The organism is Pararobbsia alpina (genome assembly GCF_965118125.1).
GTDB lineage: Bacteria > Pseudomonadota > Gammaproteobacteria > Burkholderiales > Burkholderiaceae > Pararobbsia > Pararobbsia alpina_A.
In genome coordinates this window covers 3,742,707-3,858,049 of the sequence record NZ_OZ221287.1, presented here as the reverse complement: position 1 = coordinate 3,858,049, position 115,343 = coordinate 3,742,707, and the positions used below count along the sequence as shown (strand labels likewise).

At 63.2% G+C, this 115,343-nt stretch carries 97 protein-coding genes, 1 tRNA gene, 1 other RNA gene and 1 riboswitch (2 of these 100 cut by a window edge); of the genes, 49 read left to right on the top strand and 50 right to left on the bottom strand.

The window, feature by feature from the left end:
- From dalD to ACMFWR_RS16600, 10 genes are all read left to right on the top strand, one after another.
- Positions 1-896, top strand: partial view of a D-arabinitol 4-dehydrogenase gene (gene dalD / locus ACMFWR_RS16645; protein ID WP_413192699.1) — the 3' portion only. The gene continues 532 nt to the left of window position 1, outside the view; 896 of the gene's 1,428 nt are visible here — the last part of the coding sequence; its start codon lies beyond the left edge, outside the window; the stop codon is at positions 894-896.
- A gap of 33 nt (positions 897-929) precedes the next feature.
- On the top strand, positions 930-2,411 hold the full coding sequence (xylB, locus tag ACMFWR_RS16640) for a xylulokinase (protein ID WP_413192698.1): 1,482 nt from the start codon (positions 930-932) through the stop codon (positions 2,409-2,411).
- A 207-nt stretch (positions 2,412-2,618) separates the two neighbouring features.
- A complete protein-coding gene (locus ACMFWR_RS16635) occupies positions 2,619-3,563 on the top strand; it encodes a sugar-binding transcriptional regulator (protein WP_413192697.1) in 945 nt (314 codons plus the stop codon).
- Between the two features lie 284 nt (positions 3,564-3,847).
- Positions 3,848-5,263 carry a DUF2252 domain-containing protein gene (locus ACMFWR_RS16630; RefSeq protein ID WP_413192696.1) on the top strand — a complete coding sequence of 472 codons (1,416 nt, stop codon included), beginning with the start codon at positions 3,848-3,850 and terminating at the stop codon, positions 5,261-5,263.
- Positions 5,264-5,463: 200 nt separating this feature from the next.
- Positions 5,464-5,570, top strand: a riboswitch (guanidine-I (ykkC/yxkD leader).
- A 56-nt stretch (positions 5,571-5,626) separates the two neighbouring features.
- Positions 5,627-6,511 carry an urea amidolyase associated protein UAAP1 gene (locus tag ACMFWR_RS16625; protein ID WP_413192695.1) on the top strand — a complete coding sequence of 295 codons (885 nt, stop codon included), beginning with the start codon at positions 5,627-5,629 and terminating at the stop codon, positions 6,509-6,511.
- A 10-nt stretch (positions 6,512-6,521) separates the two neighbouring features.
- Positions 6,522-7,172, top strand: a complete 651-nt coding sequence (locus ACMFWR_RS16620) for an urea amidolyase associated protein UAAP2 (protein ID WP_413192694.1) — start codon at positions 6,522-6,524, stop codon at positions 7,170-7,172.
- A gap of 177 nt (positions 7,173-7,349) precedes the next feature.
- The gene (gene uca, locus ACMFWR_RS16615; RefSeq protein ID WP_413194935.1) at positions 7,350-10,979 is read left to right on the top strand and encodes an urea carboxylase; all 3,630 of its coding nucleotides are present in this window, start codon (positions 7,350-7,352) and stop codon (positions 10,977-10,979) included.
- A 7-nt stretch (positions 10,980-10,986) separates the two neighbouring features.
- A complete protein-coding gene (gene atzF / locus ACMFWR_RS16610) occupies positions 10,987-12,906 on the top strand; it encodes an allophanate hydrolase (protein WP_413192693.1) in 1,920 nt (639 codons plus the stop codon).
- A gap of 1 nt (position 12,907) precedes the next feature.
- Positions 12,908-13,933 carry an ABC transporter permease gene (locus ACMFWR_RS16605; RefSeq protein WP_413192692.1) on the top strand — a complete coding sequence of 342 codons (1,026 nt, stop codon included), beginning with the start codon at positions 12,908-12,910 and terminating at the stop codon, positions 13,931-13,933.
- 10 nt (positions 13,934-13,943) lie between these two features.
- Positions 13,944-14,858: an ABC transporter ATP-binding protein gene (locus ACMFWR_RS16600; RefSeq protein WP_413192691.1), complete on the top strand. Its 915-nt coding sequence runs from the start codon at positions 13,944-13,946 to the stop codon at positions 14,856-14,858.
- A 65-nt stretch (positions 14,859-14,923) separates the two neighbouring features.
- Here ACMFWR_RS16600 and ACMFWR_RS16595 read toward each other — a convergent pair whose 3' ends face one another.
- The 11 genes from ACMFWR_RS16595 to ACMFWR_RS16545 form a co-directional block, all read right to left on the bottom strand.
- Positions 14,924-15,277, bottom strand: a complete 354-nt coding sequence (locus tag ACMFWR_RS16595; protein WP_413192690.1) for a hypothetical protein — start codon at positions 15,275-15,277, stop codon at positions 14,924-14,926.
- A 463-nt stretch (positions 15,278-15,740) separates the two neighbouring features.
- Positions 15,741-16,667, bottom strand: a complete 927-nt coding sequence (locus tag ACMFWR_RS16590) for a hypothetical protein (protein WP_413192689.1) — start codon at positions 16,665-16,667, stop codon at positions 15,741-15,743.
- 446 nt (positions 16,668-17,113) lie between these two features.
- Positions 17,114-19,243, bottom strand: a complete 2,130-nt coding sequence (locus tag ACMFWR_RS16585; protein WP_413192688.1) for an ATP-binding cassette domain-containing protein — start codon at positions 19,241-19,243, stop codon at positions 17,114-17,116.
- Positions 19,240-20,103 (bottom strand): ABC transporter permease, encoded by an 864-nt coding sequence (locus tag ACMFWR_RS16580; protein WP_413192687.1) that lies wholly within the window; start codon positions 20,101-20,103, stop codon positions 19,240-19,242. The genes ACMFWR_RS16585 and ACMFWR_RS16580 overlap by 4 nt, the downstream gene beginning before the upstream one ends.
- Positions 20,100-21,041, bottom strand: coding sequence for an ABC transporter permease (locus tag ACMFWR_RS16575; RefSeq protein ID WP_413192686.1), 942 nt, complete (start codon positions 21,039-21,041; stop codon positions 20,100-20,102). The genes ACMFWR_RS16580 and ACMFWR_RS16575 overlap by 4 nt, the downstream gene beginning before the upstream one ends.
- A 26-nt stretch (positions 21,042-21,067) precedes the next feature.
- A complete protein-coding gene (locus tag ACMFWR_RS16570) occupies positions 21,068-22,747 on the bottom strand; it encodes an ABC transporter substrate-binding protein (RefSeq protein ID WP_413192685.1) in 1,680 nt (559 codons plus the stop codon).
- A 220-nt stretch (positions 22,748-22,967) separates the two neighbouring features.
- Complete coding sequence (locus ACMFWR_RS16565) at positions 22,968-24,254, bottom strand: EAL domain-containing protein (RefSeq protein WP_413192684.1); 1,287 nt, start codon at positions 24,252-24,254, stop codon at positions 22,968-22,970.
- A gap of 662 nt (positions 24,255-24,916) precedes the next feature.
- A complete protein-coding gene (gene fusA / locus ACMFWR_RS16560) occupies positions 24,917-27,022 on the bottom strand; it encodes an elongation factor G (RefSeq protein WP_413192683.1) in 2,106 nt (701 codons plus the stop codon).
- Positions 27,023-27,206: 184 nt separating this feature from the next.
- The gene (locus ACMFWR_RS16555; protein ID WP_413194934.1) at positions 27,207-27,653 is read right to left on the bottom strand and encodes a DUF192 domain-containing protein; all 447 of its coding nucleotides are present in this window, start codon (positions 27,651-27,653) and stop codon (positions 27,207-27,209) included.
- 343 nt (positions 27,654-27,996) lie between these two features.
- Positions 27,997-28,194: a hypothetical protein gene (locus tag ACMFWR_RS16550; RefSeq protein WP_413192682.1), complete on the bottom strand. Its 198-nt coding sequence runs from the start codon at positions 28,192-28,194 to the stop codon at positions 27,997-27,999.
- Positions 28,195-28,611: 417 nt separating this feature from the next.
- Positions 28,612-29,175 (bottom strand): pseudouridine synthase, encoded by a 564-nt coding sequence (locus ACMFWR_RS16545; RefSeq protein WP_413192681.1) that lies wholly within the window; start codon positions 29,173-29,175, stop codon positions 28,612-28,614.
- Positions 29,176-29,437: 262 nt separating this feature from the next.
- On the opposite strand from ACMFWR_RS16545, the gene icd reads away from it, so the two are divergent.
- The gene (gene icd, locus ACMFWR_RS16540) at positions 29,438-30,685 is read left to right on the top strand and encodes an NADP-dependent isocitrate dehydrogenase (protein ID WP_413192680.1); all 1,248 of its coding nucleotides are present in this window, start codon (positions 29,438-29,440) and stop codon (positions 30,683-30,685) included.
- A gap of 206 nt (positions 30,686-30,891) precedes the next feature.
- Here icd and ACMFWR_RS16535 read toward each other — a convergent pair whose 3' ends face one another.
- Positions 30,892-31,098, bottom strand: coding sequence for a cold-shock protein (locus ACMFWR_RS16535; protein ID WP_413192679.1), 207 nt, complete (start codon positions 31,096-31,098; stop codon positions 30,892-30,894).
- Positions 31,099-31,643: 545 nt separating this feature from the next.
- On the opposite strand from ACMFWR_RS16535, the gene clpS reads away from it, so the two are divergent.
- Both clpS and clpA read left to right on the top strand, forming a co-directional pair.
- On the top strand, positions 31,644-31,958 hold the full coding sequence (clpS, locus tag ACMFWR_RS16530) for an ATP-dependent Clp protease adapter ClpS (protein ID WP_413192678.1): 315 nt from the start codon (positions 31,644-31,646) through the stop codon (positions 31,956-31,958).
- A complete protein-coding gene (gene clpA, locus ACMFWR_RS16525) occupies positions 31,955-34,252 on the top strand; it encodes an ATP-dependent Clp protease ATP-binding subunit ClpA (RefSeq protein WP_413192677.1) in 2,298 nt (765 codons plus the stop codon). The genes clpS and clpA overlap by 4 nt, the downstream gene beginning before the upstream one ends.
- A 346-nt stretch (positions 34,253-34,598) precedes the next feature.
- Here the strand turns inward: clpA and dut are convergent, their stop codons facing one another.
- The 6 genes from dut to ACMFWR_RS16495 form a co-directional block, all read right to left on the bottom strand.
- On the bottom strand, positions 34,599-35,045 hold the full coding sequence (dut, locus tag ACMFWR_RS16520) for a dUTP diphosphatase (protein WP_413192676.1): 447 nt from the start codon (positions 35,043-35,045) through the stop codon (positions 34,599-34,601).
- A 163-nt stretch (positions 35,046-35,208) separates the two neighbouring features.
- Positions 35,209-36,216 (bottom strand): LLM class flavin-dependent oxidoreductase, encoded by a 1,008-nt coding sequence (locus ACMFWR_RS16515; protein ID WP_413192675.1) that lies wholly within the window; start codon positions 36,214-36,216, stop codon positions 35,209-35,211.
- 85 nt (positions 36,217-36,301) lie between these two features.
- Positions 36,302-37,507 carry a bifunctional phosphopantothenoylcysteine decarboxylase/phosphopantothenate--cysteine ligase CoaBC gene (gene coaBC / locus ACMFWR_RS16510; protein ID WP_413192674.1) on the bottom strand — a complete coding sequence of 402 codons (1,206 nt, stop codon included), beginning with the start codon at positions 37,505-37,507 and terminating at the stop codon, positions 36,302-36,304.
- A 146-nt stretch (positions 37,508-37,653) separates the two neighbouring features.
- The gene (gene lspA, locus ACMFWR_RS16505) at positions 37,654-38,148 is read right to left on the bottom strand and encodes a signal peptidase II (protein ID WP_413192673.1); all 495 of its coding nucleotides are present in this window, start codon (positions 38,146-38,148) and stop codon (positions 37,654-37,656) included.
- Positions 38,148-41,003: an isoleucine--tRNA ligase gene (gene ileS / locus ACMFWR_RS16500; protein WP_413192672.1), complete on the bottom strand. Its 2,856-nt coding sequence runs from the start codon at positions 41,001-41,003 to the stop codon at positions 38,148-38,150. Before ileS ends, lspA begins: the two co-directional genes overlap by 1 nt.
- Positions 41,004-41,123: 120 nt before the next feature.
- Positions 41,124-42,098, bottom strand: a complete 975-nt coding sequence (locus ACMFWR_RS16495) for a bifunctional riboflavin kinase/FAD synthetase (protein WP_413192671.1) — start codon at positions 42,096-42,098, stop codon at positions 41,124-41,126.
- Between the two features lie 191 nt (positions 42,099-42,289).
- Between ACMFWR_RS16495 and purN the strand changes: the two genes are divergently transcribed.
- Together purN and ACMFWR_RS16485 are read left to right on the top strand one after the other, a co-directional pair.
- Complete coding sequence (purN, locus tag ACMFWR_RS16490; RefSeq protein WP_413192670.1) at positions 42,290-42,931, top strand: phosphoribosylglycinamide formyltransferase; 642 nt, start codon at positions 42,290-42,292, stop codon at positions 42,929-42,931.
- Between the two features lie 413 nt (positions 42,932-43,344).
- Positions 43,345-44,730 (top strand): RsmB/NOP family class I SAM-dependent RNA methyltransferase, encoded by a 1,386-nt coding sequence (locus ACMFWR_RS16485; RefSeq protein WP_413194933.1) that lies wholly within the window; start codon positions 43,345-43,347, stop codon positions 44,728-44,730.
- 153 nt (positions 44,731-44,883) lie between these two features.
- Here ACMFWR_RS16485 and ACMFWR_RS16480 read toward each other — a convergent pair whose 3' ends face one another.
- Positions 44,884-46,620 carry a ClcB-like voltage-gated chloride channel protein gene (locus ACMFWR_RS16480; RefSeq protein ID WP_413192669.1) on the bottom strand — a complete coding sequence of 579 codons (1,737 nt, stop codon included), beginning with the start codon at positions 46,618-46,620 and terminating at the stop codon, positions 44,884-44,886.
- 601 nt (positions 46,621-47,221) lie between these two features.
- Here ACMFWR_RS16480 and ACMFWR_RS16475 point away from each other — a divergent pair.
- From ACMFWR_RS16475 to nadC, 3 genes are all read left to right on the top strand, one after another.
- Entirely contained in the window at positions 47,222-48,418 is a 1,197-nt protein-coding gene (locus ACMFWR_RS16475; RefSeq protein WP_413192668.1) for a fatty acid desaturase, read from the top strand.
- A gap of 258 nt (positions 48,419-48,676) precedes the next feature.
- Positions 48,677-49,816: a quinolinate synthase NadA gene (gene nadA / locus ACMFWR_RS16470; RefSeq protein WP_413192667.1), complete on the top strand. Its 1,140-nt coding sequence runs from the start codon at positions 48,677-48,679 to the stop codon at positions 49,814-49,816.
- A 129-nt stretch (positions 49,817-49,945) separates the two neighbouring features.
- Positions 49,946-50,839: a carboxylating nicotinate-nucleotide diphosphorylase gene (gene nadC / locus ACMFWR_RS16465; protein WP_413192666.1), complete on the top strand. Its 894-nt coding sequence runs from the start codon at positions 49,946-49,948 to the stop codon at positions 50,837-50,839.
- Positions 50,840-50,996: 157 nt separating this feature from the next.
- Here the strand turns inward: nadC and nadB are convergent, their stop codons facing one another.
- The 4 genes from nadB to radC form a co-directional block, all read right to left on the bottom strand.
- The gene (nadB, locus tag ACMFWR_RS16460; RefSeq protein ID WP_413192665.1) at positions 50,997-52,595 is read right to left on the bottom strand and encodes an L-aspartate oxidase; all 1,599 of its coding nucleotides are present in this window, start codon (positions 52,593-52,595) and stop codon (positions 50,997-50,999) included.
- Positions 52,596-52,955: 360 nt separating this feature from the next.
- Entirely contained in the window at positions 52,956-53,123 is a 168-nt protein-coding gene (gene rpmG, locus ACMFWR_RS16455) for a 50S ribosomal protein L33 (RefSeq protein WP_121086009.1), read from the bottom strand.
- 11 nt (positions 53,124-53,134) lie between these two features.
- Positions 53,135-53,368: a 50S ribosomal protein L28 gene (gene rpmB, locus ACMFWR_RS16450; RefSeq protein ID WP_175102725.1), complete on the bottom strand. Its 234-nt coding sequence runs from the start codon at positions 53,366-53,368 to the stop codon at positions 53,135-53,137.
- A gap of 245 nt (positions 53,369-53,613) precedes the next feature.
- Entirely contained in the window at positions 53,614-54,426 is an 813-nt protein-coding gene (gene radC, locus ACMFWR_RS16445; RefSeq protein ID WP_413192664.1) for a RadC family protein, read from the bottom strand.
- 116 nt (positions 54,427-54,542) lie between these two features.
- Here radC and ACMFWR_RS16440 point away from each other — a divergent pair, with 116 nt between their 5' ends.
- The 6 genes from ACMFWR_RS16440 (at position 54,543) to ACMFWR_RS16415 (ending at position 60,170) form a co-directional block, all read left to right on the top strand.
- Entirely contained in the window at positions 54,543-54,998 is a 456-nt protein-coding gene (locus tag ACMFWR_RS16440; protein WP_413192663.1) for an FKBP-type peptidyl-prolyl cis-trans isomerase, read from the top strand.
- A gap of 16 nt (positions 54,999-55,014) precedes the next feature.
- The gene (ispH, locus tag ACMFWR_RS16435) at positions 55,015-55,956 is read left to right on the top strand and encodes a 4-hydroxy-3-methylbut-2-enyl diphosphate reductase (RefSeq protein WP_413192662.1); all 942 of its coding nucleotides are present in this window, start codon (positions 55,015-55,017) and stop codon (positions 55,954-55,956) included.
- 560 nt (positions 55,957-56,516) lie between these two features.
- Positions 56,517-57,467 (top strand): branched-chain amino acid ABC transporter permease, encoded by a 951-nt coding sequence (locus ACMFWR_RS16430; protein WP_413192661.1) that lies wholly within the window; start codon positions 56,517-56,519, stop codon positions 57,465-57,467.
- A gap of 19 nt (positions 57,468-57,486) precedes the next feature.
- Positions 57,487-58,650, top strand: a complete 1,164-nt coding sequence (locus tag ACMFWR_RS16425) for an ABC transporter permease subunit (protein ID WP_413192660.1) — start codon at positions 57,487-57,489, stop codon at positions 58,648-58,650.
- A 21-nt stretch (positions 58,651-58,671) separates the two neighbouring features.
- The gene (locus tag ACMFWR_RS16420) at positions 58,672-59,445 is read left to right on the top strand and encodes an ABC transporter ATP-binding protein (protein ID WP_413192659.1); all 774 of its coding nucleotides are present in this window, start codon (positions 58,672-58,674) and stop codon (positions 59,443-59,445) included.
- 20 nt (positions 59,446-59,465) lie between these two features.
- Entirely contained in the window at positions 59,466-60,170 is a 705-nt protein-coding gene (locus ACMFWR_RS16415) for an ABC transporter ATP-binding protein (protein ID WP_413194932.1), read from the top strand.
- 199 nt (positions 60,171-60,369) lie between these two features.
- On the opposite strand, the gene ACMFWR_RS16410 is transcribed toward ACMFWR_RS16415, so the two are convergent.
- On the bottom strand, positions 60,370-61,557 hold the full coding sequence (locus tag ACMFWR_RS16410; protein ID WP_413192658.1) for an acetylornithine transaminase: 1,188 nt from the start codon (positions 61,555-61,557) through the stop codon (positions 60,370-60,372).
- Between the two features lie 14 nt (positions 61,558-61,571).
- Positions 61,572-62,603, bottom strand: a complete 1,032-nt coding sequence (locus tag ACMFWR_RS16405) for a CDP-6-deoxy-delta-3,4-glucoseen reductase (protein ID WP_413192657.1) — start codon at positions 62,601-62,603, stop codon at positions 61,572-61,574.
- Between the two features lie 118 nt (positions 62,604-62,721).
- Between ACMFWR_RS16405 and ACMFWR_RS16400 the strand changes: the two genes are divergently transcribed.
- The gene (locus ACMFWR_RS16400) at positions 62,722-63,642 is read left to right on the top strand and encodes an NAD-dependent epimerase/dehydratase family protein (RefSeq protein ID WP_413192656.1); all 921 of its coding nucleotides are present in this window, start codon (positions 62,722-62,724) and stop codon (positions 63,640-63,642) included.
- A 17-nt stretch (positions 63,643-63,659) separates the two neighbouring features.
- Here ACMFWR_RS16400 and ACMFWR_RS16395 read toward each other — a convergent pair whose 3' ends face one another.
- Positions 63,660-64,373 (bottom strand): pseudouridine synthase, encoded by a 714-nt coding sequence (locus ACMFWR_RS16395; RefSeq protein ID WP_413192655.1) that lies wholly within the window; start codon positions 64,371-64,373, stop codon positions 63,660-63,662.
- A gap of 264 nt (positions 64,374-64,637) precedes the next feature.
- Here ACMFWR_RS16395 and ACMFWR_RS16390 point away from each other — a divergent pair, with 264 nt between their 5' ends.
- On the top strand, positions 64,638-65,855 hold the full coding sequence (locus tag ACMFWR_RS16390) for an MFS transporter (protein ID WP_413192654.1): 1,218 nt from the start codon (positions 64,638-64,640) through the stop codon (positions 65,853-65,855).
- Here the strand turns inward: ACMFWR_RS16390 and ACMFWR_RS16385 are convergent.
- The 5 genes from ACMFWR_RS16385 to ACMFWR_RS16365 form a co-directional block, all read right to left on the bottom strand.
- On the bottom strand, positions 65,842-66,090 hold the full coding sequence (locus tag ACMFWR_RS16385) for a transposase (RefSeq protein WP_413192653.1): 249 nt from the start codon (positions 66,088-66,090) through the stop codon (positions 65,842-65,844). The two genes, ACMFWR_RS16390 and ACMFWR_RS16385, sit on opposite strands and share 14 nt — an antisense overlap.
- 1 nt (position 66,091) lies before the next feature.
- A complete protein-coding gene (locus tag ACMFWR_RS16380) occupies positions 66,092-66,538 on the bottom strand; it encodes a DUF3331 domain-containing protein (RefSeq protein WP_413192652.1) in 447 nt (148 codons plus the stop codon).
- 1,053 nt (positions 66,539-67,591) lie between these two features.
- Positions 67,592-67,676 (bottom strand) — tRNA-Leu (locus ACMFWR_RS16375).
- A 104-nt stretch (positions 67,677-67,780) separates the two neighbouring features.
- Positions 67,781-68,962, bottom strand: coding sequence for an ABC transporter substrate-binding protein (locus ACMFWR_RS16370; RefSeq protein ID WP_413192651.1), 1,182 nt, complete (start codon positions 68,960-68,962; stop codon positions 67,781-67,783).
- Positions 68,963-68,973: 11 nt separating this feature from the next.
- Positions 68,974-69,915, bottom strand: a complete 942-nt coding sequence (locus ACMFWR_RS16365; RefSeq protein ID WP_413192650.1) for a CysB family HTH-type transcriptional regulator — start codon at positions 69,913-69,915, stop codon at positions 68,974-68,976.
- A 252-nt stretch (positions 69,916-70,167) separates the two neighbouring features.
- Between ACMFWR_RS16365 and ACMFWR_RS16360 the strand changes: the two genes are divergently transcribed.
- The 6 genes from ACMFWR_RS16360 (at position 70,168) to cobA (ending at position 76,483) form a co-directional block, all read left to right on the top strand.
- The gene (locus tag ACMFWR_RS16360) at positions 70,168-71,835 is read left to right on the top strand and encodes a nitrite/sulfite reductase (RefSeq protein ID WP_413192649.1); all 1,668 of its coding nucleotides are present in this window, start codon (positions 70,168-70,170) and stop codon (positions 71,833-71,835) included.
- A 150-nt stretch (positions 71,836-71,985) separates the two neighbouring features.
- A complete protein-coding gene (locus tag ACMFWR_RS16355) occupies positions 71,986-72,519 on the top strand; it encodes a DUF934 domain-containing protein (RefSeq protein WP_413192648.1) in 534 nt (177 codons plus the stop codon).
- Positions 72,516-73,283: a phosphoadenylyl-sulfate reductase gene (locus tag ACMFWR_RS16350; protein ID WP_413192647.1), complete on the top strand. Its 768-nt coding sequence runs from the start codon at positions 72,516-72,518 to the stop codon at positions 73,281-73,283. The genes ACMFWR_RS16355 and ACMFWR_RS16350 overlap by 4 nt, the downstream gene beginning before the upstream one ends.
- Before the next feature lie 41 nt (positions 73,284-73,324).
- Positions 73,325-74,287, top strand: a complete 963-nt coding sequence (cysD, locus tag ACMFWR_RS16345; protein WP_413192646.1) for a sulfate adenylyltransferase subunit CysD — start codon at positions 73,325-73,327, stop codon at positions 74,285-74,287.
- A 21-nt stretch (positions 74,288-74,308) separates the two neighbouring features.
- Positions 74,309-75,622, top strand: coding sequence for a sulfate adenylyltransferase subunit 1 (locus tag ACMFWR_RS16340; protein ID WP_413192645.1), 1,314 nt, complete (start codon positions 74,309-74,311; stop codon positions 75,620-75,622).
- 66 nt (positions 75,623-75,688) lie between these two features.
- Positions 75,689-76,483: a uroporphyrinogen-III C-methyltransferase gene (cobA, locus tag ACMFWR_RS16335; protein WP_413192644.1), complete on the top strand. Its 795-nt coding sequence runs from the start codon at positions 75,689-75,691 to the stop codon at positions 76,481-76,483.
- A 41-nt stretch (positions 76,484-76,524) separates the two neighbouring features.
- Here the strand turns inward: cobA and ACMFWR_RS16330 are convergent, their stop codons facing one another.
- Genes ACMFWR_RS16330 through lptF form a run of 3 tightly spaced genes read right to left on the bottom strand, consistent with a single transcriptional unit; the run spans position 76,525 to position 79,155 of the window.
- Positions 76,525-76,893 carry a sirohydrochlorin chelatase gene (locus tag ACMFWR_RS16330; protein ID WP_413192643.1) on the bottom strand — a complete coding sequence of 123 codons (369 nt, stop codon included), beginning with the start codon at positions 76,891-76,893 and terminating at the stop codon, positions 76,525-76,527.
- A 13-nt stretch (positions 76,894-76,906) separates the two neighbouring features.
- Complete coding sequence (gene lptG, locus ACMFWR_RS16325) at positions 76,907-78,055, bottom strand: LPS export ABC transporter permease LptG (RefSeq protein WP_413192642.1); 1,149 nt, start codon at positions 78,053-78,055, stop codon at positions 76,907-76,909.
- Complete coding sequence (gene lptF, locus ACMFWR_RS16320; RefSeq protein ID WP_413192641.1) at positions 78,052-79,155, bottom strand: LPS export ABC transporter permease LptF; 1,104 nt, start codon at positions 79,153-79,155, stop codon at positions 78,052-78,054. The genes lptG and lptF overlap by 4 nt, the downstream gene beginning before the upstream one ends.
- 113 nt (positions 79,156-79,268) lie before the next feature.
- Here lptF and ACMFWR_RS16315 point away from each other — a divergent pair, with 113 nt between their 5' ends.
- From ACMFWR_RS16315 to ACMFWR_RS16305, 3 genes are all read left to right on the top strand, one after another.
- On the top strand, positions 79,269-80,777 hold the full coding sequence (locus ACMFWR_RS16315; RefSeq protein ID WP_413192640.1) for a leucyl aminopeptidase: 1,509 nt from the start codon (positions 79,269-79,271) through the stop codon (positions 80,775-80,777).
- Positions 80,778-80,784: 7 nt separating this feature from the next.
- Positions 80,785-81,204 (top strand): DNA polymerase III subunit chi, encoded by a 420-nt coding sequence (locus tag ACMFWR_RS16310; protein ID WP_413192639.1) that lies wholly within the window; start codon positions 80,785-80,787, stop codon positions 81,202-81,204.
- Between the two features lie 142 nt (positions 81,205-81,346).
- The gene (locus ACMFWR_RS16305) at positions 81,347-83,788 is read left to right on the top strand and encodes a DUF2486 family protein (RefSeq protein WP_413192638.1); all 2,442 of its coding nucleotides are present in this window, start codon (positions 81,347-81,349) and stop codon (positions 83,786-83,788) included.
- A 36-nt stretch (positions 83,789-83,824) separates the two neighbouring features.
- Here ACMFWR_RS16305 and ACMFWR_RS16300 read toward each other — a convergent pair whose 3' ends face one another.
- Both ACMFWR_RS16300 and ilvD read right to left on the bottom strand, forming a co-directional pair.
- The gene (locus tag ACMFWR_RS16300) at positions 83,825-84,232 is read right to left on the bottom strand and encodes a c-type cytochrome (protein ID WP_413192637.1); all 408 of its coding nucleotides are present in this window, start codon (positions 84,230-84,232) and stop codon (positions 83,825-83,827) included.
- A 181-nt stretch (positions 84,233-84,413) separates the two neighbouring features.
- Positions 84,414-86,087, bottom strand: a complete 1,674-nt coding sequence (gene ilvD / locus ACMFWR_RS16295) for a dihydroxy-acid dehydratase (protein ID WP_413192636.1) — start codon at positions 86,085-86,087, stop codon at positions 84,414-84,416.
- A 179-nt stretch (positions 86,088-86,266) separates the two neighbouring features.
- Here ilvD and ACMFWR_RS16290 point away from each other — a divergent pair, with 179 nt between their 5' ends.
- Complete coding sequence (locus tag ACMFWR_RS16290; protein ID WP_413192635.1) at positions 86,267-87,283, top strand: LysR family transcriptional regulator; 1,017 nt, start codon at positions 86,267-86,269, stop codon at positions 87,281-87,283.
- A 2-nt stretch (positions 87,284-87,285) separates the two neighbouring features.
- Positions 87,286-88,197 carry a prolipoprotein diacylglyceryl transferase gene (gene lgt / locus ACMFWR_RS16285; RefSeq protein ID WP_413192634.1) on the top strand — a complete coding sequence of 304 codons (912 nt, stop codon included), beginning with the start codon at positions 87,286-87,288 and terminating at the stop codon, positions 88,195-88,197.
- Here the strand turns inward: lgt and ACMFWR_RS16280 are convergent.
- From ACMFWR_RS16280 to ACMFWR_RS16260, 5 genes are all read right to left on the bottom strand, one after another.
- Complete coding sequence (locus tag ACMFWR_RS16280; RefSeq protein WP_413194931.1) at positions 88,169-88,882, bottom strand: SIMPL domain-containing protein; 714 nt, start codon at positions 88,880-88,882, stop codon at positions 88,169-88,171. The genes lgt and ACMFWR_RS16280 overlap by 29 nt on opposite strands.
- A gap of 19 nt (positions 88,883-88,901) precedes the next feature.
- The gene (locus ACMFWR_RS16275) at positions 88,902-89,390 is read right to left on the bottom strand and encodes an EVE domain-containing protein (RefSeq protein WP_413192633.1); all 489 of its coding nucleotides are present in this window, start codon (positions 89,388-89,390) and stop codon (positions 88,902-88,904) included.
- 112 nt (positions 89,391-89,502) lie between these two features.
- Positions 89,503-89,682, bottom strand: a non-coding RNA gene (gene ssrS, locus ACMFWR_RS16270) — 6S RNA.
- A 59-nt stretch (positions 89,683-89,741) separates the two neighbouring features.
- Positions 89,742-90,068 carry a cell division protein ZapA gene (locus ACMFWR_RS16265; RefSeq protein ID WP_413192632.1) on the bottom strand — a complete coding sequence of 109 codons (327 nt, stop codon included), beginning with the start codon at positions 90,066-90,068 and terminating at the stop codon, positions 89,742-89,744.
- On the bottom strand, positions 90,065-90,388 hold the full coding sequence (locus ACMFWR_RS16260) for an ATPase (protein WP_413192631.1): 324 nt from the start codon (positions 90,386-90,388) through the stop codon (positions 90,065-90,067). The genes ACMFWR_RS16265 and ACMFWR_RS16260 overlap by 4 nt, the downstream gene beginning before the upstream one ends.
- 317 nt (positions 90,389-90,705) lie before the next feature.
- Between ACMFWR_RS16260 and ACMFWR_RS16255 the strand changes: the two genes are divergently transcribed.
- Genes ACMFWR_RS16255 through ACMFWR_RS16235 form a run of 5 tightly spaced genes read left to right on the top strand, consistent with a single transcriptional unit; the run spans position 90,706 to position 95,392 of the window.
- Positions 90,706-91,800, top strand: a complete 1,095-nt coding sequence (locus ACMFWR_RS16255; RefSeq protein ID WP_413192630.1) for a FecCD family ABC transporter permease — start codon at positions 90,706-90,708, stop codon at positions 91,798-91,800.
- Positions 91,797-92,597: an ABC transporter ATP-binding protein gene (locus tag ACMFWR_RS16250; protein ID WP_413192629.1), complete on the top strand. Its 801-nt coding sequence runs from the start codon at positions 91,797-91,799 to the stop codon at positions 92,595-92,597. Before ACMFWR_RS16255 ends, ACMFWR_RS16250 begins: the two co-directional genes overlap by 4 nt.
- Before the next feature lie 35 nt (positions 92,598-92,632).
- Positions 92,633-93,757: a nicotinate-nucleotide--dimethylbenzimidazole phosphoribosyltransferase gene (cobT, locus tag ACMFWR_RS16245; protein WP_413192628.1), complete on the top strand. Its 1,125-nt coding sequence runs from the start codon at positions 92,633-92,635 to the stop codon at positions 93,755-93,757.
- A complete protein-coding gene (locus tag ACMFWR_RS16240; RefSeq protein ID WP_413192627.1) occupies positions 93,747-94,586 on the top strand; it encodes an adenosylcobinamide-GDP ribazoletransferase in 840 nt (279 codons plus the stop codon). Before cobT ends, ACMFWR_RS16240 begins: the two co-directional genes overlap by 11 nt.
- A complete protein-coding gene (locus ACMFWR_RS16235; protein ID WP_413192626.1) occupies positions 94,583-95,392 on the top strand; it encodes a histidine phosphatase family protein in 810 nt (269 codons plus the stop codon). The genes ACMFWR_RS16240 and ACMFWR_RS16235 overlap by 4 nt, the downstream gene beginning before the upstream one ends.
- Before the next feature lie 13 nt (positions 95,393-95,405).
- Here the strand turns inward: ACMFWR_RS16235 and ACMFWR_RS16230 are convergent, their stop codons facing one another.
- Together ACMFWR_RS16230 and cobU are read right to left on the bottom strand one after the other, a co-directional pair.
- Positions 95,406-96,407: a cobalamin-binding protein gene (locus ACMFWR_RS16230; protein ID WP_413194930.1), complete on the bottom strand. Its 1,002-nt coding sequence runs from the start codon at positions 96,405-96,407 to the stop codon at positions 95,406-95,408.
- 29 nt (positions 96,408-96,436) lie between these two features.
- Positions 96,437-97,009 carry a bifunctional adenosylcobinamide kinase/adenosylcobinamide-phosphate guanylyltransferase gene (gene cobU, locus ACMFWR_RS16225; protein WP_413192625.1) on the bottom strand — a complete coding sequence of 191 codons (573 nt, stop codon included), beginning with the start codon at positions 97,007-97,009 and terminating at the stop codon, positions 96,437-96,439.
- 187 nt (positions 97,010-97,196) lie between these two features.
- Between cobU and ACMFWR_RS16220 the strand changes: the two genes are divergently transcribed.
- Complete coding sequence (locus ACMFWR_RS16220) at positions 97,197-97,826, top strand: AAA family ATPase (protein WP_413192624.1); 630 nt, start codon at positions 97,197-97,199, stop codon at positions 97,824-97,826.
- Positions 97,827-97,829: 3 nt separating this feature from the next.
- Here the strand turns inward: ACMFWR_RS16220 and panD are convergent, their stop codons facing one another.
- Genes panD through ACMFWR_RS16200 form a run of 4 tightly spaced genes read right to left on the bottom strand, consistent with a single transcriptional unit; the run spans position 97,830 to position 100,220 of the window.
- Positions 97,830-98,225 (bottom strand): aspartate 1-decarboxylase, encoded by a 396-nt coding sequence (gene panD / locus ACMFWR_RS16215; protein WP_413192623.1) that lies wholly within the window; start codon positions 98,223-98,225, stop codon positions 97,830-97,832.
- A 50-nt stretch (positions 98,226-98,275) separates the two neighbouring features.
- Positions 98,276-99,109 (bottom strand): pantoate--beta-alanine ligase, encoded by an 834-nt coding sequence (gene panC, locus ACMFWR_RS16210; RefSeq protein ID WP_413192622.1) that lies wholly within the window; start codon positions 99,107-99,109, stop codon positions 98,276-98,278.
- Positions 99,110-99,143: 34 nt separating this feature from the next.
- The gene (locus ACMFWR_RS16205; RefSeq protein ID WP_413192621.1) at positions 99,144-100,004 is read right to left on the bottom strand and encodes a segregation and condensation protein A; all 861 of its coding nucleotides are present in this window, start codon (positions 100,002-100,004) and stop codon (positions 99,144-99,146) included.
- A 30-nt stretch (positions 100,005-100,034) separates the two neighbouring features.
- Positions 100,035-100,220, bottom strand: a complete 186-nt coding sequence (locus tag ACMFWR_RS16200; RefSeq protein ID WP_413192620.1) for a DUF3460 family protein — start codon at positions 100,218-100,220, stop codon at positions 100,035-100,037.
- A 460-nt stretch (positions 100,221-100,680) separates the two neighbouring features.
- Here ACMFWR_RS16200 and ACMFWR_RS16195 point away from each other — a divergent pair, with 460 nt between their 5' ends.
- Positions 100,681-102,405 (top strand): autotransporter assembly complex protein TamA, encoded by a 1,725-nt coding sequence (locus tag ACMFWR_RS16195; protein ID WP_413192619.1) that lies wholly within the window; start codon positions 100,681-100,683, stop codon positions 102,403-102,405.
- A gap of 2 nt (positions 102,406-102,407) precedes the next feature.
- Positions 102,408-106,727 carry a translocation/assembly module TamB domain-containing protein gene (locus tag ACMFWR_RS16190; protein ID WP_413192618.1) on the top strand — a complete coding sequence of 1,440 codons (4,320 nt, stop codon included), beginning with the start codon at positions 102,408-102,410 and terminating at the stop codon, positions 106,725-106,727.
- A gap of 29 nt (positions 106,728-106,756) precedes the next feature.
- Here the strand turns inward: ACMFWR_RS16190 and ACMFWR_RS16185 are convergent, their stop codons facing one another.
- The 3 genes from ACMFWR_RS16185 to ACMFWR_RS16175 form a co-directional block, all read right to left on the bottom strand.
- Positions 106,757-107,518 carry a hypothetical protein gene (locus ACMFWR_RS16185; protein ID WP_413192617.1) on the bottom strand — a complete coding sequence of 254 codons (762 nt, stop codon included), beginning with the start codon at positions 107,516-107,518 and terminating at the stop codon, positions 106,757-106,759.
- A gap of 81 nt (positions 107,519-107,599) precedes the next feature.
- Entirely contained in the window at positions 107,600-109,747 is a 2,148-nt protein-coding gene (gene metG, locus ACMFWR_RS16180; RefSeq protein ID WP_413192616.1) for a methionine--tRNA ligase, read from the bottom strand.
- Between the two features lie 370 nt (positions 109,748-110,117).
- Positions 110,118-110,759, bottom strand: a complete 642-nt coding sequence (locus ACMFWR_RS16175; protein WP_413192615.1) for an OmpA family protein — start codon at positions 110,757-110,759, stop codon at positions 110,118-110,120.
- A 447-nt stretch (positions 110,760-111,206) separates the two neighbouring features.
- Here ACMFWR_RS16175 and apbC point away from each other — a divergent pair, with 447 nt between their 5' ends.
- From apbC to ACMFWR_RS16155, 4 genes are all read left to right on the top strand, one after another.
- On the top strand, positions 111,207-112,295 hold the full coding sequence (apbC, locus tag ACMFWR_RS16170) for an iron-sulfur cluster carrier protein ApbC (protein ID WP_413192614.1): 1,089 nt from the start codon (positions 111,207-111,209) through the stop codon (positions 112,293-112,295).
- Positions 112,296-112,420: 125 nt separating this feature from the next.
- Entirely contained in the window at positions 112,421-112,894 is a 474-nt protein-coding gene (locus tag ACMFWR_RS16165; RefSeq protein WP_413194929.1) for a superoxide dismutase family protein, read from the top strand.
- Between the two features lie 157 nt (positions 112,895-113,051).
- Positions 113,052-113,621 (top strand): dCTP deaminase, encoded by a 570-nt coding sequence (gene dcd / locus ACMFWR_RS16160; RefSeq protein WP_413192613.1) that lies wholly within the window; start codon positions 113,052-113,054, stop codon positions 113,619-113,621.
- Between the two features lie 255 nt (positions 113,622-113,876).
- Positions 113,877-115,343 carry the 5' portion of an Orn/Lys/Arg decarboxylase N-terminal domain-containing protein gene (locus ACMFWR_RS16155; RefSeq protein WP_413192612.1) on the top strand. 807 nt of this gene lie beyond the right edge of the window, so only the first 1,467 of its 2,274 coding nucleotides appear in the window; it begins with the start codon at positions 113,877-113,879; its stop codon lies beyond the right edge, outside the window.

Below are 115,343 nucleotides of genomic sequence, written 5' to 3'. Positions count from 1 at the left end.
GCAACGGCGAGCGTTTTCATTCGGGCTTTATCGAGTTTCTCGACAAGCGCGGATTGGGCGAGCTCAAGCAGTGGGTCGAGGCCAACACGAAGTCGCCGTGCGCGATGGTCGACCGGATCACGCCGCGGCCACTGCCCGAAGTGCGTGCACGCGTGCTTGAAGCGACCGGCGAAGACGATCTCTGCCCGGTCATGGGCGAGTCGTTCATTCAGTGGGTGATCGAGGATCACTTCGTCGCGGGCCGCCCCGCATGGGAAAAGGTCGGCGTCGAACTCGTCGAGTCGGTGCTGCCGTATGAGGAAGCCAAGATCCGGATTCTCAATGCGACGCATAGCTGCATCGCCTGGGCCGGCACGCTGGTCGGCCTGCGCTATATCCATGAAGGCACGCACGACCCCGAGATCCGCAAGTTCGCCTACGACTACGTGACCGAGGATGTGATCCCGAGCCTGAGCCCGAGCCCGCTCGATCTCGAGAAGTACCGCGATGTCGTGCTCGACCGTTTCGGCAATCCGTATATTCAGGACACGAATCAGCGGGTGGCCGCCGACGGGTTCTCCAAGATTCCGGGCTTTATCGCGCCGACGTTCCGTGACTGCTTCGCACGCGGCGCGACGCCCGCCGCGACGGCCATGCTCCCGGCGCTGTTCCTGCGCTTTCTCGAACGCTGGGGCGCGGGTGAATTGCCGTACGAGTATCAGGACGGCGTGTTCGATCCGGCGGCAACGCGCGCCATGCTTGGCTCGGCAGATCCGGTCGAGGCGTTCTGCGCCGATCGCGGGCTCTGGGGGCAGCTGGCGGGTGAACCGAAACTCGTGTTGGCCGTGCGAACCGCAGCCGGGCGTATTGATCAATGGTTGGCTTCACGGGTGGCAAGCGGCAAGCAGCACGCGTAGATTACGGGGCTGCACCGAATACGGCCATCCCCTATGTATCTAGGCATCGACCTGGGAACCTCGGAAGTCAAAGTCCTGCTGCTCGCCGACGACGGCCACGCCGTCGGCCACGCACGCGCGCCGTTGACCGTCTCGCGCCCGGCGCCGCGCTGGGCCGAGCAGGATCCGCAAGACTGGTGGCGCGGCACGCTCGAAGCACTGGCCGCGCTGCGCGAAGCGTATCCGGCCGAATACCGCGCCGTTCGCGCAATCGGGCTGTCGGGCCAGATGCACGGGCCGGTGCTGCTCGGGCGCGACAATCGCGTGCTGCGCCCGGCCGTGCTCTGGAACGATATGCGCAGCGCCGCGCAATGCGAGCAGCTCGCGCGCATGGCGGCCGTGGCGGAGATCGCGGGCAGCGAGCCGATGCCGGGATTCAGCGCGCCGATTGTGATGTGGGTGGCCGAATACGAGCCCGAGGTGTTCGGGCAACTCGATTGTGTGTTGCTGCCCAAGGACTATTTGCGGTTGCGTCTGACGGGCGAACGGGCGACCGATCCGTCCGATGCGGCCGGCACGTTGTGGCTCGACGTGGAGCGTCGCTCGTGGTCGGAGACGCTGCTCGAGGCCGGCGGGATCTCGCGGGCTCAGGTACCGCCGATTCTCGATGGCGGCGCCCCGGCCGGCTATCTGTTGCCGGCGATTGCTGATGAGCTTGGCCTGACGCCTGGCATCGTGGTCGCGACGGGCGGCGGCGACAATGCGGCCAGTGCGGCGGGTATCGGCGCGACACAGCGCGGCGACGCATTCCTGTCGCTGGGCACCTCGGGCGTGCTGTCGGTCATCGACGACCGGTCGGGACCCAGCCCCGTGACGGCGACGCACGCGTTCTGTCATGCGATTCCGGCGCGCTGGCTCAAGGTCAGCGTCGTGCTGTCGGCGGCCAGTTGCCTGAGATGGGTCTGCAAGCTGACGTCGACGACCGAGGCGACGTTGCTGCAGGAGGTCGCCGCACTGGATTCAGGCGCGCTGACGAGTGCGCCGGTCTTTCTGCCTTATCTGTCGGGCGAACGTACGCCGCACAACGACGCGTTCGCGCAAGGCGTGTTTTTCGGGCTCTCGCACCTCACCGATCGCGCGAGACTCGCGTACGCCGTACTCGAAGGCGTCGCATTCGGCGCGGCCGATGGCTTGCTTGCGCTGCGCGGCAGCGGGATCGAGCCGCCCGCGAGCCTGTCGCTGATCGGAGGCGGCGCGCGCAGCGGGTTCTGGGCGCAACTCGTCACGGATGTGTTGCGACTCCCGGTGCGCGCTCACCTCGGCGGAGAGGCCGCTGCCGCGCTCGGGGCGGCCCGGCTTGGCTGGCTCGCGACGGGGGCCTCGCCGGCCAGTGTGCTGGTGAAACCGCGCGAACTCGCGGCTTACCAACCGGATGCGGCGCGCTTTGCGCTGCTCGATGAACGGCTTCAGCGCTACCGGGACCTCTATCGTCATGTGCGCCCGTTGTTTGCTGCCGATCGCGAACGGCTTGTCTGACGCGGATGCGATCGCTTCGTGGTGGCCCGATCGCGCCAGACGGTCCATTCTTCGGCCGCGCCGTGCCCACGTCGTTGCCATATCGCATGCGTGGCGAACGCGCGCCGAGGCGGCCGGACATTTTCACAATGACCTCCGGCCAACATCGGGTGGCGCACCCGGCGCGAATCCATCGATAATCGACGCTTCCTTTCCCTGACGAAGATCGTGTCAAAAGCCTCCGACAAACTTGACCTTGCGACGCGTGCGGCGTGGCTGTACTACGTGGCGGGTCACACCCAGAACGAGATCGCGCGCACGCTCGATATTTCTCGGCCGGTCGCGCAGCGTCTTGTCGCGTTCGCGGTCGAGCGCAACCTGATCCGCGTACGCGTCGATCACCGGGTCGCCGACTGTCTCGCGCTCGCGGAGCAGCTGCAGCGCCGCTATCGCCTGTCGTTCTGCGAGGTGGTGCCGCTCGACAACGATCAGCCCGATGCGATCTCGCGCAAGCTCGCGGTCGCCGGCGCGCAGGTCATGGAGCAATTCCTGTTGCGCGAGAAGCCGATGGTGATCTCCGTCAGCAGCGGTCGAACGCTGAAGGCTGCGGTCGACCAGATCGCGCAGCTTGAGCGGCCGCAGCACAAGCTTGTCTCGCTCGTCGGCGCCATTGCGCAGGACGGCTCGTCGAACCGGTACGACGTCGCGATGCATATGTCGGAGCGCACGGGCAGCAAGCATTTCATGCTGCCCGCGCCGCTGTTCGCCGATAACGAGGCGGAGCGCGACCAGTGGTGCAGTCACCGCCTGTACGGCATCGTCGAAAAGCTTACGTCGCAGGCCGATGTCGCATTCGTCGGCGTCGGCGATATCAGTCCACGCTGCCCGCTTCACGAAGACGGCTTTATCACGACCGAGGAAGTCGACGAGATGGTGCGGCTCGGCGCGGTCGCGGAGTTGCTCGGCTCACCGATCGACGCCGACGGGCATCGTGTCCAGTCGTCGACCGAGTCGCGCGTGACGAGTATCCGGCTCGATACGCCACCCAGCCGATTGACGATCGGCTTCGCGGGCGGCCCGCGCAAGCAGCAGGCGATTGTCGCCGCGCTGAAGGGCGGCTGGCTCTCCGGGCTGGTGACCGACGAGCAGTGCGCGCGCGCGGCGCTCGCATAAAAAGCAATAACGGGGCGGCAAATATATTGATTGAATCGAATAGCACCCAATTAAAAGTTATTGGATATTCGATTTAAAGTCTGAATCAAAGTCGCTTAAATGATTTCTCGAAAGCGATAACCGTTGTCGCCGTCCAATACTGCGGTTCGATAAACTGGATCGCACGCTGATCGTTCCGTCGCTATGCAGTCGCATGTGCGGCGTTTTGACATGCCTTTGCCCTGAGCCTACTGTGTATCGAGCGCGCCGACAGTTCCGTCCGGTCCGCTCGCCCGGGAGGCGTCATGAATGCTCCGCTTTCACCTGATGAACGACGGGCTCGCGGCCGTGCCGCGCGTGACCGGACACCCCGCAAGCAGCACACGGCGGTCGGCCATGTCGATCGCGATCCGGTTGCGCTGCTCGAGCAAAACAGTGCGGGGCGCGTGAAGCGCCTGATCGCCTTGCGTTACGGCCGCATGTTGACATCGCCGTTCGCCTTCTACCGCGGTAGCGCGATCATTCAGGCACACGATCTGGCCGGTACGCCCGACAGCGATATGCCGATGCAGATCTGCGGCGATTGCCATCTGGTCAACTTCGGCGGCTTCGCGACGCCCGAACGTACGCTCATTTTCGACGTCAACGATTTCGACGAAACAGCCGTCGGCCCGTGGGAATGGGATGTCAAGCGGCTGGTTGCCAGCCTCGTCGTCGCCGGGCGGCATCTGGGTCATGGCGATGCGGCGGCCCGACGCTTTGCATACGGTGCGGCCGAAAGCTATCGCGAACGCATGGCGCAGTATGCGCAGATGGGCGCGCTCGAGGTCTGGTACGAAAAGATTTCGTTCGAAGATTTGCTCGATGCCTACCCGGATCCCGACATTCGCAAGCGCATCAAGCGGGGCATCGAGAAGGCCGCGACACGCACGCACGAACAGATGCTCACCAAGCTCGCCGACTTCGAGGACGGCAAGTGGCGCATTCGCGATGTGCCGCCCGGTGTGTTTCATGTGCGCGGCAAATCGACGCTTTTCGACAAGGACGATGATTGGCTTACGCATGAGGATCCGCAAGGCGCCGTCGCGAAAGTCTTCACCGACTATCTGGACACGCTGGCCTCGGACCGGCGCGATCTGCTGCTGAACTTCGTGTTCCAGGACATCGCGTTCAAGGTCGTCGGCGTCGGCAGCGTCGGCACGCGCTGCCTGATCATGCTGTTCGTCGATCACTTCGGCAAGCCGATGTTTCTGCAGATCAAGGAAGCATCGAAGTCGGTGGTCTCACAGTTCTATAAGTCGCATTCGCCGATCAAGAACCAGGGGCAGCGTGTGGTCGTTGGTCAGCGGGTGATGCAGGCGGCCAGCGATCCCTTTCTTGGCTGGGCCGCCGGGCCGCTTGGACGACACGTTTACTTTCGCCAGTTGCGTGACATGAAGCTCTCGCCCGAGATCGAGTTGTATAGCGCCGATCTGCTCGAACAATATGGCCGCCTGTGCGGCTGGGTGCTCGCGCGGGCCCACGCCAAGGCGGGCGGGATGGCGATCGAGCTCTCGTCCTATATCGGCAAGAGCGACGCGTTCGCGCTTGCGCTGACGGACTACGCGACCGCCTATGCGGATCAGGTCGAGAAAGATTTCGAGGTGTTCCAGAAAGCCTGCCGCGACGGCAAGCTCGAGGCGCGTTCCGACTCGGATATCGCGAGTGACTTCCTGGTCTGACGCTGGTGCCCGCGGTGCCCGTGCGACCCAGTGTAGTGCGTGATCCGTCGTCATGCCTTGTTCTGGTGCGCCGAAGGCGGCTCGCCGCACGGCAGGGTCATGCCGCTCACCTTGTATTCATGATGGTCCGGCGCAATCGTGCCGGCATGGCACACCTTTCGCTAAAGACTGACCCGAGAGGTGCGCATCAGTCTGCATCATCTTAGGACGGCTAGGGTTCCGGTCGCGCGCGCCGCGATGTCTGGTCCGAGAGCCATCCGGTCCTGCCAGTGGCGGGGCTCCACGGAGGGATAAAAGCCCGGGAGGTTGCGATAGCGTTCTATCGCCCTCTCGTCCGTCCAATCCTTTCGAATGGGAGCTGCCATGCCGCCGTCTTCGCCCTCGTCGACCCCTTCGTCGGCCGAGCTTGTCGTCGAATCCGCCTCATTTCCCTCTGCGTCGTCCACGGGCTCGGCCGCTTCGTCTTCGCTGCCTTCGCGCGACGCGGACGACGCAGCGGTGCGAGTCCGCAGCGTACCCACCATCGACGACCGTATTGTCTGGGAGCACGTGATTCCGGCCGGCACGCATTGGTCGGGGCAACTGCGGCGCGGACTCGCCTTGCGTATCGTCGATATCGAAGGCGGCGCCAATCTGTCCGCCGTGTTGTATCGCCACGATGCGCCGCTCGAGCGCTACAACATGGCCGACACGCTCAAGGCGCAGCACACGGCGCATCTCACACAGGGGTTCGTGCTGTATTCGGATATGGGCCGCGTGATGGCGTCGATCGTCAGCGACACGCTGGGCTGGCACGACCCGATTGCCGGTGTCGGCGATGCAGCACTCTTTGCGCGCAAATACGGCGAGGCCCGCTATCAGGCGCATCGCAACGCGATGATTCGCAACGGCCGCGACAGTTTGCTCATCGAACTCGGCAAGCACGGCCTCGGCGCCCGCGATCTGGTCGCCAACATCAATTTCTTCAGCAAGGTCGCCGTCGACGACGACGGCGCGCTGCGCTTCGTCAGCGGACATTCGCGTGCGGGCGAGAGCGTCGATCTGCGTTTCGAGATGAACACGCTCGTTGCGCTGTCGACGGCGCCGCATCCGCTTGATCCCAACCCGGTGTATGCGCCCAAAGCGGTGAGGCTCATCGCTTACGAAGCCTATAAGCCGGGCGAGCGCGCGAGCCTCGACGATCCCTGCCGTACATCCCGTGCCGAGAACACGCGCGGCTTTATCAACACCGACATGCTCTACGCCTGAGGACACGAACATGGCCATCCTCGAAAGCCGACTCCACGCCGACCATGCGAGCTTTGACCACGTGATCTCCGCGGGCGAGCCGTTCATGCATACGATCCGTCGCGGGCAGATCTTCCGCATCCTCGATCTCGAAGGCAATCAGGCCGTCGACACGCTGTTTTATAACAGCGCCGATCCGTCCGAGCGCTACAGTGCGCAGGACACGATTCGGTCACAGGGCAATCTCTATTTGTCAGCGGGCACGGTACTGATGTCGAATCTCGGCAATCCGCTGCTGACCATCGTCGCCGACACATGCGGCCGGCACGACACCCTGGGCGGCGCCTGTGCGGCCGAAAGCAACACCGTGCGCTATGCACTCGACAAGCAGTACATGCATAGCTGCCGCGACAACTTCCTGCACGCGCTCAATACATGCGGCTGCGCATCAGGCATCGGCAAGCGGGACATCGTCAGCAATATCAACTTCTTCATGAATGTGCCGGTGACATCGGCAGGCGGCCTCACGTTCGAGGACGGCATCTCCGCGCCGGGCAAGTATGTCGAGATGCGCGCCGACATGGATGTGACCGTGCTGATCTCGAACTGTCCGCAGCTCAACAACCCGTGCAACGCCTATAACCCCACGCCCGTGCGTGTCCTGGTCTGGGACGCGCATTGAATCGACGGCGATGAGGTCGACCCGCAGCACGTTGAACTCATCGCGTCGAGGGCCGTAATGTCGATGAAGACGATGAAGGCGACGTCGGCGTGAAGGATGAAAAGCACCGGGACGACCCGGTGCACCGCAAGAACGGGGCAGGACGACCTGCCCGAGAACCAGGCGCAAGCCACGCTCATGTTCACCAAAGTCCTGATTGCGAATCGCGGAGAGATCGCCTGTCGTGTGATCCGCACGTTGAAGTCGATGGGTATCGCATCGGTCGCCGTCTATTCGGAGCCGGATCGGCACGCTCGGCACGTGATGCTTGCGGACGAGGCCGTTTGCGTCGGCCCCGCGCCGGCTGCCCAGAGCTATTTGAATGCCGGGGCGATTCTCGACGCTGCGCGGGCGACCGGTGCGCAGGCGATCCATCCGGGGTATGGCTTCCTGTCGGAGAACGCCGCCTTCGCCGATGCGTGCGAGGCAGCGGGTATTCGCTTTATCGGGCCGCGCGGTTCGCATATGCGGGCGTTTGGACTCAAGCACACGGCGCGCGAAGCGGCCCGGGCGAATGACGTCGCGCTGTTGCCGGGCACGGGCCTGCTTGCGGACATCGCGACCGCGCTCGAAGAAGCATCGCGTATCGGGTACCCGGTCATGCTCAAGAGCACCGCGGGCGGCGGTGGTATCGGCATGTCGTTGTGCCGCGACGCGGCTCAGCTCGAAGCGGCCTATGCGACCGTCGTGCGCCTCGGTAAGGCCAATTTCGCTGACTCCGGCGTGTATCTCGAGAAGTTCGTTGAACGCGCGCGCCATATCGAAGTGCAGATCTTCGGCGATGGCCGCGGTCACGCAATCGCACTCGGCGAGCGCGATTGCTCGGTTCAGCGCCGCAATCAGAAAGTCATCGAGGAAACGCCGGCACCGGGACTGACCGACGACGAACGCACGACCTTGCACGCGACCGCCGTGCGGCTCGCGAAGTCGGTCGCTTATGAGTCGGCGGGCACGGTTGAATTCGTATTCGACACGGATACACGCGCGTTCTACTTTCTCGAAGTCAATACGCGGCTGCAAGTCGAGCACTGCGTAACCGAAGAGGTCACGGGCCTCGACCTCGTGCGGTGGATGATCGAACAGGCTGCGGGCGAACTCGCACCGCTCGATACGATCGCCGTCGCGCCGCGCGGGGCCAGCATTCAGGTACGCATCTACGCGGAAGACGCGAACAAGCAGTTCCAGCCGAGCGCCGGGGTGTTGACCGACGTGCGCTTTGCGCCGGATGCACGCATCGATACCTGGGTCGAAGCCGGCACCGATGTGCCCGCGTTCTATGACCCCTTGCTCGCGAAGATGATTGTCAAAGGCGACGACCGCGAGGCGGCGCTCGCTGCAATGCGTCGCGCGCTCGACGAGACACACCTGTACGGGATCGAAACGAACCTCGACTATCTGCGAACGATCGTCGGTTCACCGGTGTTCGTGTCAGGCAGGCAGACGACTGCATTTCTGGCGTCACTCCATTTCGCTCCGCATACGATCGACGTGCTCGACGGCGGTGTCCAGACGACGGTGCAGGACTTTCCGGGACGGCTCGGCTACTGGGACGTGGGCGTGCCGCCGTCGGGTCCGATGGACGATCTGTCGTTCCGGCTCGCGAATCGGCTTGCCGGCAATGAGCCGGGTACGGCCGCGCTCGAGTTCACGATGGTCGGCGCGACACTGAAGTTCAATGCCGCGACGACGATCGTGCTCGGCGGCGCCACGCTGACGACGACGCTCGACGGCCACGCCGTGCCGTACTGGAAAACCGTGCGCGTCGAAGCGGGGAGCGTGCTCAAGGTCGGGGGATTGGCAGGGCCTGGTGCGCGTGCGTGTCTGGCCGTGCACGGCGGCTTCGATGTGCCGGACTATCTGGGCAGCAAATCGACCTTCACGCTGGGGCAGTTCGGCGGACATGCGGGCCGGGCGCTGCGCAAGGGCGATGTCCTTCATCTGTCGTCCGGCGCCGGCACACCGTTCGTGTCGAAGACGCTCGACGCGCCGTGCCGCCCAGTGCTCACGAATGCATGGCAGATCGGCGTGCTCGACGGCCCGCACGGCGCGCCGGATTTCTTCACGCCGGACGATGTCGCGATGCTGTACGACACCGCCTGGACCGTGCACTACAACTCGAGCCGCACCGGTGTGCGCCTGATCGGACCGAAGCCTCAATGGGCGCGTCGCGATGGAGGCGAGGCGGGCCTGCATCCGTCGAATATCCACGACAACGCCTATGCGATCGGGGCCATCGACTTTACCGGCGATATGCCGGTGATCCTCGGGCCTGACGGTCCGAGTCTCGGCGGCTTCGTCTGCCCGGTGACGATCATTCGCGCCGAACGCTGGAAGATGGGGCAGCTCAAGCCCGGCGACACGGTGCAGTTCAAGCGCATGACGTCGGTACAGGCCGCTGCGATCGAAGCCGCGCAGGACCATATGATCGAGACGCTCGAAGCACCGGCCGCGGCATTGCCGGCGGCCCGCGCAGCCGACCGGATCGATTGCGTGCTCGCACGTGATCCGTCAGCGGGCGACGGAATTGGCGTCACCTACCGCCAGGCGGGCGACAAGTATCTGCTCGTCGAATACGGCCCGCTCGCGCTCGACCTGAACCTGCGCTTCCGCGTTCACGCGCTGATGCACTGGATGCAGGCGCATCGCCATGACGGCATCGTCGACATGACGCCGGGCATTCGCTCACTGCAGATCCACTTCGACAATCGCGTGCTGCCGCGCGATCGTCTGCTCGACTTGCTGGCACAGGCCGAAGCCGCGCTGCCGCCGATCACGAGCATGAAGGTACCGACGCGCATCGTGCATTTGCCGCTGTCGTGGGACGACCCTGCAACGCGGCTGGCCATCGACCGCTACATGCAGTCAGTACGGCCCGATGCACCGTGGTGCCCGAGCAATATCGAATTCATTCGCCGGATCAACGGTCTCGACAGCATCGACGATGTCAGACGCATCGTGTTCGATGCGAGCTATCTCGTGCTGGGCCTCGGCGACGTCTATCTGGGCGCGCCCGTTGCAACGCCGATCGATCCGCGCCACCGCCTCGTTACCACGAAGTACAACCCCGCGCGTACCTGGACGCCCGAAAACGCGGTCGGCATCGGCGGCGCATATATGTGCGTGTATGGCATGGAAGGCCCGGGTGGCTATCAGTTTGTCGGGCGCACCGTCCAGATGTGGAATCGCTATCGGACGACACAAGAGTTCGAACCCGGCAAGCCGTGGCTGCTGCGCTTCTTCGACCAGATCCGCTTCTACCCCGTCAGCGAAGCCGAGCTGCTCGACCTGCGCGCAGACTTCGTTGCCGGGCGGGCGAGCCTGAAGATCGAGTCCTCGGAATTCGATCTCGGTGCCTATAACCGCTTTCTCGTTGACGAGGCCGACTCGATCGCCGCGTTCAAGTCGGTGCAGCAAGCGGCGTTCGAAGCGGAGCGTGAACGGTGGCGCGTTGCAGGGCACGCCGAATATGTCGGCGAACCCGAAGCGGCGACGGCGAGCGGTGACGACGCCGCCTTGGCTGCGCACGAAAAGGCCGTGCTCGCCGATGTGTCCGGCAGCGTCTGGAAAGTGCTCGTCGAGGCAGGCGATGAGGTTGCCGAGGGGCAGACCGTCGCGATCGTCGAGTCGATGAAGATGGAAATTGCCGTGACGGCGCCCGCAACAGGCGTCGTCGCGCGGATCAATTGCAAGAGTGGTGCGCCGGTGCAGGCCGGCCAGGCGCTGATGGTGATCGGCGCCGCCGACACCCTGGTCGAGGAGGAAACCTGAGATGACGATGGCCGATACACCCCGTTCGACGACTGCGGTGCCAGACGGATCGATTCAGTCACCGATGACGATCACGGCGCTGCACGCGCAGTATCGCGCCGGGACACTGACGCCCGAGTCGCTGATTGAATCGATCGCCGGTCGCACGGCCGACGATCCTCATCACGCGTGGATCAGAGTACTCACGAAGGACGAGATGCTCGTCTACGTGCGTGCGCTAGCGGGCAAGTCCCCTGACGATCTGCCGCTTTACGGCGTGCCGTTCGCGATCAAGGACAACATCGACCTCGCAGGCATTCCCACGACCGCTGGGTGCCCCGCGTTTGCCTATACGCCGCAGCGATCTGCGGCGGTGGTCGAGCGCTTGATCGCCGCAGGCGCGATTCCGGTGGGGAAAGCCAATCTCGATCAGTTCGCCACGGGGCTCAACGGCACGCGTTCGCCCTATGGCGCGTGCCGCAATGCCCTGGATCCGCAGTATGTGTCGGGCGGTTCGAGTTCGGGCTCGGCCGTGGCCGTCGCGCTTGGCGTCGCAAGTTTTTCGCTCGGCACCGATACGGCGGGATCGGGGCGCGTGCCAGCCATGTTTCATGGGCTGATCGGCGTCAAGCCGACGCTCAGCACGATCAGCACGCGAGGCGTAGTGCCCGCCTGCAAATCGCTCGACTGTGTGTCGATCTTTGCCACGACGGTCTCCGATGCGCGAACCGTGCTCGGTGTGGCGCAAGGCATCGATGCAGACGACCCGTATTCGCGCGCCGTCGAGGCAGGCCCCTCTTTCGACGGAGTCGGGACATTGCGCTTCGGTGTGCCACGTCAATCGCAACTCGCTTTCTTTGGCAATGATGCCTTTGCGCGCTTGTTCGACGATGCGGTGGCGTCATTGAAAGCGCGTGGCGCCGAGATCGTCGAGATCGACTTCGAGCCTTTTCTTTCGATTGCGCGCCTGCTCTACGGTGGGCCGTTCGTAGCCGAGCGCCATGCGGGAATTCGCGCCTTCTTCGACCGGAACGAGGAGCAGGTGCATCCCGTCGTGCGCGGCATCATTGCGGGCTCGCGGGCGTTTTCGGCGGCGGATGCGTTCGAAGCGTTCGATACCTTGCAAACGTTGCGCGCTCAGACGTTGAAGGTCTGGGAATCGATCGATGCGATTGTCATGCCGACCGCCGGCACGATCTATACGATCGAGCAGATGCTCGAGAAGCCCGTCGAATACAACTCGAACCTCGGCTACTACACGAATTTCGTCAATCTGCTCGACCTCGCGGCGCTCGCTATTCCGACGGGTGTCGCGAGCGACGGGCCGACGCCGCGCATGCCGTTCGGCGTCACGCTTGTCGGACCCGCGTTCAGTGATCCGATGCTGCTGGAGATCGCGGCCGGGATGCTCGGTGATGCGAGCGAGTCGGTTCCCGCGAAGGACGTCAAGACTGAGCCCGACGCATCGGCATCGATCAAGGTCGCTGTCGTTGGGGCGCATTTGACCGGGCAGCCGTTGAACGGACAGCTCATCGAACGTCGCGCAACACGCGTTGCGGTGACGACGACGTCGGCTGACTACCGGCTCTACGCGCTCGATACACGCCCTGTGGCGAAGCCCGGCCTGATCCGGGTCAGCGAAGGCGGTTCGCGCATCGCACTCGAGGTGTGGGACATGCCCATCATGCACTTCGGCAGCTTTGTCGATCTGATCGGCGCGCCACTCGGTATCGGCAATGTCGAGCTCGACGACGGCAGCGTCGTCAAGGGGTTTGTCTGCGAGCCGTATGCCTTGAGCGGTGCACGAGATATCACGGGGTATGGCGGATGGATGGCTTACCTTGCATCGCGGAGCCAGGGTGATGCAGTGGCGAACCCGGACGCGAAGCCGGGCCCAAACACGGCGAACGGCGCATCGATCAACGCGGAAATCGAAGGAGGGCGCTGACATGGCCACCGTGATTCAACCCGAGAAGGCCGAGGCCAAACGTCCGGAATCGGCTCGCGCCGCACACACGCGTTTGCGCTGGTTTGCCGTGCGCAAGGAATTGTCGCCACGTGCGCGTCTGGCGCTCGGTATCGGCTCCTTTGTGCTGCCGCTGCTGGTGTGGTGCATCGTGAGCTACGTGCCATTCGTCTGGCATCCGCTGCTTCAGATTTCGAATCCCGGCGGCGTCGACTATTTCCAGAATGGCATGCTGGTCGACAAGGCGACGTTCGCCAATGAAACGGCGAACATGATCGCCGCGCACAAGGCGTTGCCAGCGGGCACGCCCTCGAACCCGGTCTACCTGCCGCCGCCGCACAAGGTTTTCGAGGCGTTCTATACCGCGTTCACCACGCCGCCGCAGGCGCGCGACATGCCGTGGCTTCACGAAAGCCTGTGGCACAGCATCCAGGTCATTTTCTGGGGCTTTGTGATCTCGTCGATTCTTGGCGTGCCACTCGGCATCGTGTGCGGCACGTATAGCGCGCCGGCAAGACTGATCGAGCCGTTCACCGAGTTCTTCCGGTATCTGCCTGCGCCGGCGTTCGGAGCGCTTGCCGTGGCGATTCTTGGAATCTATGACGGCCCGAAGATCGCCATCATTGTGATCGGGACGTTCTTTCAGCAAGTGCTGATCATCGCGAACACGACGCGCAAGCTCGACTACTCGTTGCTCGAGGCGGCGCTGACGCTCGGCACGAAGCGTCTGAAGCTGCTCACGCGCGTCGTGATCCCCGGTGTGCTCCCCGATCTCTACCGCGATCAACGCATCCTGCTCGGCTGGGCGTGGACGTATCTGATCGTGGCCGAGCTCGTCGGCACGAGTTCGGGCATTACGTTCTTCATCACGCAGCAGGCGCGGTACGAGCATTTTGAAAACGTGTACGCCGCCATCGCGATGATCGGCATCATCGGGCTCGGCACGGACCTCGTGCTCGCGTGGCTCGGCAAGAAACTGTTCCCGTGGGATCGCACCCTGAAGGCCTGAGGAAATCGACATGCACAACCCACAACCCGTACCCGACTATCTGATCCAGTCCCCCGAAGTGGCCGCACGGTTCGAGCGCATTCGCCAGCGCGAGGTCATCCTCGAAGTCAAAGGGCTCGGCAAGAACTACGAGTCACCGCAAGGCCAGACGACCGCGCTGCGCCATATCGACTTCAAAGTGCACCGCAGAGAGTTTGTGTGTGTGATCGGCCCATCGGGCTGCGGCAAGTCGACGCTGATCCGTATTCTCGCGGGGCTTGAATCGCACACGTCGGGCGAGGTGTTGCTCGATGGCAAGCCCGTCGATGGTCCCGGGCCAGACCGCGGCATGGTGTTCCAGGGCTACACCCTGTTTCCATGGCTCAGCGTCAAGAAAAACGTGATGTTCGGCCCGGAGATGAACGGACGCGGCAAGCTCGATGCCGAGCGCGAAGCGCTGCAGTGGATCGATCTCGTCGGCTTGTCGAAGTTCGTCGACGCGTTTCCGCATCAGCTGTCGGGCGGCATGAAGCAGCGCGTCGCGATTGCGCGCGCGCTCGCGAATCAGCCGCGCATCCTGCTGATGGACGAACCGTTCGGCGCACTCGATGCGCAGACGCGCTGCAAGATGCAGGCGCATTTGCTGGAGATCTGGAAGAACATCGACATCACCGTGCTCTTCATCACGCACGACCTGGATGAGGCGATCTTTCTGGCCGATCGCATTCTGGTCCTCAAGGCGCATCCGGGCGAAGTGCAGGAACTCATCGAAGTCCCCGTTCCGCGCCCGCGTCATCAAGGGCAGATCACGTCGGCCGAGTTCATGGCGACGAAGGCGCGGCTCGAAGAGCTCATCCATCCGCCCGTGCCGGCCGATGCCGAAGACGAAGAAGGCGTGCAGCCGCATATCTTCCGGATGACGAACGTCGAGGACAACGTCGAGTAGCGATCATCGTCATGAGCCGTGATCCGACGCACGACGACGTTGGCTATGTCGATCGAAGTTGACGACTATCGACCATCGCACTGGCGGCCTGCCGACTTGTCCTGTTGACTCATCGCCATGCGTGCCTGTACGGCCAATATATCGGCGAGGCGACGAGCGGATTCATCTTTGTGTTCCGCGGCGTGGATTGCGAGGTGCATGGCGGTGGCAAGGCATTTTGTGACATCGTCCGGTTCGTCGGCGTCGGCGGCTGAATCGGCAACCATCGTTGCAGATTCAGCGCTCTCAACTGTATTGCTCGGGATGGTGTGAGCGTTGTCACCGGCCTGCGGCCCGTGTGAATCGGTGGCGCCGCCCGCATCAGTATTTCTTGTGGCGCTACGGTGCGTTACCGAAGTCGAAGAAGCAATAGGTAGCATGACTATTCCTCGCGGTTAGATAGGCAACTCAATTATCCCTGGTTGCGAAAGAGCGATTTGAACGAATCAATCCACGACAAGAAACACTTCGTTTAAAAAAAAGAGCTTCGGGCCGGGGGTCCCGAAGCTCTCAACTGCAAATCCGCCGAGCGTCCGCTATTCACTTCGCGCAGTACGTTCGCTCGCCGGATCGCAAGCCTGAAGGATGTCCGCTACGCGTCCTCGATGTGCGCCTGCGAGCGCTAGTACGACTGCATCGCATGCGCGCCAGCGTGATCGTCGCGGCATCCTCCGTCTGACTGAAGACAGCTCGTGTTAGCGCAGGTTGGTGCCCATTCAATCTGCATCCGCAACGCCGTCGCCGGGTCATCCCGCCCGATAACGGTTCGACCGTCTTCTGCCGCTCGCGCGTCTCGCCCGCTTGCCTATCGAAGCCGGTTACGACGCGAGAAAATCCGCCTGTTCAATGACCATGCCCTCCGCCACCGCCCGCGCCGCCATGGCCACCCCCCATGCCGCCGCCAGCACCACCCATCCCACCGCCTGCGCCGCCCATGCCGCCACCGGCTCCGCCCATCCCGCCGCCGGCGCCCGCGCCGTGGCCCGAGCCACTGTTACCGCCGCCGTTACCGTTTCCACCGGATCCACTGCCGCTACCCGAGCCGCTGCCGGAACCACTGCCGGAACCACTGCCGGAGCCGCTGCCGCTACCCGAGCCACTGCCTGATCCGCTTCCTGAGCTTCCGCCCGAGCTGCCGGCACCTGCGCCACTGCCGCCGGGGCCGCCGCCGAATCCGCCTCCAGGGCTGCCGAAGCCGCCGCTGTGCGAGCTGCATCCGCACGAATCGCCGCCGTCTCCACCGCCGTGGCCGGGGTGACCGGGACCACCAGGGTTGCCGGGGCCGCCAGGATCGCCCGGACCGCCAGGGTTGCCCGGATTGCCCGGGTTTCCTGGATTGCCAGGGCCTCCTGGATCGCCCGGACCGCCTGGGTCACCCGGACCCGATCCACCCGGATTACCCGCGTGCGACGTCGTACCCGGCGTTCCTGTGCCCGTGCCCGACTGCGTACCCGTCGCACCCGTACTGCCGGGTGTGCCCGGGTCATTGTTCGACGCCAGCGTGGCGCTGCTCCTTGCACATCCCACGCGCTGCCCCGGCGGACATCCGGTCACCGGCGGCTCGAACACCGTTGCCATGTCGGTGACGAGCAGCGTGTCGACGGGCGGCGCGTCGTTGACGGCCTGCGCGAGTTGAGTCGCCGTGCCAATCCTTAGTGAAGACGAAGCATCGTCGGCCCAGGCGGGGGAAACCGCAAAGCCGGCGATGCCCGACAAACAGGTCAGCGACAAGACAAGCCGACCCGATACCCCTGTTATGACGCTTTTCATGCGTGGCTCCTCGCGCTACCCCGGATCGATCTGCAACAGACAATCCGGTGGGTATTGATCGAGTGTTCTTGTCCGAGGATTTAGCGATATCCATGCCATTGGCTTGAGAGCCTTGTTGCATAAGACAACGCATGAAAGGCGTCAGGTAAACAAGCGAGTCAAACCACTAAAAACGTTTCAGCGCTGAAACGGGTAGAAGCGACTGAAACGAGAACGATGTGCAACTCGGATAAGTGCAGATGAGAGAGCTGAAAAGATAGTGGCGCTCGGAGGGGCAACGACGGGGCAACGACATGGCGACGTTGATGCGACGGGGGATTCGACACGGGATTTGATACAGAAATTGACACCGGATGTGACGGGGGGCGACAGGGGGGCGATAGATGTCTCTGGTGCCTGAAGAGCGTCACACCCCCCGGAACCGTTCAAGCGGCAGTATCAGACGCTCAATACAGGTGGCAACGTACGGTGTGCGTGCCGCTGATACGGATGTCCGAAGGGCGCTCGCGTTCGCAGCGTTCGCCGAGCGACGCGACGCAGGATTTCGCGTAGACGCAGCCGGAAGCTCCGGTTGTGCCGGGCGAAGCCGGCGTGCCCGGGCGTGTATCGGCAGGCGTCGCAGAGAGAGACGGTCCACCGGGGTCACCCGGTTCACCTGAATCACCCGACTGACCCGACTGACCCGACTGACCCGATTGACCCGATTGACCCGATTGACCCGATTGACCCGATTGACCCGATTGACCCGATTGACCCGACTGACCCGACTGACCCGATTGACCCGACTGACCCGACTGACCCGATTCGTCGGGATCGTCTCCATGGCTGGCCGCGGGTGAAGCCTTTCGGTCAGAAGCCATCGCCGCGCGCAGCAGGGTCTCCGTATAAGGATGTCGCGGATGCTCGAGCACGTCCGCCGCCGGACCGGTTTCGACGATCTGGCCGCGGTAGAGCACCGCCACGCGGTCGGCGATGTAGCGAACCACCGCGAGGTCGTGCGAAATGAACAGGTAGCTCGCCTGCTGTGTGCGTTGCAATTCGACGAGCAGGTTCAGCACCGCCGCCTGTACAGAAACGTCGAGCGCCGACGTCGGCTCGTCGCACAGGACGATCCGGGGTTCGCCGGCGAACGCGCGGGCAATCGCGACGCGTTGCTGTTGCCCGCCCGACAGTTCGCGTGCGCGAGCGTTGAGCCGCGTTTGCGGAAGGCGCACGGCATCGAGCAGCGAGCGAACGCGCTGCTCGCGCGCAGCACCGCGCAGCTTCGAGAGCTTGCCGACTGCACGGCCGAGGAGCGTGCGCACGCGATGCGCGCGATTGAGTGCGCTCTGCGGGTTCTGAAACACGCTCTGCAGCGCGGAGACCTGCGATCGCGAGCGCCGCTCGACGCGCGCGGGCAGCGTGGCACCGTCAAGCATCAGCGTTCCGTCGTCCGGCTCGATGAGTCCGGCGACGATGCGGGCGAGTGTCGTCTTGCCCGATCCGGACTCGCCGACCAGGCCCAGGGTCTCGCCTCGATTCAGCGTGATCGATACGTGGTCCAGCGCACACACGGTGTCCTTGCCGACGCGGTACGACTTGGACAGCGCCTGAGCCTCGAACATCGGGCGAGCCTGGTTGCGACCTGGGTCGACCCGTTCCGTACTCGCCGCCTCAGGGGCCCTCGGTATTGCCGGGTCCTCCGCAGCGTCCCGGGTGACGCCTCCGCTGCGCTTCGCCTGAATGTCCTCGAGCGTCGGCAGGGGTCCGTCCAGATGCGTCTGACCCAGCGTCGGCACGCAGGCAAGCAGCGCGGCGGTATAGGGGTGCGACGGATGGGCGAAAAGTCGCGCGGGCGTGTCTTCCTCGACGAGCCTGCCGTGCTGGAGTATGCCGACGCGATCACACAAGCCGGCCACCAGCGGCAGCTTGTGACTGATGAACAGCAATGCAGTGCCGGAAGTGCGCCGCAACGTATCGACCAGTGCGACGATTTCGGCTTCGACCGTTGCGTCGAGACCCGTCGTCGCTTCGTCGAGAATCAACAACGCCGGCGATTTCGCAAGCGCCATGGCAATGACGGCGCGCTGCTGCATGCCGCCGGACATCTGGTGCGGAAACGAAGCGAGCGCACGTTCGGGCGATGGCATGCGCACGCGGCCGAGCATGTCGAGCGCGGCAGCGTGTGCGGCGTGTCCGCGTACGCCGGCGAGCTCGAACGATTCGATGAGTTGGCGACCGACGGTCAGCGTCGGGTTCAGCGCGCGGGCCGGGTCCTGATAAACGAAGGCCAGCCGGTCCTGCCGAAGCTCGCGCAGTGCACGCGGCCCGAGTGCCATGACATCGGTACCGGCGACGGAGATACGGCCCGTTTCGACACGTGCCTCACGGGCGAGATAGCGCGCGATGGCCATCGCGACCGTGGACTTGCCGCTGCCCGATTCACCGACGAGACCGTATGCTTCGCCCGCACCGATCGTGAACGACAGATCTTCGATCGCGACGATGCGCGAGGAAGCCTCACGGCCCGCGCGATAACTGATACGCAGGGACTCGACGGACAGCGGCGCGACGTCGGCGTGACGGGTTTCGCTCATGCGTCGACCACCGCGCGGATGCTATCGGCCAGCAGGTTCACGCCGACCACGAGCGACGCCGTCGCGAGCGCGTCGAAAACGACGGTCCACCACGCGCCTCCGGCGATCAGCGGGTAGTTTTCCGCGATCGCGAGTCCCCAGTCGGGCGACGGCGGCTGGATGCCGAAGCCGAGAAACGACAGCGTGGCGACCGTGAAGATCGCATAGCCGAGGCGCACCGTCGCTTCGACGATGATCGGGCCGAGCACGTTGGGGAGGATTTCGACGAGCATGATCGATACCGCATGCTCGCCGCGCAGCCGCGCGGCCGCGACGTAGTCGAGGTGGACTTCACCGAGCGTCGCCGCGCGCACCGTGCGCGAAATGATCGGCGCAAAGACGACACCGATCACAACGATGACGGCGGAGTTCGAGCTGCCGACGGCGGCCAGCACAAGCAGGGCGACGATGACGAGCGGCAGCGCGAGCGTCGCGTCGACGAGGCGGCCGAGCACGTCGTCGAGCCACCCCCTCCAGTACCCCATGGCAAGCCCGAGCAGTGTGCCGAGCGCCGTGCCAAGCAGCGTCGCGAGCGGCGCGATCAGCAGGATGTCGCGCGCACCCGCGATCACGCGTGCGAACACGTCACGCCCGAGCGCGTCGGTGCCGAACCAGTGGTCGTGCGATGGCGGAAGCAGCGCGTTGAGCGGGTCGGCGGCATAGGGGTCGTGGCCAAAGCCGTGCGCGCCGCCCAGCGCGCAGACCAACCAGAACAGGACGATCAGCAGCCCGATCCGGAAGCTTGCGGAGCGCAGCAGCGCGGGCCATGTCGTTGAAGGCGATGGTGATGCAGGCGAAGAAGAAGGCGCTTGGGCACTCATTGCGTATCCCCCTCGCGCAGCCGCGGATCAATGAGCCGGTAGCACAGGTCGGCCATCAGATTGGTGAGCACATAGACCGCGCCGATCGCGAGCACGCCCGCTTCGAGCAACGGAAAGTCGTGCCCCTTCGCGGCATCGAAAACCAGCCCCCCGATGCCCTGATAGTGAAACAGGGACTCGACGACAACGAGGCCTCCGATCATGTAGCCGAGCTGAGTCGTCGCGACGGTGATCGTCGGCAGCAGCGCGTTGCGCAGCACATGTCGCCAGAGCACGACCGGGAAGGGCAGGCCTTTGAGGATGGCGGTGCGCGTGTAGTCCGATGCGAGCGCGTCGATCATGCCCGTGCGCGTCATGCGTGCGAAATAGCCGAAGAAGACGAAGACAAGCGGTAACGCGGGCAGGAACAGATGCCCGAGCGCGTCGAGTGCGCCGGCCCCCGGCGGGGCGGTCGCGCTCAATGGCAACCAGTCGAGCCAGACCGAGAATACGAGGATCAGCACGATCGCCGAGACAAACTCGGGAACGACCGCCAGCGTGGCGCCGCTCATCGTGATCAGACGGTCGAGCCAGCCATCGGCGCGCAACGCGGCGACGACGCCGGCCATGATGCTCAGCGGCACGACGATCACAAAGGCAAGCCCGGCAAGCTTGAGCGAGTTCAGCAGGGCGGGCCAGAGAAACGAGGCGACGGGCGCGCGATAGACGAGCGACGTGCCGAGATCGCCGTGTGCGAGACCGCCGATCCAGTGAACGTATTGACCGATGACCGGACGATCGGTGCCGAGCGAATGATTTAACGCCGCCACGGCCTGGGCGTCGGCGAGCGGGCCCAGGATCGTGCGCGCGACATCGCCGGGCAGCCACTGGCCGGCCGCGAAAACGAGCACGGACAGGACCCACAGCGTGACGATCGAGAGCAGTATGCGTTTAAGCATCGTGACGTGAGTCTGCGGCGCCGCGGTCAGCCAATCGACGCACGTTCAAGATAGAGCTGAGAGATCGCGCTGAAGCGCACGCCGCTCACCGTGGCTGTCGTTGCGGTCAACGCGTCGAAGAAATACGGGATCGCTACCGGTGTTTGCGCGAGAAGCAGGTTCTGGATCTGCGCGGCGGCCTTGCGCTGCGCAGGCAGATCGAGCGCGCCGACATACTCGCCGACATAGCGGTCGTAGTCCGCGTTGCGGAAATGCGCGGCGTTCCAGGGGCCGTTGCTCGTCAATGTCGCACTCAGAAACACGTTCGGTATGCCTCGATGTCCATAGTCGGTGATGCCCAGCGTCGAGTCGAGCCAGTCCGATTTGCCAAACGCGGCAGCGCCGTAATAGGCGCTTTGCGGTTCGACCTTGAGCGTCACCTGAATGCCGATCTGTTTGGCCGCGTTCTGCACGAGCACGGCGAGGTCGCTCATTTCCTCGAAGCGCTCGGTCGTCAATGTCACCGCGAATCCCTTGGCGACCCCTGCTTCACTGAGCAGTTGCCGTGCCCGGGCAAGATCGGCGTGACGCTGGGGCACAGAGGCATCCGTCGACGCGAAGACCGGCGCGAACGGGCTGTCATTGCCGAGCTGCGCGCGGCCACGGAACAGGCCGCGTGCGATCGCGTCGCGGTCCAGCGTGAGCGCCAGCGCCGCGCGTACACGTGCATCGGCGAACGGTCCCTGATCGCAGCGCATATGAATCTGCCGATGCGAACTCGATTTGACGGCGAGCACCTTGAACGCCGGATTGTTGAGCATCGACAAACCGCTGAGCACGGTCATATTCGGCATCACGTCGGCCTGGCGTCCTTGCATTGCGAGCAACTGGGCCGGCGCGTCGGCATAGAACACGAACTGCACGCGATCGGGAATCGCAGGCGAGCCCCAGTAGGTCGGGTTGCGCACGAACGTGGCACCGCGTTGCCGCTTGTATTGCTCGAGCCTGAACGGACCGGTGCCGATAAACGTCTTCTCGAAGTCGCCCGCATACGAAGCCGGCAGGATCACGGCGTTGTAGCTGTCCGATGAAACGTAATAGGGAAAGTTACCGTTCGGCGCATCCAGATGGAATTCGACGGTGCGCGCGTCGACCGCACGGGTCCCGCCCTTCGACAGGACGCCCTTGAACACCGACAGGGCCGCGGAACCGGTCGCGGGATCTGTCAGGCGGTCGAATGTCGCGACGACATCCTTCGCGTTCAGGACCTGGCCATCGTGGAACTTGACGCCGTCGCGCAACGTGAACGTCCAGACATCGCCTTTCGCGTTCGGATGCCACGCCGTGGCCAGCGAGGGCACGAGCTTGCCTTGCTCGTCGTCGACAACGAGGTAGTCGCACGTCTGATTGAGCAGCGGTACAGAAGCCGGGTCGGAGATCGTCAGCGGGTCGATCGCGCCTGCCGGCGTCAGGCCGGCGACACGGATCAGCGGGGTCGGACGTGCGGGTGTCGCAGAGCCGGAAGGCGAAGCCGTGGTCGCCGACGCGGCAAGCGCATCGCGTGCGGACGTGAGTCCAAGTGCGGCACCCATCCCCGAGAGCCCTATGACGCTCGCATAGCGGAGCAGCGTGCGCCGATCGATCCGGCCGCTGAGGCATTCATCGAGCGCGGCGTCGCGCAGGGCCTGAAGTTCGCGTGAAATCGGACGGGCGGGCTGATCGGGCATGGGCTCGGCGAAGAGGGTTTCACTGCGCGGGCCGCATCCCGGAATGAGCGGCGTGCCCGCGCGCGAGCCATGTTAGCGCAAAGCGCGCGCGGATGAGGCACCGGCGGTCATCGAAGGGGCGGGGCGCATGCGTGCGGCTCGGACCAGACCGGGGGCGTTCAAACGGGATGTCCGTGGTTCTGCGGACGTCCCGTTCATGGGCGAGACGGGGTGCCTGTGTTCAGGCTTCCGTCGAGGTCGGCACGTCGTTGAGATCAGTCGGCTGACGCGGCTCCCAGTCGATATCGCCGCAGAGCACGCATTGTTCCGTGCCGATCGTAATGGCAATCGACAGCGTCACACATACCGAGGCTTCAGTAATGGACAGATACGGTCGGGTTGCTTGCACGCGGCCCGGCTCGTTCATCGCACCGCGGAAGTAAGGGCGGCGCAACCAGCTTGCGCCGTGGGCGTCGGACACCGGAAGGAACCTTGCCTCGCGCGCCGACGGACGCGTGTGCGACATGACGTTGCCGCCAATCTGGCGGCCGCGCGAGTCGAGCAGATAGCAACGCTGCGCATCTTCGAGCGACAGGAAATTCCAGCAGACCTGGTCGAGCGCCTCGCCCGACGAGAGCTTGGTCGCCGCGCCTTCGAGTGCGCGCATATACGGCGCGAGTCGCAGATGGCGTTTGCGTTCGGTGCGTTCGGTTTTCTCGCGATACGCCTCGAGCAGCGTCTGCAGCACGACGCCCGAGGCGTGCGTGTCGACCGGCGCCGCTGCGGGCCGCGAGAAATAGCTGCCTTGTACGAAATCCGCGTCGGCTTCCATCGCCAGCAGCGCTTCGCGCTCGGTTTCGATGCCTTCGATCAGCACGAGCTTGCCGGCTTCGTGGAGCAGCGAAACGAGACCCGGCAGCACGCGGGCGACCTGGGCGCGCTGGCTCGCGTGGAAGACGATGTTGCGATCGAGCTTGACGATGTCCGGGTCGAGTTGCCAGATCCGGTCGAGATTCGAATGGCCCGCGCCGAAGTCATCGAGCGCAATCAGGAAGCCGTACTGGCGGAAGATGCGAACGCCCTCGGCGAGCTTGCGAAGGTCGGCCGCCTGACGGTCCGACACCTCGAGCACGATGCGTTGCGGCTTCAGTCCCAGGCGGCGAAGTTCGGAGAGCAGTGCCGCGCATTGCCACTGGTCGGCGAGCGCGGCGGGATGAATGTGAACGAAGAGCCACTCGCGATCGCAGTGCAGATTGCGGAAGTTGTCCAGATGCAGTGACTGCGCGAGGCGGTCGAGTTCAAGCAAATCGCCGAGTCGTGCAGCGCGTCCGAACACGTCGAGCGGCGACACCGAGGCATCGAGCGAGTTGTGTGCGCGCAGCAGCGCTTCGTACCCGGCGGCGCGCATGTGGGACAGACTGAACACAGGCTGGAATGCGCTATACAGCGTGAGCTCGCCGTAGCGGACCTGTTTTTGTGTGCCGTCGCTCGACGTTGTCGCGTGCGGGCGTTCTGACGTCACAGCCATTGAATATCTCCCGGTTCTTGCCCTGCTGCGGATTGCAAGCAGCTTGCACGGTTAAAAGCAAGGACCGTGCTCAGCAATATCGCGCAATGATATGAGAAAAGCCGCCCTCTTGCCCATGATCTGTGCGAGACAAGGCAACAATACGCGAGCCCCGGGTCCCGTATGTGTCCGGGCGCACACAGACGGTGCGTGCCGTCGAGATCGTGGTGCGGCGCGCCTCACGGGCTTGCGGCGGGCGCGCTGGCATGTCGGCGCACAGGTCTTTGATGGAGTGTCTGCGCGTGCGGCGTTCGCAACAATCGGTGCCGTTGCTAGTCGGACGCGTGCGGCGTTGGAGGATCGAGCAAGTCGTGTGTGGACGGGCAGGGTGCCGCCAGGGAGGTGGCGGCAAACGGGGTGGACCAATCCGGGGGGACCAATCCGGGTGACACCAATTAGGTGTGGTACCTAACAAGGTGGTGCCAAACGGGATGGCCAAAGAAAAGGCCCGGCCGGACGAGCGAATCAGGGATTCGCCGGTCCGCCGGGCCATGGTGTCGGTCCGGAGGTCCATCGCGCATCGGCTCGATCCGCTGGACCTGCCGAAGCCGCTCAACGCGGCTCTGCGTTCGAGACCGGGAGGGTGGATGCCCCCCGATCGTCGATGCGGTCAGACTGCGACCTTACTTCGCCTTCGCGCTGATCACCGCTTCCGCGACGTTGCGCGGCGCTTCGGAGTAGTGCTTGAACTCCATCGTGTACGTCGCACGACCTTGGGTCAGCGAACGCAGCGACGTCGAGTAGCCGAACATTTCTGCGAGCGGCACTTCGGCGCGCACGATCTTGCCGCCGCCGCCCGCGATGTCCTCCATGCCTTGCACGATGCCACGGCGGCCCGACAGGTCGCCCATCACGTTGCCCATGAAGTCTTCCGGCGTTTCGACTTCGACGGCCATCATCGGCTCGAGCAGGATCGGCGTTGCGCGGCGCATGCCTTCCTTGAACGCCATCGAGCCGGCCATGCGGAAGGCGTTTTCGTTCGAGTCGACGTCGTGGTACGAACCGAATGTCAGCGTCGCCTTTACGTCGACGACGGGGTAGCCCGCGAGCACACCCGCCTTAAGCGTTTCCTGAATGCCCTTGTCGACGGCCGGAATGTATTCGCGCGGAACGACACCGCCCTTGATCGCGTCGACGAACTCGTAGCCCTTGCCCGGCTCCTGCGGGTCGAGCGTCAGCACCACGTGACCGTACTGGCCGCGACCGCCCGATTGCTTGACGAACTTGCCTTCGACATCCTTGGCGCTGGCCTTGATCGTCTCGCGATACGCGACCTGCGGTTTGCCGACCGAAGCCTCGACGTTAAATTCGCGCTTCATCCGGTCGACGAGAATTTCAAGGTGAAGCTCGCCCATGCCCGAGATGATCGTCTGACCCGATTCTTCGTCGGTCTGAACGCGGAACGACGGATCTTCCTGAGCCAGACGGTTCAGGGCGATCCCCATCTTTTCCTGGTCAGCCTTGGTCTTCGGCTCGACGGCCTGCGAAATCACCGGCTCCGGGAATTCCATGCGCTCGAGCACGATGACCTTGTCGACGTCGGACAGCGTGTCGCCGGTCGTCACTTCCTTGAGGCCGACAGCTGCCGCGATGTCGCCTGCGCGCACTTCCTTGATTTCGCTGCGCTCGTTCGCATGCATCTGAAGGATCCGGCCGATCCGTTCCTTCTTCGCTTTGGCGGCGTTGAGCACGGTGTCGCCCGAATTCACGACGCCCGAGTAGACGCGGAAGAACGTGAGCTGCCCGACGAACGGGTCCGTCATGATCTTGAACGCGAGTGCCGAGAACGGCTCGTCATCCGACGGGTGACGTTCGGCTTCGTTGTCGTCCTCGTCGTGGCCCTTGATCGAGGGCACGTCGATCGGCGACGGCAGATAGTCGATCACCGCATCGAGCATGGCCTGCACGCCCTTGTTCTTGAACGCGCTGCCGCACAGCATCGGGACGATCTCACCCGCGATGGTGCGCGCGCGCAAGGCGGCCTTGATTTCGTCTTCGCTCAGCGCATCGCCGCCGAGGTATTTCTCGAGCAGTTCTTCGCTCGATTCAGCGGCGGCTTCGACCATCTTGTCGTGCCATTCCTGAGCCGTCGCCTGCAGTTCCGAAGGGATGTCCTTGTACTCGAAGCGCACGCCCTGATCGGCGTCGTCCCAAATGATCGCCTTCATCTTGACGAGGTCGATGACGCCCTGGAAATGATCTTCAGCGCCGACCGGAATCTGGATCGGCACGGCATTGCCCTTCAGGCGGTCGACGATCTGGCGCTGAACACGGAAAAAGTCCGCGCCGACACGGTCCATCTTGTTGACGAACGCAATGCGCGGCACGCCGTACTTGTTGGCCTGACGCCAGACGGTTTCCGACTGCGGCTGCACGCCGCCGACCGAGTCGTAGACCATGCATGCGCCGTCGAGCACGCGCATCGAACGTTCGACTTCAATCGTGAAGTCGACGTGTCCCGGCGTGTCGATGATGTTGATCCGGTGTTCGGGATAGTTGCCCGCCATGCCCTTCCAGAACGCGGTCGTCGCGGCCGACGTGATCGTGATGCCGCGTTCCTGTTCCTGCTCCATCCAGTCCATCGTCGCGGCGCCTTCGTGAACCTCGCCGATTTTGTGGTTCACGCCGGTGTAGAAGAGGATGCGCTCGGTGGTGGTGGTCTTGCCGGCGTCGATGTGCGCGCTGATGCCGATATTGCGGTAGCGCTCGATGGGGGTCTTGCGGGCCACGGAAATCTCCTTTCGGATCGAATGTCGCCGGATGTGCGGCCGCCTGGCCTGCGTGCTGCCGTTGTCTTCAAGCGTTTCTGAAGGCTTCGGCGACCCGCGGGCGGCCGCTGTTCGGATTCGTCATGTCCGGCGAATCTTTCAAGCATAGCGCGCCTCGAAGATTCGCGTATGACCGACCGTTTATTTAACGGGGCAGTCCTTGCATCTGCATGCCGGCCTTGATGCCGTTGGCCGAGAACCAGCCCTTGGCCATTTCGATCGCGTACTTGCCGCTTTGCGTCGGGCAGTGATTGTCTTCCGTCTCCGCGGCCATTTCCTGGATGTCGGTGATCGTACCGTTGTCGGTGATATAGGCGATCGACAACGGGATCTCGGTGTTCTTCATCCAGAAGCAGTGATAGGCGATTTCGTCGAAGATGAAGAGCATGCCTTCGTTCTTGCCGAGCGACGAACGGAACATGAGGCCTTGCTCACGATCGGGTTGCGTGGCCGCGACTTCAGCGGCGATCTTGATGCCATTGACGGTCAGCGTGACCTGCGGGAATTCGCCCTTCTTCTTGAAGTTGGCGGGCATCTCGGGGGCGAGCGGTTGCGCGGCGGCGGCATGGCTGCCGATGGTGCCGGCCAGCATCAGCGCGGTAGCGGCAAGCAACGCGGTGCGGCGGGTACGGTGGCTCAGTGTCTTCAGCAGGGCGGCGCTCACAAACAGACTCCTTCTCGTGGGGTTCCGGCGGTCCGGCGTTCCGGTTATCCGGCTGTCCGGCTGTCCGGTTCAGGGTACCCGCGGATGTTACGCAAAGCCGATTAAAAGACAAAGAGACAAAGAGACAAAGCCGCGTCAACACAGCGAAACAAAAGAAAAAGGCAGAGCGCCATCAGCGATCTGCCTTTCAACACCGTGTGGACGGCGATACAACATGCTATTCACAACACATCGGATTCTTGCGAAGCCGACGTTATCGCATCGCGCGAATTTACTTCGCTGCGCTAGCTGCCGATGCTTCGACTGCTTCCGAAGCCTTAGCTGCCTTCTTCGACTTCTTCGAGTGCTTGTGCGTCGAAGCCTTAGCCGTCGTAGCGCCCGATGCAGCGACCGGAGCCGACGCTTCGTTTGCAACTGCAGCACCAGTAACGAACAGGCCAGCAACCAGAGCGACGATCATCTTGTTCATGTGTTTACTCACGTAGTATCGATTTGTTTGGCTCAACAACCCCCCAGCGGAGTCATGAGCAATAACGCGCCGTCCACCTTTCGGTTGACACTTCTTTAACGCACCTCGCGGCGTGTTTCGAAGCGTTTGCATGAGCATCCTGAGTACTGCGCGTATCAGGGTTCCCCTGCCAATGCCGGACAGCATTTCAATGCGGCATCCGGGCGATTAACGTGCGATCGAATCAGTCGGTTGACGCCTTGCAATGAAGAAACACAGCTATCTTTTGCGGTGCGACGAATAACTTCGGAGAATTGAAAGGGGTGTGAAAGCAATGGGCTTTACGACAAAGCTTTTTACGCTGTTTTGCGGGATTTGTTGGGTAATTGTAATGATGGCTTGCGAGGATTATTAATTGCCTTTGCAACTAATAATGCATCAGGACTTCCAGGGCGCGCGTACATCGACATCGCACCATTGCCCCGGGGCGAGTCCGAGCGCGAACAGGTCGAGCGCGCCGATCGATACCCGCACGAGCCGCAGTGTCGGAAAGCCGACGGCGGCCGTCATGCGGCGCACCTGGCGGTTTTTGCCTTCCGCGATCTGCACTTCGATCCACGACGTCGGAATCTGCGCGCGATAACGCACAGGCGGTATGCGCTCCCAGAGATGATCCGGCGCATCGATGCGCCTTGCACGACACGGTTGTGTCACATAGTCGCCCAGGTCGACGCCGCGTTCGAGCGCGCGCAGCGCGTCGTCGCTGACAGCGCCGTCGACCTGCGCCCAGTAGCGTTTGACAAGTTTGTGACGGGGTTCGGCGATGCGCGTCTGCAAGGCGCCGTCGTCGGTCAGCAGGAGGAGCCCTTCGCTGTCGGCGTCGAGCCGTCCCGCCGGATAGACACCTGGCACGTCGACGTGCGCGGCAAGCGAGGGCCGCGATTCGTGAGGCGAGAACTGGCAGATCGTGCCAAACGGTTTGTTCAAAGCGATCAGGCGCATGGTGAGAAGCAGGCCGGCAAGCAGCAGCGCATGGCAGAGGCCCGGAGTTTACTTCATAATGGCCCACGCTATTCCTGGGTCTTATATAAGACTTGTGCGCCAACCGATTCGATCGCCGCAGCGAGTCTCCCGCAGGCGTGGGCTAGAATAGCCGCCAGCTGGATTGCCGCAAACAAGCTGTGCGCAGCACGCACGCGCAGGCGTGCAACACGATCCGCCCTCTCCCCCGAACTGCACCCAAGAAGATCATCTGGAGTCGACTATGCCGTATCAGCACATCAAGGTTCCGGCTGGTGACAAGATCACCGTCAACAAGGACTTTTCGCTCAATGTGTCGGACACGCCGATCATCCCGTATATCGAGGGTGATGGCGTCGGGGTGGACGTCACGCCAGTCATGCTGAAGGTCGTGGATGCGGCTGTCGAGAAGGCGTACGGCGGCAAGCGCAAGCTGTCGTGGATGGAGATTTTCGCCGGCGAAAAGGCGACCCGGGTCTACGGCGAGAACGTCTGGATGCCTGATGAAACGCTCGATGCGGTGCGCGAGTACATCGTGTCGATCAAGGGGCCGCTGACGACGCCGGTGGGTGGTGGCATCCGTTCGCTCAACGTGACCTTGCGCCAGGAGCTCGACCTCTATGTGTGTCTGCGCCCGGTGCAGTATTTCAAGGGCGTGCCTTCACCCCTGCGCGAACCGGACAAGACGAATATGGTGATCTTCCGCGAAAACTCGGAAGACATCTACGCGGGCATCGAGTGGGCGGCCGATACGCCGCAGGCCAAAAAGGTCATCAAGTTCCTGCAGGACGAGATGGGCGCCAAGTTCCGTTTTCCGGAAACCTCGGGCCTCGGCGTCAAGCCGGTTTCGCGGGAAGGGACGGAGCGGCTGGTCCGCAAGGCCATCCAGTATGCGATCGACAACGGTCGCCGCTCGGTGAGCCTCGTCCACAAGGGCAATATCATGAAGTTCACCGAAGGCGCGTTCCGCGACTGGGGCTATGCGCTGGCACAGAAGGAGTTCGGCGGCGAGCTGATTGACGGCGGTCCGTGGATGCGGGTCAAGAATCCGAATGGCGCTGACATCGTCATCAAGGACGTGATCGCCGATGCATTCCTGCAACAGATCCTGATGCGGCCTGCCGAATATGACGTGATTGCGACGTTGAATCTGAACGGTGACTACATTTCGGATGCGGTTGCCGCGCAAGTCGGCGGCATCGGCATCGCACCGGGCGCGAATATGTCGGATTCGGTGGCGATGTTCGAGGCCACGCACGGCACGGCCCCGAAATACGCCGGCATGGATTACGTGAATCCGGGTTCGGTCATTCTGTCGGCCGAAATGATGTTGCGGCACATGGGCTGGACGGAAGCGGCCGACATCATCATTCGCTCAATGGAAACGTCGATTCAGCAGAAGCGCGTGACGTATGACTTCGCGCGCCTGATGGAAGGCGCCGTGCAGGTCTCGTGCTCGGGCTTCGGTCAGGTCATGATCGAGAATATGTAAGCGCACACTCGCTGCGATCGTTCAGGGTTCGACGCGAACGATCGCGAGTGTCTGCCTTGCCTAAAACACCGTTATTGAAACCGGGGTTTCAGTTTTCAGGAATCCTGCCGTTAATACGGATAAGGCGGGCAACAAAAAAACCCGGCGCTCAACGCGCCGGGTTTGCCAATCGATAAAGCAAAAGCACCCCCCTGCGGGGTTTGGCCTTAGGCCGGTGCCTGGATGTTCGAGGCTTGCTTGCCCTTGGGGCCTTGCACCACGTCGAACGTCACCTTCTGACCTTCCTTCAGCGTCTTGAAGCCATTCATCTGAATTGCCGAAAAGTGCGCAAACAGATCCTCACCGCCTTCGTCCGGGGTGATGAATCCGTAGCCTTTGGCATCGTTGAACCACTTGACCGTACCGGTTGCCATACCAACTTCCCCTGTAACTCGACTCTTGTCACGTGCAAAACACGAGCGTGTTCGAAACCCTGAGGGTTAATCCCGTCGCGTCCGTACCTGCTCACCCGGCATTTCTTCTTGTTTGTCGAAAAAAGTGCCAGCTTGATTGTTCTTGCTCTTTATTGGAGTGTCAAGAAAATTTTCGAGATAAGCATTCCCCCTTATTGCATGGGTAATTTGAACGATGCACGTTCAAATTGACGCCGTTTTGACAAGCTCAGCGCGCGCTCTTGAAAACGGCCATAATCGAACCAAGATAGGACACGTCGTGAATCGCGCATCGCGTGGCAAGCAGCTTGAGCACAATCGAGGCATGATCGTTGCGCAAGCTGTGCCGTGCGTCAGTGGGGTACCGAACGATTGTCGGGGTGCAATGTCAGGAAAGGGTGGCAGCGCAGTGAATCGTCGCGCGGCGAAGCACTGCGTTAAGCGGGGCCTGTGGCCACCTAAAGTCCTGATGTTGCGTGGGGTTTTGGCGGGATTGCAGGCTCCCGCGAGTTGTTTAGAATGGGTGTATGGCAATTTTCCCGGACAAGCAAGACGGTGCCGTGCTGGAGCGGCAGGAAGAGAAGCTAAAGCCGCCGTCTATGCACAAAGTGGTACTGCTCAACGACGACTTCACGCCGATGGAGTTTGTCGTGATGGTGATCCAGGAATATTTTGGCAAGGATCGCGAAAATGCGACCCAGATCATGCTGAAAGTTCACCGTGAGGGCAGAGGGGTTTGCGGGGTCTATACAAGAGACGTCGCGGCAACCAAGGTTGAGCTGGTAGTTACCCATGCACGGCAAGCGGGGCACCCGCTGCAGTGCGTGATGGAGGAAGCATGATTGCCCAAGAGCTGGAAGTCAGTCTGCACATGGCGTTTATGGAAGCACGCCAGGCACGGCACGAATTTATTACTGTCGAGCATTTGCTACTCGCATTGCTCGACAACCCGACCGCGGCTGAAGTGCTACGCGCCTGCGCGGCGAATATCGAGGATCTGCGCCAGAACTTGCGCAATTTCATCCACGACAATACGCCGACCGTCCCGGGTACCGACGACGTGGACACGCAACCGACCCTCGGTTTCCAGCGTGTGATTCAACGCGCGATCATGCATGTCCAGTCGACGTCGAACGGCAAGAAGGAAGTGACGGGCGCGAATGTGCTGGTTGCGATCTTCGGCGAAAAGGATTCGCACGCTGTCTACTACCTGCAGCAGCAGGGCGTGACGCGTCTGGATGTCGTCAACTTTATTTCGCACGGCATCACGAAGACCGGTTCGGCCGAAAGCGCGAAGGCAAGCGAAAGCACGCCTGAAAGCGAAGACGCCGCTGCGCAAAAGGAAACGCCGCTTGCGCAGTTCACGCAGAACCTCAACCAGATGGCGCGCGACGGCAAGATCGATCCGCTGATCGGTCGCGAGTCGGAAGTCGAGCGCGTGGTGCAGGTGCTGTGCCGTCGCCGCAAGAACAATCCGCTGCTCGTCGGCGAAGCCGGCGTCGGCAAGACCGCGATCGCCGAAGGTCTCGCATGGCGCGTGACGCGCGGCGAAGTGCCGGACATCCTGCTCGATGCGACGGTCTACTCGCTCGACATGGGCGCATTGCTCGCGGGCACGAAGTATCGCGGCGATTTCGAGCAACGCCTGAAAACGGTGCTCAAGGAACTGAAGGAACGCCCGCATGCGATCCTGTTCATTGACGAAATCCATACGCTGATCGGCGCAGGCGCGGCATCGGGCGGCACGCTCGACGCATCGAACCTGCTCAAGCCGGCGTTGTCGTCGGGGCAGCTCAAGTGCATCGGTGCGACGACGTTCACCGAGTACCGCGGCATCTTCGAAAAGGATGCAGCGCTGTCGCGTCGCTTCCAGAAGATCGACGTGGTCGAGCCGACCGTCGAACAGACGATCGCGATTCTGCGTGGTCTGAAGTCGCGCTTCGAAGAGCACCACAGCGTCAAGTATTCGACGGGTGCGCTGACCGCAGCCGCTGAGTTGTCGGCACGCTTCATCACCGACCGTCATCTGCCGGACAAGGCGATCGACGTGATCGACGAAGCGGGCGCGGCGCAACGCATCCTGCCGAAGTCGAAGCAGAAAAAGACGATCGGCAAGAACGAGATCGAAGACATCATCTCGCGCATTGCTCGCGTTCCGGCACAGAGCGTGTCGCAGGACGATCGCGGCAAGCTGCAGAACCTCGATCGCGACTTGAAGGCCGTCGTGTTTGGTCAGGACCCGGCGATCGAAGCCTTGTCGGCTGCGATCAAGATGTCGCGCGCGGGCCTTGGCAAGACCGACAAACCGATCGGCGCGTTCCTGTTCTCGGGCCCGACCGGTGTCGGCAAGACCGAAGTCGCGAAGCAACTTGCGTTCGTGATGGGCATCGAGCTGCTGCGCTTCGACATGTCCGAATACATGGAACGCCACGCGGTGAGCCGGCTGATCGGCGCGCCTCCGGGCTACGTCGGTTTCGACCAGGGTGGTCTGCTGACCGAAGCGATTACGAAGAAGCCGCATTGCGTGCTGCTGCTCGACGAAATCGAAAAGGCGCATCCGGACATCTTCAACGTGCTGCTCCAGGTCATGGACCACGGCACGCTGACGGATAACAACGGACGCAAGGCCGATTTCCGCAACGTGATCATCATCATGACCACGAATGCGGGCGCCGAAGCGATGCAGAAGTCGACACTGGGCTTCACGTCGCGTCGCGAAACCGGCGACGAGATGAACGACATCAAGCGCATGTTCACGCCTGAGTTCCGCAACCGGCTCGACGCGATCATCAGCTTCCGCTCGCTCGATCAGGAAATCATCATGCGGGTGGTCGACAAGTTCCTTATGCAGCTCGAAGATCAGCTGCACGAGAAGAAGGTCGATGTGGTGTTCACCGATGCATTGCGCGCGTATCTGAGCAAGCATGGCTTCGACCCGCTGATGGGTGCGCGGCCGATGCAGCGGCTGATTCAGGATACGATCCGCCGTGCGCTCGCCGACGAACTGTTGTTCGGCAAGCTCGTGAACGGTGGTCGCGTGACGGTGGATATCGACGATCAGGACAAGATCCAGCTGACGTTCGACGAAACCGGTTTGCCGCGCAATCCGAATCCGGAAACGATCGAAGTCGAATAACGATCGGGCGGGACGCAGAAAACAAAACGGCGAGGTGCAGACCTCGCCGTTTTTTATTGCTCATGCTTTATTGCGTGCGACTCATTGCCGATTGCCTATTGCCACTGCCCGCGTTTTATTACATATCCATTCATGTCTTTAATCTGACATGAATCAATACCAGGCCCTGTTATTGAATCCCGAATCATTCAATAAAAATAAATAATATTGATAGCCTGATCCTCCAAATGAAATGGCAGGATTAATACCGACGCGAACTCGCATCAATATCTTTTCAGCTGCCACTCCCGGTCACAGTAAGGAAGCCGGCTAGAACAGAGTCTGTGCGAATCGGGGCAGGTCAGGTTCAGCCCTTGCCCGTACTTCCAAACCCGCCCGCGCCGCGTTCGCTCGATTCGAATTCATCGACGATATTGAACGTGGCCTGGACGACCGGCACCACGACGAGTTGCGCGAGGCGTTCGAACGGGTTCAGGACAAAGGCCTGCGAGCCGCGGTTCCACGTCGAGATCATCAGCTGGCCCTGGTAATCCGAATCGATCAGACCCACGAGATTGCCGAGCACGATGCCGTGCTTATGGCCGAGGCCCGAACGCGGCAGGATCACGGCGGCATAGCCCGGGTCGGCGAGGTGAATGGCAAGACCCGTCGGCACCAGCGCTGTTGCGCCGGGTTCGAGCGTGAGCGGCGCATCGAGGCAGGCGCGCAGATCCAGTCCGGCGCTGCCCGGGGTCGCGTATTGGGGCAGTTGGTCGCGCAGACGTTCGTCGAGGATCTTGAGGTCGATATGCATGGTGCTGCCTTGGTAAAAGAAAGGTTGTGGGTCGGTTGATTCGAAATGCCGGGCAGTTCGTCAGGCCGGCGCGTCGTGTCGCGTTGACGGCAGTATCCATTGCCGTCTGGACCGCGGTTCCGGATCTTGCATTGCGTCGCGCGCAGATCGGATCGTGTCCCGCCTAAGCCTGCACCTGCAACTCGAACGCATCGGCGAGCAACTCATACGAGCGCAGGCGTGCGGCGTAGCTGCCCGCGACGGTCAGCACGATCAGCTCGTCCGCGTTGAAGCGCGACTGAAGCGCTCGCACGCGATCGGCGACGCGGTCGGGTGTGCCAATGATGCTTCGGGCTTTCTCGTGCTCGATGATCGCGAGTTCGCGCGCACCATATTCCTGCGTGCCGCCTTGTTCGATCGAAGGGATCGGCGCGTTCAGGCCAAGGGCCATCTGGACGCGTCGCAAGTCGACCGCCTTTTCCAGCGCGGCCGCTTCAGCGTCGGTATCGGCGCAGATCACAAACACAGCGGCCGCGGCGTAGGGGGCATCCTCGTGGTCCGGCTGAAAGCGTTCGCGATAAGCCTGCGCGACTTGTTCACCGTACTGCGCGTTGATGAAGTGGGCAAACGCGAAGCGAATGCCGAGCTTTGCGGCCAGCAATCCGCCAAATTCGCTCGAACCGAGCATCCATAGCTGCGGTCGCGTGTCGATCTGCGGCTGAAGCAGCACACCGCGCGCGACATGCTCGGACGGCAGCGTGCCGTTGAAGATGCCGACGAGATCCGCCACCTGTTGCGGGAAGTCTTCCCCGAAATCGTAGTGGCCATTCGCGACGGCTTGCGCGGTCTTCATGTCGCCGCCGGGCGCGCGACCCACGCCGAGGTCGATCCGGTTCGGGAACAGCGCTTCGAGCATCTGAAACTGCTCGGCCAGCTTGAACGGTGCGTAGTAGGGCAGCATGACGCCGCCCGAGCCGAGCCGGATGCGTCGTGTCACGCTGCCCAGGCGCGCAAGCATGACTTCCGGCGCCGGATTTGCGACACCGCGCAGACCGTGATGCTCGGCGCACCAGTAGCGCGTATAGCCGAGGTCATCGGCGAGCTGGGCGAGTTCGACCGTGGCCGCAACGGCGTCGGCCGCGCTGTGCCCATGGATCACGGGCGTCTGGTCGAGGACTGATAACTTCACCATCGGTTCATCCTTCAAGGACCGGTCACTTCACCATCGTGCGCCGCATGGGTGCACGGATGCAGGCGTACAAGGAGGCTCGCGCCGTTCAACTGAACAAGCTGCCCGGCAACCGCTTGGCGATATGTTCGATCAGCAGCGTCGCGAGCGTGGTCTTGTCTGCGCGCGGCAGGCGCGTGATGCCGTGTTCGTCATAGATCGCGACTTCGTTCTCGTCGCGGCCGAAGGTCGCGGGACCGACATTGCCGATCAACAATGGCACGTTCTTGCGCACGCGTTTGGCTGCTGCGTTCGCGTCGAGATCATCGCTTTCCGCGGCGAAACCGACGCAATACGGTCCATCGGGCAGACGAGCGACCGCCGCGAGAATATCGGGGTTCTCGACGAATTCGAACGCAGGCGGCGTACCGTCGGCGGTCTTCTTGATCTTGCGTTCGCTGACATGCGCGACGCGCCAATCCGCGACCGCAGCGACAGCAATGAACAGGTCGGCGCCCGAAGCGGAAGCGAGCGCGGCGTCATGCATCTGCTGGGCCGTCTGCACGTCCTGCCGCCAGACACCCCACGGCGTATCGAGCGCGGTCGGGCCGGCGATCAGCGTGACGTCGGCGCCGCTGTTTGCGGCCGCACGCGCGAGCGCAAATCCCATCTTGCCGCTCGACAGATTCGTGATGCCGCGCACTGGGTCGATCGGTTCGAACGTCGGGCCCGCGGTGATCACGACGCGCTTGCCGTCGAGGTGCTTGGGTGCAAAGAACGCGACGATTGCGGAGTAGACGGCAGCGGGTTCGAGCATGCGCCCGTCGCCGACCTCACCGCACGCCTGCGGGCCCGCGTCGGGCCCGAGCACGCGCACGCCATCGGCGCGTAGCTGGTTGGCGTTGCGTTGCGTCGCCGGGTTCTGCCACATCTGCCGGTTCATCGCCGGCACGACGAGCAGCGGGCAATCGCGCGCGATGCACAGCGTCGAGAGCAGATCGTCGGCAAAGCCGTGCGCGAGCTTTGCGATGAAATCCGTCGACGCGGGCGCGATCACGATCGCGTCGGCCTCGCGCGACAAGTCGATATGCGGCATGTTGTTGGGCACGCGCGCATCCCACTGGCTGGTGTACACCGGACGACCGGAGAGCGCCTGCAGGGTCACCGGCGTGATGAACTGCGTCGCCGCTTCGGTCATGACGACCTGAACCGTCGCACCGGCCTTCGTAAGCAGGCGCGTGAGTTCGGCGACCTTGTAGCAGGCGATGCCGCCGGTCAGTCCGAGGACGATATGTTTTCCTGCGAGCTCCGCCATCTATTGCCTCGCTGTGCAGAAGTACGATGCCCGCCGCGCCGGCGGGTCATCGTCTTGTGTTCAATCGAAAACGGGGTGGGTCCGGCCTCGCGGCCGAACCGAAGATCAGGGCGCCAGCATAACCGGAACCCGCAAGATGGGTGCGGCTAGCGCGAACCGCCGACGCGCCGCAACTCGTCGATGATCAGCAGGATCGCGCCGAGCGTGATCGCGCTGTCCGCGAGATTGAACGTCGCGAAGTGCCAGCCGTTCAGGTGGAAGTCGAGAAAGTCGATCACGTGGCCATAGACCGCGCGATCGATCACGTTGCCGATCGCGCCGCCGAGGATCATCGCGAGCGCGAAGCAGAACAGGCTCTGATTGCCGTGCTTGCGCAGCAGGACAATGATCAGCACCGCGGCCGCGACCGCCAGCAACGTGAAGAACCAGCGTTGCCAGCCGCCCGACGCGGCGAGAAAGCTGAACGCCGCGCCCGTGTTGTACGTCAGCACGAGATTGAAGAACGGCGTGATCACGCGGCCTGCGCCATACGCGAACAGCTTGGTCATCGTGATCTTCGTGACCTGATCGATCAGCACGACCACGAGCGCAAGCCCGAGCCACGGGATCAGCACGCCTTGTTGTTGTCGCGATGCCGCCATTACGCTGCGCTCCTCGTTTCGCCCGCACCAAACAGATTGCTCACGCAGCGGCCACAGAGCGTGGCGTGCTCGGCGTCGGCGTCGGCGCCGACGTCGGCGCGATAGTGCCAGCAGCGCTCGCACTTCGCGAACGACGACGGGCGCACGTAGACACCTTCGTCGTCAGCCGATTCCACGCGTTCGACCGTGGCAGCGGACGTGATCAGCACGAACTTGAGGTCGTCGCCGAGGCTGTCGAGCGCTTCGCGGCGTGCACCGTTGGCCTTGAGCGTGACTTCAGCCTGCAGCGACGAGCCGATCTGCTCGGCCACGCGTGCGTCTTCGAGCGACTTCGTGACTTCACCGCGTACTGCGCGCAGCAGCGTCCACTTGTCGAGCAGCGCTTCACTGCCGGCGATCTCGGGATACGTGTAGAACACTTCGGTGAAGATCGTGTCGTTACCCGGGGCGAACACCTTCCACGCTTCCTCGGCCGTGAACGACAGGAACGGCGCGACGATGCGCAGCAGGCCCTGCGTCAGATGGTAGAGCGCGGTTTGCGCGGCACGGCGTGCGGGTGCATCGGGCGCGCTCGTATAGAGACGATCCTTGAGCACGTCGAGATAGAACCCGCCGAGGTCTTCCGAGCAGAACGTCGATACCTTGGCGACGATCGGGTGGAACTCGAACTTCTCGTAGTTTGCGAGCCACTCGTTTTGTTGAGCCTGGGCGAGCGCGACGGCATAGCGGTCGATCTCGAGCCATTGCTCGGGCGGCAGCGCGTGCTTCGCGTAGTCGAAGTCCGACAGGTTCGCGAGCAGGAAGCGCACCGTGTTGCGGATCCGGCGATACGTATCCGACGTGCGCTTGAGGATTTCTTCGGACAGCGCGAGTTCGCCCGAATAGTCGGTCGCGGCGATCCAGAGCCGGATGATTTCAGCGCCGAGCTTCTGCGCGATCTCTTGCGGTTCGATCCCGTTGCCGAGCGACTTCGACATCTTGCGGCCCTGCGCATCGACCGTGAAGCCGTGCGTGAGCAAGCCCTTGTACGGCGCACGGCCGTCGAGCATCGCACCCGTAAGCAGCGACGAGTGGAACCAGCCGCGATGCTGGTCCGAGCCTTCGAGATACAAATCGGCCGGCCATTGCAGCGAGTCCGCATGCGAGCCGCGCAGCACGTGCCAGTGCGTCGTGCCCGAGTCGAACCAGACGTCGAGCGTGTCGCGGTTCTTCTCGTAGTACTGGACGTCGTCGCCGATCAGATCGCGCGCGTCCAGGCGTTGCCACGCTTCGATGCCTTCTTTCTCGACGCGCTTGGCGATTTCTTCGAGCAGGGCCGGGGTATGCGGATGCAGCTCGCCGGTTTCCTTGTGCACGAAGAACGCCATCGGCACGCCCCATTGGCGTTGACGCGACAGCGTCCAGTCCGGGCGATTGGCGATCATCGCGTGCAGACGTGCCTTGCCCCATGCGGGATAGAACGCTGTGTTGTCGATCGCTTCGAGCGCGGTTTCGCGCAGCGTGCCGCCACCGTCGTTCGGGGCGATGTCGAGACCCGCGAACCACTGCGACGTCGCGCGATAGATGATCGGCGTCTTGTGACGCCAGCAGTGCATGTAGCTGTGCTCGTAGTTCGTGGTGTGCAGCAACGAGCCGGCGAGACGCAGCGCTTCGACGATCTTCGGGTTGGCCTTCCAGATCATGAGCCCGCCGAACAGCGGCAGGCTGTCGGCGAAGTGGCCATCACCGAGCACCGGGCTCAGGATGTCCGCGTCAGCCATGCCGTGCGACTTGCACGACACGAAGTCTTCGATACCGTAGGCCGGCGCCGAGTGCACGATGCCGGTACCCGTATCGAGCGTGACGTAGTCGCCGACGTAGATCGGCGACGTGCGGTTGTAGCCGGGGTCGGCCTTCGCGAGCGGATGCGTGAAGCGGATGCCCGCGAGGTTCGCGCCGATCGTCGACGCGATGATGTGGCCGGTCGTGTCGTAGGTCTTCAGGCAGGCCTCGACGCGTTCGGTCGCGAGCAGCAGCAGGCCGCGCGGCGTGTTGACGAGGCTGTAGCTGAACTCGGGGTGCACGTTGAGCGCCTGGTTCGACGGGATCGTCCAGGGCGTCGTCGTCCAGATCACGATGCCGCCTTCGGTCGTCGGCAGCGAAGGCAGGCCAAAGGCCGCCGCAACGCGCTCGGGTTCGGCATAGCCGAAGACGACGTCGATCGTCGGGTCGACCTTGTCGGCATATTCGACCTCGGCTTCGGCGAGCGCCGAGCCGCAGTCGAAGCACCAGTTCACCGGCTTGAGGCCGCGGAACACATAGCCCTTCTCCATGATCTTCGCGAGCGCGCGGATTTCGCCCGCTTCATTGCCGAACGCCATGGTCTTGTACGGATTGTCCCAGTCGCCGATCACGCCGAGCCGGCGGAAACCGACCTTCTGGCGCTCGATCTGCTCGGTCGCGTAAGCACGCGCCTTTTGCTGGACTTCGGCCACCGGCAGCGACTTGCCGAACTGCTTTTCGATCTGGATTTCGATCGGCATGCCGTGGCAGTCCCAGCCGGGCACGTACGGCGCGTCGAAGCCGGCCATATTGCGCGACTTGACGACGATGTCCTTCAGGATCTTGTTGACCGCGTGGCCCAGGTGAATATCACCGTTCGCGTACGGCGGGCCGTCGTGGAGGATGAACTTCGGACGGCCCTTGCTGGCCGCGCGAATCTTGCCGTAGAGGTCGTTCTCCTGCCATTCCTTGACCCATTGCGGCTCGCGCTTGGGCAGGTCGCCGCGCATCGGAAACGGCGTGTCGAGCAGGTTGACGGGGTACTTCGACGTCTGCTTGGTGTCGGCTTTCTTATCGCCTTTCTTGTCGCTCATCGTATCGCTTGGTTGAATTCGTCGGGCGTGGCGCCGCAAGTCGAGCGGCACCGCATGCAAGGCGGGTGCGGCGGCGGGCGCGTGTTCCGGGGAACCCCGGCGCGCCTGTCGCCGCGAGATTCAAATTCGGTCGGTGGCCGAGGTGGCGAAATCGCGCTGGCCACCGTGCGCGGCGAACCAGGCGCGCGTGTCGTCGACATCGCGCTGGATCGCTGCCGTCAGCGTGGGCAGATCGACGAACTTCGCTTCGTCACGCAGCTTCTTGAGGAACTCGACGCGGATCAGCTTGCCGTAGGCGTCGCCGTGCCAGTCGAGCAAATGCACTTCGAGCAAGACGCGGCCCGAGTCGTCGACGGTCGGCCGCAGGCCGAGGCTTGCCACGCCGGCCACGGGCTTGTCGGCCAGGCCGTGAACCTGCACGACGAGAATGCCAGACAGCGCCGGCCGCGTATGGGCCACGCGCAGATTCAGCGTCGGGAAACCGAGATCGCGTCCGAGCTTCGCGCCATGCACGACATGGCCGCTGAATTCGTAGGGACGTCCGAGCAGCGTCGCGGCGCCGGCGACGTCGCCTGCGACCAGCGCGCTGCGCACGGCCGAACTCGAAATGCGGGCACCCGACGTGTCGGACACCGTGGCCATCTGTTCGACTTCGAAACCGTACTTCGCGCCCGCGGCCTTGAGTGAGTCGAAGTCGCCTGCGCGCTTCGCGCCGTAGCGGAAGTCATCGCCGACGAGGACCCAGCGCGCGTGCAGTCCGTTGACAATGATCTTTTCGACGAATGCGTCGGGCGTCTGCGATGCGAAGGTCTGGTTGAAGTGCTCGACGACGACGCGGTCGACGTGATTCATGCGCAGGGCATCGAGCTTGTCACGCAGCAGCGCGATACGCGGCGGGGCCCCTGCCGGGTTGAAGAATTCGCGGGGATGCGGCTCGAAGGTCATCACGCAGACGGGCAGGCCACGCGCGTCGGCCGCTGCGCGCACGCGCGCGAGCAGCGCCTGATGGCCGCGATGGACACCGTCGAAGTTGCCGATCGTCAGTGCGCAGGGCGCCTTGCTCTCGGCATTGGGTAGACCTCTGAAAACTCTCACAATTTCGCGCGCAGGGTGACCGCCGTCAAAGCCAGCGGGGTCCGGCCTTCGCCGTGGGCGGCAAAGGTCGGCCAAGTCCGGCAAGGATCCGGTCTCGACCGGATTGCCGCAAAACGCAAGATTATAAACGTTAGGCGGGCTGGGCCGCCTTTTGCTCGGGGCCAGTGTGGGCGCGATGATAATATCCGCGCATGAAAAACATTGTGATCCTGATTTCCGGTCGCGGCACCAACATGGAAGCCATTGTCCATGCCCTGGCTGCAGAGCGCTGGCCTGCGCGGATCGCGGCGGTAGTGTCGAACCGGCCCGACGCGGCCGGACTGGCTTTTGCGGCTTCGCACGGCGTGGCGACCGCAGTGGTCAACCACAAGGACTATGCAGATCGCGAAAGCTTCGACGCGCAGCTACAGCAGACCGTCGATGGTTTCGAGCCGGACCTCGTCGTGCTCGCAGGGTTTATGCGCGTACTGACGCCGGGCTTTGTCTCGCACTATCGGGATCGTATGCTCAACGTGCACCCGTCATTGCTGCCGTGCTTTCCCGGGCTCAAGACGCACGCGCGTGCGCTCGAGGCGGGCGTCAAGCTGCATGGCGCGACGATTCACTTCGTGACGGCGGACCTCGACCATGGTCCGATCGTGCTGCAGGGCGCCGTGCCGGTGCGCGCGGGCGACACGCCCGAAGCGCTGGAGCGGCGCGTGCTGGAAATTGAACATCAGATCTACCCGCGCGCGGTGCGCTGGTTCGTCGAAGACCGCCTGGCGGTCGACGGCGGCCTCGCTTCGCTGACGCCACCCGAGCCGCAATGGTGGTTCGCCACGGAGCAAGCATGAATACCAAGCCTAAAAAACCCAATCGTCCGCGCGGTGCGGAAGCCACGGCGGCAGGACGTCGCTCGGCGGAACACGCGGCGTCGCGACTCAAATCGACAGAAGGCGCAGGTTCGCGCAGCACGGGCACGGGCAGCCGGCCCGGCGCAAAGCGTGCGGGCCCTTCGCGCGCATCGGAAGCCGGTCCCGCCGAGGCGGGTGGCGGCCGCGGCAAAGCCACCGGCATCGGTCGTGGCAATTCGGGAAGCAGCCGCGGCGCCGCGCAGTCGGGTGACGCGCGTAGCGGCGCACGCAGTGGAGCGGGTTCAAAGCCGGCCGGTGGCGGCCGTGGCGGTTCGAAGGCCTCGCCGTTGCGTCGCGCTGGCGACCGTACATCGAAGTCGACGCCGTCGACGCGCACCGAGGGTGGCACGCGCGTGCACGGTTTCCTCGTCGGTCAGGCTGAAACCCTGCTTGCTGAAGTGCTCGAGTTCAAGGGTCCGGCGGATGCGACGACGAGCCGCTTTTTCCGCGAGCATCCGAAGCTTGGTCACGCCGAACGCGGTGTGATCGCCGAGGCGGTGTTCGCCGTGCTGCGCCGTCGCAGCGAGTTTTCGCACCTGGCCGAAAGCGGCACGGGGTCGCCGGCGCGACGCCTGATTCTGCTCGGTCTGATGCAGACGATTGGGCGTACGGCGCTGCTGCCGCTCGTGTCGGCGGACGAGGCCGAATGGCTCGACCGGATTTCGAAGATCGATCCCGCGAGCTTGCCGGCGCGCGTGCGCATGAACTTGCCCGACTGGATCGAGAAGCCGCTCGCGGCGCGCTTCGAGCCCGAGGCGCTCGCAAAGCTGACCGCGGCGCTCAATTACCCCGCACCGCTCGACCTGCGTGCGAACACGTTCAAGGCCACGCGCGAGCAGGTGCTCGATGCGCTCGAACAAGCGGGTATCGAGGCGGGCGAGACGCCCTACGGACCGAACGCCGTTCGCGTTGAAGGCAAGCCTCCGGTCAATCGTCTCAAGGCGTTCGAAGACGGCTGGTTTGAAGTGCAGGACGAGGGCAGCCAGCTGCTCTGCCATCTCGTCGGCGCGAAGCGCGGCGAAATGGTCGTCGACTTTTGCGCGGGCGCAGGCGGCAAGACGCTGGCGCTGGGCGCGGCAATGCGCTCGACGGGCCGTCTCTATGCCTTCGATATTTCCGAGCGCCGCCTCGCCAAGCTCAAGCCGCGCATGGCGAAAAGCGGGCTGTCGAATGTTCACACCGTGCTGATCGACAGCGAGCACGATCCGAAGATCAAGCGTCTGGCTGGCAAGATCGATCGCGTGCTCGTCGACGCACCGTGCAGCGGACTCGGCACGCTGCGTCGGAATCCCGACCTCAAGTGGCGTCAGTCGCCGTCGTCGCTCGAGGAACTGACGCCGAAGCAGGCGTCGATTCTGGCGAATGCGGCGCGGCTCGTGAAACCGGGCGGCCGTCTGGTGTACGCGACGTGCTCGATCCTCGAGGCCGAAAACGAAGCGATCGTCAGCGAGTTTCTCGCGGCGCATCCGGACTTTGTGCTCGTCCCGGCTTCGAAGGTGCTGGCCGACCAGAAGATCGCGTTGGATACCGGCGACTATTTGTCGCTGTGGCCGCACGTGCACGGCACGGACGGGTTCTTCGCCGCCGTGCTCGAGCGCATCAAGCCGGCCAAGGGCAAGAAGGGCGCCGAGGCTGCGGCGGATGCGGATGCCGAAGACCTCGAGATCGAAGAGTTGCCCGATACGGCGGTTGCCGAAGCATCGGACGAAGAGGACCTCGACAGCGAGACGGCCGACTGAGTACCAAGACGGCCGTCTCGATAGCGGACGGCCGATTCAGTCACTCGTGCCCGAGACCTGGCGCTGTAGGGCGCAGGCGCTTGGGGCTGGGTCGAGATCGACAGACTGGCAGCGGAACGCCATCGTCATGCCGAAGCGCCAGCGCGCGCGACATCAAACCTGCGCGTTATCCATCTTCCCGTACGCGTCGAGCAGCGACGACTTGTAGACGACGCCGAGCAGGGTCGGCTGTGCGTCGCTCTCGATCACGGGCAGGCGCTCGCCCTGATGCATCATGAAATGCTGGAAGCCCTGTCCGAGCGTCATATCGGGCGTCAGGTAGTCGAACTTTTCGCGCAGCAGATCGGCCGCGCGCATCGATTCGGTGTCCTGGCGGCGCAGCAGCACGGACGTCACGTCCTGCAGGGCCACGACCCCTCTGAAGCATCCCGATCCATTGACGACGTAGACATACTTGACCGGGTATTCGAGGAAGATCCGCGTGATGTCCGAGAAGGGGGCCGTGTCATCGATCACCGTATCCGCAGGCCGGATCAGTTCACGCATCTGCGTCGCGCGAAGCCGCACGCGCTCCTGATGTGAGCGGTTGCGCGTGATGATCACCTGGTACATCGACGTTTCGCCTTGCGACCGTGCGATGAAATACGCCACGACGCACGCGAGCATGAGCGGCAGTACGACCTGATAGCTCAGCGTCATCTCGAAGATCATCAGGATCGCCATCAGCGGTGCGCTCGTCGCCGCGGCGAGGAACGCACCCATGCCGACCATCGCATAGGCAAAAGGCGCGGACGTGCCGTTCGGCCAGATCGCGTGTACGCCGAGGCCGTAGATCGCGCCGATCGTCGCGCCGACGAAGAGCGTCGGCGTGAACACACCGCCGATCGCGCCCGAGCCTGCGGTGAGCGCAGTCGCCACCACTTTGAACGCGAGCACGGTCGCCAGCGCCGTCCAGGTCCATGGCGAATGCAGGATCGAGTTCACGACGCTATAGCCATTGCCCCACACCTCGGGCGCATAGATCGACAGCGCGCCCACGCCAAGCCCGCCAACGCCCAGCCGTATCGGAAGGGGCCATCCCGTCTTGCCGAACAGCGACTTCGCCGTGTCGAGCACGCGCAGAAAAGCGGGTGCAAGCACACCCGCGATCATGCCGAGCGCGACAAACAGTAGCGATTCGGTACCAAAGATCGTCGGGAACGCTGGCATTTCGTAGGCCGGGTGGTAGCCCGGCAAGCTGCGCATCGTGATGTTCGCGACCACGGACGCGACGACGATGGGGCCGAAGCTGTCCATCGCGATCGAGCCGAGCACGATTTCCGTGACAAAGAAGGCGCCCGCGATCGGCGCGTTATACGCCGAGGTGATCCCCGCCGCGGCGCCGCACGCGATCAGCAGGCGCAAGCGCGGCGGGTCGAGCCGTCGAAGGCGCCCGATCACCGATGCGCCGAGTGCGGCAAGATGGACCATGGAGCCTTCGCGCCCGATCGAACCGCCCGAGGCGATCGTGCACAGCGACGACACGCTGCGCAGCAGGCTTTGACGTACCGGGATCTGGCCTTCGCCGATCGTGATCGCTTCCATGTAGTCGGAGGCGGCGCGATCTCCGGGCTGGCGTCGGGCGAGCACGAGGAACCCGCCGGCGATCACACCCCCGACGGCGGGGAGGGCGACGCGGACCGGCCAGGGCAAGTGGCGCGCGATATCGACGAGGCTGCCGTCGCGCCGCAGGATCGCCCACTGAGCGAGGTCGATGCCTTCCCGGAATGCCTCGGTCGCAAAAGCGCCGACAAAGCCGGCGACGCACGCCCAGAGCAGCATCGTGTGCGCTTCCGAGAAGCGGAACAGCGCCTGCAGGCGGGCGCGAAAACGCAAAAGAAAGTTGAACATCGGGTGGTTCGAGCCGTCGGGACCGTCCCGTGTCTCAGCCGCCTGCCGGCCTGAAGCTCACGTCGGGTCGATGCCGTACTTTAAATGAATCGTTTGGCGGAGCAATGAATCGTCGATCTGTCGATGCCGGAAGGCGCAGCGGAGTTTCGTCGCGCTCGCGCGACACCGGGTAAACCGGGCGCGTTGCGACGGCGTTTGTCCGAAAATGACCCCACGCGTCGCCGTGATTCGGTCGTCGATTGAACCTTACATTTCGCGGAACCGCGTCGCAAAAGGCAGGTCCATACCCGAAGTATCCGATTCGCCGACTCGGCGGATTTGCGCAAATCGCAGTCAAACGCCGGTTTCGGTAAGAATTGCCCGATCCTCCGGCTGAATTTGGGCTCCGACGATCGGCGTTTACCCGCTGCGACATTAAGTCGCACGGAAATGCCTAATTTTTATAGGTTTTTTTTCACAGCAAATCGAGATCGATCCTGTAAAATCAGCGCTCGCGACGTCGGGCAGCCGTCGCCCGCGTTGTGCGCCGGACGTCCACATTCCGCCTGATCTGTTCAGGCCTGGCAACCGATCCCAGCTGCTTATCGACTGAGGCTCCATTTTGGTCTACGCCGTTACCGATTTCCTTTCCAACGGTCTGCTGCATTACTCGTGGTGGCAGATTGTGTTGTTTACGCTCGCCGTCACGCACGTGACGATCGCGGGCGTGACGATCTACCTGCATCGATGCCAGGCGCACCGCGCGCTGGATCTGCACCCGATCGTTTCGCATTTCTTCCGTTTCTGGCTCTGGACCACGACGGGCATGCTGACCGGCCAATGGGCCGCGATTCACCGCAAGCACCACGCGAAGTGCGAAACCGAAGAAGATCCGCACAGCCCGCAGACCCGCGGTATCTGGAAGGTGTTCCTTGAAGGCGCCGAACTCTATCGCACGGAAGCGAAGAACGAAGACACGCTGCGCCGGTACAGCCACGGCACGCCCGATGACTGGATCGAACGCAATCTGTACACGCGTTACCCGATTCTTGGCGTGAGCCTCATGATGGTCATCGACGTGTCGCTGTTCGGCATCGTCGGTCTGACCGTGTGGGCCGTGCAGATGGCGTGGATTCCGTTCTGGGCGGCGGGTGTCGTCAACGGCTTCGGTCACTTCTGGGGCTATCGCAACTTCAATTCGGAAGATGCGAGCACGAACCTGATCCCGTTCGGCATTCTGATCGGCGGCGAAGAGCTGCATAACAACCACCACACGTACGCGACGTCGGCCAAGCTGTCGAACAAGTGGTACGAGTTCGACATCGGCTGGATGTATATCTGCCTGTTGTCGTACGCGAAGCTGGCCAAAGTCAAGAAGGTTGCGCCGACGCCGAAGCTCGGCGACCGCAAGGCGCTGGTGGACCTCGACACCTTGCAGGTGGTCCTCGCGAATCGCTACGAAGTGATGGCGAGCTACGCGAAGACGGTCAAGCGTGCGTATCGTCAGGAACTCGCGCATCTGAAGGAAATGGGTGGTCGTGAGAAATACCTGGCGCTCAAGAATGCGCGCAAGTGGTTCCACAAGGACACCGAAGACCTTCAAGAGCCGCAAAAGCTGCAACTGCCGAACATCCTCGAGCACAGCAACGCACTGAAGACGTATCACGAGATGCGCGTCGAACTCGCAGCGATCTGGGCGCGCTCGAACACGTCGCGTGAACAACTGCTGCAACAGCTTCAGGCGTGGTGCCACCGCGCGGAAGAGAGCGGCATCGTCGCACTGCGTGAATTCGCGGGCCGTCTGCGCCGCTACGCGTAATGCTTGATCGATCCGGATGCGGCGGAAGCCGGGTCCGGATCGTGTCTTGCAGCTGAATGTGCACCGGGTGGCTATCGAACTCGGACGACGGAATCCGCTACACTCTGCATTACGTCGTCGCTGTACGCATCCCGGGCTGGCCAACGCCCCGCGATGCGAAAAATAATCGTATTGGCCTCCCACGAATAACCCCGCCGACGCGGGGTTTTTTGTTTTTTGGCATTGTGTGAGTCATACCCAGCGGAATCAGGGGACATCATGTTGGAACAGTCAGTCAAAACGATCGAGTTCGATCGTCCGCAAGCGCAGGGTCTCGTTTGTGGCGTCGGACAGGCCTGGGCCCGCGTGCCCGATACGCCGTCGATCGAAGAACGAGCCGCGCTGAAGGCGCGAATCCGTGAACTGCTGGTGCGCGAAAAGGCCGTGCTCGTCGCGCACTACTATGTCGATGGTGACCTGCAGGATCTCGCCGAGGAAACCGGAGGGTGCGTTGCCGATTCGCTCGAGATGGCGCGCTTCGGACGCGATCATCCGGCGCAGACCCTGATCGTCGCCGGCGTGCGCTTTATGGGCGAGACGGCCAAAATCCTGAGCCCGGAAAAGCGCGTGCTGATGCCCGACCTCGATGCGACATGCTCGCTCGACCTCGGTTGCCCGATCGACGATTTCTCGGCGTTCTGCGATGCGCATCCGGACCGTACGGTGGTGGTGTACGCGAATACGAGCGCGGCCGTGAAAGCGCGCGCTGACTGGATGGTGACGTCGTCGATCGGTCTCGATATCGTTCGCACGTTGCACGAGCGCGGCGAGAAACTGATCTGGGCCCCGGATCGACATCTCGGTTCATACATCCAGAAGCAAACCGGCGCCGATATGCTGCTGTGGCAGGGCTCGTGCCTCGTGCATGACGAGTTCAAGGGTATCGAGCTCGAGTTGCTGCGCAAGGAGCACCCGGACGCGAAGATCCTCGTGCATCCGGAATCGCCCGCGAGCGTTGTCGCGCTGGCCGACGTCGTCGGATCGACGACTCAGCTGATTCGTGCGACGCAGGAGCTCGATGCGAAGGAATTCATCGTCGCGACGGATCTGGGCATCCTGCACAAGATGCGCGCGGCAGCGCCAGGCAAGGTCTTTATCGAAGCGCCGACAGCAGGTAACAGCGCCACGTGCAAGAGCTGCGCGCATTGCCCTTGGATGGCGATGAACGGCCTGGCGAATCTGGCGGAGGTGCTGGAGCACGGTCGCAACGAAATCCATGTCGATCCGAAGATCGGCGTGCGAGCACGTCTGCCGATCGACCGGATGCTCGACTTCGCGGCCAACAAGAACAAGGTCGTCAAGGCGAGCGGCGATCTGGCAAAAGACGCGGCGCTCTTCACGAACGTCGGCCCTGCGTAAGGCGGCGTTAAGAGATACCTGCGAGAGGCCCCTGCAATAAGCACCTGCAGAGGGGTTCGGGGTTCATGGAACCCGCCCCGTGCGTCGGTGACCGGCGCACGCACTGACTGTTAGCGAACGGAAAACGAAATGGGGAATCGTTGGGAAGAGATCCGCGCACTCTACGGCGCGGCACTGGACGACGCGCTCAAGCGCAATGTGGCCGATGCGCTTGCCGAAGACATCGGCACGGGTGATCTGACGGGACTTCTCGTTCCTGAGGGCGCGCCACGTCGCGCGCGCGTGATCGTGCGCGAACATGCCGTGCTGTGCGGTGTGCCCTGGTTCAACGAGGTCGTGCGCTCCGTCGATCCATCGATCGAAATCGATTGGCGCAAGCACGATGGCGATCGCATGGTGCCCGACGATATCGTCTGCGAGATGGTCGGACCGGCACGTTCGCTGTTGACGGCCGAGCGCAACGCGCTGAACTTTATCCAACTGCTCACGGGCGTCGCGACCGTCACCCGACGCTATGTCGACATGGTCGAGGGCACCCGCGCGCGCATTCTCGATACGCGCAAGACGATGCCGGGCCTGAGGCTCGCTCAGAAATATGCGGTGCGTGTCGGTGGCGGTGACAATCAGCGCCTCGCGCTGTACGACGGCATTCTGATCAAGGAAAACCACATTGCTGCCGCAGGCGGTGTGGGGGCGGCGGTCGATGCAGCGCTCGCGATCGGGCGTCGCGCGCAGTCGGAACTCGGCCGCGATCTGTCGATTCAGGTCGAAGTCGAATCGATCGCGCAGCTGCGTGAAGCGCTCGAGCACGGTGCCAAATCGATCCTGCTCGACAACTTCACGTTCGACATGATGCGTGAGGGCGTCGACGTCAACGCAGGCCGTGCCGTGCTCGAAGTGTCGGGTGGGGTCAATTTCGATACCGTTCGGCAGATCGCCGAAACGGGCGTCGATCGTATCTCGATTGGCGCGGTGACAAAGGACGTGAAGGCCGGCGATTTTTCGATGCGGATCATCGACTAGGCATCGCACCTGTCGGCTCGACGCAGGCGTCGGGCAGCATGTAGCGTGCAGCGGAGTTTGTCCCCGCGATGTGCGTTGCATGCTTCCCTGGCCCCCCGCGCCGCTCAAACGTATCTTGCGCGGGAAGCACCCACCGGCACAAACGTGCCGGGTCACTCTACAGCGGCTTGTTGCGCATCCGGCGCGGCGCGAGCACGGTCGGCAGCGCCTTCGGCAGCGTCGACGACCAGTCGGCGCTGTAGTGCAGGCCGCGGCTTTCTCGCCGGCTTCGCGCGCTTTCGACAATCAACGACGCCACGTCGACCAGATTCCGCAGCTCGAGCAGATCGCGACCAATGCGCGTATGCGCGTAGTACTCATGGATCTCGTCACGCAACAGCGAGATGCGATGACGCGCACGGGCGAGGCGCTTGTCGGTGCGCACGATCCCGACATAGTTCCACATCAGGCGCCGCAGCTCGTCCCAGTTGTGGGCGACGACGACTTCTTCATCGGGGTCCGAAACGCGGCTTTCGTCCCACTCGGGAAGGTGCGGTCCGACCGGCTTCGCTTCGGTATCCGCAAGAATCGAATGGGCAGCCGAGCGTCCGATCACCAGGCACTCCAGCAGCGAGTTGCTGGCAAGACGATTGGCGCCGTGAAGACCGGTGTAGGCCGTTTCACCGACCGCATACAGGCCAGCGAGATCCGTGCGGCCGGCGAGATCGGTGACAACACCGCCGCATGTATAGTGCGCGGCGGGCACGACGGGGATCGGTTGCTTCGTGATGTCGATGCCGAATTCCTTGCATCGGGCCAGGATGGTCGGGAAGTGCTCGTTGAGAAACTCGGGCGACTGATGGCTGATGTCGAGGTAGACACAGTCGATCCCGCGCTTCTTGATTTCGAAGTCGATCGCGCGGGCGACGATATCGCGGGGCGCGAGCTCCGCACGCTCGTCGTGATGCTGCATGAAGCGAGTGCCATCGGGAAGCTTGAGCAGACCGCCTTCGCCACGCACCGCCTCGCTGATCAAAAACGACTTGGCGTACGGGTGATACAGACACGTCGGATGGAACTGGATGAACTCCATATTCGAAATCCGGCACCCTGCACGCCAGGCCATCGCAATGCCGTCGCCTGTCGCGGTGTCGGGATTGGTCGTATAGAGATAGACCTTGCCCGCGCCGCCGGTGGCCAGCACCGTATGCGGTGCATCGATCGTCACCGTGCGACCGCGCTTCGTGTCGAGCGCATACAGCCCGTGGCAGCGACGCCCCTTGAGGCCGAGTCGATCCGACGTGATCAGGTCGATCGCGAAGTGATCTTCGAGAATGGTGATGTTGGGGTGATTGCGCACACGCTCGTTGAGCGTCGTCACGACGGCGTGACCCGTGGCATCCGCGGCGTGGATGATGCGCCGGTGACTGTGACCGCCTTCGCGCGTGAGGTGGAAACCGAGTTCAGCCGCGTCGTCGCGCGTGAACGGCACGCCTTGGGCGATCAGCCATTCGATCGCATCGCGACCGTTTTCGACGATAAAGCGTGTGGCGGTTTCGTCACAGAGCCCCCCGCCGGCGACCAGCGTGTCGCGAACGTGGTTTTCGATGCTGTCGGTCGAATCGAGGACGGCGGCGATGCCGCCCTGAGCCCAGTCGCTCGCGCCGTCGGTCAGTGACCGCTTGGCGAGGATCACGACCTTGCGTGTCTGGGCAAGGTTCAACGCGACGGACATGCCTGCAAGTCCGCTTCCAACGATCGCTACGTCGAAGTTCATCTTATTTTGTCTCTGATCCTGGCCCGATCAACACAAGGCCGATGACTGCACACCGTGAAGGCAGTCTAGCGGACATGCTCAAACCCTGCGGGGTACAGGCCTTTGACCCGACAGGTCTTCGGGCGATCAACATGCCCGATCGACGTCCCCCGGAACGCACCGCCGCGGATGAGGCGCCGTGATGCAAGTGCCCCGATATCAGTGCGCAGTACTTGGGTTGACCCTGGCCCGTGTCTCCTGCGAGCCGCACACCTTCGAACTTTTGAGTATCCAATCGAGTGCGCATCAACGTCGCGCACATAAGAAAAAACCCCGCAGTGCGGGGTTCTTTGAATCACTCGACCGCTGGGGTCGAGCGTCTTACTTGATCTTCGTTTCTTTGTAGTCGACGTGCTTGCGAGCGACCGGATCAAATTTCTTGATCAGCATCTTTTCCGGCGTCGTACGCTTGTTCTTCGTCGTCGTGTAGAAGTGACCCGTACCAGCGGTCGATTCCAGCTTGATCTTGTCGCGAATGCCCTTGGCCATGTTCGTGCTCCTTAGACTTCACCGCGTGCGCGCAGATCTGCGAGCACAGCGTCAATACCGTTCTTGTCGATCAGGCGCAGGCCTGCATTCGACAGGCGCAGACGCACCCAGCGGTTTTCGCTTTCGACCCAGAAACGACGGTTTTGCAGGTTAGGCAGAAAACGGCGCTTGGTCTTGTTGTTGGCGTGGGAAATATTGTTGCCGACCATCGGCGCTTTCCCGGTCACTTGACATACGCGTGCCATGAAGCACTCCTAGCTTGAATTCTTAGGTGTTACGCGTACGCCCCGTCAAACACACGTGCTACCGGGCGAACGCCATGAATTGGGTTGGGTAACAGGAATCCGGAAGTATATCTGGAAAAGTGCAGAGAAATCAAACCGAATTTCGGTTTGTTCTGTGCCGTACTGCACCCAATCCCCTGTTTTGGCTCTGTGCGAGCCGCCCGCGCCCCGCCTGACAACGGCTTCGAGGCGGGTCTGGCCGCTGTTCAGAGCAGGCCACGATCGTGAAACGACACGATCGATCCGGCGCCGACGACGATATGGTCGAGCAAGCGAACCTCGATGGTATCGAAGGTCCGGGCGAGTTCCCTGGTCAGGTTCAGGTCGCTCTGGCTCGGTTCGGCGTCGCCGGAGGGGTGATTATGCCCGATGATGACCGACGCCGCGTTCCAATCGAGCGCATTTCTCGCGAGCTCGCGCGGATGGACGGCCGTTTGCGTTAGCCCGCCGCGTGAACAAATCTCGTGGTTGAGCATGCGATTGCGGGTGTCCAGATAGATGCAGACAAACACCTCATGCTGCAACGACCCGATCCAGTGCTGCATGAAAGCCCGAATGGTCTCGGACGTCTCGGATCGTCGGGGCTTGCGCAACTCGTCGGCGAGCGAGCGTTGGGCGGCGATGCCGATGGCACGGAGCAGCGACATTTTCGCGGGTCCGATGCCGTGGATCTGGCGCAATGCTGCCGGCGGCGCCGATAGCACGCCACGCAGTGAACCGAAGCGGCGAAGCAGCGTCTCACCCAGTTCGGTGGCGGTTTTGCCCGCGACGCCCGTGCCAAGAAAGATCGCGAGCACCTGCGCGTCGGTCAGTGCATCGGCCCCGAGCGCGGCGAGCCGCTCCCGCGGCAGGTTGGCATCTTTCGCGTGAAAGTCCTTGAAGGTCGGGCGGGGCGTCGGAGCGAGCACCGGCACGCCGTATTCGGTCTGCCGGGACCGCGCCAGGAATCCGTGCCGCACGCCGCACCGGGCTGCTTCCATTTCATGATGTGCCGTGAAGGCAAGGCTTTGCTGACTCATGGTTTCCCTCGCGTTTCCCTCTTTCCGAGCCGAGTTCCGAACGGTCCTCCAGATGCTCGCTTACAATACGGGTTTGGCGCTCGCGTCGCGCGCGCCCGTTTTTCGCCGAGCATTGCATGACCGTCATTGACACCGCACGCATCCAGGCTGGCTCCCATGTCACGCTTCACTACCGTCTCTCGCTGACGGACGGCGCCGACATCGCCAACACCTTCACCGACAAACCTGCCACCCTGTTGATCGGAGCGGGGCAGATCGCGCCGTCGCTGGAACAGATTCTGATCGGCATGGCAGTGGGTGACCACTCGACCGTTCAGCTAACCCCCGAGCAAGGGTTCGGTGAACGCAACCCCGAACTGATCCAGAGGGTGTCGCTGACGACCTTGCGCAAGCAGTCGAACCTTGGCGAAACCTATGTGCCCGGCGATGTCGTCGAATTCAACGCCCCGAGCGGCGGCCGCTATGCGGGCGTGCTCAAGGAGCTCGGTGACACGTACGCGCTTTTTGATTTCAATCACCCGCTTGCGGGGCAGAGTCTGACGTTCGAAGCGAAAGTCATCGGCATTCTCTGAGCTCCGAGAGGTAGGCATGTCGGAATTTGAGATTCTTCTCGCTCAACCCCGCGGCTTTTGCGCGGGCGTCGATCGCGCGATCGAAATCGTCGAACGCGCGATCAGTCTGTACGGCGCACCGATCTACGTGCGTCACGAAATCGTTCACAACGCCTACGTCGTCAGCGACCTGCGCACAAAGGGCGCGATCTTCGTCGAGGATCTCGACGAGGTGCCCGACGGCGGCACGGTCATCTTCTCCGCACACGGTGTGTCCAAGGCGATCCGCGGTGAAGCGGAGCGTCGCGGCCTGCGCGTGTTCGATGCGACGTGCCCGCTCGTGACGAAGGTGCATATGGAAGTCGCGAAGATGCGCCAGGACGGCTACGAGATCATCATGGTCGGCCACAAGGGGCACCCCGAGGTCGAAGGCACGATGGGGCAAAGCGGCGACGGCATGCATCTGGTCGAGGACGTCGCTGACGTGAACCGCCTCCAGGTCGTGAATGTGAACCGGCTTGCCGTCGTCACGCAGACGACGCTGTCGGTCGACGATGCGGCGGAAGTGCTCGGCGCGCTGCGTCAGCGCTTCCCGGACATTCGCGAGCCGAAGAAGCAGGACATCTGCTACGCGACGCAGAATCGCCAGGACGCCGTGAAGTTCATGGCGCCGCGCTGCGACGTGGTGATCGTGGTCGGCAGCCCGAACAGCTCGAACTCGAATCGCCTGCGCGAAGTTGCCGAGCGCTACGGGATTCCGTCCTATATGGTCGACGATCCTGCACAGATCGATCCGGAATGGATCGCGGGCAAGCGCAGAATCGGCATCACGGCGGGTGCGTCGGCGCCCGAGGTGCTGGCTCAGGCGGTGATCGGCCGTTTGCGCGAACTCGGCGCGTCGTCGGTCCATCCGCTCGAGGGCGTCGAAGAGAATGTGACGTTCCCGCTGCCGCGCGGACTCAGCGTCACCGCAGCCTGATCTGGCACCCGACCTCGAGCCGGGACATGACGGTTCGCTTCCAGCGGCCGTCATCGCCTGACACGACGTAAGGCCTGTTCTCATAAGTCCTACGATTGAAAAACAACGCCATGCAGGCTGTGCTTGCGTGGCGTATATTTTTTTGCAATCAGATGCGTGCTTCTTTTTGCCTGAGCAGGCGAAGCGTCTACGGGGTCGCCCGCATTGACGTCGCGCATGACTCTGGCGCAACCTTGCGACGGATTATGGATTGTCGAAGTGCAACCGAGTTGCGATCGGGGTAGCACCTGACCGGCACCCATTTCGCGGCAATGCAGGAAAACCCCATCGCGACGAATATTGCTCACCCCCGATGTGGCTGTAAAATTCGCGCGCTTTCGACGGGTCGCACTGCGTCGCCGTAAGTGGTGAACCGGACCGTCTGCGGGCTTGCCCGTATGTCGGTGTCACCGACGCACCGGTTATTTTTTTCTACGAGCAGTTCCGTCGCACACTGTCGGGGTCCGGGCCATCCGCTCGGTAATCAAGACAAACCGGATGCACGGGCAAAGGAGTGTCAGATGGATATTTTTATCCAGCAGCTCATCAACGGGCTGGTACTAGGGAGCGTGTATGCCATCATCGCGCTCGGCTACACGATGGTGTACGGGATCATCGGCATGATCAATTTCGCCCATGGCGACGTGCTGATGATTGGCGCAATGGTCGCGTTGTCGGCGATCAACGTGCTCCAGGCGCATTTTCCCGCGCTGGGCATGGTGCCGACGCTGGTCATCGCGCTGATCGTTGCGGCGATCGTCTGTGCGCTGGCCGGGTACACAATCGAACGCGTCGCTTACCGGCCGCTGCGCAATGCGCCGCGTCTCGCGCCGCTGATCACCGCGATCGGTGTGTCGATTCTGCTGCAGACCATCGCGATGATGATCTGGGGCCGGAGCCCGTTGAACTTCCCGCAGCTGCTGCCGACTGACCCGCTGACTGTGATTGCGCCCAAGGGCGATCACCCGGGTGCGGTCGTGTCCGCGACGGAAATCATCATCATCATCGTCGCGTTCCTGACGATGGCGGGTCTGCTGCTGCTCGTGCACAAGACCAAGCTGGGCCGCGCGATGCGTGCGACGGCTGAGAACCGTGCCGTCGCGGGTCTGATGGGCGTGAACCCGAACTTCGTGATCTCGGCGACATTCATGATCGGCTCGGCGCTTGCCGCGCTCGCCGGCGTGATGATCGCGTCCGAATACGGCAATGCCCACTTCTACATGGGCTTCATCCCGGGCCTCAAGGCTTTTACGGCCGCAGTGCTCGGTGGTATCGGCAATCTCGCGGGCGCCATGGTCGGCGGTGTCGTGCTCGGCATCATCGAACAGCTCGGGGCGGGGTATATCGGCGACTTCACGGGTGGTGTGTTCGGATCGAACTACCAGGACGTGTTCGCGTTCATCGTGCTGATCGTCGTGCTGGTGTTCCGTCCGTCGGGTCTGCTCGGCGAACGTGTGGCCGATCGCGCTTAAGTCAAACGGGGATATCGACATGACTTCCATTCAACCGATCGAACCGTCGACCGCCGTCATTCCGGAGAAGAAGACGGCCAAGCATTACCTCGGCGTGGCGCTGATCGCACTCGGCGTGATCCTCGCACCGGCAATCATCGGTGCTGCCGGCGGCAACTACTGGGTCCGCGTGCTCGACTTCGCGATGCTCTACGTGATGCTCGCGCTGGGTCTGAACGTCGTGGTCGGCTTTGCCGGCCTGCTCGACCTCGGCTACATCGCGTTCTATGCCGTCGGCGCGTACATCGCGGCGCTGCTGTCGTCGCCGCACCTGACGACGCAGTTCGCGTGGATCGCCGCCTTGTTCCCGAACGGCCTGCATCTGTCGATCTGGCTGATCGTGCCGCTCGCAATGTGCGTGGCCGCGATCTTCGGGATCCTGCTCGGTGCGCCGACGCTGCGTCTGCGTGGCGACTATCTGGCGATCGTGACCCTCGGCTTCGGGGAAATCGTGCGCCTGTTCATGAACAACCTCGACCGTCCGGTCAATGTGACCAACGGGCCGAAGGGGATCACGGGCGTCGATCCGGTGTCGATCGGCGGCGTGAATTTCAACCAGACGCAGAGCTTTTTCGGCATTTCACTGCCTTCGGTCTATCTGTATTACTACCTGTTCGTGCTGTGTGCGCTGTTCGTGATTTTCGTCTGCGTACGCCTGCAGCATTCGCGTATCGGCCGTGCATGGGCCGCGATTCGCGAAGACGAGATCGCCGCCAAGGCGATGGGCATCAACACCCGCAACGTCAAGCTGCTCGCCTTCGCGATGGGTGCGTCGTTCGGCGGCCTGTCGGGCGCGATGTTCGGTGCGTTCCAGGGCTTCGTGTCGCCCGAGTCGTTCACGTTCTGGGAATCGGTCGTCGTGCTCGCGTGCGTCGTGCTTGGCGGCATGGGCCACATCCCGGGTGTGATTCTCGGCGCCGTGATGCTGTCGATCTTCCCCGAGTTCCTGCGCTCGACGATGGGGCCGCTGCAGAACATGATTTTCGGCCATCAGATCCTCGATACCGAAGTGATCCGTCAGCTGCTCTACGGCCTGGCCATGGTCGTCATCATGCTGTATCGCCCGTCGGGCCTCTGGCCGTCGCCGAAGCACGAAGACAAGATCCTCAAAGCGTCGCGCCGCAACAAGACGGTGCGTGCCTAACCGGACGGGGAACTACGAAACATGAGTAAAAACATTCGATTGTCCGTCAAGGGCGTCAACAAGCGGTTCGGGGGTCTGCAGGCGCTGTCCGATGTCGGGCTGCAGATCGAGGAAGGTCAGATCTATGGCCTGATCGGTCCGAACGGTGCCGGCAAGACGACGTTCTTCAACGTGATCACGGGCCTCTACGAGCCGGATTCGGGCGATTTCATTCTCGACGGCTCGCCGTACAAGCCGACCGCCGTGCATGAAGTGGCAAAGACCGGCATCGCGCGTACGTTCCAGAACATCCGTCTGTTCGGCGGCATGACCGCGCTTGAGAACGTGATGGTGGGCCGCCACGTGCGCACGAAGCATGGCCTGATCGGCGCGGTGCTCCAGACGCCGTCGGAGCGCAAGGAAGAGAAGGAAATCAAGGAACGCGCGATGGATCTGCTCGAGTACGTCGGCGTGACGCAATACGCCGACTACACCGCGCGCAATCTGTCGTACGGCCACCAGCGCCGACTCGAGATCGCACGCGCGCTCGCAACGGATCCGAAGCTGCTTGCGCTCGACGAACCGGCAGCCGGCATGAACGCGACCGAGAAGGTCGAGCTCACGCGACTGCTCGACAAGATCCGCTCGGACGGCAGGACGATCCTGCTGATCGAGCACGATGTGAAACTGGTGATGGGCCTGTGCAACCGGATGACGGTGCTCGACTACGGCAAGGTGATCGCCGAAGGTCTGCCGCAAGACGTGCAGAAGGATCCCAAGGTGATTGAAGCCTATCTGGGCGGGGGAGGCCACTGATGACGACGAACGGTTCAGCGATGCTCACGATTTCGGGGCTCAAGGTCGCATACGGCGGCATTCAGGCAGTCAAGGGTGTGGACCTCGAAGTCCGCGAAGGCGAACTCGTCACGCTGATCGGTGCCAACGGCGCCGGCAAGACGACGACGATGAAGGCCATCACGGGCATCAAGGCGATCAGCGGCGGCGACATCATCTATCGCGGTCAGTCGATCAAGGGCGTGCCGCCGCATGAGTTGCTCAAGCGTGGCCTCGCCATGGTCCCGGAAGGCCGCGGCATCTTCGCGCGCATGACGATCCTCGAGAACATGCAGATGGGCGCGTACCTGCGCAACGACAACGACGCCATTCAAAAGGACGTCGAGCGCATGTTCGGCTTCTTCCCGCGCCTGAAGGAACGTGCGGCGCAGCTCGCGGGTACGCTCTCGGGCGGCGAGCAGCAAATGCTGGCCATGGCGCGCGCGATCATCAGCCGGCCCAAGCTGCTGTTGCTCGACGAACCGTCGATGGGTCTCTCGCCGATCATGGTCGAGAAGATCTTCGAGGTGGTTCGCGAGATCTCGAAGGAAGGCCTGACCGTGCTGCTCGTCGAGCAGAACGCCAAGCTCGCGCTGCAAGCGGCGACGCGCGGCTACGTGATGGATTCCGGCTTGGTCACCATGTCGGGCGACGCGAAGCAGATGCTCGACGATCCGAAGGTGCGCGCAGCGTATCTGGGTGAGTAACACGCTTGCGGCGTAGTTCGCCGCATCGAAAACGCGAAGGGCTCGCGCCGCAAGGTTCGAGCCCTTTGTGCTTGATGCGCGTGAAACGCGCGGCCATGCGTAGACGCGGCACGTCGGTGCCACCCAAACAAAAAGGCCCGAATCCTTGGATCCGGGCCTTCGTCTTTGCTGCTTCGCTGGGCGGTGATTGGCGCTACGCTTACGCGAGCTCGTTGAGCACCGTGCGCAGTGCGCTCAGTGCATGACCGATTTCACCCTTGGTGACATTCAGCGCCGGCATGAAGCGGATCAGGTTCGGGCGCGCGGCGTTCAGCAGCACGCCATCCGGCTGCATGTCACGCGCACGCTCGACGATCTGGTTGCCCTTGTCGTGGTTCATGAGCAGTGCGCGCAGCAGGCCTTCGCCACGCTCGCCGTTCATGCCGTAGTCGGCCGAGATCTGCAACAGATTCGATTTCAGATACTCGCCGTTCTCACGCACGGTCTCGAGGAAGCCCGGCGCGATCAGTTGCTCGATCACCGACAGCCCAACCGCCGTCATCAACGGATTGCCGTTGTACGTGCCGCCCTGATCGCCGGCTTCGAAGACCGAGATGTCCTCGCGGGCCAGCAGTGCAGCGAGCGGCACGCCGCCGCCGATACCCTTGCCGAGCGTCATGATGTCGGGTTCGATACCCGACAGCTGATACGCAAAGAGGGCGCCCGTACGGCCGCAACCCGTCTGCACTTCATCGACGATCAGCAGGATGTTGTGCTTGCGCGTGAGTTCGCGCAGCTGCTTCATGAACTCCGTCGTTGCCGGAATCACGCCGCCTTCACCCTGAATCGGCTCGAGCATCACCGCGACCGTCTTGTCGGTGATGAGCTTCTCGACCGACGCGATATCGTTGAGATCGGCCTTCGGGAAGCCCGGCACCTGGGGTGCGTAGATCGTGTCCCAGCCCGGCTTGCCGCTGGCCGACATCGTCGCGAGCGTGCGGCCGTGGAAGCTGTGGTCGAACGTGATGATCTCGTACGCGCCGTTCTTGTACTTGCGGCCCCACTTGCGCGCGAGCTTGATCGCGCCTTCGTTGGCTTCCGCGCCGCTGTTGGCGAAGAACACCTTCTGGAAGCAGCTGTTGGCCGTCAGCAGGTTCGCCAGCCGCGTCATCGGCTCGTTGTAGAACGCCGGGCTCGGGTTGATCAGCTTGCGCGATTGCTCCTCGAGCGCCTTGATCATGCCCGGGTTGCAATGACCGAGGCAGTTGACCGCCCAGCCCTGAATGAAGTCCAGATAACGCTTGCCGTTATTGTCGTAGAGCCACGAACCCTCGCCGCGCGTGAACACGATGTCGGGGCGGTTCGTGATGTACATCAGCGAATCGATCGGGTAGTCATTGAACTTCATGGTCGGTTCACTCCTCAGACGGCGTTGACCAGGTCCGCGGCGCTCGTAAACGAATCCGCAAAAAATTCCTCGGCCGGAAGGCCGTGGTGCGCACTGAAATCCCGGTGAGCCGATTCAACCATCACCGGGGCCCCGCAAGCGTAGACCTGATGGTTCGACAAGTCTGGCAGGTCCTCGATGACGGCGCGATGAACGAACCCTGTGCGGCCCGTCCATGCGTCGGCTTCGGTCGGCTCGGACAGCACGGGAACGAAGCGGAAGTTTGGCAGTTCGGACGCCCATTTTTCTGCCAACGAGGCCAAATAAATGTCTTTTTTCGAGCGTGCGCCCCAGTAGAGCGTCATCGGGCGCGTGATGCCCTTGTGGATGGCGTGCTCGATGATGGCCTTGATCGGCGCGAAGCCGGTGCCCGAGGCGAGCAGCACAATGGGCTTGTCGGAATCTTCGCGCAGGAAGAACGTGCCAAGCGGGCCCTCGAAGCGCAGGATATCGCGCTCCTTCATCGTGCCGAACACGTGGTCCGTGAACACGCCGCCGGGCATGTGGCGGATGTGCAGTTCGACCGGGCCTTCGTGGTGCGGCGCGCTGGCCATCGAATAGCTGCGGCGCTTGCCGTCCTTGAGGATGAACTCGACGTATTGGCCTGCCAGATATTGCAGCCGCTCGTTGGCGGGCAACTGAAGCTTGAGCACCACGACGTCGTCGGCGACGCGTTCGATCGCGTTGACGCGGCAGGGCAGCTTCTTGACGGGCATGTCGCCTACGCCCGACACCTCGCGAATATCGATCTCGAGGTCCGACCTGGCGGTCACGCAGCAGAACAGCGCCTTGCCGCGCGTCTTCTCGTCGTTCGTGAGTGCCGACGACGAGTGGGGGCCCTGGTCAATCTCGCCCGACAGGACTGCGCCCTTGCACGAGCCGCATGCGCCGTTCTTGCACCCATACGGAAGGCCGATGCCCTGCCGGATCGCTGCTGTCAGAACCGGCTCGTCGCCCTCGACCTGGAATTGCCGGCCGCTTTGCCGGATCGTCACATTGAATGCCATAACGCGTCAGTCGAAAACCATTGCAATAGAGAAAATCATTGCGGCCCGAGGCCGCAATCCCGATACCGCAGTCCGATGCCATCGGCCGCTCGCGGTGGAGCGGCTACAATGCCGGACCATGATTCGAACCCGAAAACTTCGTCGCCCGCGCGTGCTGATCGTCGGTGCGGGTCACGTCGGCCTGCGTTGCGTGAAGCTGCTGAGCGAGCGCTACCGTGTGTACGCGCTGACCCGGGACACCGCTCCCGAGCGTGTCGCGGCACTTCGTGAAGCGGGTGCAATGCCGGTGCCCGGCGACCTTGACCGGCGGCGCAGTCTGTTGCGCGCCGCGGCGCTGGCGCCGATGGTGCTCGACCTTGCACCGCCACCCGCCACGGGGGCCGTCGACCCTCGTTCCCAGGCGCTGATCGCAGCGCTTTCCCGCAGGCGCGGACGGGGGGTCATTGTACCCGAGCGGCGCCGTGCGACCGTGGTCTACGCGAGTACGACCGGTGTCTACGGGGACTGCGTGGGCGCGAACGTCGACGAGACCCGGCTTGTGCGGCCGACCAATGCGCGCGCAGTGCGGCGCGTCGCGGCCGAGCGCGCGTGGCGCGCGGCAGGGGCGCGGGCGTCGGTTGACGTACGTGTGGTCCGCATTCCCGGCATCTATGCAGGCGATCGGCTGCCGGTCGAGCGGCTTCGCAAGGGCACGCCCGCACTGGCCGCGGACGACGACGTGTTCACGAGTCACATCCACGCCGACGATCTGGCCGCGATCATGATCCGCGCCGCGCGGGCGGGCCGGCCTCAGCGCGTGTATCTGGCAGCGGACGACACCCGCCTCAAGATGGCCGACTACTTCGATCTCGTCGCCGACCGCAAGGGGCTGCCGAGACCACCGCGGATTGCGCGCGCCGAGGCCGAACACAAGCTGGAGCCGGCGCTGCTTAGCTTCATGCGCGAGTCGCGGCAGCTGGACAACCGGCGGCTCAAGACGGAACTCGGCTACCGCTTGCGCTTCCCGACGGTTCACGACTTTCTGGATTCGGAAGGCTAGCGGTACCGACGCTCGATCTAGCCCTGAGCGCGCGGCCGCAACGCCTCGAAGTCCGCGGTATCGAGCCAGCGCCACTGCCCCGGTTCGAGTGACGTCGGCAATTCGAGTGCGCCAATCGCCTCGCGATGCAAGGCTTCGACGTGATTGCCCGTGGCGGCAACCATGCGTTTGACCTGGTGGTACTTGCCTTCCTGGATCGTCAGCACCAGCGTTTGTGCCGATTCCTGCTCCGCTGCGAGCGCCGCGAGGGGGGCTTTCTCGTCACGCAGCAGCACGCCCTCTCGCAGCGCTTCAATCTGCGCATCTTCGATCGGCCGGGCCGTGGTTACCCGATATCGCTTGGGTACCTTGCGCTTGGGCGACGTGTTCTGGTGAATAAAGGCGCCGTCGTCGGAGAGCAGCAACAGACCGGTTGTGTCCTGGTCAAGCCGGCCGACGCACTGCACATCGCGTTCGACGAGCGGCCGAGGCAGCAGCGAGAAGACGCTCGCGTGGTGTTGCGGATCGCGCGAGCATTCGAATCCTGCCGGCTTGTGCAGCATCAGATACGCGTGCTCGCGCCACGTCCAGGTGGTGCCGTCGATGGTGAACGCAAGCCCTTCGGGGCTGAATGCGGCGTCAGCGTCGTCGACGATGGCGCCGTCGATCGTGACTGCGCCGCTTTCGATCAGTGCGCGGCACTGGCGGCGTGTACCGAAGCCTTGAGAATGAAGAATGCGTTCGAGAATCATCGGCCGGACTGTAGCACGGGCCTCGGGGCATGACGGCCTCGCAGGCTTGAGTGCATAGGGTAAGTCGGCGAGGTTGAGCGTCGCCCCCGTTGCGTCCCGCGCTGCACATTACCCGCCACACCGAAAGATTGGTCAGCACTGATATACCGCTCGGGCCGAAGGTCTTTATCATGGACGTACTTCATTGAGCCGGCATCGACCGGCTCGGCCTGATTGCCCACTGCCGCACGATTCGCACGCCCCGGCGTGCCCCACGGAGTCTGCATGTCTGGATCGAACGCCGTCGCACCGAAGACTGCCGCAGCCGATACCACCGCGGCGATGCCGCCGGAGCCGCGCATGATGCGCCTGACCGCGGCCCTGTTCATCGGGTTCCTGTGTGTCGGCCTGCCGCTTCCGGTCATCCCGATCTTCGTCAAGCATTCGCTGGGCTTCGGCGACTTCGCGGTCGGCGTCTCCGTCGGCATCCAGTTTCTTGCGACGGTGCTCACGCGGGGCTATGCCGGGCGCCTCGCCGATCACAAAGGCGGCAAACGCTCCATGTTCCAGGGCGTGGCGACCTGCGCGTGCGCAGGGATTGTTTACGCCGTTGCCGCATGGTTACCGGTGAGTGCCGACATCAAATTCTGTGTCCTCGTCGCCGGGCGTCTCGTACTCGGACTTGGCGAAAGCCAGCTGGTCACGGGCACGCTCGCCTGGAGCATCGCGACGGCGGGGCAGCCGCGTGCCGGCAAGGCCATCGCGTGGACGGGGATGGCGCTGTACGGGTCGCTGGCGCTGGGTGCGCCGTTGGGCGTGGCGTTGTACCACGCCGGCGGCTTCGCCTACGTGGCGTTGGGCGCGACGGCCGTGCCGCTGATTGCGGGTGTAGTGGCATACGGCGTACCGGCAGTCGAGGCGCTGCACGGCGAGCGCGTGCCGTTGCGGCGTGTGCTGAGCCTGATCTGGCAGGGCGGCGTGGCGCTTGCGTTGCAGGGGGTGGGCTTCGCGACGATCGGCGCGTTCGCCTCGCTGTATTTCACGTCGCGTGGCTGGGTTCACGTCGGGCTTGCGATGACGTGCTTCGGCGTCGCCTTTGCGTTCATGCGCATCCTGTTCGGCCACTTGCCTGACCGCATCGGTGGCTATCACGTGGCCGCGGCGTCGATGCTGATCGAAGCGATCGGCCAGGCATTGCTCTGGCTCGCACCGAACGAAACGGTGGCGCTGGCGGGGGCGCTGGTCACCGGCATCGGCTGTTCGCTCGTGTTCCCGTCGCTAGGCGTCGAAGCACTCAAGACGATTCCGCCCACGAGCCGCGGTACGGCGATGGGCGGATTCACGGCCTTCCAGGATGTGGCATACGGCGTGACGGGCCCGATCACGGGCGTACTGGCCACGCATTACGGCTATCCGTCTGTGTTTCTCGTGGGCACGATCGCCGCAGTGTCAGGCGTCGTGATGTCGCGCGTGGCGCGCGCCCGCGCGCTCAGTTCGTCCTGATGTTGACGCTCGACATGCCCATGCGCCAGCTGCCGGCCGCATAAAGCCGGATCCAGTGCGTGAGGGTGTTCGGATCCATCGCATGGCGATACGCGACCATCGGGATGGTTTGCCCCGGCAACAGGCATTCACGCACGATCGCGAGCTTCTGATCGCGCGACAGACGCTGTTTGACGACGGGCCGCGTCCAGGCGCTATGCCATTCGGGGGCGGCCTTGTTGAACAGCGTGGTCATCTCACAGCTCGGCGCGCACGCGCGTCAATGCGCTCGCCAGAATCATGGCCTGTGCGTTCAGCGGTGCGGGCACAGTCGGAATGGGGCGATAGATCGCGTCGCCGGGTTCAATGTGCATGCCGGTGATCGCGCAGCAACCCGGCTGACGCGCGATGCCTACACGCCAGATCTGGTCGTTGTAGTGGCACGACGTCGAATCGCGCCACGACACGGCAACCGTCCGTTCGCTGAGACGGTCGAGCACGTTGACGATGCGTGCCGAGTGGCTGCCGTCGTCTTGCGCATCGATCTGATAACGGCGGCGATCATTGGCCGCATCGCGCGAGGCGAGCGAACGCGATGCGCTCACCGTGTGCTTGGTGCACTCCGGTCCGGCAGTGGAGATTTCAACGAGGCAATGAAGAATGCCCTTCCACGGGTCGCCGCTGACGAGTACGTTGCTTTTCATGGATATCGCTCCGTTCATTGTGCTCAAGATCCGCGATCACGAATGTCCTGAACGCTGCCGGTTTTCGAAGCAGGGTGGGGTGCCCATGCAGTGTGTGTGTGAGTGAATTGATCAGGCAGCGATTTCAGTATGAAGACGAGGCCTTATGCGGTCTTTTCAGTCCGCACGGCGATTTCGAAATCGCACGGGGCAGGGCTGCATACGTTGGTATGAGTGCTTCGCGCTGACACACGCGCGTTCTACGTATGTTCGGCAGTACTCATGTCACACAGGCCCCGGAGCCTTATGGGCCGGGCGATTCACCGCGCATGTCGTGCGTGCGAAAACGGTGTGAGTCTCATGCTTGAGTATGATCGTCGCGATCTCGTCGAACACTGTTCGATGGCTTCAAAAATGATGTGCGCGAAACTGAGCCGATCGGCCATATTGGTGTCATACAAATGCGCTTGATACGGATGCGTGCCGCGCGTGTATACATCGAACACTGGCTGCGTATGCACAGATCGAGTAGCGAGATCGTTGGCGCGATATGCAGCAAGGTGTCGTTCGATGGAATGTGGCGCGCATCGATTGCGATGTCGGCCTTTAACATCAGTGCGTCTCGCGAACGTGCACCGTACCGGTGCCGGGATCAGGTACGTCGGACGGAGGTCAGCGCGATGTATACATGCAGCAGGCAGATGCCGTATCGACTGTCGATTCGGTCAGAAGCGTAGTGCGCACGGCACGCGCTTTTGCGTTTGGAACACGCAACATGTATGTCGCCATGCATCGTCGTGCGAATGTAAAAAAAGCGCAGGGAATAACGAAGCCTGCAGGGCGCCGATGCGTTCGTGATTCCGATTCACGATGACCGATCGTCTTGGTGTGTGACTTGGGGAGTTGCAGATCGTGATTCGCCTTGCATCGTTCGGGACGCAAGTTGACGCGATCCGATTGCCATCCGATTGGCGTGTCGAACGAGTCGTCACGAACGAGGTGTCGGAGACGTCAGATGGCCACCGGGATGTCCGGTTGCAATGTCGACAAAAGAGACGAAGAGACAGAAGCTGATGGTGCCCGGGGCCGGACTCGAACCGGCACGCCTCGCGGCGGGGGATTTTGAGTCCCCTGCGTCTACCTGTTTCACCACCCGGGCAGCTTGTGCTGAATTTTTGTGCGCGTGGCACGGACGGCTGCGCGCGAAGAGGGCGATTATGGCCGAAAGGCGCGCCCGGAGCAAGCTTTGCGCCGGGGAGGGCCTTAGTTGCTCAAATACACGAACTTCCCGTCCTTGATCTCGCCCATCACGCTGGCGCGCTGGTCAAGGCCGACGTGGTCGTGCGCACTCATATTGACAATGCCGTTCGGCACGGTCAGGTCATGCGTTTGCTCGAGTTCGTTGCGCAGCGCCGCGCGGAACGCTCCGGTCCCTGGTGTCGTGATCTTCGCTGCACGCTGCACGGCGTTGTTCAGGATGGGCCAGACGCCCGCTGCGTCGCCGGCGAATTGCGTCACCGAATCCGCGCCGTAGCTCGTCTCGTACTGGTTCACAAAGGTGCTCGCGACCTTCTTGACCGGGTGATCGGCCGGCAGCGTCCCGGCGACGACGACGGGCTGGGTCGGGAACAGCGTGCCCTCGACGTCCTTGCCGCCGAGCTTCAGGAACTCCGGCGTCGCGATGCCATGCGTCTGGTAGATCGGTCCGGTGTAGCGGCGCTCCTTGAGCTCGCGTTCCGGCAGCACGGCCGGCGTACCCGCGCCGGCGATCAGCACAGCGTCCGGATGCCCGGCCATGACCTTGAGCACCTGACCGGTGACGGTTGTGTCAGTCCGGTTGTAGCGCTCGGCGTCGACGATCCGGATCTTGCGGATATCCGCGAACTTGCTGAATTCCTTGAGCCAGCTGTCGCCGTACCCATCGGCGAAGCCGATAAATCCGACCGTCTTGACGCCGTGATTGCTCATATAGCGGGTCATGACGTCGGCCATGGCGCTGTCGTTCTGCGCCATCTTGAACACCCACGTCCGCGAACCCTGTTGCGGCTCGACGACCGAACCCGAGCCGACCAGCGTGATCATGGGCGTGCCGGCGGTCGCGACGGGGTCCAGCACGGCAAGCGCGGCCGCCGTGACGTTCGGTCCGACGATGACGTCAACCTTGTCCTCGCTCAGGAACCGCTTGATGTTGCGTACTGCGTTGCCAGGGTCGCTCGCGTCGTCGAGGATCACGTACTTCGCGTCCCAGCCGCCGAGTTTGCGCGGCCACATCTGAATGGCTTTCTGGCTCGACAGGCCGATGGCCGCGGCCGGGCCGGTCGTCGACAGGTCAATGCCGACAGTGACTACCTGAGCTTGTGCGGAAACAACAAAGCCACTTGCCAACACACCCGCCGCGCCCAGAAGTGCCGCGCCGAGCCATTTCATTCCCTTTCCGATAGCCATCCGTACTCCGTTTAGAGCTCGTAGTTTTCGTGTTCGCCGCGTAGCGCCTGCTCGACGAGCCTGCGCGTAAGCGTCGGCGAGAGGAGTTCGACCAGCGTATAGATATAGCCGCGCAGATACGCCCCTTGCTTCAGGGCGATGCGGGTGACATTGCTGCCGAACAGGTGCCCGACGGGGATCGCGCGCAAATGACGGTCCCGTTCGGCGTTGAACGCGACATCGGCCATGATGCCGACGCCCAGGCCAAGCTCGACGTAGGTCTTGATGACGTCGGCATCGATCGCCTCGAGCACGATGTCGGGCGTCAGGTTGCGCAGCGCGAACGCCTGGTTGATCTTCGAGCGCCCCGCGAAGGCCGGATCGTAGGTGATCAGCGGGTAGCGGGCGAGGTCGTCCAGCGTGATGCCAGGGCGGTCGAGCAGGGGGTGATCGGGCTGCACGACGACGACGTGGTGCCATTGGAAGCACGGCAGCGAGACAAGGTCCTTGTAGCCCGACAGCGCCTCGGTCGCGATCGCGATATCGGCCTGGTCGTGCAGCACCATGTCCGCAACCTGGGTCGGCGTGCCCTGCAGAATCGACAGCCGGACCTTCGGAAACCGGCGTTTGAACTCGGCTACAGCCGATGGCAGCGAGTACCGCGCCTGGGTGTGCGTGGCGGCGATGGTCAGATTGCCCTGATCCTGGGCTGCGTAATCTTTCCCAACTCGCTTTAGACTCTCGACTTCCTGCAGGATCTTCTCGACCGAGGTCAGAATGATCCGGCCGGGTTCGGTCAGCGACCGGACGCGCTTGCCGTGGCGCGTGAAGATTTCGACGCCGAGCTCCTCTTCGAGCTCGATGATCGCCTTCGAAACGCCGGGTTGCGAGGTGTAGAGCGCCTTTGCAGCCTCTGTCAGGTTGTAATTCTGGCGAACGGCCTCACGGACGAAGCGGAACTGGTGCAAGTTCATATATAACCTCGCCGCATATCAAAAGAAAAATTCAGTCGTTTGAAATATAAGGCGAGTTTATTACGATCAACGCACTTTTTCCAATATCGATAGCAGTATTCGTCATTTGCAAATGAGCAATCGATCGGAACCCCGAATGCCGGACGCGGTCGGTCAAGGTTCGATGGATTGGAATTAAGACGAATCCGAAGCGTTGCGAGTGGCCCCGAGGGCTGCGCGGCGCCGGGTCAAACAACAGCAGAGGTTGCCCCCATGTATCAATACGATCGGCTCGACCAGGCTATCGTCGACGAACGGGTCGAGCAGTATCGGGATCAGGTCCGCCGCCGCCTGTCGGGCGAATTGTCGGAAGAGGAATTCCGTCCGCTGCGTCTGCAGAACGGTCTTTATTACCAGCGCCACGCGTACATGCTTCGCGTGGCAATCCCCTATGGGAATCTGCGCAGCGACCAGCTGCGGGCGCTGGGTGAGATCGCGCGCGACTACGACCGCGACTACGGCCACTTTTCGACGCGCACGAACATCCAGTACAACTGGATCGAGCTCGAGAAAACGCCGGAAATCCTGCGCAAGCTCGCCGACGTGCAGATGCATGCGATCCAGACATCGGGCAACTGCATCCGCAACACGACGGCCGATCAGTTCGCGGGCGTGGCGCCCGACGAAATCGTCGATCCGCGCCCGTATGCGGAAATCATTCGTCAATGGTCGACGTTCCACCCCGAATTCGCCTGGCTGCCGCGCAAGTTCAAGATCGCAGTGTCGGGCACGGTGCAGGATCGCGCGGCTGTGCTGATTCACGACCTCGGCGTCTACCTGAGCCGCGATGCGCAGGGTGAGGTCGTCGCGCGCGTCGTCGCCGGTGGCGGTCTGGGCCGTACGCCGATCGTCGGCTCGGTGATCAAGGAAAACCTGCCGTGGCAGCACCTGCTGACCTACGCGGAAGCCGTGCTGCGCGTCTACAACCGGTATGGCCGCCGCGACAATATGTACAAGGCGCGGATCAAGATCCTCGTGAAGGCGCTCGGCGCGGAGAAGTTCGCGGAGCAAGTCGAGGAAGAGTGGGCGCACCTGAAGGATGGTCCGTCGACGATCACGCAGGAAGAGCGCGAGCGCGTGTCGGCGTTCTTCACGGCGCCGACCTACGAAAAGCTGGCCGACACCGACCCGAGCTACGAAAAGCATCTGCTTGAAAACCGTCAGTTCGCCCGCTGGGTTGAGCGCAATGTGCGTCCCCATCGCGTGCCGGGCTATGCAAGCGTGACGCTGTCGCTGAAGTCGGGCACCACGGCGCCGGGCGATGCAACGTCGGCGCAGATGTTCGCGGTGGCCGACTGGGCCGACCAGTACAGCTTCGGCGAACTGCGTGTCACGCACGAACAGAATCTCGTGCTGGCGGATGTCAAAAAGCGCGATCTGTATACGCTGTGGGAGCTTGCCAAGGCTCATCATTTCGCGACGCCGAACATCGGCCTGCTGACCGACATCATCGCGTGCCCGGGTGGCGACTTCTGCTCGCTTGCCAATGCGAAGTCGATTCCGATTGCGATGGGCATTCAGGAGCGGTTCTCGGATCTGGACTACGTGTACGACCTCGGCGAACTGTCGCTGAACATCTCGGGTTGCATCAACTCGTGCGGTCACCACCACGTCGGCAATATCGGCGTGCTCGGCGTCGATAAGGATGGCGAGGAGTGGTACCAGGTGTCGCTCGGCGGCGAGCAAGGCGAAGGCGCGAAGCTCGCGCGTGTGATCGGCCCGTCGTTCAAGGCAGAGCAGATGCCTGATGTGATCACGCGCGTGATCGAGACCTTTGTCGCGAACCGTGACGGCGACGAGCGCTTTATCGATACGTATCAACGTATCGGGATGACGCCGTTCAAGGAGCGTGTGTACGCGAAGGACACGGCGAACGCCTGACGAGACGCCCGCCACGGCGATCGGCCAGGCAACAGGCAGCCGTTGTTGACCGTGACCGATTGTCGGCGGGTTGTCGCAAGCGCGTGACAGATAGTCGAACACAAGATACATACGGCCTGCCCGGAGCAGGCCGAACAGGACCGCATCCCCATGCCACAGATCATCAAGAACCGTAGCGTCGTCGACGACGACTGGCTCGTCGTACGTGCAGCCGAAGACGGCGGTCTGCCGCCGCCCGACGCGTTGCCCGCCGGCAAGATCATCGTGCCGTTCAGCTACTGGCAGTCGTCGCGTGAGTCGCTGACGGGCTCGCGCAGCGCCGCGCAAATCGGCGTGTGGCTCGCGCCGGATGATGAACCGGCCGACATCGTGGCCGACCTCGACGCCATTGCGTTGATCGCGATCGATTTCCCGGTGTTTCGCGACGGCCGCGGCTACAGCATCGCCCGCCTCTTGCGCGAGCGCTATGGCTACAAGGGCGAGATCCGCGCGATCGGCGACGTGCTGCGCGACCAGTTGCTGTACATGAGCCGCTGCGGCTTCGACGCATTCGCGGTGCGCGCGGACAAGGACATCCATGACGCGTTGCGCGCATTCGGCGAGCTGACGATTCATTACCAGACGGGCACGGATCAGACGCTGCCGCTGTTCCGTCGTCGCGAAGCGACCGGAGCACGGCTATGAGTACCGTCAGTACCTTCGCCGACGACACGTTGAGCGCCGATCTGCTTGGCAAGATCGAGCGGCTTGAAGCCCGCCTCGATGCCATCGCTGCAAAGCACTCGCGTGTGAAATTCGCGAGCAGCCTTGCGGCGGAAGACATGCTGGTCACACACGTGATCCTCACGCGCAAGCTCGGCATCACGGTGTTTTCGTTGAACACGGGCCGCCTGCATGCCGAGACGCTCGGCATGATCGATCGCGTGCGCGAGCGCTATGGCTACGATATCGAGCAGTGGTATCCGGATCCGGCGGCTGTCGAAGCGTATGTCAAGGACCACGGCCTCAATGCGTTCTACGAGAGCGTCGATCTGCGCAAGTCGTGCTGCGGCATCCGCAAGGTCGAGCCGCTCAATCGCGCACTGGCCGGCGTCGAAGCCTGGGTGACGGGCCAGCGCCGCGAACAGTCGGTGACGCGTACGGAACTCTCCGAGCAGGAGCATGACGACGCGCGCGGCATCGAGAAGTACAACCCGCTCGCCGAGTGGTCGGAGAGCGATGTGTGGGCCTACCTCAAGCATTTCGACGTACCCGTGAACCCGCTGCACGCACGTGGCTACCCGAGCATCGGCTGCGAGCCGTGCACGCGCGCGATCCGCCCCGGCGAAGACAGCCGTGCGGGCCGCTGGTGGTGGGAGTCGCGCGATACGAAGGAATGCGGGCTGCACATCACGATCGTGCCTGCCGACGGCGCCGACGCACCGTCATCGGCCTTGCCTTCGGCTTGATCGGCACTATTTATCTGCACACGTAACGGAAGGACCGAACCATGAGCACTGAGCTCAACGCACCTGTGAAAAACGAAACGCACGCCGCCGCGCAAAAGATGGATCACCTCGACTGGCTCGAGGCAGAGTCGATCCACATCTTGCGTGAGCTCGTCGCTGAATGCCGCAATCCTGCGCTGCTGTTTTCGGGCGGCAAGGATTCGGTCGTCGTGCTGCATCTTGCGCTCAAGGCGTTCGGTCTCGGTCGCGATCGCAAGACGTCGCTGCCGTTCCCGCTCGTGCATATCGACACCGGTCACAACTATCCGGAAGTCATTGATTTCCGTGATCGCCGCGCTGCGGAGATCGGTGCGCGCCTGGTCGTCGGTCATGTCGAAGACTCGATCCGCAAGGGCACGGTGCGTCTGCGCAAGGAAACGGATTCGCGCAATGCCGCACAGGCCGTGACCCTGCTCGAGACGATTGCCGAGCACGGCTTCGACGCGATGATCGGTGGTGCGCGCCGCGACGAAGAAAAGGCGCGCGCGAAGGAACGCATCTTTTCGTTCCGCGACGAATTCGGCCAATGGGATCCGAAGGCACAACGCCCGGAACTGTGGAGCCTGTTCAATGCGCGCCTGCATCAAGGCGAGCATCTGCGCGTGTTCCCGATTTCGAACTGGACCGAACTCGACGTGTGGCAATACATCGCACGCGAGCGCCTCGAACTGCCGCCGATTTACTATGCGCACCAGCGCGAGATCGTGCGCCGCAATGGCCTGCTTGTGCCGGTGACGAACCTGACGCCGATGCGCGAAGGCGAAACGAGCGAAGTCGCGACGGTGCGTTTCCGGACCGTCGGCGACATCAGCTGCACGTGCCCGGTCGAAAGCGATGCCGACGATCTCGACAAGATCATCGCCGAGACGGCGGTGACCGAGATCACGGAACGGGGTGCGACGCGGATGGACGATCAAGCGTCCGAAGCCGCGATGGAACAACGCAAGAAGCAAGGCTATTTCTAAGCCGCGCAGGGACGAGTCAACATGAGCAATACGAATCACACTGAAGACCTGGGCGTGCTGCGTTTCATTACGGCAGGTAGCGTCGACGATGGCAAGAGCACACTGATCGGACGTTTGCTGTACGACAGCAAGGCCGTGCTGTCCGATCAGCTGTCGGCACTGTCGCGCGCCAAGAACAAGCGCACGATCGGCGACGAAATCGACCTGTCGCTGCTGACCGACGGCCTCGAAGCGGAGCGCGAGCAAGGCATCACGATCGACGTCGCGTATCGTTATTTCCAGACGGTGCGCCGCAAGTTCATCATCGCCGACACGCCGGGTCACGAGCAGTACACGCGCAATATGGTCACGGGCGCGTCCACGGCGGATGCTGCGATCATTCTCGTCGATGCGACGCGGGTGACGAAGGTCGACGGCAAGACGCAGCTGCTCGCGCAGACCAAGCGTCATAGCGCGATCGTCAAGCTGCTGGGCCTGCAACACGTGATCGTCGCGATCAACAAGATGGACCTCGTCGACTACAGCGAACAACGCTTCGACGAAATCCGTGACGCGTACGTCGAGCTTGCCGCACAACTGAAACTGGAAGACGTACGCTTTGTGCCGGTGTCGGCCCTCAAAGGTGACAACGTGGTGCAGCCGAGCGAAAGCATGCCGTGGTATGCCGGCGAGCCGCTCTTGCCCCTGCTCGAAGCACTGCCCGTGCGCCGCGCGCGTCATGCGCTGCGCTTTCCGGTGCAGTGGGTCGCCCGCCAGGACGGCCATCTGTCCGACGACTTCCGTGGCTATATGGGCCGCGTCGAAAGCGGTGAGGTCAGTGTCGGCGACACGATCGTCGTGCTGCCAGCGCATCGCGAGGCAACGGTCGCCGAAATCATTGCGCCCGTGCCGGGCGGTACCGCCTCGGTCGACCGCGCGTTCGCCGGGCAGGCCGTGACGGTGCGTCTTGCCGAAGACGTCGACGTGTCGCGTGGCGATACGTTCGTCGCGCAGAACGATGTGCCGGCACCGGCGAAGAAGCTCGAAGCCGATCTCTGCTGGTTCGACGAAGAGCCGCTGTCGACACAGCGCAAGTACCTGCTCAAGCAAACGAGCAATACGGTGTTCGCACGCGTGGGCGCGGTGCGTCAGGTGCTCGACGTCCATACGCTGTCGCATGCACTGGATCGTCACGCGCTCAAGATGAACGACATCGGCTCGGTATCGCTGACGCTCCAGAAGGCGATCGTCGCGGATGTCTACGATACGCAGCCCGCGACCGGCGCGTTCGTGCTGATCGACGAAGCGACGCACCATACGGTGGCGGCGGGCATGATTCGTGCCTTTTCGAATTGATCTATTATCGCGATCATTCGAAGACGCACTTTTCAAGCGTCGATGGCGCATTCATCGGGCTTCAAAATGGGTAAGGTTTATTTGATCGGGGCAGGTCCTGGTGCAGCGGACCTCATTACGGTGCGCGGCGCGCGCTTGCTTGCGCAAGCCGACGTCGTGCTGCACGACGCCCTGATCGAGGACGATATGCTTGCACTCGCCCCGGACGCGAAGAAGATCGCGGTCGGCAAGCGGTGCGGGCAGCGTTCGACCGCCCAGCATTTCATCAACAAGCAATTGGTCGATGCGGCGCAGACGCATGACGTTGTCGTGCGTTTGAAGGGCGGCGATCCGATGCTGTTCGGCCGCGCCGATGAAGAGATGCGCGCGCTTGAAGCGGCAGGCATCGACTACGAGATCGTTCCGGGCATTACGGCAGCACTTGCGGGTGCGGCAACGCTCCAGCGTTCGCTGACCCTGCGCGGTGTGGCACGCAGCGTGGCGTTCGTCACGCATAGCCGTGCACCGGACAGCGACGAAATCCGCGAGCGCGCGAGCGCCGATTCGCTCGTGTTCTATATGGGCCGCGACAGCGCGCCGACGATCGCACAGGAACTTATCGATGCAGGCCGTGCGGGGTCGACGCCCGTCGCGCTCGTCGAGGCCTGCAGCACGCCGCATGAGCGCACGTTGACGCTGACGTTGTCCGAACTCGCGGGCGGCGCTGCCCAGGTGTGGCTCGATCCGGCTCAGCCGAGTCTGGTCATGATCGGTGCGGCATTTGCGGCACGTGCATCGCAGACGTCCGGTGAACGCGACGCAAGTGCGGACACGCCGTCGCTCGACGGCAACGACGATTCGTCACGTCAACGCGCTGCCTGAGCTAGCCTGACTTATTGCGGCGCTTCCTATTGCGCTGCTTGTTATTGCGCTGCCTGAGCGAGACAGAAGGTCACGATCGCTGCCAGCACGCCTTCATCTTCGCCGACCGCGCCTGAGCACCGGATCTCGATGTCCGGATACGCCTCCCGGCACTGCTCGATGATCTCGGGCAGATCGCGGCGCAAATGTCCCCCTTGTCCGAAGAACACCGGAATCACGGTGATACGTTCGCAGCCGTGCGCGACCTGATCGCCGATTGCGGTTTGCAGATCGGGCTCCATCAGTTCGAGGAAAGCGAGGGAGACGGGCCCGCGATGCGCCGAGCGAAGCAACCCTTCGAGGCGATCGAACGGGTCTTTCCAGCGCGCGTCGCGCGCGCCATGACCGAAGAGGACGAGTCCGTGCGTCACGCTGCGTCCTGCATCAGTGCCGGTCGACCCACTTGAGGCCCGCCAGTCCCACTGCGAGATAGAGCAGACTCGGCGCCGCCGCGGTCGTGACCGCAGGCCACGTATTGAGCGTGCCGACGTGCGAGAACAGCGTGTTGACGAGCTGGAAGCTCATGCCGAGCATGATGCCGCCGAACACCTTGATACCGACCACGCCGGCGCGCGTATGCAGGTACGCGAAGGGCAGCGACAGCACCAGCATCACGAGAATCGCAAACGGATAGAGCAGCTTGTTCCAGAGCGCGACGTCATAGCGCTGCGTGTCCTGGTGGTTCTCCTGCAAGTGCTGGATGTACTTGTAGAGATTGACGATCGACATGCGGTCGGGCGACACGAGCAGCACCGACAGGATGTTCGGCGTCAGCTGGGAGCGCAGCAAGTAGTGCGGCGCATGCGTGAGGACCGATCGATAGACGGGGTTGAGCGTGTCCTCGTGGGCGCCGGTGTTCGCGCCGACGGGATCGATCTTCGTTTCCGATACGTCTTCGAGCGCCCAGTGATCGGGGGGCTGGAAGCGGCCGCGCTCGGCCGTGCGCACGTCGGTCAGGTGAAGCGCCGAGTCGAATTCGTAGATGCGGACCTTCGTGATCGTCGTATCGGGCAGCAGCTCACCGACGTTGACGAAGCGCGTGACCGGGTGGCCCTCACCGTCGTTCGTGAGCGTGTCCTTGACCCACACACCTGAACGGAACGTCGATGAGACCGATGAGCCGAGCGCTTCGAGACGCACGCGTTCGGACAACTGGTCGGCGTAGGGACCGACCACTTCACCGATCAGATAGGTGATGACCAGCAGCGGAATGCCGATCTTCATCAGCGATCCGAGCGCGCGTCGCGTCGACAGGCCGGACACACGGAAAATCGTGTACTCGGATTGCGCCGCCATCGTTGCGAACACGTAGATCGCGCTGATCAGCGCCGCCACGGGAATGATTTCGTAGAAGCGTGACGGTGTCAGCAACGCGACCCGCAACACGGCATAGCCGAAGCCATACGTGCCTTTGCCGACCGAATCGAGTTCGCTGATCAGGTCGAAGAAAAAGAACAGGCCCGAAAACGCAAACAGCACGAACAGGAAGGTCAGGTAGATCTGACGCGCGAAATAACGCTCATAGACCTTCATTGCCCGCCTCCCGGCGCGACGAGCGTGCGCAGTTTCGGAAAGAGGGGACGATTGCGCTCACGCAGCTTGAACAGCACGATCACGATGACCGACACCACCACGTGCAGGGAGACGAGTCCGATGACAAACGGAACACGTCCTTGCTCGATCCACGATTGCATGAGGTTCAGCAAGTTCGAATACGTCAGGTAGATCAGCACCGCCATCACGAGGTTGGTCGTGCGGCTGCGACGCGGCGTCTGGTGCGCAAGCGGGATCGCGAGCAGCATCAGGTTGATCGCGACGAGCGGCAGGCCGATACGCCAGGCGAGTTCGCCCAGATTGCCCTTGTTCGGGTCGGCGAGCAGCGTGGGCGTCATCAGATCGCGCGGGCCTGGCGTGTCGATAATGTCGTGGCTCTCGATGCGCACACCGTAACGCTGGAATTCCATGATCCGGTAGTCGGGCTGGCCCGGCACGCCGTCATAGCGGCGCCCGTTTTCGAGCACGACGAAACGGTCGCCGTTTTTCTCGGTTTCGACTTTGCCCTTCGACGACACGACCACATTGATCTTGCCGTTTTCCGTACCCGTCACAAACACGTTTTGCACGTACTTCGAATCGGGCGACATCTTTTCAATAAAGAACACGCGATGCGTGGCCGGCGACTCGCGGAACTGGCCCGGTGCGAGCAACGAGACTTCATCGCGCTGCGCGAAACGTTCCCGCACGAGCTTGCTTTGCTCATTCGACCAGGGCCAGCCGACGAACGCGAAAAAGGCGATCAGGATGATCAGCGGCGTCGCGAACTTGGCGACCGGCTTGATGAGCCGCGTATGACTGACGCCCGATGCAAACCACACGACCATTTCCGAGTCGCGGTACCAGCGGGTCAGTACGAACAGGATCGAGACGAACATCGTGACGACCAGCATCACGGCGAGATAGCCGACGATCGTCAGGCCGATGAGCACCACGACGTCGCGCGGATCGATCTCGCCGGACGCGGCGAAGCCCACGATGCGGATCATCATCGTCGACAGCATGATGGTCAGCAAAACGAGAAACACGGCGCCCGCGGTATAGGCGAGTTCTCGTTGAAGGGATCTTTCGAAAATCATATCCGGGGATGATTGCCAGCGGGAGGGGAGTCACCGCCGGAATAAAAATAGCGGATAATCGGCGCTTGCCCGACGGCGGTATCGGGCTGTGAATATATCCAAGGACAAGCGCGATGGACTTTAGCATAAAAGCTTTCGACTGGAGCAAGGCGGGTACGCCGTCCTTGCTGGCTGCCAAATCGGACTGTGTCGTAGTCGGTGTGTTCGAAGGGCAGACGCTGTCGGGAGCAGGTCGCCAGCTCGATTCGCTGAGCAAGGGCCGTGTGGCCCGGCTCGTGAAGAGCGGCGATATGACGGGCAAGAGCGGTAGCACGATCGTGCTGCAGGATGTCGAGGGTATCGGCGCGGCACGTGTGCTGCTCGTGGGCCTGGGCAAGCAGGACAAGTTCGATGTCAAGGCATTCAGCGATGCAACGCGCGCAGCATGGCGCGCGCTCGCGCAAACGCGCGCCGCGAATGTGACGTGGTTGCTTACGCAGACGCCCGTCAAGGGCCGCACTGCCGACTGGGCCGCACGCGTGACGATCACGATCGGCCGCGAACTGGCTTACCGCTACACCGAAACCAAGAGCAAGCCCGAGCCGGAAGAACGCGCACTCAAGAAGGTCACGCTGATCGTCGATCCGCTCGACGAAAAGAGCGCCAAGGTCGCGCTCAAGCAAGGTCTGGCGATCGCCAATGGTGCGGACCTCACGCGCGAGCTCGGCAATCTGCCGCCCAATATCTGCACGCCGACGTACCTCGGCAATACGGCGCGCAAGCTTGCAAAAGACTTCAAGCTCAAGGTCGAAGTGCTGGGCCAGAAGCAGATCGAAGCGCTCAAGATGGGCTCGTTCCTGTCGGTTGCGAAAGCTTCGTCCGAAGCGCCTCAGTTCATCGTGCTCCAGTATCACGGCGCGGCCGCCAAGCAGGCGCCGGTCGTGCTCGTGGGCAAGGGCATCACCTTCGACACGGGCGGTATCTCGCTGAAGCCGGGCGCGTCGATGGACGAAATGAAGTACGACATGTGCGGTGCGGGCTCGGTGCTGGGCACGATGCGTGCCGTGGCCGAAATGGGCCTCAAGCTCAATGTCGTCGCTGTGATCCCGACGTGCGAAAACATGCCGGGCGGCAACGCAGTGAAGCCGGGCGATATCGTGACGAGCATGTCGGGTCAGACGATCGAAGTGCTCAACACCGATGCTGAAGGCCGCCTGATCCTGTGCGACGCGCTCACGTATGTCGAGCGTTTCAAGCCGGCGGCGGTGATCGATATCGCGACGCTCACGGGTGCCTGCGTGGTGGCGCTGGGTCACCACAACAGCGGCCTGTTCACGAAGGACGATGGTCTGGCGGACCAGCTTCTCGCGGCGTCGAAGACGTCGGGCGACGCTGCATGGCGCATGCCGATCGACGACGAGTATCAGGATCAGCTCAAGTCGAATTTCGCGGATATCGCGAACATCGGCACGCCGGGTGCGGGCGCGGTCGTTGCGGCATGCTTCCTGTCGCGATTCACCGAAGCGTATCCGTGGGCTCACCTCGACATCGCCGGCACGGCATGGAAGGGCGGCGCGGCCAAGGGTGCGACCGGCCGTCCGGTGCCCCTGCTGTCGCAGTTCCTGATCGATCGCGCGGAATGATCAGGCTGTGACGCGCGTCGACTTTCATACGAATGTCGCCGACAAGCTCGGCTACGCATGCCGGCTCGCTCGCAAGGCCTATCTGGCCGGGCAGCCTGTCGTCGTGCTGGCCGAGCCCGCTGTGCTCAAGGCGTTCGACGAACGCCTGTGGACGTTTGCGCCCCTCGAGTTTGTGCCGCATTGCATGGCGGACAGCGCCCTTGCCGGGCAGACGCCGGTCGTGCTGACGTCGACGCTCGAGGGCAAGCTTCCGCACCACCAGGTGCTGCTGAATCTCGGCGAGGCGCTGCCGGCAAGTTTTGCCAGCTTCGAGCGCCTCCTTGAAATTGTCGGGACTGACGCGAACGAACTACAGGCCGGGCGCGAGCGCTATCGCTTTTACCGCGATCGGGGTTATCCTCTCGCCAATCATAAACAGGACGCATAGATCGACCATCAGGGTGGCCGGACCGGGGAAGCTTGAACGCTTTCGACGGGCGGGTCCGGGTCGTTTCATGCGCGGAGCCTAAAACGTGAACGCCGGGGAAGTTCAGGATCTGGCCGGGCCAGGGCCCGACGGAGTGCCTCAATTGAGAGACGACGATCTATCGATTCCCGTTTTGGCCGATATCCTCGAGCCAGGCGACCCCGCCAAGGCGGATCCCGCCGTGCCGCGGCGGCCCGTCGACCATGCATGGACCGACGCGCTGCAGCTGGACTCACACGCTGAGCGGCTCGGTGCGCTGCCCGTGCTGAGCGACGTGCTGGTTGAAGGCGAAGGGGCACACGCGCTGGCTTCGCCGCGTCCCGCGGACGCCGCGTTGACCATTCCCCTGCTGACAGATGTGCTCCCCTACCACGATGCGGTGGGCGGACTCAGTTCGGTTCACCACGAACCGGGCGCATCGATTCCTTTATTGACCGACGTGTTTCCCGATTCTGTCGCGGAATCGGCGGCACACGATGAAGCCGATATCCCGACATTGACGGAATTCGTGCATCACGAAGACGACATTCCGACGCTGATGGATGTGGCCCACGATGAGGCGGATATTCCGGTTCTGACGGAAGCCGTGCATCACGAAGACGATATTCCGACGTTGATGGATGTCGCGCACGATGAGGCGGATATTCCGGTTCTGACCGAAGCCGTGCATCACGAAGACGATATTCCGACGTTGACGGATGTGGCGCACGATGAGGCCGACATTCCGGTTCTGACGGAAGCCGTGCATCGCGAAGACGATATTCCGACGTTGACGGACGTGGCGCACGATGAGGCGGATATTCCGACGCTGACGGAAGCCGTGCATCACGAAGAAGACATTCCGACGTTGACGGATGTGGCGCACGATGAGGCCGACATTCCGGTTCTGACCGAAGCCGTGCATCACGAAGACGATATTCCGACGTTGACGGACGCCGCGCGCGATGAGGCGGATATTCCGGTTCTGACTGAGCTCGCGGAAATCCCTCATGAAATCCCTGCAGCGCATGATTTGAGCGTGCCGCCGCTGTTCGAGGAACCGGTCTTCGAACAGCATGCTTCCGAACACCACGCTTTCGATGAGCCTGCTTTCGAAGGGCATCTCTACGAAGAGCCTGTCTTCGAAGAGCACGCCGATGCGGAAGCGTTAGCGGCGTCGGCACACACTGCGGCGGATCTCCATGCCGTGGCGTCGCCGGTCGATGCCCATCTGTTCGACCCTGAGTTACCGTTCCGCGCCTACTGTTCATTCCCGGGCGAGAAGGCCGTCGAACCCCTGGCGAGCGGCTTGTCGGACGTGCCCGATACCTACCCGATGGCCCATGTGCCGCAGCCGTTCGGTTCCGCGCAGGAGCAGGTTCCGGTGCCTCAGGTGACAGAGGCTCAGGTGACCGATGGTCCTGGCGTATCGGTGCACGCCGTTCCGTTCGAGCCGATCGCTGTTGAGACGCTGCCCGAACTCAGTGCCCTCGAATTCCCTGATGCCGCCAATGCCGCCGAGCTGGATCCGCGCGACTTTGGCGATCATGAGCCGCACCGCCTGATTGCGGCGTCCGAGCCGACACTCGAAGCGACACCGCAGACGCCTGACCTCCGCGATTTCGGACAACCCCGCGACTTGCCGGCCGACGTTCAGGCGGTCGAGCCGGTCGAGCCGGAAGAGCTTGAGTCGGTCTATTCGGAGCCGCCGTTCACGACGTCCGAAGCCCCCGAGGCTGCGCACGAATCGGTGATCGAAGCGAAGGCCGAACCCGTGGCGGAATCGGTCGCGGAATCGATCGCGCACCCGGCCGTCGATTCGACGCAGGCCCTGCCGCACGAATCGATCGCCGAGCCTGACGCGCACGCGGTACGTCCGCTCGACCTGACGCAGACAGCCGAGCCTGCATTCGCCCAACTCAAATGGGTCGATCAGGACGAGGCCGAAGCGTCGAGCGTGGCGAACGCTGAAACTGAAACCGAAGCCGTTGCACAGACTGCCGAGCCGGCACATGGCGCCGTGATGGCCGAAGAAGAGGCGGATCATGTCGCGGCGATGCTGTCGCGGCATGAGCCGGTCGCCGCCGAACTCACAATGCCTGAACCACCGGTGTCCGAACCCGTTGCTCGTCGCGTCGAACCGGAAGCCGCTGAGCCGCAGCCGGTCGAACCCGTCAGCGAACAGGCAGACGTCGCGCACGACACCGAGCCCTCACATGGCGCCGTGATGGCTGATGAAGAAGCGGATCATGTCGCCGCGATCCTGTCGCGTCATGAACCGGTCGCGGCTGAACTGACGCTGCCCGAACCCGAGCCGCTTGCGGCGGCGACGGCGGCGCCGACCCCGGCCGACCTCGAACGCGTTGCAACGGTCGTGGGCGAACGCGCGCTCAAGTACCTGAGCGGCGAAGGGCATTCGCTGATCGAGGAGCGCTGCCAGGAACAGGCCGTGTGGCTGGCTCACCGAATCACGCGTGAGATTGCCGCATCGCTCGAGCGCGAAATCGGCCAGTGGGTTCAGCAAGCCATTAAGGAAGCGGTCGATCGCCGCGATCCGACTCAGTAAGCACCGGGCAGGCGCCTCATCAGCGGGCGCCTGTACTCAACGATTCGGATCGAGGATCCAGTCGACGAGCGCGTGCGCCTCTTCATCGTTGACCTGTGTATTGGCGGGCATGGGGATCGTGCCCCACGATCCCGCTCCACCCGTCTGAATCTTGCGCGCAAGCATGTCTCGCGCATCCGGTTGATTCGCGTAACGCTTGCGGATATCGGCCAGCGACGGGCCGAGCAGGGTACGGTCCACGGCGTGGCAGCTCATGCAATTGAGTTTGCGCGACAGGGCAGCGCCGTCGGGCGTCTGTGCGGAGACGGGCGTCGTATAGCTGATCGCCAGCGCGAGGGCCACGCTGATGGCCGGCGGGCTCGAGAAACCGAACAGCGCACCCCGTTCACCGGACACAGGTGACCGGCGCAACGATCCAAATATTCCGCGAATGACGATATCCATGGTCGAGTGGATGTTCCGCGCAAGAAGGAAACGCGCTTGAATGCTGCGCGTGACACGCATTATAGGGCGCGCGTTTTTTCCGACGGTATGTTCGGCGGTTGATCGGGGGGCGCACAAAAAAGCCGTCCATGAGCAGCACTCATGGACGGCTTCTGTTTCAGCCGGTGATCGGGCCGGGAAATCAGCCGGTGACCGCACCCTTGTCGGCGGGCTTCACGAGCGCCGCGAACTTGGCGAGCACGCCACGCGTGTAACGCGGTGCCGGTTGCTTCCACGCAGCGCGTCGACGCTCGAGTTCAGCGGCATCGACGTTCAGTTCGAGCTTGAGCTGATGCGCGTCGATCGTGATCGAGTCACCTTCCTGAACGAGCGCGATCGTGCCGCCGACGAATGCTTCCGGTGCGACGTGACCGACGACCATGCCCCATGTACCGCCCGAGAAACGACCGTCCGTGATCAGGCCCACCGATTCGCCGAGGCCCTTGCCGATGATCGCGCTGGTCGGTGCGAGCATTTCCGGCATGCCCGGGCCGCCTTGCGGGCCGAGATAACGCATCACGACGACATCGCCTGCCTTGATCTGGTCGGCGAGGATCGCTGTCATCGCACTTTGCTCGTCATCGAACACACGTGCCGGACCCGTGATGACCGGATTCTTGAGGCCGGTGATCTTTGCAACGGCGCCATCCGTCGCGAGGTTGCCCTTGAGGATGGCCAGGTGGCCTTCCTTGTACAGCGCTTGCTCGATCGGGTAGATCACCTTCTGATCGGCGCGCGGCGTGTCAGGCACGTCCGCGAGTTCTTCAGCGATCGTCTTGCCCGTGATCGTCAGGCAGTCGCCGTGCAGCAGGCCTGCGTTCAACAGCAGCTTGAGCACTTGCGGGATGCCGCCTGCCTTGTGCAGATCGGTCGCCACGTATTGGCCCGAGGGCTTCAGGTCGCAGATGACCGGCACCTTGCGGCGCATGCGTTCGAAGTCGTCGATGGTCCATTCGACTTCCGCGGCGTGTGCGATCGCGAGATAGTGCAGCACAGCGTTCGTCGAGCCACCCGTGGCCATGATCAGTGCGACGGCGTTCTCGATCGACTTCTTCGTGATGATGTCGCGCGGCTTGATGTCTTTTTTCACGGCCTCGACGAGCACGCGTGCCGATTCGGCGGCCGAGTCGACCTTCTCTTCATCGGGGTTGGCCATCGTCGACGAATACATCAGCGACATGCCGAGCGCCTCGAACGACGAGCTCATCGTGTTCGCGGTGTACATCCCGCCGCACGAACCGGTCGACGGGCAGGCATTCTTTTCGACGCCGTCGAAGTCTTCCTGGCTCATCCGGCCTGCGGTGAATTCGCCCACGGCTTCGAACGACGAAACGATCGTGAGGTCCTTGCCCTTCCAGTTGCCCGGCTTGATCGTGCCGCCATACACATAGATGCCCGGCACGTTGATACGCGCGAGGGCGATCATGCCGCCCGGCATGTTCTTGTCGCAGCCGCCGATCACGACGACGCCGTCCATCCATTGGCCTTGAACGCACGTTTCAATGCAGTCGGCGATGACTTCGCGCGAGACGAGCGAGAACTTCATGCCTTCGGTGCCCATCGACATCCCGTCGGAAATCGTCGGCGTGCCGAAGATCTGCGGGTTGGCCGTCGATGCCTTGATCGCGGCGACGGCTGCATCGGCCAGGCGCTGCAAGCCGGCATTGCAAGGTGTAATCGTTGAATGACCGTTGGCGACGCCGATCATCGGATTGCTGAAGTCGTCTTTCTCGTAGCCGAGCGCGTAATACATCGAGCGATTCGGCGAGCGCGCGATGCCTTGGGTGATATTGCTCGAGCGGCGATTGAACGGCATGGGGACCTCTCAGGTTTGTCTCGGGGAGTCTCGCCCGCGTGTTGTGCGTGTCTCGCTGACGGGACGGCGGGACGGCGGGACGGCGGGTCGTGGGATCGAAGAATGAGCTTTCGCGATATGCGTGTCAAATATATTATTCAACGTCAATTGAGTCGGAAAACATATCAGAGAAGACAGGCATGGGATTCGATCTACGTCAGCTTCGTTATTTTGTCGCGGTGGCCGAGGAGCGGCACTTCGGCCGTGCCGCGACACGCTTGTCGATGACCCAGCCGCCGCTGTCTCAGCAGATCATGGCGCTCGAGGAAGCGCTTGGCGTCGCACTGTTCGCGCGTACGCGTCGCAGCGTCGAACTGACCCCGGTGGGACGGGATTTGCTGCCAGAGGTACGACGCCTGCTGATGCTCGCGGACGGATTGCCGGCCCGCGCGCAATCGCTGGCCCGCGGCGAGGCCGGCGAGCTTTCGCTCGCCTTTGTGTCGACGGCCGACTATGGCTTGTTGCCGCAACTCATGCGGGCGTTTACCGAGCGCTTTCCCGGCGTGCGGCTGCAACTCGTCGAGTCGACGAGCGATATTCAGGTCGAAGAGTTGGTCGCCGGTCGTATCGACGCGGGCCTGATCATTCCGCCGGTGCCGCCGCGGCACGCGGGGCGGCTCAATTACTTGCCGCTCATGCATGAACCTCTCGTTGTCGCGATGTCGGACGAAACCGCGCGATGGCTCGATGGTCAACTGGAAGGCAAGGAAGGCAAGGAAGGCACGGGCAGGGAAGGCGATGCAGGTAACGGCGACATGGGCAATGCGGGCGCCGTGCCACTGGCCGCGCTGGCCGACGTTCCGCTGGTCATTTTCCCCCGGCGTCTGGCGCCAGCCTTTTATGACATCATTATGGATTCATATGCGCGCGCGGGGCTCACGCCGCGGATCGGGCAAGAAGCGATCCAGATGCAGACGATCGTGAGTCTTGTATCGGCGAGCATGGGTGTCGCACTCGTGCCGCGCTCGTTGTGTAACCTGCGCCGGACCGGCGTCGTCTATCGGCCGCTGCGCGATGCGCAGCCGGTCGTCGAGACGGGGCTGCTCTGGCGTGCGGATGACGTAAGTCCCGTGCTTGCAGGGTTTGTCGACGTGGCCAAGGCCTGGGCTCTGCGTACCGGGTCCGATTCCAACCATTCTGAACGCGATAACGCCTGACGATGTTTATTCACCCCCAATTCGATCCCGTCGCCCTGCATATCGGCCCGCTCGCGGTGCGCTGGTATGGCCTCATGTATCTCGCGGCGTTTATCCTGGCCATTGTCGTCGGACGGCTGCGTCTGCGGCTGCCGCATGTCGCCGCGCAAGGCTGGACAGCGAAGGACATCGACGATCTGCTGTTTTTCGGCGTGATCGGGGTGATCTTCGGCGGACGCATCGGCTATGTCCTGTTTTACAAGGCCGACTGGTATCTCGCCCATCCGCTGGATATTTTCAAAGTCTGGGAAGGCGGCATGTCATTTCACGGCGGCTTCCTTGGCGTGATCATCGCGATGATGGTGTTCGCGCGTCAGCGTGGTCGCACGTGGATGCAGGTCACGGACTTTATTGCGCCGATGGTGCCGCTCGGTCTCGCGTGCGGGCGACTCGGCAACTTCATCAACGGCGAGCTGTGGGGCCGCGTGACGAGTCCCGATGCGCCGTGGGCGATGCTGTTTCCGAGCGCAGCCCAGGACGATCGTGCCTGGTATCTGTCGCATCCCGCGCAAGTCGCGGCGATGCATCTGCAAGATGTCTTCGCCCGTTATCAGCTGCTGCCGCGTCATCCGTCCGAGCTTTACGAAATTGCACTCGAAGGGATCGCGCTGTTTCTCGTGATGTGGTTCTTCTCGAAGAAGCCGCGGCCCGTGGCGGCCGTGTCGGCGGTGTTTCTGATCGGCTATGGCCTTGCACGTTTTATCGTCGAGTTCGCGCGCGAACCCGACGATTTTCTCGGCCTGCTGACCTTCGGCATGTCGATGGGACAGTGGCTGTCGCTGCCGATGATCATTGCGGGCGTGCTGTTGCTGATCGGCTCCTATCGCCGTGCCGCCCGCGCGCCGCTCAACGCGTCATCTGCACCGAACCATTGACGTTGACGGTGACCGTCGAATTGCCGCCTTCGATCGGCATATCGGCAACCTTGGCCGTCGGCGCGGCGGCCATGCGCATCATCATCGGCCGGGGCGGTGAGGTTTCGCCGCCCGACACGCTGACTTCCCGAATCGTATAGCCCCCGAACCCGAAGGCGGTCGACGCATTGGCGGCCTTCTGACGGAACGCCGCGATGGCCTGGCCGCTGAGCTTGGCCTGTGCCGCATCGCGTGTTTCAGGCGACAGCGAGAACGTCACGTTGGCGACCTGCATCTGTGACGAGAGGCTGCCCGCGAGCTTCGACGCGGCGGCAAAATCGCGTGAATCGAGGCGCACCTCGCTGCGTCCGCGCCATCCGTTGATATGGCCGTTATTGTCCGTGGACGGATAGACCGTTAGTGAGCCGGTCTGCGCCGTGACACCCGACTGCCGCTTGGCGTTGGCGAGGACCTGATCCGTGCGTTCGTTCAAAGCGTTGGCGAGCGCGGCCGGATCGTCCGATTGCTGCTCATACGCGAGTGTGATGTGCACGACATCCTGAGGAATGTCGGCGCTCGCGCTGGCCTCGATATTGAGCACGCCGGCAGGCGGCGGCATCATCTGCGCGGCCGCGGGACCTGCGGCAAGCGTCAGCGCGGTGCCGGCGGCGCACAAGGTCAGCGCGGCGAGGGATTTTCGATCGATCATGCGTTGCACTCCAGGGTTACTTCTTCTTTGATGCCTTTGCAGGTTCGACTGCAAGGTCCGTCGTGATGACACGCCATTCGTCATCAGAGACTGGCGTGATCGACAATCGGTTCCCTTTGGCGAGCACGCGCATCTCCGCGAGGCGCGGATCGGCGCGCAGCATCGGCAATGTGATCAAGGGTGTCTTGCGCACGAACGACACGTCGACGAGCATCCAGCGAGGCTCTTCCTGTTTCGATTTCGCATCGTAGTAAACGCTGTCGGGATCGAACTGGGTCGGATCCGGATACGCGGTCGATGCGACGCGCGCAATGCCCGCAACGCCGGGCACTTCGCAGCTCGAGTGATAGAAGAGCACACCGTCGCCGACCTGCATCTGATCACGCATGAAATTGCGCGCCTGATAGTTGCGCACGCCGGTCCAGGGCAGCGTTTTGTTTTTGGCTGCCGCGAGGTCATCGATGCTGGCCTCTTCGGGTTCGGACTTCATGAGCCAGTAGTGCATGTCTTGATCCCCGGAAACATCGCTTGCGCGGCCAGGCATCCGTGTCGCGCATGCAATGTGTTTGCCATCGACAAAGAAAAACGGCGTTGGCCTGCAGCCAACGCCGTTTGGTATGGTCCCCACCTTGGCCGCTAGGCCGGCATCCTGAACCGGAGGTTCAAGACGGTTGCGGTCAGAAGCGCTTCGGGTTCATCAGACAGAGTGACGCCCACGCCCGCGCTACAATTTCCACAACCTTGCACATGGCATTGGTTCAAGGAATTTATGACCTTGGCGAACCAGGCAGGGAAGCTTTGAAACTGTTTGAATCACGTTGCTCTATGTATGAACAACCGGTCAACTTTCAAGAGCTCACTGCGCTGAAGGCGGTGTCTCGAGTTGTCCGATCGCTGCATCGAGCTGCGAATTCATGAGGCCCATTGTACGCCGGATTTCTTCGACGGGAAAAGCCTCTCCGTGACGAATGCTCTTTTGCACCTTAAGCAATTCCGACGCCAGAGACAGTGCAGCAAGCACGGCAACACGATCGGTGCCACGCACTGAACTCGAATTGCGCGCCTTGTTCATTTCCGAATCGACGCGCTGTACAGCTTCGAGCAACGCGGCTTCAGCTTCGGGCGCGCACGCGAGCCGATACGACTGGCCCATGATCTGAACTTCGATCTGTTTAGTACTCATTGCGCGTCCCCTTGAGGCGTGTTCGTCACAGGAGCGAGCAGATCGAGCTGACTCTCATCCGTGCGGCTGTGCGGCAGCTTCTCGAGGATCGCGTTGAGGCGCACTTGCGCATCGTCGATCTTCGACGACAGCGCGTCACGCTCGGCGCGCAGTGCGTCGCGCTCCCCGCGCAGCGCTTCGATCTCGGCATGCAACGCATCGCGCTCGTCGCGCGTATGCCCAAGCTGCGACTCGAGTTCGCGCAACCGATGCTGGTGTTGGCCGCTGATCGCAATCAGCCGGCCTATATTTTTCGATAGTTGATCGAGTTCGTTAAGCATGTCTGCTGCGTCCTCACAAGGCTTGCCATTCTAACTCCAATCGTTGCCGGCTCAGAGAGTCGAAACGACCGGTTACGATTCGGGGCTGCTTTCTTGACGCTCACCGGGGGCCTCCCTACACTGGCGCACGCTCGAATGCCCGGTCGCACAGACGCCGCGCGAATCGAGAATAAAAGTCGGTGTTTCCGTAAATCGCCGATATTTCTATGCTGAGTCGCACGCGTCTGAGCGAATCGCCAACGCGGTCGATATCCGTGATCTATCCGCGCCGCACGATGCGAAAGGAGAGGGGCTGTGACATCGAGGACCCCGCGCCGATGACGGCGAAACGGGCATACGGAATCTGGGCCGGGCTGGCGGTCATTGCGCTGTTCATTCTTGGCGCGTCGGTCTGCGTCGGCAGCGTGACCATTGCTCCGCATACCTTGTGGAGTGCGTTGCGCGATGCGGTTCAGATCGGACATGGCGGCACCATGGCCGGCGGTGCGGAGGCGGGTGGTGCGATCGCCGTCGGCGACGCAGCGTCCGCGACCGTGACGGCCGCGAACGCGCAGACCGCGCTTGCGCGCGAGATCATCTTCCAGCTGCGCCTGCCGCGAGCGCTCGCGGGGTTTGCCTGCGGCGCGCTGTTGTCGCTCGCCGGTGCGTTGCTTCAGGTCCTGTTGCGCAACCCGTTGGCCGATCCCTACGTATTGGGCATCTCAGGTGGTTCGGCGGTGTTTGCGCTGCCGGCGATGTGGCTCATGCTGCCGTGGTGGGGCGTCGACGGCGCGGCATTCGGCGGTGCGATGGCATCCATGGCGCTGATGCTCGCGCTCACGCGCGGCGATCTGTGGCGCGCCGAGCCTCGCGATGTGTCACCGCGGCTGTTACTGACCGGGGCGGTGCTCGCCGCAGGCTGGGGTGCGCTGATTACGTTGATGCTGAGTCTCGCGCCGGACTCACGGCTGCGGGGCATGGTGTTCTGGTTGTCCGGCGATCTCGACGGCGTCGAGCGTGCGTGGCCCGCCTGGATCGCGCTGGTGGTGGCGGTGTGCGTGTCGACACCGCTCGCGCCGCGGCTCAATGCGTTGTTGCGCGGCGAAGCGCTTGCGCAGTCGGTGGGGATCGATGTGGCGCCGCTGCGCCGGCGGATCTACGTGATCGCCTCGCTGGCAACGGCCGTCGCGGTGACCACGGCCGGCACGATCGGCTTCGTCGGGCTGATCGTCCCGCATATGCTGAGGCTCGCATTCGGCAATGATCAGCGCATGCTGCTGCCCGCATCGGTGCTGGCCGGCGGCGCGCTCGTCGCCGCAGCCGACCTTGCCGCGCGCACGATCGTCGCACCGACTCAATTGCCCGTCGGCGTGATCACGGCATTGATCGGCGCGCCGGCCTTTCTTTATATCCTGCTTGGAAAACGTCGATGACGGACTCGCTCGAACTCGTCGACATCGGGCTGAAGGCGGGTGCGCGCGTGCTCGTCGAACGCCTTTCGATCCGCGTCGAGGCCGGCCAGATGTGGTGTGTCGCGGGGCCCAACGGCGCCGGCAAGACGACCTTGATCGACGTAATCGCCGGCCTGAGGCGGCCGTCGTCCGGGCAGGTCGAGCTCGACGGGCGCGCCTTGACGCAATGGACGAACGAGGCGCTTGCGCGTCGTCGCGCGCTGATGCCGCAATCGACGCACGACGCGTTCGGGTCCACGGCGCTTGACACCGTGCTGATAGGCCGGCATCCCTGGATCGGCGGCTGGGGATGGGAGAAAGACGCGGACCTCGACATCGCGCGCCGCGCGCTCGATGCGCTCGGTATCGGTGCGCTCGCGCAGCGCGACGTCACGACGCTGTCGGGCGGCGAGCGCCAGCGTGTCGCGCTCGCGACAGCCTTGTGCCAGGACGCGGCATTGATGTTGCTCGACGAGCCTCTGTCGCATCTTGATCCTCGACACCAGATCGAGAGTCTGGCGGTCTTGCGGCGCTGGATATCGACCGGGGCCGAGCGGCGCGCGGTCGTCTTCTCGTGTCACGACCTGAACCTCGCGCGCGAGTTCGCCACCCATGCCGTGCTGTTCGATGGTGCGGGTGCAGCCGTGTGCGGGCCGGTGCTCGACGTGTTGACGCCCGAGCATGTGAGTCATGCGTTTGGATTCCCGCTTGTCCTGCTCAGCGACGGCGAACGTAGAATGCTGGTTCCGCGTCTCGATTCGTCGATCGAACGCTGGTGAGTACCCTCCAATAACAACGTATATAGATCTTAGACATGTCGACTGCCCGCACGCTTTCAATGCCTTACAAGGCGCCCGTCATCACACCGCTTCACGAAGCGGGCATCGGCGATGACGGCGGGGCAGCGGATGCCGGGTTCTGTGCACGCCTGCAGCACGCGATCGACACCAAGACGAAACCCGTCGGCAGCCTCGGCGCACTCGAGACACTCGCCTATCAGATCGGTCGGATTCAACAGAGCCTGCGCCCGGCGATCCGCCGCCCGGCCATCATTGTGTTTGCCGGCGATCACGGTATCGCGGCGCAGGGCGTGAGTCCGTTTCCGCAAGCCGTCACCGTCCAGATGGTGATGAACTTCCTCGCGGGCGGTGCGGCGATCAACGCATTCTCGCGGTCGGCGCGCGTCGAGCTCGAGGTCGTCGACGCGGGTGTCGCGACCGAGATCGAGCATCCCGGCAATCTGGTCGTACGCGCGGTCGCGCGCGGCACACGCGATTTTTCCGTCGAACCCGCGATGACCGATGAACAGCTCGTTCAGGCACTCGCATCGGGCGCGGAACGCGTCGACTATCAGGCGGCGATGGGCAGCAATACGATCGGCTTCGGCGAAATGGGGATTGCGAACACATCGGCGGCGGCCTGCCTGATGAGCCGGTTGCTCGACTTGCCGATCGATGCATGCGTCGGACGCGGCACGGGCCTCGACGATGCGGGTGTCGCACACAAGCGTGCCGTGCTCGCCGCAGCCCTTGAGCGCCACCCGGCGAGCCCCGATCCGCTGGTCACCCTGGCCACGTTTGGTGGTTTTGAAATCGCGATGATGACCGGTGCGTACCTGGCCGCAGCGCATGCGCGCATGACGATCCTCGTCGATGGGTTTATCGCAACCGCAGCGCTGCTTGCCGCTTCGAAGATCAATGCTCGGGTGCTCGACTACTGCGTGTTTGCGCATTCGTCGGGCGAACATGGGCACCAGCTGATGCTCGAGAAGCTCGGTGCGAAGCCCCTGTTGTCGCTCGGACTGCGTCTGGGCGAGGGCACGGGCGCCGCGCTTGCGGTCCCGCTCGTGCGAGCGGCCGCGAGCTTTTTGAGCGAAATGGCGAGCTTCGAGTCGGCGGGTGTCAGCGACCGAAGCGACGCGCCCTCGGATGAGCACTGACCGGCACCGCAACATGGGCGGCACGCGCCTCGGGGCGGCGGCGGTCCGCGAGGTGCGCTACGCACTGACCGCACTCGGGTACTTCACACGCGTGCCGGTGCCGAAGTGGGTCGGCTTCGAACCGCATTACCTGCAAGCGGCGGCGCGGTGGTTTCCGTTTGTGGGGCTGCTTGTCGGCGCGGTGTCGGCGGCTGTCTATCTTGTGTGCGCGCAGTGGTTCATGCCGGGCGTCGCCGTGCTGCTCTCGATGGCCGCATCGCTGCTGATGACGGGCGCGTTCCATGAAGACGGACTGGCCGACTGTTGCGATGCCTTCTGGGGCGGCTATTCGCGCGAGGACGTGCTGCGCATCATGCACGACTCCCGCATCGGCGCATTCGGAGCGATCGGTCTGGTGATTTCGCTTGCGCTCAAGTGGCAGGCACTGACCGCGTTGAGCGTCTCTCACGTGTCGGCGTCTGCGTCGGTTTCGGGGTCGGCGCGCGTGGCGGTGTTGTTGATTGCTGCGCATGCTGCGAGTCGCGCCGTGGCTATCAGCTATGTCAGAGACCTCGACTATGTGCGGGCCGAAGGCAAGGCGAAGCCTGTGGTGCGGCGCCTTGGCGTTGGCTCGCTGGTTTGGGTCATGTTGACGGGCCTACCCTGGATATTCTGGCCCGACTGGCGGCTCGGCGCCCTGACGCTCGTGTTGCTCGCCGTGATCCGTCTTGCATTGGGCCGCTGGTTTGCACGGCGCATCGGCGGCTATACGGGAGACTGTCTCGGTTTCGCCCAGCAGATCTTCGAGATCACGCTCTATCTGACCGCGCTGGCCTGGGTCGCACGATGAACGCCACAGTGCCGGCTTCGGGAGACGGTGCTTGCGTCGAATCGAAGCGTATCGGATCGAAGCACATCGGAAGGCATCGCATCATCGATCTCGTTCTCGTACGACACCCCGAAGTCGCGATCGCGCCGGGTATCTGTTACGGACGCAGCAACGTTTTACTCAACGAGCCTGCCGGGATGTCGGCGAAGGGGATCGCGGCGCAGCTTGAGGCTTTGCAGGTGTCCGGACATCTGGGCGTCTACTCGAGTCCGCTTGATCGATGCGCGACGGTCGCAGCGGCACTGGCGTCGCAGTGGGCGATGCCGTGTCATATCGAAGACGATCTGGTCGAACTCGACTTCGGCGACTGGGAGCTGCGGCGCTGGGACGACATCGATCGTATCGAGATCGACGCGTGGGCAGCCGATCTCGAACACGGCCGGCCTCATGGCGGCGAAAGCGCGGCAGCCGTCGCGCAGCGTGCACAGCGATGGCTTGCGCGCGCGTGTGAAAGCGAATTCGCCGCTAAACGACGGGCGACGCCCCACGACACACCTCGGACATCCTCTCAAAACGCCGCACGAACATCACTGCAAGCAGACAGGCAGACCGTCGTTGCGGTTACACACGCCGGCGTGATTCGCATGCTGGCGTCTCGTCTTCTTGAGGAATCCATCGCCGACGGTCTGAAGCGCCCACTCGACTTTGGTGCTGTTTGCCGATTCACCGGCGAGACGGTGGCCTTGGAGTCGACGGGAGCCTCGATCCGGTGGTCCCTGCAGGGGTGGAATCTGATGCCGGGCGCCGCCAGTCTGCCGCAAGCCTGAAGCGTATCCCGGTTTACTTGCCCAGATGCGCGCGCGCGACATCAAGATCCGCACACATCTGCGCGGCGCCGTCGGCGATCCGCGGAGCGGGGCGGTCCATCCAGTCGGCGTTGACCGCAAAAAGATTGTCGTGGGCGATTGCCGGGATCTGGGGCCACGCTTTCCAGCGATCGAGGCTTTTCGGCAATGTGTTGGCGTCGTCGTTACGTTTCGTGTTGCTGTCCGCGCTCATGACGCCTGCGCTGGCGGCGTCGTGTGTGTGGCTCGCATCGTTCGTGGCATCCGCGGTGTTCTTGTCGCTCTTGGTGCTCTTGCCGCTCTCGTCGCCGTAGCGCCCCGTCATGATCACGTCGGGGTTCGCGGCGATGACGGCCTCGGTCGATACGGTCGGGGCAACGGGGGCCAGTGACGCGAACACGTTGCGGCCACCGCACAGGCGAATCACGTCGCTGACCATATGACCGCCGCTCAGCGTCATGATCGGGTTGTCCCAGACCTGGTAAAACACGCTGACTGTCGGCCGATTCGCGTACTGCGCGCGCAACTGATCGATGCGCGCGGTGAAGTCGTTGGCCGCGCGATTGGCCACGGGCTCGGTGCCCATCAGCGCGCCGAGCTTGCGCAGGTTATCCGCAATGTCGGGCAGCTGTTTGGGTTCGCTCAGGAACATCGGAATGCCGAGCGCCTGCAACACCCCAATCTGACGCTGGACGTTGCCGTGCCGCCAGACGACGAGCAGGTCGGGCTTGAGCGCCGCGATTTTCTCGAGGTCCAGCGCTTTGTTGTCGCCGACACGGGGCAGTGCGCGTGCGGCCGGCGGGTAGTCGCTGTAATTGACGGCGCCGACGATTGCGTTGGCACCGCCGGCGGCATAGATGAGTTCGGTCGTGTGCGGTGCGAGGCTGATGACCCGATGCGCCGGTGCGGGCAGTGTGACCGTGGCGCCGCTGTCGTCCGTCACCGTGATGGGAGCCGCCAGCGCGGTTGCAGCCAGAGATGTCGAGACCGTCCACACCGTGACGATCGAAGCGAGCAACACGGCCCTCAAGGTTTCACCTGCATCGGCAAACCGGCCACCATCATCACGACCGCGTCGCAACGCGCTGCGATCCGCTGGTTGAGCCGGCCGAGGGCGTCCACGAAACGGCGGGTTTCCTCGCCCATCGGCACGACGCCGAGCCCGATTTCATTGCTGACAACGAAAACGGGGCCGCGCGCGGCGCCGAGCGCGGCGTCGAAGGCGTCGATATGCCGCGCCCAGTCAGGGTGCGGCGCATCGGAGCCGGCGGGATAGAACAGGCCCGTCAACCAAAGCGTGAGGCAGTCGACAATCACACAGGCGTCGCCCGCGTCGAGCACGGCTGCCGCGAGGTCGGCGCCGGGTTCGACGGTTTGCCAGTGGGCGGGCCGCCGGGCGCGGTGAATCGCGATGCGCTCGGCGAATTCGGCGTCGTCGGGCGTGTCCGTGGCGCCGGGCGATGCGGCGGTCGCCACGTAGCGGACCGCGCGCCCGGTCTGCTGCGCACAACGTTCGGCATAGGCGCTCTTGCCGGAGCGGGCGCCGCCGAGCACGAACACGGTTCGGGCCGATTGCGGCTCCAGGGCTCGCTGGGACATGGGAGAAATCACTAGGGAAGAAACACCAAGAGTGGTCAGCAAGCGGGGGCATTTACCGCTTGCGGGCGGTTTCGCAGATAATAAAGCGCCGCTCGCACCTGCGCACGTTCCGCAGCCGACGCGCGGCACCGGCACTCAACCAAGACCGAATCAGTTTCAAGACTACAACTTCGCTCCGGGAGACCTTATGGCGGTGATCGTTGTCGCGAATCCAAAGGGCGGCGTCGGAAAGAGCACGCTGTCGACCAACTTGGCCGGATATTTCGCCTCGCGCGGCGAATGGGTCGCGCTGGCCGACCTCGACCGCCAGCAGTCCGCGCATTCCTGGCTTGATATCCGTCCGGCCAGCCTGCCGGCCATCGAAGCCTGGAATATCAACCTCGACGATCCCCAGAAGCCGCCGAAGGGGCTCGAGCAGGTGGTGATCGATACCCCTGCCGGCGTGCACGGCAACCGGCTCGACATCTCGCTGGGCCTCGCCGACCGGGTGGTCGTTCCGCTGCAGCCCTCGATCTTCGACATTCTCGCCACGCGTGACTTCCTCGACCGGCTCGCCAAGGAAAAGGCCGTCCGCAAAGGCAACATCAAGATCGGGATCGTCGGCATGCGTGTCGACGCGCGAACCAAGTCGGCCGATCAGCTCCACCGCTTTATCGAAGGTCTCGATCTGCCCGTGCTCGGCTATATCCGCGACACGCAGAACTACGTCCAGCTCGCCGCGCAGGGGCTCACGCTCTGGGATGTGACGCCGAGCCGCGTGACGAAGGACCTCGAGCAGTGGGCGCCGATTCTCGAGTGGATCGAGAAGAAGGACTGAGTTTCAGACCGCTTCGAAGGCCTGCGTCGGCACGTGGTCGCGCGTGCCCTTGATGCGGTTGTGCTCGTCGACAAACACGAGATCGGGCTTGTGCTTGCCGCCTCGCACGTCCGCATCGTCGACCATCGCAAACGCGGCGATGATCACGAGATCGCCGAGCTGCGCGCGGCGCGCGGCCGAGCCGTTCAGCGAAATGATGCCGCTGCCGCGCTCGCCCTTGATCGCGTAGGTCGTGAACCGCTCGCCGTTGTTGATGTTCCAGATATCGATCTGTTCGTTTTCGGCGATGTTCGATGCATCGAGCAGGTCTTCGTCGATCGCGCACGAACCCTCATAGTGCAGTTCGCAATGAGTGACCGTTGCGCGGTGAATCTTCGACTTCAACATGATGCGTTGCACGTGCTGCTCCTTTGACGACGGGTTCGGGCAAGACGGAACTTGCCGCGACTTCAGATTTCGAGGTTGTCGATCAGGCGGGTCTGGCCGAGCTTGGCTGCCGCGAGGACGACGAGCGGCGCGTCGGTTTCGTCCGCACCCGGTGCACGCAGATTCACACGCTTGCGGATCGAGATGTAATCCGGCTTCCAGCCGCGGTCGACGAGCGTCTTGAACGTCTCGGCCTCGAGCGCTTCGAGGTCGCGCCGGCCGTCGAGCACCTGACGGCGCACGTCGTCGAGCAGTGCCTTGAGCTTCGGGGCTTCGGCCCGCTCTTCGGGCGACAGATAGCGGTTGCGCGACGATAGCGCAAGGCCGTCTTCGGCTCGCACTGTCTCGGCGGCGACGATTTCCGTGGGCAGCGCGAATTGCTGCGACATGCCGCGCACGATCATCAACTGCTGGTAGTCCTTCTTGCCGAACACCGCCACGCGCGGCTGCACGCACGAAAACAGCTTCGTCACGACCGTGCAGACGCCCTGGAAAAAGCCGGGACGGAACTCGCCCTCGAGGATGTCGCCAAGGTCTGCCGGCGGGTGCACGCGGTATTCCTGAGGCTGCGGATACAGATCCCGCTCCGTCGGTGCGAACAGCACGTAGACGTTTTCCTTCTGCAGCTTGTCGATATCTTCTTCGAGCGTGCGCGGGTACTTGTCGAAATCTTCGTTCGGCCCGAACTGGAGACGATTCACGAAAATGCTCGCCACCACGGGGTCGCCATGCTGGCGCGCAAGCCGCATCAGGGAGAGATGGCCTTCGTGGAGATTGCCCATCGTCGGCACGAACGCGATACGGTTCTGTCCGCGCAGCTGATCGCGCAGTTCGTGGATCGAGCTGATCACTTTCATCGGATCGGGTGTCCTTCGGAAGTCGGGTCGTTACTTAAGTCGGAAGATACGCAAGGCGCACGTAAATCGGCGCAAACGGCTCGGCCTGCGTGATTTCGATCAGCGATTCGCGCGAGAGCTCGAGCATCGCGATGAAGTTGACGACCATGACGGGCACGCCGCGCGTGACCTCGAACAAGTCGGCGAACTCGACGAACCGGGCGCCCTGAAGCCGGCGCAGGATCAGGCTCATGTGCTCGCGCACGGAGAGCTCTTCACGGCTGATCTTGTGGTGCGCGACCAGTTTGGCGCGCTTGAGCACGTCGGCCCACGCTTCGCGGAGTTCGCCGAGGTCCACGTCGGGGAAGCGCGGTGCGAGCGATTGCTCGATATACACCTCGGCGCGCAGGAAGTCGCGGCCGAGCTGCGGAATGTCGTCGAGCTTGCGCGCGGCGAGCTTGATCTGTTCGTATTCGAGCAGCCGCCGCACGAGTTCGGCGCGCGGATCTTCGGCTTCCTCGCCCGCGTCGGCCTTCTTGACCGGCAGCAGCATGCGCGACTTGATCTCGATCAGCATCGCGGCCATCAGCAGATATTCCGACGCGAGTTCGAGGTTGGTCCCGCGGATCTGGTCGACGTACCCGAGATACTGGGTCGTGACCTCGGCCATCGGGATGTCGAGCACGTTGAAATTCTGCTTGCGGATCAGGTACAGCAGCAGATCGAGCGGGCCTTCGAACGTCTCAAGGAAGACTTCGAGGGCCTCGGGCGGGATGTAGAGATCCTGCGGGAGCTTGAACAGCGGCTCGCCGTACAGGCGAGCAAACGCGATCCCGTCGACGACGTCGGGGGTCGAATCGGCGGCCGGAGCCGCGAGCGCGTCGTCGCTTACCTCAACGGGTACCGGTACGGTCATCGGCGTGGGCGCGTGGCGCGAATGGCGCGCTTAGAAATTCTGGTAGTACGAGTACGGCGTCTGCTCGACGCGCGACTCTTTTTGCTCAGCGCGCTCTTCGAGGTCGATCGGCTGCTTGTCCCACAGCAACGCGCGACCCTTGCGTTGTTCTTCTTCGAGCTGCGGGCGGTCGGCCTTGAGCTTGTTGATGAATTGGGTAATGTCCGACTGGTACATGGCTGGCTTTGCGCGATGAAGGCGCGGTTAACATCCAAGCGCGGGAATGCGCGAACGGGATTTTACCGCAATGCGAATCCGCACCGCAGTCTGTTTGCGTCAGGGGGCGATCGAGCGCGATGGATTGCCGATTCCGGCGCCGGATGTGGTGAAATAACGCCGGCCGGCGCAGCCAGCATCGGCGCTGCTTTCAAGGCTGACAGCTCGCGTGCGATATGCCGTCGCCGCGCTCATGTGACCCGCCCCCTTTTTAGGAGACTCCTGTTTGCCGGCCTGCGCCCGAGCCACCGTTGCTTGTTTGTCCCGTCCGGCACGGGGCGTCGGGGCGCGCGTGACGCGGACGGCCGCGCGCGTGCTTTGTCGGGTACTTCTTCGGCTGCTTAGTGTGCCGGGTCGCCATCACTTCGATGCCCGGGCGGGGGCCGTCACGACAGGGATCCTGGTGCGTTGCGCCTTCTTCATGGCGTGCCTGGTATGCGTTGCGACGCCGCTTGCTGTTCAGGCCAAGGCGAAATCGAACTACGTCGTCGACATCCACGCGCCGCGCGCGCTGCGCAAGCTGCTCGAGGCCCACCTCGACCTCGCGCGCTTTGCCGAACGCGGCGATCTGACAGAGGACGAATACGGGTTCCTCGTGACCGCCGTGCCGCGTCAGGTCACCGATCTGCTCGAAACCCAGGGTTACTTCACCCCTGCGGTCACCACGGACGAACGGGTTATCGACGGCAAGAAGCACGTCGACATCTATGTGGAGCCCGGACCGATCACGCAGGTCACGTCGCTGAGCCTGAATTTCACGGGCCCGGTATTACAGGAAGCACCGGCGCGCGAGACCGCGACACGCGAAGCGTGGTCGTTGCACGAAGGCGACCCTTTCAGCCAGGAGGGCTGGGACGCCGCGAAGAACGCCGCCCTCAAGACCTTGCAGGCCGAGCGTTATCTGGGCGCGAAGATCACGCACTCCGAGGCGCGGATCAATCCGGCCACCCACAAGGCGTCGCTGCAGGTCGACTTCGACAGCGGGCCGACCTTTACGCTCGGCGAACTCCAGATCGACGGCACGCGTCGCTATCCGGAGTGGATTGTCACGAACGTCAATCCGCTGAATGTCGGTGAAATATATTCGGCTGAACGGATTCAGGAACTTCAAAAACAAATTCAGGCCACGCCTTATTTCGCGAGCGTCGCACTCGATGTCGATAGTGATACTTCGCATCCCAACGACACGCCCATACGCCTGAAAGTCAGTGAATATCCGTTTCATTCGATTCGTACGGGTGTGGGATATAGCACGGATACGGGTCCCTATATTCAGGGGACGTATTCCTATCTCAATCTGTTTAATCGGGCGTGGGTATTCAGCGTAACCGGGCGTATCGAACGTGATCAGGATCAGGGGCAGGTCCAGATTTCGATGCCGCCCGGACGGTATGGATGGGTCAATAGCGCGCTTGCGTCTTATACGCGAAGTGATATTGAAAATACTGAAATATTCAGTATGCGGGCGGGTGTCCAGAGAGCGCGCACGTCGCAATACTACGATTTCACGTATTCGCTGCTTTATTATCGCGACCGGTTATTGCAGAACGTAGGTCCGGAAACGACGAGTTCGGCGCTGGTCCCGAACTGGACCTGGACGCGGCGAAATGTCGATGATCTGGTGTTTCCGCGCTCGGGCAATATTGTGACGGTATCGGCGGGGTTTGGACTCAAGCACGCGGCGAGTGATACGACCTTCGGGCGCGTCTATGCGAGCGGCCGTGAATACTTCCCGATCGGCAAGACCGATTTGTTTCTGCTGCGTATCGAAATGGGAGGGGTCTTTACATCGGGCAGTACGCTCGACGTACCAGCATCGCTGCTGTTCCGCGCGGGTGGCGCCAATTCGGTACGCGGCTACAGCTACGATAGCCTCGGCAACAACGTCAGCGGCTCCGTCATTCCAACCAAATATGTCATCACAGGATCGACCGAATACCAGCACTGGTTCTCCCACGACTGGGGTGCGGCCGTCTTCTATGATGCCGGCACGGCCACGGACAACTGGAATGAAAAGACGATTTACACCGGCGTGGGTGCGGGCGCGCGATGGCGCAGTCCGGTCGGCCCGGTCAATCTGGACCTTGCGTACGGGATTCAGGGTCACTCATGGCGTCCGTATCTGACGCTGGGAATTGCGTTCTGATCATGAATCAGCGACCGCCTTCAGACCGACCCGACGACGTATCGCAGCCTGGCGATGCGTCGGGCTCCGGCCTGCGCGCGACGGCGGATGATGCGCTCGCGCCGCACACGGGTCTTGGCGGCGGGTACGGCGCAGGCCCAGGGGGCGGTGGAGACGGTGGCGCGGGTGGCGGTGGAGATGCGGGCGGGAACGGTGGCGGCGAGGGGGGCGGAGATGAGGGCGATAAGGATCGCCGCACACGCCGCCGCGCAGCGCGCCGACGCGGCCGCTGGCTGCGCGCGGCTGTCTGGCCATTGGTGGCACTGGTTGGCCTGATCGCGGTCGCGCTCGGTTGCGCGCTCGGCGCCATTCAATCGGAGCAAGGCACTCAATACCTGTGGCAGGCGGCTGTCCAGTTGCTCGGCGGACGGCTCACCGGCACGCTCGAAAGCGGCGCGCTCGCGACGGGCGTGCGACTGTCGCATGTGCGCTGGCACGACTCGGGCACCGACATCGCGATTGACCATGCCGAAGGCAGCTGGCACCTCTCTCGGCAGCCCCTCAAGTTCACGGTGTCGTATCTTCGTGCGGGCACGATCGACGTGCGGATCGCGCCGTCGACCAGCACGAGCAAGACGACGCTGCCCAAAGATCTGCGCCTGCCGCTTGCACTCGAGATCGATGAGCTGCGCGCGTCGAAGGTCCGCATCCACGACGCGGCTTCGGTGGCCGAGTACGACGATTTGCTTGCGCGCGGCCGGACTGACGGACGGCACCACGAGCTTGCCGTCGACAGCCTGACGACGCCTTGGGGTGACGTGACTGCGGCTGCCAAACTCGATGGCGTCCGGCCATTTGCCTTGACCGGCGACGCGGGTTTTTCGGGCAAGGTCTCCGATCAGGCGATCAAGGTCGGCGCGCGGGTCAGTGGCTCGCTTGAAGAGCTGCATGCCGAGGTGGATGCGAGCGGCATGAAGCTCGAGGGTCATGCGAGTGCGGTTGCGATGCCGTTTGGCGACGTGCCGCTCAAGACGCTGTCGCTTGTGTTCGAGCATGTCGATCCGCGCACCTTCAGTCCAGGCGCGCCTCAGGCGGATCTGTCGTTGCATGCCGATGTGCGCCCGGTTGCGCCGAAGCCGGGCAGTACCGCGTTCACCGTCGAAGGGACGGCGTCGATCGTCAACGCCACGCCGGGTGAGATTGGCGACAACAAGCTCCCGTTGATCGAAGCGCATGCGAATCTTCATCTCGATCCGACCGAGCAGACGATCGATCGCCTGGTGATCCGCGTCGTCAAGGACGCAACCGTGACCGGCAGCGGCCAGCTCCACGACGGCAAAGGCCGGTTCGATCTGCAGATTGCCAACTTCGATTTGCGCACCTTGTCCACGGCCGTGCGTGCGACGCGCATCGGCGGGCCCGTGCAGATCGAGCTCAAGGACGGCAGCCAGCATATCAATGCGGACCTCGCTGACGCGGCGCTCGCCTTGCGCGCGCAGGCAGCGGTTAGCCTGACGCCTGCCCAGACGTCGATCGAATCGCTGAAGCTGCAGCTCGGAAGAGGGCGCGTGGAAGCGAGCGGATCACTCAAGAACGATCTGGCTTCGACGTATTCGGTCAAGGGCACGCTGACCGATTTCAACCCGTTCCCGATACTGGCTGCCCAGCCGGCGCCGAAGTCCGGGCCCAGGCCGACACGTACCCCGGCGTCACCACACGCCGCGGCGCCCAGCCTGCACGCCGCGACGGTTCCATCGTCCGCGGAAGCGGCATCGGCCGCTGCCGCTGCCGCGGTCCAGTCGTCGCCCGTCGTCGCGGGCGCGGCGCCAGCACCCAAAGCGCCGCCGCAAGCACGCACGACCGATTTCAGCGACACACGCGATGTGCGCATTTCAGGCACCCTGAGTGCCGATGGGGCGCTGGCCCCGCAGACCTCGGTCAAGGCGAAGTTCGCGTTACGTGATGCGGTCTATGCGGGCCTGCCGATGACGGGCGAGGGTGTCGTTCAGCTCGTCGGCACGCGGCTGCTGCCGAGCAACGTGTCGCTGTCCGTCGCGGGTAACGATGTCACGCTCAAGGGTAGTTTCGGTGCCGCGGGCGATCACTTGCTCGCGCACATCGACGCGCCGGCCCTCGACCGGCTCGGGTTTGGCGTATCGGGCACGGCCAAGCTCGATGCGGACCTGACGGGCACGCTCGCGCATCCGAATGCATCCGCCAGCTACGATGTCGAGCAGGTCGTGTTCGGTGACAACCGCGTCGGTCACGCGCAAGGGCGTGCCGAACTGCGCGACGGCGCGAACGGTGCGCTGACGCTCAATCTCGATGCGCGCGATATCGCCGTGCCGGGTGTGGCGCTCGCGACGCTCGCGGCGCATCTGAACGGCACCCGCGCGGCGCACACGTTCGACGCCGCCACGACGGGCAAGGTCGATGGCAATCCGGTCGATGTCTCGCTCGCAGGGCGCGGTGCGCTGACGGAAACGAAAGCAGGGACGTCGTGGGCTGGCACCGTCTCCAAACTCGAAAACCACGGTTCGCCGAATATCGCGCTTCGCTCACCCGTGCAAGTCAGCGTCGCGGACCAGAAGGTGTCGGTCGGCGCGACGCAGATCGCGATCGACACGGCGACGCTTGTGCTCAAGCAATTCGAACTGGATCACGGACGTATCACGTCGGCGGGCTTCCTCAACGATGTCTCGCTTGCTCGCGTGCTGGCGCTTCAGGCAGAACTCGGGGGCACGCCATCGACTATCAAGACGGACCTGGTGTTCGACGCAGACTGGGATTTTTCGCTGGCCAATACCGCATCCGGCCATATCGCGATCAAGCGGCGCACCGGCGATCTGCAATTCGATTCAGGGCGCGGCGTGGTGCCGCTCGGTTTGAAGCGTCTCGAAGCCGGATTGAGCTTTGAAAACGCGAACCACGCGCATCTGACCGCGGCGGTTGAAGCAAGCCGTGTGGGTTCGGCCAGCGCGGACCTGACCGCAGAACTCGCTGCGCGCGACGGCATGCTGACCGTCGAACGTGGCGAGCCGATTTCGGGAAAGATTCAGGCCGATGTGCCGGCGTTGAAAACGACGGGTGAGCTCTTTGGTCCCGCATACCTGCTTGGCGGGCGCGCGGCGCTCAACCTCACCGTGGCGGGAGAGCTCGGTAAGGGGCGACTCAGCGGTTCACTGACGGGGGACGATCTCTCGGTCACTGCCGTCGATCAGCAGGTCACGCTCAAAAACGGCATCGTTCGCATCGATCTGACGGATAACCGCGTCGATCTCAAGCAAGTCGAATTTCATGGCGCCGATGGTGTGCTCAAGGCCACCGGCGAAATTCAACTCGATCGCGACGATCCGCAGATCACGGCGCAGATCATTGCCGACAAGCTTCAGATCTTCGCGTCGCCCGAGCGGCAACTGTCGTTGTCGGGCAGCGCGGATCTCAAGCACTCGGGACCTGCGGGCGGGCTGGCCATCGACGGCAAGTTCACCGTCGATCATGCGCTGTTCGATTTGCCCGAAAGCGCAGCCCCCGCGCTGGGCGACGACGTCAAGATCGTGCGTACCGATGGCGAACTCGTGCAGGCGGGCCCCGCGAAGGGCGTCCCCGCCGCGGCGGAAAAGCCCGTCGGTCGATTCGCCCCTCGGGCGAACGTCTCGATCGATCTGGGCAAGGCGTTTTACTTCAAGGGCAGCGGTGCGGATATGTCGTTGCGGGGTGCGATCACTGTCGTCAGCGCGCCGAACGAACCGCTGCATGCGGTAGGGAACGTGCGTGTCGAACCCGGCTCGACGTATGAGGCATTCGGCCGCAAGCTCGAGATCGAGAACGGGTACTTCACGTTCAACGGGCCGGTGGACAACCCCGGCATCAATATCCTCGCGATGCGGCGCAACCAGGAATACGAGGCGGGCGTACAAGTGACCGGAACGGTGCGCGCACCGATTGCGCGGCTGGTGTCGGTGCCGGACCTGCCGGAATCCGAAAAGCTGTCGTGGCTCCTGTTTGGTCACGGCACGGATTCGACGACCAACCTCGGTCAGCAGAACACAATGTCGACGGCGCTCGCGTTGCTGGGCAGCACGGGCGGCAAGCGTATCGCTCAGACCTTCGGCCTCGACGAGTTCACGATCGGCCAAAGCGAAAACGGCCTGACCGATCCTCAGGTCGTGCAGATCGCCAAGGCGATCAACGAGCATTTCGTGTTCGGATATGAACAGGGTCTGCAGACGGCGCAGAACCTGTTCAAGATCACATGGACCATCACGCGCAACTGGTCCTTTGCGATTCACAGCGGCACGCTGAACGGCGTGGATATCGGGTTTAACCGCCGCTTCGATTGAAGCTCTGAGCGTGCGGTCGAGCTTTGGCGTTAAGCCGCGGTGGCTGTCAGACGCATGCTGTCGATATTCGGTCGAGGGACGCTCGAGTCGAATGCGCCCCGGGTCATCACCGACAGTTGTTCAGCCTTCGACATGGGGTCCACTGCGATCGGCAAGGGCTCCGCATCGATCGGCAGAGGATCTGCAGCAATGGGGATAACCTTGGGCTGCGTCCGGGTCGATACGGTATCCGGTGTGAGGATGGGCTTCGTGCGTGCCGTCTCGGTCTGCGCGACGCTTTTCGGGGATCCCTTGAAGAAGTTCGCCACGCTGGCAATGCGCTCCTTCCATACTTTTGCCGCGTTTTCGCGCCACGCGTTGAAGCCTTTGTTCATGCGCTCGCCAAGCGATCTGAATCCATCCGCCACCTTAGTGGGGAGCTGCTTGAAAAAGTCCGCGGTCTTGTGAAAAAAATCGCGTGCGCGTTCGGGCAAGGTTTTGAATGCATGCGAGACCTTCTCTCCAAAGGTCTTGAAGGCTCCGGCGACTTGCCCCGGCGCATTCTTGAAAAAATCAGCGGCGCGCTCGCGAAACGTCCGGGTGTCGGCCGTGACGGTGGCCGGTGGCGAACCGGCATGGCTGTCCGCCGGCTGCGTGGCTTGCGGCACGCTGCGTGCGACGCGATTCGACGCAAATGACACTTCAGGCCCGTTGGCGACGCTGTGTTCATGCGCGCCAGGGCGCGCCTGCGCGGGGACGAGCAGCGACTGGGGGTAGGACGGCTGGATGGATGCGGCGGAGGGGAGGTTCATCGTTCAATCTCCAAATGAATCGGAGCGTCCACGATAGGGACGCTCCGTCATCAAAGAATGAACGATGCGGCCGTATTTCTTTTACTTGACCCGCATGCCAGGCTTGGCGCCTGAGTTCGGCTCAAGGATATAGAGCCCCGGTTCTGCTTTCTCGTTGGCTGCCGAAGCGGCCAGCACCATGCCTTCAGACAGTCCGAACTTCATCTTGCGCGGGGCGAGATTCGCGACCATGACCGTCAGCTTGCCGACAAGTTGCTCGGGCTGATACGCGGACTTGATGCCGGAGAACACATTGCGCGTTTTCTCTTCGCCGACGTCGAGCGTCAGCTGCAGCAGCTTGTCCGACCCCTCGACCGCCTTGCAGTCGACGATAAGCGCGATGCGCAGATCGATCTTTGCAAAATCGTCGATCGAGATGATGCCGTCATCAGCGGAGTCATTCGCGCCGCCAGCCTTCGATGCGGCCGCTGCGTCCTTGCCCGCGGCCTTGCCCTTGCCGTCCGCCGCGGCCTTTGCTCCGCCAGCCTGTGCATCTGCCGCACCCGCAGCCGGTTGCAGCGATTCCTGGTTTGCCGCCACCAAGGCGTCGACTTGCTTCTGATCGACACGCGTCATCAGGTGCTGATACGCATTGACCGGATGCTGCGACGAGAGCGCGGCACCGGCATCGGCCCACTTGAGCGGAGCAATGCCGAGGAAACGCTCGACCGAAGCCGCCAGCGTCGGCAGCACGGGCTTGAGCATCAGCGTGAGCAGGCGGAACGCCTCGAGCGACACGCTGCACGCCTCGTGCAGCGCCTTCGCGTTCGCCGGGTCCTTCGCAAGCTCCCACGGCTTCACGGTGTCGACGAAGCCGTTCACGGCGTCGGCGAGCTCCATCGTCTGGCGCAGGCCCTTGCCGTATTCGCGCTGTTCGTAGAACGCCGCGACGTTCGGCACCGCATCGCGCAACTGGACCAGCAGCGCGTGGTTCATCGCGGCGTCGTCGACCCGGCCTTCGAACCGCTTGACGAGGAAACCCGCAGCCCGGCTGGCGATATTGATGTACTTGCCGACCAGATCACTGTTCACGCGCGCAATAAAGTCACCGAGGTTCAGGTCGATGTCTTCCATCGTCGCGTTGAGTTTTGCGGCGAAGTAATAGCGCAGCCATTCGGGGTTCAGGCCGACATTGATAAAGCTTTCCGCCGTGATGAAGGTGCCGCGCGACTTCGACATCTTCTGGCCGTCGACGGTCAGAAAGCCATGCGCGAACACATTGGTCGGCGTACGGTGACCCGAAAACTCGAGCATCGCCGGCCAGAACAACGTATGGAAATACAGGATGTCCTTGCCGATAAAGTGATATTGCTCGGTGTTCGAGCCGGGGCGCACCCATTCCTCGAAGTCCATGCCGCGCTTTTCGCACAGGTTCTTGAAGCTTGCGTAGTAGCCCACGGGCGCATCGAGCCAGACATAGAAATACTTGCCCGGCGCACCCGGAATTTCGAATCCGAAATACGGCGCGTCACGCGAGATGTCCCAATCGGCAAGTTTCGCTTCTCCCGCGTCGCCGAGCCATTCGCGCATCTTGTTGGTGGCTTCGGGCTGTGCGAGCTTGGCGACCCATTCCCGCAGGAACGATTCGCAGCGCGGATCGGACAGCTTGAAGAAATGGTGAGTCGAGGTGCGCCGCACCGGCGTGGCACCCGAAACGACCGAGTACGGATTGATCAGGTCTGTCGGGGCATACGTCGAGCCACAGACCTCGCACGAGTCGCCGTACTGGTCTTTCGAGTGGCATTTCGGGCATTCGCCCTTGATAAACCGATCGGGCAGGAACATTTCGCGCACGGGATCGTACGCCTGTTCGATATCGCGTTCGGCGATCAGGCCGGCTTCCTTGAGCGCGAGATAGACGCGCTCGGACAGCACACGGTTCTCGTCCGAGTCGGTCGAGTAATAGTTGTCGAACGAGATGCCGAAACTGTCGAAGTCGCGCTTGTGTTCTTGCCAGACGCGCTCGATCAGCTGGCGCGGGGTGATGCCTTCCTTTTCGGCGCGCAGCATGATCGGCGTGCCGTGCGTGTCGTCGGCGCCGACGTAATGCACCTCGTGGCCATGCATTCGCAGCGCACGCACCCAAATATCCGTCTGGATATATTCGACCAGATGGCCAATGTGGATTTGCCCGTTCGCGTAGGGCAGGGCGGACGTGACGAGGATGCGGCGCGGGGCTGTTGAGGGCATAGAGCAGGGCTAAGGGTTGAACGTGAATCAGGCCGGCGGCCGTTGGCCGTACAACTTGGCGCGGCGTGAACCGCGCGGGCTTGGGCGGGCGCCGGAGGAACGATTTTACCAGTGCGGCCAAAACTCACGCGTGGCGCGCTCCGAACCTGGAAAAAGTGGCGAGTCGTGGGGCCGGTCGGCCGGCGAACAGGCAAAAAAAACCGGGGCGAGAGAGCCCCGGAGCAACAACGACAAGAGGAGAATGGTGACGCACCCAGGTCACCAGGTGCGTACCGAATGTACAGACAGCGGCTGGTCGGCCGAGTTCGCTAAAATTTCGGAATTCTTTCTGAGATCTTGCGCGACGAGCCGTCGTGCCGCCGTGCTGAACTTAGCGCTGAACCGGGCGCAGATAGATTTCGACGCGACGATTCTGGGCGCGGCCGGCTTCGGTCGAATTGTCGGCAATCGGCATGCTCGAGCCGCGGCCATACGCGGTCAGTCGGGGTTGCGCGATGCCGCGCCCGACCAGGAAGTTCACCACGCTTTGTGCACGGTTTTGCGAGAGCGTCTGATTGAGCTCGGCCGAGCCCGTGCTGTCTGTATGGCCATCCACTTCGGCGTTCAGCTCCGGATGCTCGTTGAGCGTCTGGGCAACCTGATCGAGCACCGGTGCAAAGCTTGGCTTGATCAGGTAGCTGTTCGTGTCAAACGAGATCGAGCTCGGGATATTGACCTTGAGCGAACCGTCCTGCTGCTCGGTGATCTGGGTCCCGGTACCCTTCGTACCGCCACTAAGCTTGTTCTTGATGCCCTGCCAGTTGTAGCCCACGAGCGCGCCACCCGCCGCGCCGACCCCGGCGCCGATCGCGGCACCCTTGCCGCCACCGAGCAGTGCGCCGATCGCCGCGCCGCCCGCGGCGCCCGCGCCCGTGCCGACTGCCGTGTTCGTGCCCTGCTGCGTCGCGCAGCCGGCGAGCAAAGCGCCCGCAATGGTCAGGGTCGAGAGTTGGGTCATCAATCTTGTTTTCATCGTTACGCTCCAGTGTGACGTGTGTGACTTGTGTGACGTGTGTGACTTTCGAACAGCTCGGACAAACATCCAAAAACAGGCGCGATGTACCTACACGTACAAACGCGCGTTGGGCAACCGCGTGTGAAGCCGGCGCACGCCCCGGGTGCGACGGGCAGCCAGCCACGCGACCCGCGCTCTGCGCAGACCTGGTGCCTGCGAAGCCGGGCACGAGGTCTGCGCACGCAGCGTGAGCCGAGGGCTTCAGCGACTAAACGCTACAATAGGGCCTGATATTCGGCGCCTGCGGTAGCGCGGCGCCGACATGGCTTCAAACGATGCTCCGTCGAGCGCGCCGTCCAGCCCCTTTCGGGTGCGGCAAGCGTGCCGTGCAGTGCATCGCAGCGCAACAGCAGCAACAAATTTTTGCATTTTCGAGGACCGGTGTCCTGCCGGTGGCCATCACCTATGACGATTGACAGACAAGTCATCGACGCGGCGCTCGCGACCGTCGTCGATCCCAACACGCAGCGCGACCTGATCGCCAGCAAGGCGATCCGGAACGTGACGATCGATGGCGCGAATGTGTCGCTCGACGTGGTGCTCGGCTACCCGTCCAAAAGCCAGCATAGCGCGATGCACGACGCGGTCGACCGTGCGCTGGCCGCGGTGCCGGGTATCGGTTCGCGTACGATTCGTCTGTCGCAGGACATCGTCGCGCACGCGGTCCAGCGCGGTGTGAAGCTCCTGCCCAACGTGCGCAACATCATCGCGGTCGCTTCAGGCAAAGGCGGTGTCGGCAAGAGCACGACGGCCGCCAATCTGGCGCTCGCGCTTGCCGCCGAAGGCGCCAATGTCGGTGTGCTCGACGCAGATATCTACGGTCCGTCCATGCCGACGATGCTCGGCGTCGAGGGCCGCCCCGAGTCGACGGACGGCCAGACGATGGAGCCGCTGGTGTCGCATGGCGTGCAGGTCAACTCGATCGGCTTTCTGATCGAAAAAGACAATCCGATGGTCTGGCGCGGCCCCATGGTGACCTCCGCGCTCGATCAACTGCTGCGCCAGACGAACTGGCGCGACCTCGACTATCTGGTCGTCGACATGCCGCCGGGCACGGGTGACATCCAGCTCACGCTTGCGCAGAAGGTGCCGGTCACCGGCGCGGTCATCGTGACGACGCCGCAGGACATTGCCCTGCTCGATGCACGCAAGGGACTCAAGATGTTCGAGAAGGTCGATATTCCGATTCTCGGCATTGTCGAAAACATGAGCGTTCACATCTGCTCGAACTGCGGTCATGTCGAGCACATTTTCGGCTCGGGTGGCGGGGCGGCCATGTGCGCCGACTACGGCACGACGCTGCTGGGCAGCCTGCCGTTGTCGATGGGCATCCGCGAGCAGGCTGACGCCGGGCATCCGACCGTGGTCGCCGAGCCCGACGGCCCGGTTGCTGCGATCTATCGTGACATCGCGCGCAAAGTCGCGATCACGATCGCCGAAAAATCGCGTGACATGAGCTCGAAGTTCCCATCGATCGTCGTGCAGAACACCTAGACCGAGGCCGCATGAAGCGCCGACTTCTCCCGTCCGCATCGGGCTCTCTCCGCCCGGGCTCCCTGGGCTTCCTGGGCTCGTTGACCTCGCTGGCCGGCGTGTCGCTCATTGCAGCGACACTCGGGATGTCCGGATGCGCGCTGTTCGGGCAGCATGAGCGGCGTGCGTCGGTCGAGCTGCTGCCGGCGCCGGGCCTCGCGGCACACGGCACGGTCACGTTCGTCGACAACCCGGACGGCGTGCAGGTCACGTACAACCTCGCGGGTCTGCCGCCCGATTCCGATCACGGGCTGCATATCCACGACGCGAATGACTGCATCGGCGCCGGGCCGCAGGGTATCGGCGCCGTGTTCAACCCCTTGCCTCAGCCGGCCGCGGGGGCTCGCACCGCGCATGCGGAGGGCGATCTGCCCAATGTGCATGCCGATTCCACGGGCGTTGCCAACGGGTTCTTCGTCGTGCCCGACCTGTCGCTCGACGGGGTGCGTTCCATCATCGGCCACGCGCTTGTCCTGCATCGCGACCCCGACGACCCGTATGCGATGGCGCCGACGCTGCTCGACGGCCCGCGCCTCGCGTGCGGCGTGATCCGGCGTTAGGCGCCAGGTACTTGTCCGTGCGCAGGGTCATGTGGACGTATCGCGTGGACCTGTCGCGATCAAGTAAAATGCGCGTTTTTCCGTGCGGCCACCCGACTGACCGCTTCGCCCGGCAGACCGTAACGGTCGCCGGCATGTACCTTCCAGCAATCGCGACATGACCATCAAATCCGACAAGTGGATCCGGCGTATGGCCGAAGAGCACGACATGATCTCGCCGTTCGAGCCGGGTCAGGTCCGCACGTCGGCCGACGGCAGGAAGCTCGTGAGCTACGGCACGTCGAGCTATGGCTACGACATCCGCTGTGCCGACGACTTCAAGATCTTCACGAATATCAATTCGACGATCGTCGATCCGAAGAATTTCGACGAGAAGTCGTTTGTCGATTTCAAGGGCGATGTCTGCATCATCCCGCCGAATTCGTTCGCGCTCGCCCGTACCGTCGAATACTTCAAGATTCCGCGCAACGTGCTCACCGTGTGCCTCGGTAAGTCGACTTACGCGCGCTGCGGCATCATCGTCAACGTGACGCCGTTCGAGCCCGAATGGGAAGGCTACGTGACACTCGAGTTCTCGAACACGACGCCGTTGCCTGCCAAGATCTACGCGAACGAGGGCGTTGCACAGGTGCTTTTCTTCGAAAGCGACGAGGTCTGCGAGACGTCGTATGCGGACCGGGGCGGCAAGTACCAGGGCCAGCACGGCGTGACGCTGCCCAAGGCATAAGGGTGCGGCGCGATCTCGCCCGGTATGCGGGGCGGGCTCGCGTGAAGGCCTCCGGGGGTGCGCAGACTCGCGAGCGCCACCGCAGGCAACTTGGTATGGTGTGTGCGCGTGACACATTGGCGACATGCGCGCGACACAGGATCGGGGTCATAGCCCCAACACACGGCGGGTCGCGCCCACAAGGCGCGCCGCAGCTGAATTTGTTCGATATCCAGGCCCGCACTGTCGCGGGCCATCGCTTTTGGAGCACCGCCCATGAAGTTTCGCTTTCCGGTCGTCATCATCGACGAAGACTTCCGCTCGGAGAACATCTCCGGTTCGGGCATCCGCGCACTGGCGGAGGCGATCGAAGGCGAGGGCATGGAAGTGCTCGGCCTCACGAGCTACGGCGACCTGAGTTCGTTTGCTCAGCAGGCCAGCCGCGCATCGTGCTTCATTGTGTCGATCGACGACGATGAATTCATCACGGCGACCGAAGACGGCAACGTCGAGGAGATCGCGCTCGCGATCGTCGCGCTGCGTGCGTTTGTCGAGGAAGTGCGCCGCCGCAACGCGGATATCCCGATCTTCCTGTACGGTGAGACGCGGACGTCGCGCCATATTCCGAACGACATCCTGCGCGAGCTCCACGGCTTCATCCACATGTTCGAGGACACGCCGGAGTTCGTTGCACGCCACATCATCCGTGAGGCGCGCACCTACCTCGATTCGCTGCCGCCGCCGTTTTTCCGCGCGCTCACGCACTACGCAGCCGACGGCTCGTATTCGTGGCACTGCCCGGGGCACTCGGGCGGCGTCGCGTTCCTCAAGAACCCGCTCGGCCAGATGTTCCACCAGTTCTTCGGCGAGAACATGCTGCGCGCCGACGTCTGCAACGCCGTCGACGAACTCGGTCAGCTGCTCGACCACACCGGTCCGGTTGCCGCGTCGGAACGCAACGCGGCGCGCATTTTCAGCGCCGATCACCTGTTCTTCGTGACCAACGGCACGTCGACGTCGAACAAGATCGTCTGGCACGCAACGGTCGCGCCGGGCGACATCGTGCTCGTCGACCGTAACTGCCACAAGTCGATCCTTCACGCGATTACGATGACCGGTGCGATTCCGGTGTTTCTGTCGCCGACCCGCAATCACTTCGGGATCATTGGCCCGATTCCGCGCAGCGAATTCGAGCCGGAAAACATCAAGCGCAAGATTCTTGCGAATCCGTTTGCACGTGCAGCGCTCGAGAAGAACCCGAATGCACGCCCGCGGATTCTGACGATCACGCAAAGCACCTACGACGGTGTCATCTACAACGTCGAAATGATCAAGGACCTGCTCGGCGATATGCTCGATACGCTTCACTTCGACGAAGCGTGGCTGCCGCATGCCGAGTTCCATTCCTTCTACCAGGACATGCACGCGATCGGCGCGGGCCGTCCGCGCACGGGTGCAACGGTGTATGCGACGCACTCGACGCACAAGATGCTGGCCGGCATCTCGCAAGCTTCGCAGATCCTGGTTCAGGAGTCGGTCGACGGCAACTTCGACAAGCACCGCTTCAATGAAGCGTATCTGATGCATACGTCGACGAGCCCGCAGTACGCGATCATCGCGTCGTGCGACGTCGCGGCCGCCATGATGGAAGCACCGGGCGGCACGGCGCTCGTCGAGGAGTCGATTGCCGAGGCACTCGATTTCCGCCGCGCGATGCGCAAGGTCGACGCCGAATATGGCGAC

Excerpts from the sequence above, each read along its gene's own strand:
- ACMFWR_RS16405 (WP_413192657.1), bottom strand. The coding sequence starts at position 62,603 with ATGGCATTCAATGTGACGATCCGGCAAAGCGGCCGGCAATTCCAGGTC.
- metG (WP_413192616.1), bottom strand. The coding sequence starts at position 109,747 with ATGCCCTCAACAGCCCCGCGCCGCATCCTCGTCACGTCCGCCCTGCCC.
- atzF (WP_413192693.1), top strand. The coding sequence starts at position 10,987 with ATGGCCGATACACCCCGTTCGACGACTGCGGTGCCAGACGGATCGATT.
- cysD (WP_413192646.1), top strand. The coding sequence starts at position 73,325 with ATGAGCACTGAGCTCAACGCACCTGTGAAAAACGAAACGCACGCCGCC.
- ACMFWR_RS16265 (WP_413192632.1), bottom strand. The coding sequence starts at position 90,068 with ATGAGTACTAAACAGATCGAAGTTCAGATCATGGGCCAGTCGTATCGG.
- ACMFWR_RS16260 (WP_413192631.1), bottom strand. The coding sequence starts at position 90,388 with ATGCTTAACGAACTCGATCAACTATCGAAAAATATAGGCCGGCTGATT.
- xylB (WP_413192698.1), top strand. The coding sequence starts at position 930 with ATGTATCTAGGCATCGACCTGGGAACCTCGGAAGTCAAAGTCCTGCTG.
- ACMFWR_RS16420 (WP_413192659.1), top strand. The coding sequence starts at position 58,672 with ATGAGTAAAAACATTCGATTGTCCGTCAAGGGCGTCAACAAGCGGTTC.
- ACMFWR_RS16370 (WP_413192651.1), bottom strand. The coding sequence starts at position 68,962 with ATGGCTATCGGAAAGGGAATGAAATGGCTCGGCGCGGCACTTCTGGGC.
- ilvD (WP_413192636.1), bottom strand. The coding sequence starts at position 86,087 with ATGCCGTTCAATCGCCGCTCGAGCAATATCACCCAAGGCATCGCGCGC.
- lspA (WP_413192673.1), bottom strand. The coding sequence starts at position 38,148 with ATGGCGGCATCGCGACAACAACAAGGCGTGCTGATCCCGTGGCTCGGG.
- ACMFWR_RS16240 (WP_413192627.1), top strand. The coding sequence starts at position 93,747 with ATGAGCACTGACCGGCACCGCAACATGGGCGGCACGCGCCTCGGGGCG.
- ispH (WP_413192662.1), top strand. The coding sequence starts at position 55,015 with ATGTCGGAATTTGAGATTCTTCTCGCTCAACCCCGCGGCTTTTGCGCG.
- ACMFWR_RS16585 (WP_413192688.1), bottom strand. The coding sequence starts at position 19,243 with ATGAGCGAAACCCGTCACGCCGACGTCGCGCCGCTGTCCGTCGAGTCC.
- ACMFWR_RS16200 (WP_413192620.1), bottom strand. The coding sequence starts at position 100,220 with ATGTACCAGTCGGACATTACCCAATTCATCAACAAGCTCAAGGCCGAC.
- ACMFWR_RS16275 (WP_413192633.1), bottom strand. The coding sequence starts at position 89,390 with ATGCACTACTGGCTCATGAAGTCCGAACCCGAAGAGGCCAGCATCGAT.
- ACMFWR_RS16385 (WP_413192653.1), bottom strand. The coding sequence starts at position 66,090 with ATGACCACGCTGTTCAACAAGGCCGCCCCCGAATGGCATAGCGCCTGG.
- ACMFWR_RS16380 (WP_413192652.1), bottom strand. The coding sequence starts at position 66,538 with ATGAAAAGCAACGTACTCGTCAGCGGCGACCCGTGGAAGGGCATTCTT.
- ACMFWR_RS16620 (WP_413192694.1), top strand. The coding sequence starts at position 6,522 with ATGGCCATCCTCGAAAGCCGACTCCACGCCGACCATGCGAGCTTTGAC.
- ACMFWR_RS16410 (WP_413192658.1), bottom strand. The coding sequence starts at position 61,557 with ATGAAGTTCAATGACTACCCGATCGATTCGCTGATGTACATCACGAAC.
- ACMFWR_RS16350 (WP_413192647.1), top strand. The coding sequence starts at position 72,516 with ATGAGTACCGTCAGTACCTTCGCCGACGACACGTTGAGCGCCGATCTG.
- ACMFWR_RS16400 (WP_413192656.1), top strand. The coding sequence starts at position 62,722 with ATGATTCGAACCCGAAAACTTCGTCGCCCGCGCGTGCTGATCGTCGGT.
- coaBC (WP_413192674.1), bottom strand. The coding sequence starts at position 37,507 with ATGGCGGAGCTCGCAGGAAAACATATCGTCCTCGGACTGACCGGCGGC.
- nadB (WP_413192665.1), bottom strand. The coding sequence starts at position 52,595 with ATGAACTTCGACGTAGCGATCGTTGGAAGCGGACTTGCAGGCATGTCC.
- ACMFWR_RS16290 (WP_413192635.1), top strand. The coding sequence starts at position 86,267 with ATGGGATTCGATCTACGTCAGCTTCGTTATTTTGTCGCGGTGGCCGAG.
- dut (WP_413192676.1), bottom strand. The coding sequence starts at position 35,045 with ATGCATATCGACCTCAAGATCCTCGACGAACGTCTGCGCGACCAACTG.
- dcd (WP_413192613.1), top strand. The coding sequence starts at position 113,052 with ATGACCATCAAATCCGACAAGTGGATCCGGCGTATGGCCGAAGAGCAC.
- lptG (WP_413192642.1), bottom strand. The coding sequence starts at position 78,055 with ATGAAGGTCTATGAGCGTTATTTCGCGCGTCAGATCTACCTGACCTTC.
- ACMFWR_RS16185 (WP_413192617.1), bottom strand. The coding sequence starts at position 107,518 with ATGAACCTCCCCTCCGCCGCATCCATCCAGCCGTCCTACCCCCAGTCG.
- clpA (WP_413192677.1), top strand. The coding sequence starts at position 31,955 with ATGATTGCCCAAGAGCTGGAAGTCAGTCTGCACATGGCGTTTATGGAA.
- apbC (WP_413192614.1), top strand. The coding sequence starts at position 111,207 with ATGACGATTGACAGACAAGTCATCGACGCGGCGCTCGCGACCGTCGTC.
- ACMFWR_RS16555 (WP_413194934.1), bottom strand. The coding sequence starts at position 27,653 with ATGCTGGCCGGCACCATCGGCAGCCATGCCGCCGCCGCGCAACCGCTC.
- purN (WP_413192670.1), top strand. The coding sequence starts at position 42,290 with ATGAAAAACATTGTGATCCTGATTTCCGGTCGCGGCACCAACATGGAA.
- ACMFWR_RS16535 (WP_413192679.1), bottom strand. The coding sequence starts at position 31,098 with ATGGCAACCGGTACGGTCAAGTGGTTCAACGATGCCAAAGGCTACGGA.
- ACMFWR_RS16605 (WP_413192692.1), top strand. The coding sequence starts at position 12,908 with ATGGCCACCGTGATTCAACCCGAGAAGGCCGAGGCCAAACGTCCGGAA.
- ileS (WP_413192672.1), bottom strand. The coding sequence starts at position 41,003 with ATGAGCGACAAGAAAGGCGATAAGAAAGCCGACACCAAGCAGACGTCG.
- lgt (WP_413192634.1), top strand. The coding sequence starts at position 87,286 with ATGTTTATTCACCCCCAATTCGATCCCGTCGCCCTGCATATCGGCCCG.
- ACMFWR_RS16175 (WP_413192615.1), bottom strand. The coding sequence starts at position 110,759 with ATGAAAACAAGATTGATGACCCAACTCTCGACCCTGACCATTGCGGGC.
- ACMFWR_RS16235 (WP_413192626.1), top strand. The coding sequence starts at position 94,583 with ATGAACGCCACAGTGCCGGCTTCGGGAGACGGTGCTTGCGTCGAATCG.
- ACMFWR_RS16575 (WP_413192686.1), bottom strand. The coding sequence starts at position 21,041 with ATGCTTAAACGCATACTGCTCTCGATCGTCACGCTGTGGGTCCTGTCC.
- ACMFWR_RS16570 (WP_413192685.1), bottom strand. The coding sequence starts at position 22,747 with ATGCCCGATCAGCCCGCCCGTCCGATTTCACGCGAACTTCAGGCCCTG.
- ACMFWR_RS16430 (WP_413192661.1), top strand. The coding sequence starts at position 56,517 with ATGGATATTTTTATCCAGCAGCTCATCAACGGGCTGGTACTAGGGAGC.
- lptF (WP_413192641.1), bottom strand. The coding sequence starts at position 79,155 with ATGATTTTCGAAAGATCCCTTCAACGAGAACTCGCCTATACCGCGGGC.
- rpmG (WP_121086009.1), bottom strand. The coding sequence starts at position 53,123 with ATGGCCAAGGGCATTCGCGACAAGATCAAGCTGGAATCGACCGCTGGT.
- ACMFWR_RS16300 (WP_413192637.1), bottom strand. The coding sequence starts at position 84,232 with ATGGATATCGTCATTCGCGGAATATTTGGATCGTTGCGCCGGTCACCT.
- ACMFWR_RS16190 (WP_413192618.1), top strand. The coding sequence starts at position 102,408 with ATGAATCAGCGACCGCCTTCAGACCGACCCGACGACGTATCGCAGCCT.
- rpmB (WP_175102725.1), bottom strand. The coding sequence starts at position 53,368 with ATGGCACGCGTATGTCAAGTGACCGGGAAAGCGCCGATGGTCGGCAAC.
- icd (WP_413192680.1), top strand. The coding sequence starts at position 29,438 with ATGCCGTATCAGCACATCAAGGTTCCGGCTGGTGACAAGATCACCGTC.
- ACMFWR_RS16565 (WP_413192684.1), bottom strand. The coding sequence starts at position 24,254 with ATGGCTGTGACGTCAGAACGCCCGCACGCGACAACGTCGAGCGACGGC.
- ACMFWR_RS16590 (WP_413192689.1), bottom strand. The coding sequence starts at position 16,667 with ATGAAAAGCGTCATAACAGGGGTATCGGGTCGGCTTGTCTTGTCGCTG.
- ACMFWR_RS16395 (WP_413192655.1), bottom strand. The coding sequence starts at position 64,373 with ATGATTCTCGAACGCATTCTTCATTCTCAAGGCTTCGGTACACGCCGC.
- ACMFWR_RS16545 (WP_413192681.1), bottom strand. The coding sequence starts at position 29,175 with ATGCGCCTGATCGCTTTGAACAAACCGTTTGGCACGATCTGCCAGTTC.
- nadC (WP_413192666.1), top strand. The coding sequence starts at position 49,946 with ATGGGGAATCGTTGGGAAGAGATCCGCGCACTCTACGGCGCGGCACTG.
- ACMFWR_RS16315 (WP_413192640.1), top strand. The coding sequence starts at position 79,269 with ATGGACTTTAGCATAAAAGCTTTCGACTGGAGCAAGGCGGGTACGCCG.
- ACMFWR_RS16220 (WP_413192624.1), top strand. The coding sequence starts at position 97,197 with ATGGCGGTGATCGTTGTCGCGAATCCAAAGGGCGGCGTCGGAAAGAGC.
- ACMFWR_RS16365 (WP_413192650.1), bottom strand. The coding sequence starts at position 69,915 with ATGAACTTGCACCAGTTCCGCTTCGTCCGTGAGGCCGTTCGCCAGAAT.
- clpS (WP_413192678.1), top strand. The coding sequence starts at position 31,644 with ATGGCAATTTTCCCGGACAAGCAAGACGGTGCCGTGCTGGAGCGGCAG.
- ACMFWR_RS16580 (WP_413192687.1), bottom strand. The coding sequence starts at position 20,103 with ATGAGTGCCCAAGCGCCTTCTTCTTCGCCTGCATCACCATCGCCTTCA.
- ACMFWR_RS16425 (WP_413192660.1), top strand. The coding sequence starts at position 57,487 with ATGACTTCCATTCAACCGATCGAACCGTCGACCGCCGTCATTCCGGAG.
- panC (WP_413192622.1), bottom strand. The coding sequence starts at position 99,109 with ATGAAAGTGATCAGCTCGATCCACGAACTGCGCGATCAGCTGCGCGGA.
- ACMFWR_RS16595 (WP_413192690.1), bottom strand. The coding sequence starts at position 15,277 with ATGCTACCTATTGCTTCTTCGACTTCGGTAACGCACCGTAGCGCCACA.
- ACMFWR_RS16440 (WP_413192663.1), top strand. The coding sequence starts at position 54,543 with ATGACCGTCATTGACACCGCACGCATCCAGGCTGGCTCCCATGTCACG.
- cobU (WP_413192625.1), bottom strand. The coding sequence starts at position 97,009 with ATGTCCCAGCGAGCCCTGGAGCCGCAATCGGCCCGAACCGTGTTCGTG.
- nadA (WP_413192667.1), top strand. The coding sequence starts at position 48,677 with ATGTTGGAACAGTCAGTCAAAACGATCGAGTTCGATCGTCCGCAAGCG.
- uca (WP_413194935.1), top strand. The coding sequence starts at position 7,350 with ATGTTCACCAAAGTCCTGATTGCGAATCGCGGAGAGATCGCCTGTCGT.
- ACMFWR_RS16625 (WP_413192695.1), top strand. The coding sequence starts at position 5,627 with ATGCCGCCGTCTTCGCCCTCGTCGACCCCTTCGTCGGCCGAGCTTGTC.
- cobA (WP_413192644.1), top strand. The coding sequence starts at position 75,689 with ATGGGTAAGGTTTATTTGATCGGGGCAGGTCCTGGTGCAGCGGACCTC.
- ACMFWR_RS16360 (WP_413192649.1), top strand. The coding sequence starts at position 70,168 with ATGTATCAATACGATCGGCTCGACCAGGCTATCGTCGACGAACGGGTC.
- radC (WP_413192664.1), bottom strand. The coding sequence starts at position 54,426 with ATGAGTCAGCAAAGCCTTGCCTTCACGGCACATCATGAAATGGAAGCA.
- ACMFWR_RS16195 (WP_413192619.1), top strand. The coding sequence starts at position 100,681 with ATGGCGTGCCTGGTATGCGTTGCGACGCCGCTTGCTGTTCAGGCCAAG.
- ACMFWR_RS16515 (WP_413192675.1), bottom strand. The coding sequence starts at position 36,216 with ATGGTGAAGTTATCAGTCCTCGACCAGACGCCCGTGATCCATGGGCAC.
- ACMFWR_RS16630 (WP_413192696.1), top strand. The coding sequence starts at position 3,848 with ATGAATGCTCCGCTTTCACCTGATGAACGACGGGCTCGCGGCCGTGCC.
- ACMFWR_RS16550 (WP_413192682.1), bottom strand. The coding sequence starts at position 28,194 with ATGAACAAGATGATCGTCGCTCTGGTTGCTGGCCTGTTCGTTACTGGT.
- ACMFWR_RS16355 (WP_413192648.1), top strand. The coding sequence starts at position 71,986 with ATGCCACAGATCATCAAGAACCGTAGCGTCGTCGACGACGACTGGCTC.
- ACMFWR_RS16600 (WP_413192691.1), top strand. The coding sequence starts at position 13,944 with ATGCACAACCCACAACCCGTACCCGACTATCTGATCCAGTCCCCCGAA.
- ACMFWR_RS16480 (WP_413192669.1), bottom strand. The coding sequence starts at position 46,620 with ATGTTCAACTTTCTTTTGCGTTTTCGCGCCCGCCTGCAGGCGCTGTTC.
- ACMFWR_RS16250 (WP_413192629.1), top strand. The coding sequence starts at position 91,797 with ATGACGGACTCGCTCGAACTCGTCGACATCGGGCTGAAGGCGGGTGCG.
- ACMFWR_RS16390 (WP_413192654.1), top strand. The coding sequence starts at position 64,638 with ATGTCTGGATCGAACGCCGTCGCACCGAAGACTGCCGCAGCCGATACC.
- ACMFWR_RS16165 (WP_413194929.1), top strand. The coding sequence starts at position 112,421 with ATGTCCGGATGCGCGCTGTTCGGGCAGCATGAGCGGCGTGCGTCGGTC.
- ACMFWR_RS16255 (WP_413192630.1), top strand. The coding sequence starts at position 90,706 with ATGACGGCGAAACGGGCATACGGAATCTGGGCCGGGCTGGCGGTCATT.
- ACMFWR_RS16340 (WP_413192645.1), top strand. The coding sequence starts at position 74,309 with ATGAGCAATACGAATCACACTGAAGACCTGGGCGTGCTGCGTTTCATT.
- cobT (WP_413192628.1), top strand. The coding sequence starts at position 92,633 with ATGTCGACTGCCCGCACGCTTTCAATGCCTTACAAGGCGCCCGTCATC.
- ACMFWR_RS16205 (WP_413192621.1), bottom strand. The coding sequence starts at position 100,004 with ATGACCGTACCGGTACCCGTTGAGGTAAGCGACGACGCGCTCGCGGCT.
- ACMFWR_RS16415 (WP_413194932.1), top strand. The coding sequence starts at position 59,466 with ATGCTCACGATTTCGGGGCTCAAGGTCGCATACGGCGGCATTCAGGCA.